The sequence below is a fragment of the Cupriavidus sp. P-10 genome, from assembly GCF_003402535.2.
Taxonomy (GTDB): domain Bacteria; phylum Pseudomonadota; class Gammaproteobacteria; order Burkholderiales; family Burkholderiaceae; genus Cupriavidus.
Genome location: NZ_AP025171.1, coordinates 2227786 through 2340871 on the forward strand (window position 1 = coordinate 2227786; position 113086 = coordinate 2340871).

A 113086-nucleotide genomic window follows, 5' to 3' on the forward strand; every position below is an offset into this window, starting at 1 on the left:
GGCATCGCGCTGGACGGCATCACGCTGGTCGATCCCGCCACCTCCGCGCTGACACCCTCGTTCGCGCAGCAGCTCTACGCGTTGCGCCAGAAGAAGGGCATGACGCTGGACGAAGCCAGGCGCGCGGTGCTTGACCCGCTGTGCTTTGCCAACCTGATGGTGCGCCTCGGCCATGCGGACGGCTCGGTCGCGGGGGCGGAACACACCACCGCCGACGTGGTGCGCAACGCGATCCAGCTGATCGGGCTGGCGCCCGGCTTCCGGCTGGTGTCGAGCTTTTTCCTGATGATGCTGTGCGAGCCCTTCCATACGCTCAAGGGCGGGCTGATCTTCTCTGACTGCGGGCTGGTGGTGAATCCCGATGCGGACGAGCTGTCGGAGATCGCCATGGCCGCCGCCGACAGCGCCCGTGCGCTGCTGAACGACGAGCCGCGCGTGGCGATGCTGTCGTTCTCGACCAGCGGCAGCGCGCACCACGCCGCCGTGGACAAGGTGGTGGCCGCGACCGAGCGCGTGCGCGCGCAGCGCCCCGGCCTGGCCATCGATGGCGACGTGCAGCTCGATGCCGCCATCGTCGCCGAGATCGCCGCGCGCAAGGTCGCGCATTCGCAGGTCAACGGCCGCGCCAATGTGCTGGTGTTTCCCAACCTGGAGTCCGGCAATATCGGCTACAAGCTGGCCGAGCGCGTCGGCGGCGCCAAGGCCATCGGGCCGATGCTGCAAGGGCTGAGCAAGCCCGCCAACGACCTGTCCCGCGGTTGCAGCGCGGACGATGTGTTCCATGTCATCGCCGTCACCGTGGTCCAGGCGCAAGCCACCGCGGAACAGGGCACCAAAGGCGAGCAGGCGGCGGCATGAAAGCAGAATTGTTGTTGCCGCTGCTGGGGCTGCAGGCCCTGCTCGGCGCCGGTACCTACTTCCAGACGGTGACCGGCTTTGGCCTCGGCATGATCGTGATGGGGGCCACCAGCGGGCTGGGGCTCGCGCCAGTGGCCACCGTTGCGGCCGTGGTCAGCCTGGTGACGCTGGCCAACAGCGCCTGCGCGCTGCCCGGCAAGCTGGAGCATATCGACTGGCGCGCCGTGGGCGCGGCCGCCATCGGCATCCTGCCGTCGGTGCTGGTCGGCGTGCTGGTGCTGGAGTACCTGAGTTCCAGCGCCGCCACGCTGCTGCAGTTGCTGCTGGGCGCGGTGATACTGTATGGCGGACTCAGCGCGGCCTTCCGGCCGGAACCGCTGCCAAGGCGCTCCGGCGATGGCAGCTTCTTCATGAGCGGCGTGTTCGGCGGGCTGCTGAGCGGCATGTTCGGCGTGTCCGGGCCGCCGCTGATCTTCCAGTTCTACCGGCAGCCGATGAAGCCGGTGGAGATCCGCTGCGCGCTGATCCTGGTGTTCACCGTCACGTCCAGCGTGCGCACGTTGTTCTCGGCGTGGCAGGGCCAGCTCGATGCCGCGATCTGGCTGCAGGCCGCACTCGGCGTGCCGGTGGTGGTGATCGCCACGCTGCTGGGCCGGCGCTTTCCGCCGCCGTTCTCGCCGACCACGACGCGGCGCGTCGCGTTCGGCGTGCTGATCGGCATCGGCGTCAGCCTGATGCTGCCGGCGATCTCGGCATGGGTGCGCTAAGTTCGGAAAGTGCGGTAAGTGCGGCAAGGGCGCCGGCAGTGCCCTCCCCACTCGTTCAGGCGACCGTACCCGCCGGTTGCGCCAGCGGTGCGGTCTCTTCCTTCTCCCCGCTGCCCCCGGCCTGCCCCAGGTCCATGCCCGTGGTCTCCGGCAGCAATACCGCGGCAACCACGACCATGGCATAGCCGACTCCGGCCACGATGGCGATCGCGGTCGGCAGCGAAGTGTGCCCCGTACTCAGCCACCCGACCGACAGCGGGAACAGCGAGCCGATCACACGGCCGGCGTTGTACGAGACGCCATACCCCGTCGCGCGGATATCGTTGGGATACGACTCGGAGATGGTGGCGCCGATGCCGGCGAACACGCCCTGCATCAGCACCCCCAGCGGGAATCCCAGGAACAGCATCGACGTGTTCGACACCGGGATCACCATGTAGACCAGCGCGGCCACGAATGCCCCCGCCGCGAATACGATGTAGGTCAGCCGCCGGCCCCAGCGGTCAGTGGCGTAGGCCCCCGCCACGTAGCCGATCAATGAGCCGATGATGGTGACCGCCAGGTAGGAACTGGTGCCAAATACGGACAGGCCACGCTCGGTCTTGAGGAAGGTCGGCAGCCACGTGGCGATGGCGTAGTACGCCCCCAGCATGCCGCCGGAAAGCAGGCTGCACAGCAGCGTCTTCGCCAGCAGCGGCCCGCGGAACAGGCGGCCGAGCCCGGACAGCGCCGAGCCCTGCCTGCCCGCCGCGCGGCTCTTCAGGAAAATCTCCGGCTCCTCCAGGTTGCGGCGCAGGTAGATCACCACCAGCGCCGGCAGGATGCCGAGGAAGAAGCAGACGCGCCATGCCGTCTCCGCCGGCAGCACGCTGAACGTGATCGCGTACACGATCGCCGCCGCGCCCCAGCCGAAGGAATAGCTGCTGGCGGTAAAGCCCGAGTATTTGCCGCGGTGCGCCGGGTTGCGGATCATCTCCGTCACCAGCACCATGCACAGCGACGACTCGCCGCCAAACCCCAGCCCCTGGATCATGCGGAACAGCATCAGCTGCTCCGGCGACTGCGCCAGCCCGCACAGGAAGCAGGCGCCGGCGAACACGATGATGGTCCAGCGCAGCACGCGCACACGGCCGTAGCGGTCGGCCAGGATACCCGCGCCGATCGCGCCGACCAGCGACGACACTAGCGTCCACGTGACGATCGCGCCCGCCGTGGATTTGCTCATGCCCCACTGCCCCAGCAGCGTGGAAATGAGGAAGGAATAGATCATGAAGTCGAACACGTCGACGGCATGCCCCAGGAACGCGCCATAGAAACCCTTGCGCTCCATGCGCGACAAATCACGGAACCAATCGAACATGATCCCTCCCCTGTGGTGTGTGATGTGATTGTTGTGGTGTGGTTAGTCGTGGTGGTCCGCTGGCCGGGCGGCAGGCCGCGGCGGCGGCCGGCAGGCATGGCCCGCTTCCTCCAGCAGGCCGGCAAAACGCAAGGCAGTGAGATCCTGGTAGCGGCCGGCGACGATCTGCACGCCGACCGGCAGGCCGCTGGTGCCCGGCCCGATCGGCGCGACCGCCGAAGGCAGGCCGCACACGCCGGAATGGCCGGCCCAGAACAGCTGCGTGGTCATAGGCTGCGGGCGGCCGTTGACGGTGATGGTGCGCTGCCAGGGCTCGCCCGCCTCGTTCAGCGGAAATGCCGTGGTGGCGGCGGCCGGGCATAGCAGCACGTCGTAGCCGGTGAAGAAGCTGCGCCAGGCGGCGGCAAAGCGTTCGCGCGCAACCTGCAGGCGCAACCAGTCGCGATGGCTCAGCGTCGCGCCGGTGTACTGCAGGGTCGCATAGTCATCGTCGCCAGCCGCGGCGGTGGCGCTGCGGGCCAGCGCATCGGCGAAGGCGGCGTCGTCCATGTGCACCGAGGTGGTGGCGCGCAGCAGCGTCACGTAGACGTGCCATAGCTCGCCGGCGTCGAAGTCCGGCCGCACGTGCCAGTCGACGCGGGCGCCCTTGCCGGCCAGCCAGTGCCCAAGCTGTTCGATCTGCACGGCGACCTCGCCGTCGGCTTCCGCCTGGGCGTGGGTGGGCAGCACGGCGACACGGAAATCGGAAAGCTGGCGATGCGGGCATTCCGGCAACTGCAGCCGGTATGGGAACGCCTCGTCACCGGCCGGGCCCGCGATCGTGCGCAGCACCAGTTCCAGGTCCCGTGCGCTACGGGCCAGCGGGCCGGCGACATTGATGTCCTGTTCCCCGAAGCGCGCCGCGCCGGTGCCATGGCCCGCCAGCGGCACCAGCCCGTGGCTGGGCTTGAGCGAGAAGATGCCGCAGTAATGCGCCGGATTGCGCAGCGAGGAACCGATGTCGGAGCCCACGTCGAAGAACGACAGGCCCGCGCAGACCGCCGCGGCGCTGCCGCCGGACGAGCCGCCCGGCGTGCGGGACGGATCGTGCGGGTTGCGGGTCGTGCCGTAGATGGCGTTGTAGCTCTGCCAGTCGCGCAGGCCGAGCGGCACGTTGGTCTTGCCGAGCAGGATCGCGCCGGCATCGCGCAGCCGTTGCACCACCACGGCATCGCGCTGGGCTGCGTGCCCGCGCAAGGCGGGATTGCCGCAGGTGGTCGGCCAGCCGGCGACGTCGAACGATTCCTTGACCGAGAACGGCACGCCGTCCAGGACGCCGCGTGCCTGCCCGGCGCGACGGCGCCGGTCGCTGTCGCGGGCCGCGGCGCGCGCGGCGCTGAAATCCGACAGCACCAATGCATTGATGATCCCGTGCCATGCCTGCCAGGCCGCCTCGCAGGCGTCCACCAGGTCCACCGAGGAAACCGCGCCGCTGCCGAGCCGTTGTGCCATCTCCCACAGCGGCGGAAAGCCGCCAGTCGTCCAGTCGGGCAGGTTCACATCGGCTCCTTGTCGTTATCCGCGCGGTTCAGGCACGGTGGGGGCGTATGAGGGGCTCAGGAGGTACTGCGGTTGCGTTGGTATACTATATTCCGTTTCACGCGCAGTGCAAGACTAATGTGCGTGCGGGCACCGCGCTGGCAGCGCAAGACCGATCGATTATGCGGGAGAGGCGGCTCGCAGGACGCGTGCCACGGGGATGGAAAGAGCGGCGCGATGCGCCGCCCGGTCATTCAGGTGGGATCAGCAGTGGCCACGGCGCGGCGCATGGCCGCCCAGCGCCTGGATGAAACGGCCGATATCGCGCAGGCGCAGCGGCATCAGGGGCGAGGCGTGGCGCACGGCGTCACGCGTTGCAAAGTGGCGCAGCAGCTGCTGGCCGACGGGTTGCGAAAGATAGCGTTGCTCGGGCGACAGCATGGTAAATCCCAATTGACCTTGAATGCCTACAGTATACACATTCTTGGTGCGGTGCGTCATCCGAGGGCACGCAATGCCCTGTTGCCGGGCATGCAATGGCAACGCGGGATTCGGGAAATATCGGCGGGAAATCTCAGCCGGCCACGGGCATGGGGCGGCGGGTCGCCGCCTTCGCTCAGGCCGCCTGCGCCGTGCCGTGCCCGTCCACCGGCAGGTCGGCCGCCTTGGCGGCGCTGTAGACATGGCGCGCGGCCAGCAGCGCGGCAAGGTCGGCGTCGCCGGCGATCACGGCTTGCAGGATCTGGGCGTGCTCGTCCCAGTTCTGGCGCGCCCGCACCACGTTGGCCGGGCCGAACAGCACCGCGGTGCGCTCGCGCAGCGAGCGCATCATTTCCTGCAGCACGCTGTTGGCGGCGATGGTGCCGAGCACCTCATGGAAGCGGGTATTGAGCGCGAGCAGCTCATCCGCGCGGCCCTGTGCGGCGGCCTCCATGCCCTGGCGCAGCACGGTTTCCAGTTCCGCCACCAGCGCCGGATCGCGCCGCTGCGCGGCGAGCTTGGCGTTGAGGCCTTCCAGCGTGGCGCGCACCTCCACCATCTCGCGCGCGATCACCGGCGACAGGCTCGCCACCGTCGCGCCGCGGCGCGGCTCGATCAGCACCAGCCCTTCGCTGGCCAGCGCGCGCAGCGCCTCGCGCACCGGGATGCGCGACACGCCCAGTTCCGCCGACAGCTTGTTTTCCACCAGCCGCTCGCCTGGCGCGTACTTGCCGTTCAGGATGCCCTCGCGCACCTTGTCGGTGACAAGGGCGAACAGCGGCGAGTGGCTGGCACCGAGGCTCAGCGGCTCGGCGGGCGCGGCAGGAGGCGGAGTGAAGGACATGGGTCGGCAGAGGCGTAGGCGGAAAGGCTGGCGTCATTGTATACCAGCCATCCCTGCATCCTGCCATGTCTTAACAAAGGTGCTGGAAGGTAAAGCTGTCCGCGTAGATGTGGTCCGCACTGGCGCCGCGCGCCAGGAAAGCGGCACGGGCGTCACGGATCATGTCGGGCGAGCCGCACAGGTAGATCGCGTGCTCGCTCAGGTCGCCCACGTCGCCCAGGTCGGCCAGCGCCGCGTCATGCACATAGCCGCGCCTGCCCTGCCAGTCAGCCCCGGCGCGCGACAGCACCGGGACGTACCGGAAGTCATAGAGCCGTTCGCCCCATGCCGGGATATCGCCGTGCAGGTACAGGTCTTGCGCCTGCCGCATGCCCCAGTACAGCGACACCGGCGGGCAGTCGGGATCGCCCATCAGCGATTCCAGGATCGCCTTGATCGGCGCCAGCCCGGTGCCGGTGGCCACCATCAGCAGCGGCCGGTAATCCCGGGCGCGATAGAAGAAGTTGCCGAGCGGCAGTTCCACGTCGATCGCATCGCCGGCCTTCATGCGCGGCAGGATGCCATCGGTAAAGGCGCCGCCCGGAATGCGCCGCACGTGCAGGTCGACGCGCCCGTCCCGCGGCACCGATGCCATCGAGAAGCTGCGCGCGAGCCCGTCGGCACTCAACAGCTTCAGGTACTGGCCGGGGCGATAGTCCAGCGCGCCCGCGTCTGGCACCTCCAGCTCGACGTGCATGACGTCCGCCGACAGAGCGCGCACCGCCTGCACCACCGCGCGGTGCCGCGCGGGCCCGGCGCAGGCCTCGTCCTCGCGCGCGGTGCTGATGACGAGGTCTGCCAGCGGCTGCGCCTGGCAAGCCAGGGCGTAGCCGGCGGCGGCCTCGTCCGGCGCCAGGCCGAACGGCTCCTCGTCGTAGCGCACCTGCCCGTCGAGCAGGCGGATGCGGCAGGTGCCGCAGCCGCCCAGCTGGCAATCGTGCGGCAAGGCGATGCTGGCCCGCCCGGCGGCCTGCAACAGGGTCTCGCCGCGTTCGACGAAAAAGACCTGCTGCGTCTCGGCGATCTGGATGCGGTACGACATGGAACCTCCTACTTCTTGATATCGGCCTGCACCAGCACCTTCAGGTCCTGCGGCGCCAGCAGTTCGGCCAGCGCCTGCAGCGCCGCCAGCCCGGCCTGCGTGTCCTGCTCGCCGTTGCCACCGGACAGGCCGATGCCGCCGATCACCTCGTCGTTGACCACGATCGGGAAGCCGCCGACGAACGCGGCGAACTTGCCCTCGAAGCTCCACTGGATGCCAAAGGCCTCGTTGCCCGGCAGCGCCGGCCCGTTGGGCGGCGTGGTGAACAGGTGGGTGGAGCGCTTGTGGCCCGCGGCAGTGAAGGCCTTGTTCCATGCGATCTGCGGCCCGGTAATGCGGGCGCCGTCCATGCGTTCGAGCGCGAGCGGGTAGCCGCCCTCGTCGACCACGCAGATCGACTCCAGCACGCCGATTTCCTCCGAGCGCCGGATCGCGGCGGCAACCATGTGGCGCGCTTCGCGCAGTTCCAGCTTGATGGCTTTCTTCATGTCTGTGACTCCTTGCGACGGCCGGGCTCAGGCGCCCCGGTAGACCGTCTTGACCTGCGTATAGAACTCCAGCCCGGTGCGGCCCGACTCGCGGAAGGTCGAGGTGCTCGACCGCTTGACCCCGCCGAACGGCGCGTTGACCAGGTTGCCGGTGGTGGTGCGGTTGATCTTGACCGTGCCCGCCTCGATGTCCGTGGCGAAGTGGTGGATGTAGCGCGGGTTGCTGGTGACAATGGCCGCGGCCAGTCCATACTCGGTGTCGTTGGCCTTGGCGATGGCATCGGCGTAGCCGGTGAAGCCGATGATGGCGATCACCGGGCCGAAGATCTCCTCGCGCGCGATCCGCATGGGTTGCGTCACGTCGGTGAATACCGTCGGTGCAACGTAGTAGCCCTTGTCATAGTCGCCGCCGGTCAGGCGCGCGCCGCCGCACAGCAGCGTTGCCTCGGACTTGCCGATGTCGATGTAGCGCAGCACCGTTTCCAGCTGCTTGTGCGAGGCCAGCGGCCCGAGATCCATGCCCGGCGTCATGCCGCTGCCGATCTTGAGCGTGGCGACCTTCGCCAGCAGGCGCTCGGTGTATGCCGCCTTGACGGATTCGGCCACCAGCACGCGGCTGGTGCCGGTGCACGCCTGCCCCGACAGCGAGAAGCCACCCTTGATGGTCAGGTCGACGGCGCGATCGAGGTCGGCGTCTTCCATCACGATCAGCGGGTTCTTGCCGCCCAGTTCCATCTGCGTGCGCGTGGTCAGCGGCGCCGCGCGGTGGATCTGCTCGCCGGCGCGCGACGAGCCGGTGAACGAGATCGCGCGCACGGCCGGCGCCTCGGTGATGGTGGCGCCAATCTCCGCGGCGCTGCCAGTGATGAAGTTCAGCACGCCCTTGGGCAGGCCGGCCCTGATCAATGCCTCGGCCAGCCGATAGCCCGACAGCGGCGCCTCGGACGACGGCTTGAACACCACCGTGTTGCCGGTCACCAGCGCCGGCGCGATCTTGCGCGCGGGGATCGATACCGGGAAATTCCACGGCGCGATCACCGTCACCACGCCCAGCGGCTCGCGCTGGCTGTAGACGAGCTGGTCGGGATCGTCGTTGGGAAACACCTCGCCGGTGAAGGTCTGCCCTTCCACGGCGTAGAAGCGCAGCGTCTGGGCCGAGCGCAGCACCTCGTCGCGCGCCAGCGCCAGCGCCTTGCCTTCCTCGCGGGTCAGCTCGGCGGCAATGCTGTCGGCGTTGGCTTCCAGGTGCTCCGCCGCGCGGTTGAGGATGGCGGCGCGCTTGCCGACCGGGGTCTTTCTCCAGCCGGCAAATGCCGCCGCCGCGGCAGCCACGGCCGCCTGCGCGTCCACCGCGGACGACGCCTGGAAGCGGCCCACGATGTCGGCGGTGTCGGCCGGGTTGACGTTGTCGAAGGTGCGGCCCGACTGGCAGGCCGCCCATTCGCCGTCGATATGGTTCAGGAATAGGGTCATCGTCGTTGTGGATGCGCGGCGCCGCTCAGGCGGCCATGTCCAGTTCGGGCAGCGGCAGCTCTTTCTCGACGTAGTCGTGGTAGAGCGCGGTCGTGTACAGCAGCCGCATCTGCGCGCCGATCTCGCAGATCTTCAGGCAGCGCTGCTGCAGCTCCGGCGTGTTGGCGTGCTCCAGCACGATCTGGTAGCCGCGCTCGCCATGGATCTCGTCCGAGACGATATGCAGGTCGAAGAACTCGACCTCCTCGTCGGTGAACTGGTACTTGTCGCGCAGCGTCGGCGTCTGCTTGCGGTAAATCGACGGCACCTGCGACTCCAGCCCGACCACCAGTCCGGCCACTGCCACGATCGGGTCTTCGCGCATGGCCACCGCATAGCACCAGCTCTGCAGGCCGCGCGTGGTGGGCGACATGTTGTCCGGGTCGATCACGCGCTCGCGCGTGGTGCCGCAGGCTTCGGCAAAGCGGATCAGCAGGTCGGTGTGGCGGTCGCCGCCGATCTCTTCCTCGTACATGTTGGCCAGCAGGAAATCCTTGGCTTCGGTATAGCGGTCCGGCGTACGGGCGTAGATGTAGCCCAGGTAATCCGCGAACGGGCCGACGTAGTGATAGTGGTTCTCGGCCCAGCGTGCGAGATGGGCGCGGGTCAGCTTGCCGCTGGCCCAGGCCACGCTGAACGGCGCCTTGTTGGCACTCTTGCCTTTGATGGATTCTTCGAGGGCGGCACGGAAATCTTCGCGGTTCATCAGTTCGGCCATGACGGGGGCTCCTGGTTGGCGATGTGGGGCGATTCGGTGGGTTGGATGCCGGGGCCGGCTTGCAGACAGAATCGGCCTCGGCATGGTTGTATACTATATACAGTCAGTCAGTGACGACAAGTGCCTTGTTGACTAATCACGTCGGTGTTTACCCGGCGCTGAAGCGAGCGGCGGCGTTCAGGCGGCGCAACGCTCCGCCGAGCCGGCCCCGCCCGCCATGCGCGACCAGGCGAAGCCGGCCAGCGCCACGTCTTCCAGCCCCACGCCGACCGACTTGTAGATCACGATGTCGTCGTCGCGCTGCCTTGCCGACACCTTGCCGAGCACGACCTCAGCCAGTTCCACGATCTTCCCTGCCGGCAGCGCCTGCGGATCGGCCAGCACGATATCGCCGGCCTCGCGGGTGGATTGCTGCCGCCACTCCACCACCACCGCGGCGGCGCGGCGCAGCGCGGCGTCGTCCAGTTCGCGCGTGTGCGGCAGGCTGGAGCCGATGGCTGCCACGAAGGCGCCCGGGCGGATCGACGTGCCGGCGAACAGCGGCGTGGTCGCACGCGAGGCCGTGACGATAATGTCGGCCTCGGCCACCGCGGCATCGGGCTCGGCCAGCGCCACCGGGATGCCGCACTGCGCCGACAGCCGCGCGGGCATGCCGGCGTCCGCATGCGGGTCGGACACCAGGATGCGTTCCAGCCCCAGCGTGGCGCTGAGCTGGCGCGCGTGCTGCACGCCCTGCGTGCCGGCGCCAAACAAAGCCAGCGTGCGCGCGCCGGGACGGGCCAGCCGCTGCGCCGCCAGCGTGGTGCAGGCCGCCGTGCGCAGGCGCGTGATGGCGCCGGCGTCAAAGGAAGCCAGCGGCCGGCCGTCGTCGGCCGAGAAGATCAGGATGACAAAGGAGAACTGGCCATTGATGGTGGTGTAGACCTTGGCCCCGGCCACGCCCTGCTGCGGGATGACCGCCCCCAGCGTGGACAGCTTGACGCCGCCGGCCTCGGTGCGGATGCGCTCCTGCATCGCGGCATCGCCACGCCCGAAGCTGGAAAACGCCGCCTCCATGACCTGCCGGGCATCTTCCGGGGTGACGTGGGCATCGATCATCGCGTCTGTGATGTGCTGCATGGGAACTCCGCTGGTTGGGTTGACCTGGAAAGCGAAAAAATCAGAAGCGACGCGGGCACGGCGGCATCAGGCAAAGGCCGCGCGGCCGAGCACGCCCAGCGCGCCGGCCGCGCACAAGCCCAGCAGCAAGCGGCGCACCGCGGTGGGAGAAACGCGCCCGCGCAGCCGGTTCGAGAGCACGAAGCCGGCCAGCAGGAACGGTGCAAGCACCAGTGCCAGCATCAGTTGCGGCAAGCCAAAGCGCCCCGCCAGCGCCAGCATGGAGAGCGACAGCACGGCGCCGCCGGACAGGATGGTGCCCATGGTGGCGCGCATCGGCGCGGGCGCCATATGCTGCATGACCAGCGCGAACGGCGGCGCGCCGGCCGAGGTGATGGTCCCCATGAAGCCGGACAAAGTGCCGGCAACGACCACGTTGCGCGAACTGGGCAGCAGGCGCCAGCCCAGCAGGCTCAACGCCACGGCGGCCAGGATCGACAACGAGAACAGCACCGCCAGCGGTCCCGGCGCCAGCCACGCGATGGTCAGCACCGCGGCGGCCCCGCCGAGGGCGCGGCCGGCCAGCGCAAAGCCGGCGATGTTCCAGACGATGGCCTCGCGCTCGCGCAAGGCGCCCATCAGTGACAGGCAGCAGCCCATCGCCAGCAGCGGCCCGGGCACCAGGTCGGGGAAGAAGATCGCGCCCAGCGGCGCCGACAGCATCGCAAAGCCGATCCCGCCCACCCCCTGCAGGCAGGCGCCCGCCAGGATGAGCGCCCCCATCGACAGGTAGTCCGGGACGGACAGGCCGGCGGGCAGCAGCGAGAGCAACGTGTCGGGCATGGCGGAAGGCAAGGTGGCAAGAAGGCAAGTGGCGGACGGCCGGGGGCGGCTCAGCGGCCGGAAACCCGGGCACGCGGGCACGCGTCCTGCTCATCTTGCGCGCTTGTCCGTCTGAAATCGATATAAAACGGTATACAGTCTACATATCGATGTGAAGCCAGGCAACCGGATTGGGTGTTTCATGCACCATCGGAAGGACTGCGGATCGCTTCATTTCCCAATAAATGTGCGGCCTGAAGTGACTTTGCCCCGCACTCGCCTAGGCGTAATTCCCGATGAGAAAACGCTTGGCGCGAGGATGCACTGGAATATAGTATACCGAAACGGATGCGGCGCAGCCGATGCATCCTCCCCACAAAACCCTCCGCCCCCAGGGAGTCTTCATGTCACAACAAGTCGTGATCGGTGCCGCGCACTGGATCTATCTGTCAGGGGTAGCAGTCATCGTGCTGACGATGATCCTGCGCGCCAATGTTGTCGTCCCGTCGATCGTCGGCACCGCCCTGGTCGTCTTTGCGCTCACCGGCAGCCCGGTGTCGGCACTGGGCGGGGTGTTTTCCGCGAGCCTGGTTGCCGCCAAGGAGCTGTTCAATATCTTCCTGGTGATCGCCTTCATGACGGCGCTGCTCAATGCGCTCAAGACACTGCGCTCCGACATCCGCATGGTCGAGCCCTTCCGCGTGGTGATGAAGAACGGGCATTCGGCATTCTTCATCCTGGCAGGCATCACCTACGTCATTTCGCTGTTCTTCTGGCCGACACCGGCCGTGCCGCTGGTCTCGGCCATCCTGCTGCCGGCTGCCATCGCGGCGGGGCTGCCGCCGCTGGCGGGCGCGATGGCGATTGCCATTGCCGGGCAAGGCATGGCGTTATCGTCGGACTACGTGATCGGCGTGGCGCCGGGCATCAGCGCCAAGGCCGCCGGTGCGGCGGTCAGCGCCGCGGTGGTGGCCGACCGAGCGCTGGCGCTGTCGATCATCACCGGCAGCATTGCCCTGTGCCTGGCCTACCTGTCGATGCGCAAGCACATCGTGCCGGCCTGCGGCACCCTGCTCGACCGCTGGCAGGCGCAAGCCGGCGGCACCGCCGAGGCAATCGACGGCGGCATCACCTTCGACAAGGCCGAGATTGCCAAGGGCACCGCCCACGCCGAACCGCTCGCCACCGACAGCAATATCGAGGCAAGCCTGTCGATGGTCGCCAGGCGCCGGGTGAAGTGGTCGAAGTGCTTCGCCATCGTGACCCCCATTGCCTTCCTCGCGGTGGTCGCCGTGATGGTGCTGCCCAAGCTCGGCACCGGCGTGCAGGACCTCAAGGGCGGCGACGCGGCCGCCCTTGTCGGCGGCGTCGCGGCGGTGCTGATGATGCTGGCGACGCTGGCCGCCGAAGGCCCGCGCCGCATGCTCGACGTGTGCCCGGAGCACATCACCGATGGCTTTGTCTTTGCCTTCAAGGCGATGGGCTCGGTATTGCCGATTGCCGGCTTCTTCTTTGTCGGCGCCGGCGAGACCGCCGCGCAGATCCTCGGCCTGCCGCCGGGCAAGGCGCCGAGCCTGCTGTTCGAGCTGATCCAGGCCTACCAGCACATGATCCCGGACAACCACGTGCTGGTCGCCTTTGGCGTGCTGCTGGTCGGCATGATCACCGGCATCGACGGCTCCGGTTTCGCGGGCCTGCCGCTGACCGGCACGCTGGCGGGCGCGCTCGGCCCGGTGGTCGGCTTCGACCCGGCCACGCTGGCGGCCGTGGGCCAGATGGGCGCGGTCTGGACCGGCGGCGGCACGCTGATCGCATGGTCGTCGCTGATCGCGGTGGCCGGCTTCGCCCGGGTGCCGGTGCTGGAAGCGGTGCGCGCGCTGCTGATCCCGGTACTGATCGGGCTGGCGTGCTCCACCGTGGCGGCGATGGTGTTGTGGTCGTAGCCGTCGCAAGCACTGCTGCTGCAGCCAGATTTCCCTGACTTTCCCCCAAGACCGAACGATGCCCAAAGTCACCTTCCACAAGCTCGGCGAGACCTTTGTCGACGAGGTCAAGCCCCAGACCAACCTGGTCGTCCGCGCCGGCATCCGGCAGTTCCCCTACCCCAACCTGCGCTACGAGTGCGGCATGGGCAAATGCTCCAAGTGCGCCTGCCGTGTGCTGACTGGTGCCGAGCACCTGCCGCCGCCGAACTGGAAGGAGAAGAAGCAACTCGGCGAGCGGCTGGAACAGGGTTACCGGCTGGCGTGCCAGCTCTGGATCGAGCATGACATCGAGCTGGCCCAGGACGACCTGCCTGCCGCCACATCAGCCACGTCAGCCACCCTGGCCACGGCCGGCGCCGGAGCCTGACATGTTCGTGCTGCTCACCAGCCGTCCCGGCCAGTTCCGCACCGAGCCCACCGCCGGCATGACCGCGGTCGAGGCCTACGACTACGTGTTCTACGGCAAACGTACGGCGCGCTTCATCATCGCCGAGCTGGCGGCCGGTACCACCGATACCAAGGTGCGGGTGCAAGAGGAAACCCCGCCCGGCATCGTCAACCTGGTCTCGACCAAGTTCCTCGACAAGTACGCCACGCTGGAAGCCGCCCGCGCCGCGCTGCGCGAGCTGGCCAGCTTCGGCAGCATGGACATCGCCCTCGTGCCCACGCCGGTCGCCGTGGGCGGCCAGTCCTGAAGCCCCACGCCCGCAAACTACGCCCGCACGTCACGCATTCATCGCCATGATCCAGATCACCTTCCTCACCAACCACGGCAAGACGGTCAGCGCGCCGGTCAACAGCAACCTGCTGCGCGTGTCGCTGCGCGAACAGGGCGGCATCCCCTTCAAGTGCGGCGGCGGCCTGTGCGGCACCTGCAAGTGCCGCATCGACAAGGGCCGGGAGCATACCGACGCGGTCAAGCCAAAGGAAAAGAAACTGCTGACGGAAGAAGAGCTCGCAGGGGGCTTCCGGCTGGCGTGCCAGACGTTCATCGATGGCGATATCGCGGTGTCGTGGCAGCCCCGGGAGACAGTGCGCGCCTGAACTCAGCGCCGCCGCGCGGCGATCAGGCCCGCCACCTCATCCAGCGTCGCCATATCCACCGGCTGCGACAGGTCCAGCGCCAGCGTATGCCGGTAATACGGGCTAAGGTCCAGCCCGACGCCCAGCCCCAGCACCTCCACGTCACGCAACGCCTCATGCCGCGCCACCACGGCCTTGAGGTGGTTGTCCAGATAGCAGGCGTCGTTGGCCAGCCCGGTGGCGGTATCCATCGGGCTGCCGTCTGACACCACCAGCAGGATGCGCCGCGCCTTGCCGGTGGCGTGCAGCCGGGCGCAGGCCCACTCGACCCCCTCGCCGTCCACGCCTTCGCGGAACAGGTCGGCCTTGAGCAGCGCGGTGATGTCGGTACGGGCGCGCCGCCAGCTGCGGCTGGCGTCCTTGAACACCATGTGACAGGTTTCGTTGAGCCGGCCCGGGTGCGCCGGGCGGCCGCGCGCAAGCCAGTCGGCGCGCGCGCGGCCGCCGTTCCAGGCATTGGTGGTGAAGCCGAGGATTTCGGTGGCCACGCCGGCCTGGTCCAGCGCGCGCGCCACCAGGTCAAGCAGCAGCGTCAGCGGCTCTGCGTAGGCCTTCATCGATCCCGAGCAGTCCACCAGCAAACCCACCACGCAATCGGCATGCGCCTTGTACGCTTCGCGGCGGAACAGGCGCCGTTCGGCGGGCGAGCTGACCAGTTGCGCCAGCCGGCGGCCGTCGATGCGGCCGCTTTCCTCGCCGAAGGACCAGCCATCGATGCGCGGCTGCGCCAGCGCGGCGCGCAGCTTGCGGGCCAGCCGCGCCACGTTGACGCCGGCGCGGGCGATGCGGGCGTCGAGGCGCGTACGGTATTCATCGAGCAAGGCGCGCCGTACCAGCGTGGCGGCGCGCACCTCGCGGTCGTAGCGCGTGGTGAAGATGCGGTAGCCGCCGGTGGCGTCGGCCAGCACGCGGCTGTGGCCGCTGTCGGCAAGCGCGAAGGCTTCGGCCGGCGTTTCGTCGAAATCGAGCCACAGCGCAAAACCCGCGCGCGCGGCGGAAACGGCTTTGTCGTCATCCTCGCCAGCACGTGGCGCTTCGCTGTGGACCATGTCCGCGACGGCACGTGCCAGCGCCAGCGCATGCACGGCAAACGCGGCCTGGTCGTGGCGATGTGCGCGCAAGCCGGCCAGCGATATGCCCAGCACGGGGACGATGGCGGCGCGCGTGGTCTCGATCAAATCTTCGGTGTCTTCGAGCACCGGCTCGCCGCTCAGGCGCGACCACGCCACCTGCGCCACGGTATAGAGCAGGATGCCGAGATGGCCCTCGGTCAGGCCCGAGCGATGGAACGCGCGCGACCACGCCATGAAGCGGTGCCGCAGGTTGGCAGCCACGCCGGCCATGCCGCGTGGCAGGTGGGTTTCGCAGCGCAGTTGTTCGAGCAGTTCGAAAACCAGGCGCTCGACCGGATCGGTGGGACAGAGGCTGCGGTGCAGCGCTGCGTCGGAATGCGCCTGCCGCAGCGCGGCGCCGTCGGCGGCGCCGCGCAGGCAGGCCGCCGTGTCAGTGTCCGGATCGGTACGCAGGTGCGGCGCATGCTGCGGCACGGGCCGCATCGCGCGCCATAGCTGGCCGTCGCGGAAATGCAGCGCCGCGTCGCCGGTCAGCGCGCGCACGGTGGCGCCGGAGAGTTCGTCCTGCCGCTGGCGCCGGCGCAGCTGCTGCGCTGCCGACGCCGCGGTCATCGCGCGGACTCCGACGCGGCTGCAACCGCGGCGGTGTCGCCGGGCAGTTGTCCGAAGCAACGCTGGTAATACTCCGCCACCACCGGCCGCTCGGCCTCGTCGCACTTGTTCAGGAAGGTCAGCCGGAACGCCAGGCCCGGATCGCGGAAGATCTGGCAGTTCTCGGCCCAGCTGATCACGGTGCGCGGCGACATCAGCGCCGACAGGTCGCCTGCCGCAAACCCGCGCCGCGTCAGTCCCGCCATGGCCACCATTGCGTCGACCAGCGCGCGGCCGGCTTCGTGGTCCAGCTCGGGCACGCGCGCGAGCACGATGCCCGCCTCTTCCTCGTGCGGCAGGTAGTCCAGCGTGGCGACCACGTTCCAGCGGTCGATCTGCGCGTGGTTGAGCAACTGGGTGCCGTGATAGAGCCCGTTGACGTTGCCGAGCCCCACGGTATTGGACGTGGCAAACAACCGGAACGACGGATGCGGCCGGATCACCCGGTTCTGGTCGAGCAGCGTGAACTTGCCGTCGCGTTCCAGGATGCGCTGGATCACGAACATCACGTCGGGCCGGCCCGCGTCGTATTCATCGAAGATCAGCGCCACCGGCCGCTGCAGCGCCCACGGCACGATGCCTTCCTGGAACTCGGTCACCTGGCGCCCGTCGCGCACGACGATGGCGTCCTTGCCGACCAGGTCGAGCCGGCTGATATGTCCATCGAGGTTGACGCGCACGCACGGCCAGTTGAGGCGCGCCGCCACCTGCTCGATATGGGTCGACTTGCCGCTGCCATGCAGCCCCTGCACCATCACGCGCCGGTCACGCATGAAGCCGGACAGGATCGCCAGCGTCACCTCCGGCTGGAAGCGGTAGGCCGGGTCGATCTCCGGTACGTGGTCGTCGCGCTCGCTGAAGGCCGGCACCATCAGGCCGGAATCGATGCCGAACACCTCGCGGACCGGAATCATCCGGTCCGGCTTGCCATACTGCTCTTGCGTCACCTCATGCTCCTCGTTGGTCGCCATGCCTGCTTTCACCCCGGCACCGCGACCAGCGGAGCAAACCGCGTGACGCCGTGCGCGCTATTCGTCCTCGTCGGCGCTTTCCGCACCTTCCGCGCCGCCTTGCCAGCTGCTGGCGCTTTCGGCCTCGATCGCCGCCAGCGCGCTGGCCGCGCGCTGCAGCGCGGGCAGCAACTGCACCACCTTGTCGCGCGCCACGCGCATGACCGGGGCCTGCAGCGCCAGCCCCAGGTTGGACTTGCCGCCGTCCACGGCCGGCACCAGCACGCCGATGCAGACCAGCCCGGGCAGGAATTCCTCGTCGTCCAGTGCGTAACCGTCGCGCTTCACGCGCTCCAGTTCCGCTTCCAGCTGCGCGTGGTCCGTCAGCGTGTTCTGCGTGTACCGCTCCAGCTCCGCATGCGCCAGCAGCCGCTGCCGCTGCGCCGGCGCCAGCTGCGCCAGGAACAGCTTGCCGGTGGCCGAGCAGTGCGCCGGCACGCGCGAGCCCGGATGCAGGTAGAAGCGCAGCGGCGCCGCGGTTTCCACGCGGTCCAGGTACAGCACCTCGCCGCCCGAGAACGCGGTCAGGTTGCAGCTCTCGCCCACCTCTTCCACCAGCCGCCGCAGCGCCATATGGCGCGCGCCGTGCGAGGTGCTGTTGAGCAACAGGTTCTCCGCCAGCCGGCGCAGCCGCAGGCCGGTGCCGTATTGCCGCCCGTCGCCGTTGCGCTGGATCAGCCCCGCCGCCTCGAGCTGCTGCAGCATGCGGTGCAGCGTTGGCTTGGGCAGGCCGGTTTCTTCCACCAGCGCCTGCAGGTTGAAGGACTGGTCCTTCTCCGCGATGACTTCGAGCAGGCCGAACAAACGCAGTGCCGGCGTGTCTCCGTCGGGCTTGGCGTCACTTTTGGCGAGGCGCATATCGTTCATGCCTGGCTCCATCATAGGTAAGTTTCATTTTCAGAGTCAAATCATATCAATTATCGAAACTTCTGGTTGACCTTCCGCCGGGGAGGGCCTACATTCCGGTGAAACAATAATTTTTCGGAACATCTGGTTCCGGATTTTTAAGCAGACACCGGAGACTAGTCGACATGGACGGATAAGCATCCCGCACCCGGGATTGCAAACACTGAACCGACCACGGCCGCGGCTGGCGTTTCCCGCGCCGCCACCTATACAGAAGAGAAGCCGTGGCGCCTGCCAAAAACGCTGGTCTGGCTGCAAGTAGTACCGGCAGCACGCGCAGCACAGGAGACACACCATGATCCAACAACCCGAGTCCGGCAACGGACTATCCCACGGCCTCAAGCAACGCCACATGACCATGATCGCCCTTGGCGGCGTGATCGGCGCTGGCCTGTTCGTCGGCAGCGGCGTCGTCATCAAGTCGGCCGGCCCCGGCGCGGTCCTTTCCTTCCTGATCACCGGCCTGCTGGTCGTGCTGGTCATGCGCATGCTGGGCGAGATGGCGTGCGCGCTGCCCGGCACCGGCGGCTTCTACGAGTATGCCCGCGAAGCCTGGCGCGATCGCCCCGCGGTGGGCAACCTCGCCGGCTTCCTGACCGGCTGGATGTACTGGTATTTCTGGGTCATCGTGGTGGCGCTCGAAGCCGTCGCCGGCGCCGACCTGGTGCGCTACTGGCTGCCCGACGTACCCAACTGGATCATCAGCCTGGTGCTGCTGGTGATGCTGACGCTGACGAACCTGGTGTCGGTCAAGTCGTTCGGCGAGTTCGAGTTCTGGTTCGCCTCGATCAAGGTCGCGGCGATCATCGTGTTCCTGTTCGTCGCCGGCGTGTACGTGCTGGGCCTCGCTCCCGGCGCACAGGGCATGCAAGTGGCGAACCTGACCGTCAACGGCGGCTTCCTGCCGAACGGGATCGTGCCGGTGCTGACCGGCGCGGTCGCGGCCACCGGGTTCTACTTCGGCGCCGAGATCGTCACCATCGCCGCCGCCGAGACCGCCGAGCCGCAGAAGGCAGTGGCCAAGGCCACCAGCTCGGTGATCACCCGCGTGCTGGTGTTCTATGTCGGCTCGATCCTGCTGGTGGTATGCCTGGTGCCGTGGAACTCCAACAGCATCTCCACGCCGTACGTCAGCGCGCTGAACGTGATGGGCGTTCCCGCCGCCGCGCAGATCATGAACGCGATCGTGCTGACCGCGGTGCTGTCGGCGCTCAACTCCGGCCTGTACGCTTCGTCGCGCATGCTGTTCGCGCTGACCCGCCGCGGCGACGCGCCGCAGTCGCTGGCCCGCGTCAGCCGCAACGGCGTGCCGGTCCGCGCCATCCTGGTGGCCACGCTGTTCGGCTACGGCGCGGTGGTCATGTCCTATGTCTCGCCCGATACGGTGTTCGCCTTCCTGGTCAACTCGTACGGCACCGTCGCCATCTTCGTCTACATCCTGATCGCGATCTCGCAGCTGCGCCTGCGCTCGCGGCTGGAACGCGAAGCGCCGGGCCTGCTGCGCGTGCGCATGTGGTGCTTCCCGTATCTCACCTATGTCGCGATCCTGGGCATGCTGGGCATCGTGATCGCCATGGCCTTTATCCCCGACCAGCGCACACCGCTTGCGCTGGGGGTGGTCAGCCTGCTGATCCTGCTGATTGCCTACGGCGCGCGGCAACTGTTTCGCCGTGGCGCGGAGCCGGTAGTACCGCTGGCAGAGATGCCAGGGCCAGACCTCCACAAGTATTGATGTGCCACGCGGCGCGCCAGTGCAGTAAGCTGGCGCGCTGTGTCGTTTAGCCGCCGCAACATGAGCCTCAAGTCCCCCGCCACCATGTGGTTCCAGCTGTTCCAGCAGCACGCCCTGTCCGGCCTGAGCCTGCAGGGCAAGATCCGCCAGATGCTGGTGTCCGCGATCCTTGACCAGCAACTGCCGCAGGGCGAACCGCTGCCAAGCAGCCGCGAGTTGTCCGCGCAGCTGCGCGTGGCGCGCAACACCGTGGTGCTGGCGTACCAGCAACTGGTCGATGAAGGCTACCTGGTGGCACGCGAGCGCAGCGGCTATTTCGTCAACCCCGAGATCCTGGGCACGCGCGTCAGCGGCGTGGCGTCGCTGCGCGGCGAGCCCGTGCCCGCGCGCGGCGGCGAGCCCGACTGGGAACGGCGCTTCGTGTTCCGCCCCACGCAGCAGCGCAATATCGTCAAGCGCGCCAACTGGCGCGACTACCAATATCCCTTTATCTACGGCCAGTACGACCCCACGCTGTTCCCCACCGCCGACTGGCGCGAATGCTGCCTGAAGGCGCTGAGCGTGCTCGACATCCACGACTGGGCCCAGGACATGATCCTGCGCGACGACGAGTCCCTGGTGCAGCAGATCCGCACCCGCGTGCTGCCGCGCCGCGGCGTCTGGGCCGGCGCCGACGAGATCGTGGTCACCGTGGGCGCGCAGCAGGCGCTGTACCTGCTGGCCGACCTGCTGGTCAGCCCCGATACGCCGGTCGGCATCGAAGACCCCGGCTATCCGGATGCGCGCAATATCTTCGGCTCGCATACGTCGCACCTGGTGCCGCTGCCGGTCGATGGCGACGGCCTGGTGCTGTCCGACGCGCAGCGCGCATGCGACTACGTCTACGTCACGCCCAGCCACCAGTGCCCCACCACGGTCACTATGCCGCTGGCACGCCGGCAGGCCCTGCTGCGCCAGGCCGAGGAAGCTGACTTCGTGCTGATCGAGGACGACTACGAAAGCGAGAGCCGCTTCGAAGGCGATCCCACGCCCACGCTCAAGAGCCTGGACCGCAGCAACCGCGTGATCTACGTCGGCAGCCTGTCCAAGAGCCTGGCGCCAGGGCTGCGCATCGGCTATATCGTCGGGCCGGCGCCACTGATTGCCGAGCTGCGCGCGGCGCGGCGGCTGATGCTGCGCCACCCGTCGGCGTATATCCAGCGCGCGTTCTCGCTGTTCCTGTCATTGGGCCACTATGACGCGCACCTGCGGCGCCTGTCGGCCGCGCACCGCGAGCGCGCCGAGGCAGTGCTGGCCGCAATGGCCACCCATATGCCCGACTTCCGCCCGGTGCCGATCGCCGGCGGCGCTTCATGCTGGATCGAAGGGCCGTCCTGGCTCGACGCCAACGCGCTGACGCGGCTGGCCGAGCTGCAGGGCGTGCTGATCGAGCCCGGCAGCGTCTTCTTCATGGCCGAGCCGGCGCCGCGCAACGTGTTCCGGCTGGGCTATTCGTCGATCTCGCTGGACCGCATCGAGCCCGGCATCCGCGTGCTGGCGGCCGTCGCGCGTGAACTGCAGGCCACCGCCGGCGCGCCAGGCGCGGCTGCAGCGGACGCCGCCGTCACTTCCCGCACCCGCCCCGCGGCCTGAACGGGCCCGCGACCAGCTGGCCCCGTGCTGGCCCCAAGCTGGCCCAAACGATTGTCCCGAACTGGCGCTACATCGCCGCGCCCGCCTTCCCTATCCTCGAGTCATGGCCGGTACCGCAGCGCGTTGCGCGGGCCGGTGGACAACACTCAGGAGACCAAGCCATGTCCGATCGCAACACCGCCGCCGGTATCGAACTGCTGCAAGCCTTCAACGACGCCTGGAACCGCCACGACCTCGAAGCCCTGATGGGCTTCATGGCCGATGACTGCGCCTTCCACGGCGTTGCCGGCAGCGAACTGCTCGGCCGCAGCTTCATCGGCCGCGACGCCGTGCGCGAAGGCTTCCAGCTCGCGTGGCAGACCTTCCCCGACGCGCAATGGGTCGATGGCGAGCATTTCGTCGTGGGCGACCGCGGCGTCAGCGAATCCACCTTCAAGGGCACCCGTGCCGACGGCGCCCGCATCGAGGCGCGCATGGTTGACGTCTTCACCTTCCGCGACGGCAAGATCGCGGTGAAGAATGCCTACCGCAAGGACCGCCCGCCCGTGGTGGCGCCCGTGGTGGCGCCCGTAGTGGCCGCGCAAGCCTGAACGCAGGAGACGCGCCATGGAAGCCGTAGTCCCCCGCAGTGCCCTGGGCGGCGAACACACGACCGCGCCGTCGCGTCCGTACGACCCCGCCTACGACCCGCTGCATACCCCCACCCCCGGCCAGGGCCGCGAGTACGCCCCCACCTACTGGATCGGCACCGCCGGCACGCCGCCCGCCGACGACGGCCCCATCACGCATGACATCGATGTCGACGTGGCCATCATCGGCTCGGGCTTCACCGGCCTGACCTGCGCGATCTTCCTGGCGGAGCAGTACGGCATCAAGGCCACCGTGCTCGAAGCCAACCGCGTCAGCTGGGGCTGCAGCACGCGCAACGGCGGCCAGGCGCAATGCGCGTCAGGGCGGCTCAAGCGCTCGCAGTGGATCCAGCGCTACGGGCTGGATACCGCGCTGCGCCTGCACGAAGAAGTCTGCGACGGCATGGAGACCTTCAAGGGGCTGATCAAGAACATCGACTGCGACCCGCAGCCGGGCGGCCACCTGTATATCGCGCACCGCGACAAGGTGATGCCCACGCTGGAGAAGGAAGCGAAGGTCCTGCGCGAAGTCTTCAACTACGACGCGCGCATCCTCGATGCCGCCACCGTGCGGCGCGAATACGTCGACGACAAGGAAGCCGCCGGGGCGATGCACGAGCCCGAAGGCATCGGCATCCACGCGGGCAAGCTGGCCTTCGGCTACCTGCGCCGCGCGCGCGAGCTGGGCGCCAAGGTGCATCCGTCCAGCCCCGTAACGGGCTGGGAAACGCGCAACGGCGTCCATTACCTCCGCACCCCCGGCGGCATCGTGCGCGCCCGCGCCGTGGGCGTGGCCACCGGCGGCTACACCTCGCAATCGCTGCACCGCGATCTCAAGAACCGGTTGTTCCCGATCCTGTCGAACTCGATCGTCACGCGCCCGCTCACCGCCGATGAACTGGCGGCGTGCAACTTCCGCACCACGCAGGTCATCACCGACACGCGCATCCTGCGCCACTACTACCGGCTGATGCCCGACGGCCGCCTGCAGATCGGCAGCCGCAGCGCCATCACCGGCAACGACGCGCCGCAGGACCAGTACAAGCAGAAGCTCATCGCCGACATGTACCGCAAGTTCCCGGCGCTGCGCGGCATCCAGATCGACTATTCATGGTGGGGCTGGGTCGACGTCAGCCACGACATGATGCCGCGCATCACGCAGCCGGACCCGTCGCAATCGATCTACTACGCGCTGGGCTACGGCGGCAACGGCGTGATGTACTCCGCGCAGGCGGGCAAGCGGCTGGCGGCCCTGATCGCCGGCAAGGAATCGTCGCTGCCGCAGCTGCCGATCTTCCGCTCGCCGCTGCCGTTCCCGAATGTGCGCGAGATGGTGGAGGCGCAGATGTTCGCGCCGTTCCGCCGGATGGGGCAGCGGGTGCTGTATCACTGGTATCACTGGAAGGATGATGTGTTTTGAGGGTGCGGCCGCCTTTCTCCCCTCTCCCGCTTTCGTCGCTTGCGGAAGAGGGGCGCAAACCGACCGCCAGCCCTACGGCTTGTCGGACCACCACCGACACCCAAACCGGATTCCACCGTCTCCACGGCACCCGAAGCGCCGCAGTATGATGCCCAAGTCTCCCGCCCCGGGAGCATCGCGACCGCATGCCGGCCGCAGTGCATCAGGAGGCACGCTTGGACCACCCCCGGCCGTTCCCGTCCGAACCCGCGCGCCCCGGCGACCTGGTCGTCGCCCGGCCTGAAGGGTTGTATTGCCCGCCCGGCGACTTCTATATCGACCCGTGGCGCCCGGTCGAGCGCGCGGTCATTACCCACGCCCACTCCGACCATGCCCGCTTCGGCCATGCGCACTACCTGTGTTCAGCGCCCGGCCGCGGCGTGCTGCTGGCACGACTGCCAGGCATCCACCTCAACACCCTGCCATACGGCGAACGCATCACCCATCACGGCGTCACGCTGAGCCTGCACCCGGCGGGGCACGTGCTTGGCTCCTCGCAGGTGCGGCTGGAATACGGCGGCCAGGTCTGGGTGGCCTCCGGCGACTACAAACTGGAGGCCGACGGCACCTGCGACCCGTTCGAGCCGGTGCCGTGCGACACCTTCATCACCGAAAGCACCTTCGGCCTGCCGATCTACCGCTGGCCATCACAGCCAACGCTGATGGCGGAGATCTTCCACTGGTGGCAGGCCAATGCGCGGGCCGGCCGCGCCAGCGTGGTCTACGCCTACAGCTTCGGCAAGGCACAGCGCATCCTGCATGGGCTGCTGCACCATGCCGGCGTCGATGGCCTGCCCGGTCCGGTGATCGTCCACGGCGCGCTGACCACGCTGAACGCCGCGTACGCCGACGCCGGCGTGGCGCTGCCGCCGATGGCGCTTGCATCCGAGCTGCCGCCGCGCAGCCCGCTGCTGCGCCAGGCGCTGGTGGTGGCGCCACCGTCGGCACAACGCTCGGCCTGGCTGCGGCGCTTCGGCGATGCGTCCGATGCCTTTGCCAGCGGCTGGATGCAGCTGCGCGGCACGCGCCGGCGCCGCGGCGTCGATCGCGGCTTTGCGCTGTCCGACCACGCCGACTGGCCGGGGCTGCTGCAGGCGATCGGCGCCACCGGCGCCGGCCGCATCATCGTGACCCACGGCAACGTGCCGGTGATGGTGCGCTACCTGAACGAACGCGGCTGGCAGGCGCAGGCTTTCGAGACCGAGTACGGCGATGACGACGAATCGGCGCGCGCCGAGGCGCAGGCGGCTGAATCGGGCAGCGAAGCCGCCAACGAAGAGCCCGCCCCATGAAGGCCTTCGCCGACCTCTACGCCGCGCTCGACGGCACCACCTCGACCAAGGCCCGGCTGGCAGCGCTGGTCGACTACCTGCGCGTCGCGCCGCCGCAGGACGCGGCCTGGGCCGTGTACTTTCTGGCCGGCGGCAAGCCGCGGCAAATCGTGCCGGTGTCGGTGCTGCGCGAACTCGCGCGCGAGGCCGCCGGCCTGCCCGACTGGCTGTTCGAAGAAAGCTACCAGGCCGTCGGCGACCTCGCCGAGACCATTGCCCTGCTGCTGCCCGAACCCATGGACGCCGACCACGCTGGCCTGGCCGAATGGGTCGAGCAGCGCCTGCTGCCGCTGCGCGGCCTGCCGCCGGAAGCACTGATGCCGCGCCTCGATGCGCTTTGGCGCCCGCTCGACGCCCATGGCCGGCTGGTGCTGTTCAAGCTGATCACCGGCGCCTTCCGCGTCGGCGTGTCGCGCCTGCTGGTCACGCGCGCGCTGGGCGAGGTAGCGGGCATCGATCCCAAGCGCGTGGCCGAGCGCATGGTTGGCTATACCGACCTGTCAGCACGGCCCGATGCCGCGCGCTTCCTGGCCCTGCTCGCGCCGGAAAGCGACGACGACCGCCAGCTTCGCGCCGGCGGCCAGCCCTACCCATTCTTCCTCGCGCATCCGCTGCAGGCACCCGTCGCGCAGTTCGGCGAGGTACTTGGCGCCCCCGGGCGCTGGCTGGTCGAATGGAAATGGGACGGCATCCGCGCGCAGCTGGTGTGTCGAGGCGGGCAAACCTGGCTGTGGTCGCGCGGCGAGGAGCTGATCACCGAGCGCTTCCCCGAGATCGTCGACGCGGCCGCGGCACTGCCGGATGGCACCGTGCTCGACGGCGAGATCGTGATCTGGCAGGACGGCCGCGTGCAGCCGTTTGCGCTGCTGCAGCAGCGCATCGGCCGCAAGACGCTGAGCGCAAAGCTGCTGCGCGATGCACCGGCGATCCTGATGTCGTACGACCTGCTCGAATGGCAGGGCGAGGACTGGCGCGTCCGGCCGCAGGCGGCGCGCCGCGCGCGGCTGGAGCATGTGGTTGCCGGGCACGTCCATCCCTCGCTGGAGCTGAGCCCGCTGGTCGAGGCCGACAGCTGGGAGCACTACGCGCGGCTGCGCGATGCCTCGCGCGATCTTGGCGTGGAAGGCTTCATGCTGAAGGCCGCGGATGCAGCCTACGGCGCCGGCCGCACCAAGGACGTCGGCGTCTGGTGGAAATGGAAGATCGATCCGTATTCGGTCGATGCGGTGCTGATCTATGCGCAGCGTGGCCACGGCCGCCGCGCCAGCCTCTATACGGACTTCACTTTCGCGGTGTGGAACGCGCCGCAGGGCACCCCGGACCGCGCGCTGGTGCCGTTCGCCAAGGCGTACTCCGGGCTGACCGACCAGGAAATGCGCGCGGTCGACGCCATCATCCGCCGCACCACCGTCGAGAAATTCGGCCCGGTGCGCAGCGTGGAGCCGACGCAGGTGTTCGAACTGGGCTTCGAAGGCATTGCGCGCAGCGGCCGCCACAAGAGCGGCATCGCGGTGCGCTTCCCCCGCATGCTGCGCTGGCGCACCGACAAGCCCATTGAAGAAGCCGACACGCTGGCCACGCTGGAAGCCATGCTGCCCGGTGCCGCCACACCGCGGGAGGACGCCGCATGACCCCGCCGCGTGCCGCACGCAAGCCGGCGGAGGACGCCGCCGCCGAGCCGCTCACTGTCGCGCAGGGACTGCAGGCGCTGTTCGATGCGCGCGGCTGGCAGCCGTTCGCGTTCCAGCGCGAAGCCTGGGCCGCCATCGCTCGCGGCCAGAGCGGCCTGCTGCATGCCACCACCGGCACCGGCAAGACCTATGCGGCATGGCTGGGCGCGCTGATGGCATTCGGCACGCCGCGCGCCGCGCCGTCGCACGACAAGCCAGCGCCGCCACTGACGGTCCTGTGGCTCACGCCGATGCGAGCGCTCGCCGCCGACACCACGCGCGCGCTGCAGGCGCCGCTGGCGGAACTCGATCTCGACTGGACCGTGGCGCTGCGCACCGGCGACACCGGCAGCGCCGAACGCGCCGCGCAGCAGCGCCGCCTGCCGACCGCGCTGGTGACCACGCCGGAAAGCCTGACGCTGATGCTGACCCGCGCCGACGCGCAGGAAACGCTGCGGCGCGTGCGCATGGTGGTGGTCGACGAATGGCACGAGCTGATCGGCAACAAGCGCGGCGTGCAGGCGCAGCTGGCGCTGGCGCGGCTGAGGGAATGGCAGCCGGCGCTGATGGTGTGGGGGCTGTCGGCCACCCTGGGCAACCTGCCGCACGCGGCCGACGTGCTGCTGTCTGGCGTGCCGGAGGACCAGCGCGTGCTGGTGCACGGCCACACGCCCAAGACGCTGCTGATCGACACGCTGCTGCCGGGCAATGCCAGCCGCTTCCCGTTTGCCGGCCACCTGGGGCTGTCGATGCTGCCTCACGTGGTGGAGGAGCTTGAGCACAGCGGCACCACGCTGGTCTTCCTCAACACGCGCTCGCAGGCCGAGCTGTGGTACCAGGCGCTGCTCGATGCGCGTCCCGACTGGGCCGGCCAGATCGCGTTGCACCACGGCTCGCTCGACCGCGCGGTGCGCGAGTGGGTGGAGTTGAGCCTGAAGAACGGCGAGCTGCGCGCGGTGGTCTGCACCTCCAGCCTGGATCTCGGCGTCGACTTCCTGCCGGTTGAGCGCGTGCTGCAGGTCGGCTCGCCCAAGGGCGTGGCGCGCCTGCTGCAGCGCGCCGGCCGTTCGGGCCATGCACCGGGCCGCGCCTCGCGCGTGACGGTGGTGCCCACGCACAGCCTGGAGCTGGTGGAAGCGGTGGCCGCGCGGCACGCGGTGCAGGCGGGGCGGATCGAGGCGCGCGAGTCGCCCGACAAGCCGCTCGACGTGCTGGTGCAGCACCTGGTGACGGTGGCGCTTGGCGGCGGCTTCCGCGCCGAAGCGCTGCTGGCCGAGGTGCGCACCGCCTGGGCCTACCGCGGCCTGACCGACGCCGAATGGCAATGGTGCCTGGACTTCGTGCGCCAGGGCGGCGCCACGCTGTCGGCCTATCCGGACTTCCGCCGCGCCGTGCCGGACGAGGAAGGCGTCTGGCGCGTGCCCGATGTCGGGCTGGGCCGGCGCCACCGCATGAGCATCGGCACCATCGTCAGCGACGCCACCATGCAGGTGCGCTACTGGAGCCGCGCCGGCAGCGGCGGCGCCTCGCTGGGATCGGTCGAGGAAGGCTTTATCGCGCGGCTGGCGCCGGGCGACTGCTTCCTGTTCGGCGGCCGCCTGCTGGAGCTGGTACGGGTGCAGGAGATGACCGCCTACGTGCGCCGCGCCACCGGCAAGCGCCCGGTGGTGCCGCGCTGGAATGGCGGCAAGATGCCGATGTCGACCGAGCTGGCCGAAGCGGTGATCGACACGCTCGAGGCCGCCGCCGCGGGCCGGCTCGATCCGCGCACCACGCCCGAACTGCCGCTGATCCAGCCGCTGGTGGACCTCCAGGCGCAGTGGTCGGCGCTGCCGACGCGCCAGACCCTCCTGGCCGAGGCGCTGCACTCGCGCGAGGGCTGGCACCTGTTCCTCTACCCCTTCGCCGGCCGCTCGGTCCACCTCGGGCTGGGCAGCCTGCTGGCATGGCGGCTGGGGCAGAAAGTGCCGGCGACGTTCTCGGTCGCCGTCAACGACTACGGGCTGGAACTGCTGGCCTCCGCGCCGCTGGACTGGGGCCACTGGCTGCCGCAGGTGCTGGCCGAGGAGCGCCGGCGCGACCTGGCCGCCGACGTGCTCGGCAGCCTCAATGCGGGCGAGCTGTCGCTGCGGCGCTTCCGCGAGATCGCGCGCGTGGCTGGGCTGATTTTCCAGGGCTATCCGGGCGCGCCCAAGAGCGCGCGCCAGCTGCAGGCGTCGTCGAGCCTGTTCTACGAGGTGTTCCGCAAGCACGATCCCGGCAACCTGCTGCTCGGCCAGGCCGAGCGCGAGGTGCTGATGCAGGAACTGGACGCGCACCGGCTCGCCGAAACCCTCGAGCGGCTGGCCGCGCTCAGGCTAGACCTGCACGAGCTGAAGCGGCCCACGCCGCTGTCGTTCCCGCTGGTGGTGGAATTTCTGCGCGAGAAGCTCAGCACCGAGAAGCTGGCCGACCGCATCGCGCGCATGCTGGCCGAGCTGGAACTGGCGGCGGGTCCCGAGCCGGGCGAAGCCGACGGCATGCAGGCCGCAGCGGTGGCCGATGCGGTGGCCGATGCGGCGCGCTTCGGCATGGCCGACCACGCCGGCCCGTCCGGCCGCACACCGCGCAAGCCACGCCGCCCGCGCAAACCCTCCAGACCCTTGCCGCTGCTATGACACCAGACGCCGGCACCCTGCGGGCCCACGGCGCCTGCGCCGTCTCGGCGGCGGGAGAAACGCTGTGGCTGCTGCCAGAACATGCGGTGTGGTGGCCCGCGGCGGGCATGCTGATGGTGGCCGACGTGCATTTCGGCAAGGCCGCGGCGTTTCGCGCGCTCGGGCAGCCGGTGCCGCACGGCACCACCGGCGACAACCTGGGCCTGCTGACGCAGCTGACGCGGCAGTTGCCGGTGGAGGAACTGGTCTTCCTTGGCGACTTCCTGCACGCGCGTGCGGCGCGCACGCCGGCGGTGCTGGCGGCGCTGGACGGCTGGCGCCGCAGCCTGCCGCCGCAGGTGCGCTGCACCCTGGTGCGCGGCAACCACGATGCGCGCGCCGGCGACCCACCCGATTCGCTGCAGATCCGCGTGGTGACGGAGCCCGCCGTGGCGAGTCCCTTGGCGCTGTGCCATCTGCCCGGTGCTTCGCCGCTGGGCTACGTGCTGGCGGGCCACCTGCACCCGGCCTGCCGGCTGCGCGGCGCCGGCGCCGACAGCCTGCGCCTGCCCTGCTTCCTGTTCGGCCCGCGCGGCGCCATCCTGCCCGCCTTCGGCGCCTTCACCGGCCACGCCACGGTGCGGCCGCAAGCGGATGAACGCGTCTACGTGGCCGGTGGCGGCCGCGTCTGGCCGGTGGGCCGCGCGCCTCAGAGCAGCCCTCAGAACAGCGTGTAGCCGCCGTCGATGACGAAGGTGTCGCCGGTGTGGTAGGCCGACGCCGGGCTCATCAGGTAGACCGCAATGCCGGCAAAGTCGCTGCCTTCGCCCCAGCGGCGCATCGGCACGCGCTTGTGCACCATCTCCTGGAAGGCATCGTTGGCCTGCGCGGCGCCGGTCATCTCGGTCTTGATCCAGCCCGGCAGGATCGAATGCGCGCGGATGCCCTTGCGCGCATATTCGACGGCCAGGCCGCGCATCATCGAGATCACGCCGCCCTTGGTGGCGGCATAGTGCTCGGTCCGCGGCGCGCCTTCGATGGCCGCGACCGAAGCGGTGCTGCACAGCACACCGCCCTCGCCCTGCACCAGCATCTGCCGCACCGCGGCGCGCAGCGTGAAAAAGGCGCCATCCAGGTTGACGCGCATGGTCTTGCGCCAGACCTCCGCCGTCAACGTATCGAACGGGCCCTTGTTGCCGCCGATACCCGCGTTGGCAAAGCAGCCGTCGATCCGGCCCAGCGCCGCCACCGTGCGCTGCATCGCAGCATCGACCGCCTGCTCGTCGCCCACGTCGCACACCTCGGTGTGCACCCGGCGGCCGTGCTGCGCCAGCCGGTCGGCGGCGGCGGCGTTCTTGTCCGCGTTGGTGCCCCAGATGGCGATGTCCGCGCCCGCCGCGGCCAGGCCCTCGGCAATGCCCAGCCCGATGCCGCCGTTACCGCCGGTCACCAGGGCCACTTTTCCTGTCAGGTCGAAAGGGTGCTTGCTCATGTCTGTCTCCTCGGATGGTGGGGTCGCTGCCTCGACCGGACATTGTTGACCCGTCACGGCACAAAGCTCGTCGTCGGAACCGATGAGTTTGGATGCGCGCCGGCGCACTTCCGGGCGGCTAAGGATTTCCATGATTGACGCTTGCCCGGGCCACCGCTCCGCCCGTCCTGTCGCCATCTGCGGCCCTGCGCCGCGGCTGGCCCCAGCGAATCCGGCCAACTGGCCCTACAGGGCCGGATCGGCGCTCACCTATAAAGCCGTGACCTTCAACCCTTTCCTTTCGAGGAGCAGAACCATGCGGTGGATCAAGCGACTTGCGACGTATTTCGCCCTGGCGGCAGCACTGGCGCCAGCCGCCCACGCGCAAAGCAAGGATGTAGTGATTGCTTACCAGGACATGGTGGTGCCCTGGCGTTATGCGCAAGACATGAAGGAGCTGGAAAAGCAGACCGGCTACAAGGTGTCGTTCCGCCAGTTCGGCGGCGGCGGCGACGTAATCCGCGCCATGGCGTCGGGCCAGATCGCCATCGGCGAGGCGGGCACTTCGCCGATCGCCTCGGCGCTGTCGCAAGGACTGGACGTGGAGCTGTTCTGGATCCTCGACGACATCAACGCGGCCGAGGCCATGGTCGCGCGCAACGGCAGCAAGATCGCCAGCATCACCGACCTGAAGGGCAAGCGCGTGGGCGTGCCGTTCGTGTCGACCACGCACTACCACACGCTGGTCGCGCTGGAGCGTGCCAAGGTCAGTCCGAAAGACGTGCGCATCGTCAACATGCGCCCGCCCGAGGTCGCGGCCGCGTGGGAGCGGGGCGACATCGACGCGACCTTTATCTGGGACCCGGTGCTGGCCAAGCTCAAGCAGTCGGGCACGGTACTGACGACCTCCGGCCAGATCGCCGCCGATACCGGCAAGGCGACCTTCGACGGGATGATCGCCAACAAGAAGTTCGCGCGCGAAAACCCGGAGTTCATGGTCAAGCTGGTGCGCGTGCTGGCCGCCGCGGACGACAACTACCGCAAGAACAAGGCGTCATGGACCGCCGATTCGCCGATGGTCAAGGCGGTGGCCAAGGTCTCCGGCGCCAAGGCCGAGACGGTGCCGGCCAGCATGGCGCTGTATGCCTTCCCGACGCTGGAAGAACAGGTCTCGGAGCGCTGGCTCGGCGGCGGCGCGGCGCGCGCGCTGCAGTCGGCGGCACAGTTCCTGAAGGAGCAGGGGACCATCCAGACGGTGTTGCCGGACTACGGCCAGGGCGTCAATGCGGAATGGGCCAAACGTGCGCTGCGGTAACGCGCGCGGTGTGTGGAACGGCAAGAGCAGCGGAAATCGTCATGAACAAACTTGAAATCGATAACCTCAGCGTGAACTACGGCGCCGCCGGCGGCGCCCGCACGCTGGCCCTGTCGCAGGTCAATCTCACCATGGAGCGCGGCGATTTCGTCGTCGCGCTGGGCGCCTCGGGCTGCGGCAAGACCACGCTGCTGTCGTGCATCGCCGGCTTCATGGAGCCGTCGGAAGGCGAGATCCGGCTCAACGGCAAGGCAGTGCGCGGACCCGGTGCCGAGCGCGGCGTGGTGTTCCAGAAGCATGCGCTGATGCCGTGGCTGAGCGTGGCCGACAACGTGGCGCTGGGCCTGCGCCTGCGCGGCGTGCCGCGCGCGGAACGCCTGCGTATTGCGCGCGAGAAGCTGGCCGCGGTGGGGCTGGAAGCGGCGGCTGCCAAGCCCGTCTACCAGCTTTCCGGCGGCATGCAGCAGCGCGTGGGGATTGCGCGCGCGCTGGCCTGCGATCCGGCGGTGATGCTGATGGACGAACCGCTGGGCGCGCTCGACGCGCTGACCCGCGAGTCGATCCAGGCGCTGATCCTCAGGCTCTGGGCGAAGGAGCAGAAGATCGTGTTCTTCATCACCCACAGCGTGGAAGAGGCGCTATTCCTGGCGACGCGGCTGATCGTGATGACGCCGTCGCCGGGCCGCATCGCGCATACCTATGAACTGCCCTTCGCGCGCCGCTTCATCGAGTGCGGCGATGCCCGCCAGGTCAAGTCCGACCCGGAGTTCATCCGCTACCGCGAAGAGATCGTCGACCTGATCCATGCTACCGCCTGAGGAATTCAAGATGCCCGCTTCCGCTCAACGCATCGAACCCGCGCCGCGCGCCGCGCCTGCCGCCGCGCCAAGCTCCGCCCCTTCCAGCAAGCCGATGAAAGCCGTCTCGGGCTACCGCCTCCCCGGCGAGGGATCGAGCTCGAGCATCTCCACCATTACCGTGGTGAGCCTGCTGGCGCTGTGGTGGATCGCCAGCCACCTGCGCTGGCTGCCGCCGCTGTTCCTGCCCACGCCGGAGTCGATCGTCACCGCCTTCATCGATGCCTGGCAGGGCAACCTGCAAGGCGGCCAGCCGCTGACCGAGCACTTCACCGCGAGCATGGTGCGCGTGTTCGGCGCGTTCGGGCTGGCGGTGGCCACGGCGGTGCCGATCGGTGTGCTGATGGGCGTGTCGCGCATCGCGCGCGGCATCTTCGATCCGCCCATCGAGTTCTACCGCCCGCTGCCGCCGCTGGCCTACCTGCCGCTGATCGTGATCTGGTTCGGCATCGACGAGACCTCGAAGGTGCTGCTGATCTTCCTGGCGTGCTTTGCACCGCTGGCGATGTCGGCGCAGGCGGGCGTGCGCTCGGTCACGATCGAGCAGATCAACGCGGCCTATTCGATGGGCGCCACGCCGTGGCAGGTGGTGCGGCACGTGGTGCTGCCCGCCGCGCTGCCCGACATCCTGACCGGCATGCGCATCGCCATCGGCTTTGGCTGGACCACGCTGGTCGCCGCGGAGATGGTGGCCGCGACCGCCGGGCTGGGGCAGATGGTGCTGAACGCTTCCAACTTCCTGCGTACCGACGTGGTGATCATGGGGATCGTGCTGATCGGGTTGATCGCGTATGTGTTTGATCTGCTGATGCGCAAGATGGCGAAGTGGCTGGTGCCCTGGAAGGGGAGGATGTAAGGTGTTTTCCCCCCGCTCTCCCGCAAGCGGGAGAGGGGAGAGAGCCTTTCACTGGCACTCCAGAATCACGTCGATCAAGCGCTTGCCAAAATGCAGCGCGCCCTGTTCCGCCGCGGCGCGCGTGAAATAGTCCTGCTCGTCGACGTCGAGGCCGTACTGCATGTCGGTCGTCGGCGTCTTCGAGCGCCCGACACCGAGCAGGTAGCCCCACTTCGGTCCGGGTGTGTCCCGGACGGTCGCAATATCCGCCACCTCGAAGGCCATCACGTGAGCATACATGCCGCGATAGCTTTCGGTGATCCATCTCAAGGGTTCTGCCATGGTCTCCTCGCCTGTCGCAGGTACTCCCTGGTAAGCCCCTAATGCTACGCAACGCAGACCGGTCCCGTCACTTGTACGAAATTCCCGCCTTTTCAAACCAGCGAGGCGGTTCGGCACTATCATCGGCACATTACCAACCGCCAGTTGCCAGTCATGGACAAGGCCCGCGTGCTGACCCTCTTCATCGGCGTGGTGCGCGCCGGCAGTTTCCAACGCGCCGCGGTGGAAGCCGGCGTGACCCCGCAAGCCGTTAGCAAGGCGGTGCGCACGCTGGAAGACGACCTCGGCGTACGCCTGCTGCACCGGACCACGCGCAAGCTCAGCCTCACCACCGAAGGCGCGCGCCTGTTTGAACTGGCCGCACCGGGCATGCGCCAGCTGGATGAGGCGCTGGACCAGGTGCGCAGCAGCAAGAGCGATGACGACGGCCTGATCCGCCTGACCGCGCCGCCGTCGATCGGCAGCCGTGTGCTGGTGCCCTTGGTGCGCGCCTTCCGCGAACTGCATCCGGGCATCACCTTCGATGTGGTGCTGAGCGACCTTTTCACCGACCTGGTCGAGTCCCGGATCGATATCGGCTTCCGCGCCGGCACCAGCCCAGGCCAGAACCTGGTGGCGCGCCGGCTGTGCGACCTGCCGCTGGTCATCTGCGCCGCGCCCGACTACCTGGCGCGGCACGGCGAGCCGGCCACGCTGGACGAACTGCTGCAGCACCAGTGCACCGGCTTCCGCCGCCCGGCGACCGGGCGCATGGTGCCGTGGGAGCTGCAGGTCGACGGCGCGCTGGTCTACCAGGAGGTGCCCGCCGTCGCCAGCTTCAACGACGTGGAGACCGAGGTGGAAGCGGTGCGCGCCGGCATGGGCATCGGCCAGCTCTCCGCCTACATGATCCACGCCGACCTCGTCAGCGGCCGGCTCAGGGCGATCCTGACCGGATTCAGCAGCAGCAACGTCGGCCTGTACATGTACTACCCGCACCGCAGCCAGATGCCGGTGCGGGTCCGGCGCTTTATCGACTTCGTGGTGGAAGCCGGGCGCGGCGCGGAACAGTCCCTGTCGCGGCTAGCAGGGCTCGTGCGCTGATCCTTCCGGCACAAGGCAGGCGACCCGACCCCACCCACACTTCCCGCCAGCACGCTTCTCCCGAGCCCTGCTCCGGCCCTTTCGTTTGATTTTTTCTCAAGCGAAGACGCCGGAAATGTCGTTTGTCGCGCGCGCCGCCAGCGACAACCATTACGCCAAGGCCCACCAAACAGGAGACTGCCGTGTCAGACCAAGCCTATCCGCTCTGGAGTGCGGACCCCCTTCCCCACCTGATCGCCTCGCGCCACCGCGCCACCGGCGAATGGATCTTCCCGGCAGTGCCGGCCGGTTCGCCGCTCGCCGCCGAGCATGACCCGGTCGCCATCCGCGGCTCCGGCGTGGTCTACAGCTTCACCGTGATCCATCCCGCGCCCAAGACCGGCCAGCCGCCGTACGCGCTGGGCTATGTCGACTTCGTCGGCCCGGTGCGCATCTTCGGGCGCCTGCAGGGCAAGGCGCGCCCGGTGATCGGCGACCGCTATGAAGCCCGCCCCGACGCCGAGTTCGGCTATGTCTTCGAGGCCGTCACGGCCTGATGGATCGAGAAAAGGAAAGGAAAAGCAACATGCAGGACATCTACATCCACGGCGGCGCGATGACGCCGTTCGGCCGCCACGCCGGCGTGCTGGCGCCCGAACTGGCGCAACAGGCCATCCTCAAGGCACTGGCCGACGCCGACGTGCCGGCCAGCCGCATCCAGGCGGTGTATTGCGCCAATGTGCTGGGCGGCATGATCCTGGGCCAGCTGATCGTGCGCGACCTGGGCCTGAAGGGCATTCCGGTCTACAACGTCGAGAACGCCTGCGCCAGCGGCGCCACCGGCGTGCACCTGGCGCGGCATGCGCTGCTGGCCGGGCAATACGACACGGTGCTGGTGTTCGGCATCGAGCAGCTCACCGCGCTCGGCGGCGGCACCATCCCGCTGCAGCGCAACGACCACAAGACAGAGCTATATGCCAAGGCCGGCATGGTGCTGCCCGCGGTCTATGCGATGCGCGGCACGCGCTTCCTGCACGAGCGCGACGCGTCGCCCGCCGACCTGGCGGAAGTGGCGGTCAAGAACCGCTACAACGGCTCGCTTAACCCGTATGCGCAGCAGCGCAAGGCCACCACGGTGGAGGAAGTGCTCGGCTCGCGCATGATCGCCGACCCGCTGACGCTGCTGCAGTGCTGCCCGTCGCAGGTCGACGGCGCCGCCGCCGTGGTGCTGAGCACGCGCCGCCCGGCGCAGGCGCGCCCGGTCAAGGTGCTGTCCTCAGTGGTGGTGTCCGGCCTGCGCGAGGAGGCCGACGACGACATCCTCGATGCCGAGATCACCGCGCGTGCCGCACGCCAGGCGTATGAACAGGCCGGGCTGGGGCCGCAGGACGTCGATGTGGTCGAGCTGCATGACGCCTTCACCATCGCCGAACTGCTTTATTACGAAGCGCTGGGCCTGGCCGGGCCAGGCGAAGCAGTGTCGCTGCTGAAGTCCGGCGCAACCCGGCTGGGCGGCCGCGTGCCGGTCAACCCCAGCGGCGGCCTGCTGGCCAAGGGCCATCCGCTCGGCGCGACGGGCGTAGCGCAGATGGTCGAAATCCTGTGGCACCTGCAAGGGCGCGCCGGCGAGCGCCAGGTCGACAACGCCCGCGTCGGCCTGACGCAATGCACCGGCGGCGGCATTGCTGGTGTCGACCACGCCGCGTCTTCCGTCCACCTGCTGGGAGTCTGAGATGAGTACGCAACGATTCGATCCCACCCACGTGGCCGTGGTGACGGGCGCCGCGCGCGGCATCGGCCTGGGCATCGCCACGCAGCTGGCGCGGCAAGGGCTGACCGTGGCGCTGCTCGACCGCGATGGCGGGGCGCTCGACGAGGCCGTCGGCACGCTGGCCGCCGAAGGGCTGAATGCCTTCGGCGCCACCGCCGACCTGACCGATTCCACCGCGGTCAACGACGCCTTCGCGCAAGTATCGGCACGCGCCGGCCGCGTCGACTGCCTGGTCAACAACGCAGGCGCCGTGCGCGACATGCGCTTCCTGAAGATGACCGACGAGGACTGGGACCTGGTCATCGATACCAACCTGCGCTCGCAGTTCCTGTGCTGCCGCGCGGCGCTGCCCGGCATGGTCGAGCGCGGCTACGGGCGCGTGGTGAATATCTCGTCGCGGGCCTGGCTGGGGGGCTTCGGGCAGGCCAACTACTCCGCGGCCAAGGGTGGCGTAGTCAGCCTGACGCGCTCGCTGGCGATCGAGTTCGCGGGCAAGGGCATCACCGTCAACGCGGTCGCACCCGGCATCGTCGATACCCCGCTGTTCCGCGGCTTTGCGCCGGAGGTGCAGGCGCGGCTGCAGAAGTCGGTGCCGGTGCAGCGCATCGGCACGGCCGACGATATCGCCAATGCGGTCAGCTTCTTCCTCGATCCGCAGTCGTCGTACGTGACTGGCCAGACGCTGTATGTCTGCGGCGGGCGCAGCCTGTCGTCGCCCAGCGTGTAAGGAGGCCCCCATGACCATCCAACGCCACATCGAAGGCGCGGTCGCGGTGCTGACCATCGACCGGCCCGACGCGCTCAATGCGCTCGACGTGACCACGCTGCGCGAACTGCGCGCACACCTGGCCGAGGTGCGCGACCGCGACGACCTGCGCGTCGCGGTGCTGACCGGCGCCGGCACGCGCGCCTTCTGCGCCGGGGCGGATCTGAAAGGCACGCACACTTCAGCCGCCACCTACCCCGAGGCGCTGTTCCGCGCGCCTGAGCAGGCCGCGGACCTCGGGCTCTATATCCGGCTGATGGACCTGACCGACCTCGGCCTCGGCAAGCCGCTGGTGGCGGCGGTCAACGGGCACTGCCTGGGCGCCGGGCTGGAGATCGCGCTGCAGTGCGACTTGCGGATTGCGTCGACGCAGGCCACCTTCGGCCTGCCCGAAGTGGCGGTCGGCTCGATCCCGGCGGTGTCCGGCCTGCACCGCCTGCTCAAGGCCGTGCCCGCGGCGCATGCGATGCAAATGGTGCTGACCGGCGAGCGGATCGACGCCGCGCACGCTGCGCGCATCGGCCTTGTCACCGAGACGATGGCGCCCGACGCCTTGCGCGACCGCGCGCTGGCGCTGGCCGCCCGCATCGCCGCCAATGCACCGCTGGCGGTGCAGGCGGTCAGGAAGCTGTCGCGCCAGACCAGCCACCTCAGCGAGGCCGACGCGCAGCAACTGACCGAACTCTACTGGGGCGTGCTGCGCGATACCGCAGACCGCATGGAAGGGCGACAGGCCTTCGCCGACAAGCGGCAGCCCCGCTATACGGGCCGTTGAGCGGCCAGACAAGAATCACGCAGGAGACAACCATGGCAGGTATTTCCCGAATCATGCGCGCGGCAATGGCCGGCGTGCTGGCAGCCACGGCACTAAGTGCGGCGGCGCAGGCGCCCTACCCCGCGCAGAAACCGATCACGCTGGTGGTGCCGTTCGCCCCCGGCGGCGGCAACGACATCCTCGCGCGCGCCATCGCGCCCAAGATGGGCCAGTTGCTGGGCCAGACCATCGTGATCGAGAACAAGCCCGGCGCCGGCGGCAACCTCGGCGCCGACTACGTCGCGCATGCCGCGCCGGACGGCTATACCCTGGTGATCGCGTCGAGCCAGATCACGATGAACCCGTTTCTCGGCATGAAGGTCCCGTTCCAGGTCGAGCGCGACTTCGAACCGGTCGGGCGCATCGCGTCGGTGCCGATCATGCTGGTCGCCAATCCCGAGCAGCCATTCCGCACGCTGCAGGAGTTCATCCAGTACACCCGCGCCAATCCGGGCAAGCTCAGCTACAGCAGCCCCGGGCCCGGCACGCCGCAGCACCTGGCGGGCGAGGTCTTCGCCAAGCTGAACAAGACCGAACTGCTGCACGTACCCTACCGCGGCACCGGCCCGTCGATCGCCGACCTGATGGGCGGCCAGGTGCAGATCTCGTTCGCCACCTTTGCCTCGTCGATCCAGTTCGTGCGCGCCGGCAAGCTGCGCGCGCTCGGCATCGCCGGCAAGAAACGCAGCGCGCTGATGCCTGACCTGCCGACCTTTGCCGAAGCCGGCATCGCCGGCTACGACGCGGAGCTCTGGTACAGCCTGCTGGCGCCGGCGCGCACGCCCAAGGCCGTGGTCGACAAGGTCAACGCCGCGCTGGTGGCGGCGCTGAAGTCGCCCGACGTTGCCGGGCAACTGGCAAAGCAGGGCTTCGAACCGCAAGCTTCCACGCCGGATGAACTGAAGGCGTACATCGGCAAGGAAATGTCGCGCTGGCAGCGCGTGATCCAGGACAACAACATCAAGGTGGCGCTGTGAACGCGCCGGCCGCTCTCTTCGATCCCGCCATGCTGCCGCCCACCGACAACCCGCTGCTGGACTACCTGGGCATCCGCCTGGCCAGCGTCGGCGACGGCCGCTGCACCTTCGAACTCGACATCGAGCCGCGCCACCTGAACCGGCAGGGCAGCGTGCAGGGCGGCGTGATCGCCACGCTGCTCGACGCCGCCTGCGGCTATGCCGGCCTGCCGACGGGCCCCGACGGCGCCCTCGGCCACGCGGTGACGGTGATGCTGGCCATCAGCTACCTCAGCAAGGCCAGCGCCGGGCGGCTGCGCGCCAACGCCACGGTGAGCCGTGCCGGCAGGAGCCTGTACTTTGCCTCGGCCGAACTGGCCACCGAAGCCGGCGTGCTGGTCGCCACCGCGCAAGGCACGTTCAAACGATCCCACGTATCTCCGGAGACCTGACATGCTGCGCGACGCACTGAACGGCCTGACCGTCATCGATTTCACCCAGATCGGCGCCGGGCCGACCTGCACCATGCTGCTGGCCGACATGGGCGCCAGGGTCATCAAGGTAGAGCCGCCCGGCGGCGAACTGGGCCGCGGGCTTGGGCCCGGCTGGCTGGGCGACGACAGCGCGCTGTTCCACGGTTTCAACCGCAACAAGCTGGGCGTGGCGCTGGACCTGAAATCCCCCGAGGGGCTCGCGGTGGCGCGCCGGATGGTGACGGAAGCCGACATCGTGGTGGAAAGCATGCGCCCGGGCGTGATGGAGCGCCTGGGGCTTGGCTATGCCGAACTGTCGGCGCTGAACCCATCGCTGGTCTACTGCTCGATCTCCGCTTATGGCCAGCACGGGCCCTATGCAGGCCGCGCCGGCGTCGACGGCATCATCCAGGCCGACGCCGGGTTGATGAGCCTGATCGGCCTGCCCGACGGCGAACCGTGCAAGGTGCAGGCGCCGGTGGTCGATGTAATGACCGGCTACGTGGCCTGCGTGGGCATTCTCGGCAAGCTGGCGCAACGTGCACGCGACGGCCAGGGCGGGCATCTCGACGTCAGCCTGCTCAACGCCGCGCTGGCGCTGCAGCAATCGTCGATCACCAGCTATTGCGCCGACGGGAAGCTGCCGGAACGCGCGGGTAGCGCCGCGCCGTACTCCGCCCCCAACCAGGCCTTCCGCACCGCTGACGGCTGGATCATGGTCGCCGCCTACATGCCCGAACGCTGGCGCCGGCTGTGCGACGTGCTGGGCCTGCCGGCGCTTGCCGACGATCCGAGCTTTGCCACTTCGCCGCTGCGCGTGGCCAACCGTGCGGCAATGGTGGAGACACTGACCAGCGTGTTCGTGACCCGTCCGACCGACGCGTGGCTGGCGCTGTTGCAGGACGCCGACATCCTGTGCGCACGCGTGGCCACGTATGAAGACCTGATGGCGCACCCGCAGGTAGCGGCCAACCGCATGATGCAGCGTATCCCGCACGAGACGCTGGGCGAGATCCGCATGCCCGGCTTCCCGATCAACAGTGCGCAGGAAAACGCGCTGCCGGTGCACCCGGCGCCGGCGTGCGGTCAGCACACGCAAGCGGTGCTCGCGGAACTTGGCTTCAGCGCGGCACAGGTCGCGGCCCTGCAGGCCCGGGGCGCGGTCCACTGTGCCGGTGGTGTCGAGGCGCCGCTCGCGGCAACGGCATCATGAACCGCGCCGACATCATCGCCGCGCTCTACCTGCATGCGGTGATGATGGCGGCGCTGGGACATGGCCTGGAAACCTGCGCGCAGCAGGCGTTCGCGCGCTACCACCAGGTCATCAGCGCGCAGCTTGCCATTCCCGACCGCTTCGCCGGCTGGTGACCGGCGCGCGCCCGGCCGAGTCCACTAAGCCTGCGTCTCGCACTGCGCCAGCAGCCACTCGCGGAACACCGCCATGCTGGCGCTTTCCTTGCGGTCGGCGGGCGTCAGCAGGTAGTAGGTGAAATCGCCCATGTCGACCGTCTGGCGGAACGGCGCAACCAGCCGCCCGGCCTCCAGGTCGGCCGCGACCAGGAAGCGCTGGGCGATGGCAAAGCCCTGCCCTTCCACTGCCGCGGCATACGCCATGGCGGAACTCTGGAACGTCATGCCGCTGCGCGCATCCACCTGCGCGTCGGCGCGTGCCGCCTTCAGCCAGTGCGCCCAGTCGTCCGGACGCGCAATCGAATGCAGCAGTGTCTGGTGCTGCAGGTCGGCAGCCTTCTTCACCTTCGGGCTGCCCGCCGCAACGCCGGGGCTGCAGACCGGCACCAGGATGTTGGACACCAGGCGGTAGGTATTCACGCCGCTCCACTTGCCGTCGCCGAGCCGGATCGCACCGTCGATGTCTTCCTTGCGGAAATCGACCGGGTCCAGCGACGCGGTCAGCAGCACCTCGATGCCGGGGTTGGCCGCGTGGAAGGTCGACAGCCGCGGGATCAGCCAGCGCATGGCGAAGGTGGTGTAGGCGCGCACCTTGAGTTGCTTGCGCCTGGCCCGCTTGCCGAGCCGCCGCGTGGCTTCGCGGAGGTCGTCCATCGCCCGGGTCACCGCGCGGTAATAGTCCTCGCCGGCGCGGGTCAGCGAGATCTGCCGGTGGCCGCGATGCAGCAGCTGCACGCCCAGGCCCTCTTCCAGCGCGCGGATCTGCCGGCTGACGGCGCCCGGCGTCACATGCAGCTCGTCGGCCGCGGTGGTGATGCTCAGGTGCCGCGCCGCCGCTTCAAAGGCGCGCAGGGCATTCAGGGGAGGCAGTTTGTCCATGCCGGCGAGTCTGCCATACGGTTGAGGATTTCTCAATCGAAGCCGGCCACGTTTATTGACAACTGCTGGTTGCCTTTGAAACACGATTGCACCGCCTAGTGTTGCGGACATTGCGCGCCTAAATTTGTCTCCGTGGCCCCCGCCATCAGACAACGCAGTCAAACCGAGCACCATCCCCAAGGAGATCCACATGTCCGCCAACACCACCAACACCACGAACATCGCCGCCAACGCCAACACCGCCGGCAAGGTCTGGTTCATCACCGGCGCCTCGCGCGGCTTCGGCATGGAGCTGACCCGCGCCGCGCTGGCCCGCGGCGACCGTGTCGTCGCCACCGCACGCCGCCCCGAAGCGATCACCGATGCCGTGGGCGCGCACGACAACCTGCTGCCGGTGGCCCTCGACGTCACCAGCGAAGCGCAGGCAATCGCTGCCGCCGAAGCTGCCGTGGCCCGCTTTGGCCGCATCGACGTGCTGGTCAACAACGCCGGCTACGGCCTGCTGGGCGCGGTGGAGGAAGCGTCGGCGCGGGAGGTCGAACAGCAGTTCGCGACCAACGTCTTCGGCGTGCTGAACGTGACGCGCGCGGTGCTGCCGCAGATGCGCCGCCAGCGCAGCGGGCACGTCGTCAATATCTCGTCGATCGGCGGCTATGCAGCCTATCCCGGCTGGGGCGTCTACGGCGCCACCAAGTTCGCGGTGGAAGGCCTGACCGAAGCGCTCGATGCAGAACTCTCGCCGCTGGGCATCCGCGCCACCGTGGTCGAGCCGGGCTTCTTCCGCACCGACTTCCTCGACGCCAGCTCGCTGGTCCGCGTCGGCACCGAGATCGCCGAATACGCCGAGACCGTCGGCGCCATGCGCGGCCACATGGCATCTGCCAACCACCAGCAGCCTGGCGATCCCGCCAGGCTGGCCGTGGCACTGCTCGCCCTTGCCGACAGCGACAACCCGCCGGTGCGCCTGCCGCTCGGCTCGGATACGGTGGCTCGCATCGCGGAAAAGAACCGCAAGGTGGAAGGCGAGTTGGCGGCGTGGCATGCGGTGGCCGTATCGACCGACCACGTGGACGCAAACGCCTGACCTGTTGCAGCGCAGCAGTACGCCTTTTGCTGCGCTGCAGCCAGGCGTGAAGTGAAGTTGTCGGCCGGCCAAGCGCCGGCCGCACCACTTTGCACCCCGCGCGCATCAGGCTTTGTCCCAATGCCGACACTGGCATATGTCGTTTCCGGCGAATTTCGCCAATAATGCCCTGACAGCCATTGCCGGACGAGAGAGCCACCATGCACGACAGTCCCGATGCCATCCGCACCGTTGCCCTGCTCGGGCATGCAGGTTGCGGCAAGACCTCGCTGGTCGAAGCGCTGCTGCACAAGGGGGGTGCGATCCACACCCCGGGCAGCGTGGAGCGCGGCTCCACGGTCAGCGACAACGATCCGCTGGAGCGCAAGTACAAGCGCTCGCTGAGTTCCGCCATCACCCACGTCGACTTCCGCGACACCCGTATCTACCTGCTGGACACACCGGGCTACCCTGATTTTTCCGGGCTTGCGATCAGCGCGCTGGCAGCGGTGGAGACCGCCGCCATCGTCATCAATGCGCAGAACGGCATAGAGATGACCACGCGCCGTGCCATGGCGTGGGCGCAGTCCCGGCAGCTATGCCGGATGATCATCATCAACGGCATCGACGGCGAGAAGGTCGACCTGCCGGCGCTGCTGGCCGATATCCAGGAGGCATTCGGCAAAGAGTGCTTGCCCATCAACCTGCCGGCGGGCAACGGCGGCAAGATAGTAGACTGCTTCTTCAATCCGGCCGGCGAGTCGGATTTTTTATCGGTGGCGTCGGCGCATGAAGCGCTGATCGATCAGGTCATCGAGATCGACCCGCAACTGATGGAGTTGTACCTGGAGCAAGGCGAGGCCATCACGCCCGAGCAATTGCACGCGCCGTTCGAGCGCGCGCTGCGCGAGGGCCACCTGGTGCCGATCTGCTTTACCTCGGCCGCCACCGGCGCCGGCATCGAGGAACTGCTCGACGTGTTCGTGCGGCTGCTGCCCAATCCCACCGAAGGCAACCCGCCGCTGTTCTACCGCTCCACCGACCAGGATGCCGAAGGCACCGAAAAGCGCAAGGCGGTGCGCGCCGAGCCGGTGCCGGACAAGCACGTGCTGGCGCATGTGTTCAAGGTGGTGATCGACCCCTATGTCGGCAAGCTGGCGGTGTTCCGCATCCACCAGGGCACGGTCACGCGCGACAGCCAGCTTTATATCGGCGAAGGCCGCCAGCCGTTCAAGGTGGCGCACCTGCTGTTGCTGCAGGGCAAGGAGACGCAGGAAGTCCAGCGCGCCGGGCCCGGGAATATCTGCGCGGTGGCCAAGGTCGATGAACTTGGCTTCGACGCCGTGCTGCACGACGCTACCGAGGACGGCGACATCCACCTGACGCCGCTGGAATTCCCCACGCCGATCTATGGCCTGGCGATCGAGCCGGCGCGGCGCGGCAACGAGCAGCGGCTGGCCGAGGTGCTGCACAAGCTCAGCGCCGAAGACCCCTGCCTGCGCGTCGAGCATCCCGCCGGCACCAACGAGACCGTCGTGTTCGGCCTTGGCGAGTTCCACCTGCGCTGCGCGCTGGAGCGTCTGACCGAGCAGTACAAGCTGGAAGTCGCCACGCGGCCGCCGAAGATCGCGTATCGCGAGACCATCGCCGGCAAGGCCGAGGGCCATCACCGCCACAAGAAGCAGACCGGCGGCGCCGGCCAGTTCGGTGAAGTGATGCTGCGCGTGGAACCGCTGCCGCGCGGCGAGGGCTTCGAGTTCATCGATGCGGTCAAGGGCGGTGCCATTCCCGGCCAGTTCATTCCCGCGGTGGAGAAAGGCATCCGCCAGGTGCTGGAAAGCGGGCCGCTGGCCGGCTTTGCGATGCAGGACGTGCGCGTGACCGTGTACGACGGCAAGAGCCATCCGGTCGATTCCAAGGAAGTCGCGTTCGCGGCCGCGGGGCGCAAGGCCTTTGTCGACGCGGTGATGAAGGCGCGCCCCAGCGTGCTGGAGCCGATCGTCGATATCGAGGTCACGGTGCCGGGCACGTCCATGGGCGACGTCATCGGCGATCTCTCGGCCAAGCGCGGACAGGTGCATGGCACCCGCACCGCGGCCGGCAACGCAGTGATCGTTGCCGGACAGGTACCGCTGTCGGAGCTGAACGACTACCAGTCACGCCTGAACAGCATGACCGGCGGGCACGGCAGCTACACCATCCAGTTCAGCCACTACGACAACGTGCCGCCGGGGCAGCAAGAGAAGATGGCATCCCGCCACAAGGCGCAGCAGGACACCGACTGAGCGCGCGGCTGGCTCAGTGTTGGCTAAATGCTGGCTCAGTGCTGGCTGGCGCCAGCCGCGCCGATGCCGGTCATGGCGCGCACGAACTGCGCGCCGTAGCGCTGGCGTTCGGCGCTTGCCTGTGCCGAGCGGTCCAGCACCGACACCAGCCAGGCGCTGGCGAAGGCCAGCGTCATCGAGAACAACGCCGGGTTGGCATACGGGAAGATCGCCTGCTGGTGCTTGAGGATTCCCACCCACACGGTCGGGCCCAGCACCAGCAGCACCACCGCCGACACCAGCCCCGCCAGGCTGCCCGCCACCGCACCGCGCGTGGTCAGCCCCTTCCAGAACATCGACAGGAACAGCACCGGGAAATTGACCGACGCGGCGATCGCCAGCACCAGCCCGGACAGGAACGCGATGTTCTGCTTCTCGAACATCACGCCCAGCACCATCGCCAGCAGGCCGATCACCAGCGTGGCGATCTTCGACACGCGGATCTCATCCTTCTCGCTGGCCTGTCCGCGGCGGAACACGTTGGCGTAGAGGTCATGCGACACCGCCGACGCGCCCGACAGCGCCAGCCCCGCCACTACCGCCAGGATGGTCGCGAACGCCACCGCCGAGATAAAGCCGAGGAACAGGTCGCCGCCGATCACGTGGGACAGGTGCACGGCCACCATATTGCTGCCGCCGATCAGCTTGCCCGCCGCGTCGCGATAGGCCGGGTCCGCGCCCACCATCACGATCGCGCCGAAGCCCACCACCAGGATCAGCACGTAGAAGTAGCCGATAAAACCGGTGGCGTAGAGCACGGACTTGCGCGCCTCCCTGGCATCCGCGACTGTGAAGAAGCGCATCAGGATGTGCGGCAGGCCGGCGGTGCCGAACATCATGCCGACGCCCAGCGAGATCGCATCGATCGGATTGGACACCAGCCCGCCCGGCGACAGGATCGCGGCACCCTTGTCATGCACCTTGGCCGCGCTGGCGAACATGGCTTCCGGGCTGAAGCCGAAGTGGGCCAGCACCATCACTGCCATGAACGTCACGCCGCCGAGCAGCAGCAACGCCTTGATGATCTGCACCCACGTCGTCGCCAGCATGCCGCCGAACATCACGTACAGCACCATCAGCGCGCCGACGATGACCACAGCCGATTCATAGCTGGTGCCGAACAACATTTCGATCAGCTTGCCCGCGCCGACCATCTGCGCGACCAGGTACATGATGACCACCGTCAGCGTGCCGCACGCGGCGGTGATGCGCACCGGCTTTTGCGCCAGCCGGTACGAGACCACGTCGGCAAAGGTGTAGCGGCCGAGGTTGCGCAGGCGTTCGGCGACGATGAACAGGATGATCGGCCATCCGGCCACCACGCCGAGCGCGTAGATCAGCCCGTCATAGCCCTTGTCGAACATCATGGCCGAGATGCCGAGGAACGACGCGGCCGACACCATGTCGCCGGCGATCGCCAGGCCGTTCTGGAAGCCGGTGAGACCGCCGCCGGCCGCATAGAAGTCCGAGGCCGAGCGCGTACGCCGCGCGGCCCAGCGGGTGATGCCGAGCGTGAACAGGACGAACAGCATGAACATCACGATGGCGCTCCAGTTCAGCGGCCGCTGCGCGGCTTCGCCCTGGATCGCGGGGGCCGCGGTGGCGGTGGTGGCGGCGATACTGGCGAGCCCGCACAGGGCCGCGCCGAGGAAACGGTGTACCGACTTCATGCTTCGCACTCCTTGCGCACGCGTTCGTTGAGCGGGTCCAGGTCGCGGTTGGCGCGGTGGACGTAGATGGCGGTCAGCAGCACGGCGGCGAAGATCACCGCCACGCCGACAGGAATGCCGACGGTCATGACGCCTGCGCCGATCGGCGTACCAAGCGTGGCGGGCGAGAAGGCCAGCAACAGGATGAAGCCGAAGTAGATCGCCAGCATGAGCAGCGTCAGCGACCAGCCCAGGCGCGTGCGGCCGTGGATCAGGCGGATGAAGTCGGGGTGGTTCTGGATGGTTTCCAGTTGTCGCGCGTCCATGGTGTCTCCTTTGGCGCAGGGGGGCGTGGCGGCTCTGGGAGGCTGCCATCGGTCGGGTTCGTGGATGAGGTGTCGATATGCCGACGGTTTGCTCCCCTCTCCCGCGCGCGGGAGAGGGGAGCCTATGCTGAGGGTGGTGGTGGAAACTAGCGTTTCAGATCGCGCCGACCGGCTGTTCGTGCGTGACCTTCGGCCGCATATCCACCACGCGCCGTGCCTTGCCAACCGTGGTGCGCTCGATCCCGTCGGCCGCCACCACCTGCACGCGCGTGGTCACGCCGACATAGGTCTTGATCTGGTCTTTCAGGTCACGCTCCAGCGCCGCCCGGTCGTCCGCCGACAGCGACGCGGACCGCTCCGGCCGCGCCTCGACCCGCACCTCCAGCTTGTCCAGGTGCCCGTCACGCGTCACCACCAGCTGGTACTGCGGCGCCAGCGCCGGCGCCTTCAGGATCAGTTCTTCGATCTGCGACGGGAACACGTTGACGCCGCGGATAATCAGCATGTCGTCCGAGCGCCCGGTGATCTTGCCGATCCGCCGCATCGACCGCGAAGTCGGCGGCAGCAACCGCGTCAGGTCGCGCGTGCGGTAGCGGATCACCGGCAGCGCTTCCTTGGTCAGGGAGGTGAACACCAGCTCGCCCTCGGAGCCGTCCGGCAACACCTCGCCGGTCACCGGGTCGATGATCTCGGCGTAGAAATGGTCTTCCCAGATCACGGGGCCATCCTTGCTCTCGATGCATTCGCACGCCACGCCCGGCCCCATCACTTCGGACAGGCCGTAGATGTCCACCGCGTCGATGCCAGCACGCGCCTCGATCTCCGCGCGCATCGCGTCGGTCCACGGCTCCGCGCCGAAGATGCCGACCTTCAGCGAGCTTTCGGACGGGTCCATGCCCTGGCGCTCCATCTCCTCGATCAGGTTCAGCATGTACGACGGCGTCACCATGATGATGTTGGGCTGGAACTCGCGGATCAGCTGTACCTGCTTCTCGGTCTGTCCGCCCGACATCGGGATCACCGTGCAGCCCGCCTTCTCGGCCCCGTAGTGTGCGCCCAGCCCGCCGGTGAACAGCCCGTAGCCATAGCTGACATGCACAAGGTCCCCGGCGCGGCCCCCGGCGGCGCGGATCGACCGCGCCACCACGCTGGCCCAGGTATCGATGTCCTTCGCGGTATAGCCGACCACGGTCGGCTTGCCGGTGGTGCCGCTCGACGCATGCACGCGGGCCACCTGCTCGCGCGGCACCGCGAACATGCCGAAGGGGTAGTTGTCGCGCAGGTCCTGCTTGGTCAGGAACGGGAATTTCGACAGGTCCGACAGCGACTTCAGGTCGTCCGGATGCACCCCCGCTGCCTGGAACGCCTTGCGGTAATGCGGCACGTTGTCATAGGCATGGCGCACGCTCCATTTGAGCCGTTGCAGCTGCAGCGCCTGCAGTTCGTCGCGGCTGGCGCGCTCGATCGGCTCCAGCTCATTGGGGTTGGGGTTGCGTTGCACCATTGTCTACTCCATCTCGTTATGATGGCGCCGCATGCGAAGGGGGCCGGCGCCGGGGTACTGCAAGCCTTGCGATCAGATATGCGAGCGGCTCTGGACCACGCGGAAGCGGTTGGCGACGAAGGCGGCGTCCGACAGCGAAGCATTCGCGGCAGGGTTGGCGCCCGTGGCATGGAAATCGCTGAACGCGGCCGACTGGTTGACGAACACGCCGCCGGTCAGGTTGAGCGACAGCGCCACGCCGGCGTCTTCCGCGGCATCGCGGATGCTTTCACTCACGCCGGCATCGGTGGTATAGGCCGACAGCGTCAGCGCGCCGTGCGTCTTCGCGCCGCGGTGGGCCAGCTCGATGCTGTGCGCGGTGCTGTCGGTCGCCACGACGAAGGAGATCGGGCCGAACAGTTCCTGCATGATCTTCGCCTCGTCGCAGGCATCGACCTTCAGCACCAGCGGCGTGCGGATGCGCGCCCCCGGAAACTCGGGATGCTCCAGCACGCGGCTGTCGGCAACGATTTCGCCCAGCGCGCGCGACGCTTCGATCCGTTCCACCACACCCTCGTTCTGGATCGCGCCGATCAGTTCCACCGCCTTGGCCGGATCCGCGGTCAGCTTGCTGACGGCCTCGCCGATCGCTGCGGCAACCTGGTCGAAGCTGACGCGCCCTTCCGGCGTATCGATGCCGTCCTTCGGCACGTAGATGTTCTGCGGCGCCGTGCACATCTGGCCCGAGTACAGCGACAGCGAGAAGGCGATATTGCGCACCATGCCCTTGAAGTCGGCGGTGGAGTCGATGACGATCTGGTTGACGCCAGCCTTCTCGGTGTACACCTGCGCCTGGTGCGCGTTGCGCTCCAGCCAGTCGCCATTGGCGGTGCTGCCGGTGAAGTCGATCAGGCGCACTTCCGGGCGCAGCGCCAGCTTCGACGCCATGCGTTCGCTCGGGTCGTTGGCCACCAGCGTGACGATATTCGGGTCGAAGCCGGCTTCTTCCAGCACTTCGCGTGCCACCTCGACGGTGATCGCCAGCGGCAGGATCGCGCCCGGGTGCGGCTTGACCACCACCGCATTGCCGGTCGCCAGGCTGGCGAACAGGCCGGGATAGCCGTTCCAGGTCGGGAAGGTGCAGCAGCCGATCACCAGGCCCACGCCGCGCGGCACCACGCTGTAGCGCTTTTCCATGCGCAGCGGTTCGTTCTTGCCTTGCGGCTTTTCCCACGTGGCTTGCTTCGGGATGCGGCGCAGTTCGTCCCAGGCATAGGCCACGGCTTCCAGGCCACGGTCCTGTGCGTGCGGGCCGCCGGCCTGGAAGGCCATCATGAAGGCCTGGCCGGTGGTGTGCATGACGGCGTAGGCGATCTCGAAGCTGCGGCGGTTCAGGCGCTGCAGGATCTCCAGCGATACACCGACCCAAGCTTCCGGGCCTGCCTTGCGCCAGGCAGGCATGCCCCTGGCAACGCCGGCAAAGAGCTGGTCAAGGTCGGGCCTGGGGTACGTAACACCCAGCTCCGGGCCGTAAGGCGAGACTTCCTTGCCCGCCTGGCCGACGGTGCCCGGCTGCGACAGCGCGAAGGGTTGGTTCAGGCGGGCTTCGAAGGCGGCCTTGCCGTCGGTGTTGGCGGTTTCGCCATAGACCCTGGGGCTCGGCATTTCAGTGAACGGGCTCCAGTAGCCGCGCGTGGCGATGGCTTGGGTGGCTTGTTCCAGCAGCGCCTGGTGGCGTTCGAAAAACGGATGGGACACGGCTTGCTCCGGGGGCGAAATTAAATCTGGGTATTGGGGATGGCAGGAAACGATGGCAGGAAACGCTTCAGGTGCTTCAGGTTTCCTGGTCGAAGTCGATCACCAGCTTGTCGCTGACGGCGTAGCTCTGGCAGCTGAGGATGAAGCCGCGCGCGACTTCGTAGTCTTCCAGCGCGAAATTGACGTCCATGTCGACCTCGCCTTCGATTCGCTTGCAGCGGCAGGTCGAGCAGACCCCGCCCTTGCACGAGTACGGCAGCTCGATGCCCTGCGCCAGCGCGGCGTCGAGCACGGTTTCCTTGTTCTTTTCCAGCGTGAAGGAGCGGGTGCGGCCGTCCTGGATCACGGTCACTTCGCACTGCTGCTGGCCCACCTGCTTGTGCGCATGCGCGGCGGGCCGCGCCGACGGGATGCTGGTGGCAAACAGCTCGCGCTTGATGCGGGTCTTGTCGACGCCGTTGTCGAGCAGCGCCTGCGAGACTTCTTCCATCATCGAGTGCGGGCCGCAGATAAAGGCAACGTCGATATCCTGCGGCTTGACCCAGTGCTTGAGCAGCGCGTTGACCTTGTCGCCGTCGATGCGGCCGTTGAACAGGTCGATGTCGAGCTGCTCGCGGCTAAGCACGAACACCAGGTTGAAGCGCTGCAGGTAGGTGTCCTTCAGGTCTTCCAGCTCTTCCTTGAACAGCACCGACGACGACGCGCGGTTGCCGTAGAACAGCGTGAAGCGGCTGTCCGGCTCCGCCTGCAACGTGGTCTTGATGATCGACAGCATCGGCGTGATGCCGCTGCCGGCGGCGAACGCGACGTAGTGCTTCGCATGCGTGGCGGACAGCGGCACGTGGAAATGGCCCGACGGCGCCATCACTTCCAGTTTCATGCCGGGCTGCAGCTGCTCGTTGGCCCAGTTGGAGAACAGCCCGCCGTCGACGCGCTTGATCGCCACGCGCAGCTGTTCGTCCTGCACTGCCGAGCAGATCGAATACGAGCGGCGCACGTCCTCGCCATCGATGCCGGTGCGCAGCGTCAGGTGCTGGCCCTGCACGTAGCGGTAGGTGTCGGACAGTTCGTCCGGGACGGTGAAGGTCACGGCCACCGCGTCGCGGGTTTCGCGCGTGACCGAGGCCACCGTCAGTTCATGGAATTTGCTCATCTCCCCACCTTTCCTTCTCAGTGAGCCTTGAAGTAGTCGAACGGCTCTTTGCAGTCGCCGCAGCGGTACAGTGCCTTGCACGCGGTCGACCCGAACTGGCTGACCAGCCGCGTATGGCGCGAGCCGCAGTGCGGGCAGGCCACCACCAGAGCAGGCGATGCCTTCCGGCTGATGCCGCTGATGTCGATCACCTGCTGCGCCGGAGGCGCAATGCCGTAGCCGCTCAGGCTGGCCTTGCCGCGCGGCGTCATCCAGTCGGTCGTCCAGGCTGGCGCCAGACGGGTCTGCACGCGCACGTTGTTCACGCCGCGTGCGGCCAGCGCATTTTCGATGCCGGTACGGATCATCGTCATGGCCGGGCAGCCGGAATAGGTCGGCGTGATGGTGACGACACAGGTGCCATCCAGCCAGGCCACGTCGCGCACGATGCCGAGATCGACCACGGAAATCACCGGAATTTCAGGATCGGGAACGGTATCGAGCCACGACCAGACCTGTTCGAGTGCGGGGCGTGACAGCGCTTGCGCGGTCATGATGCTCACCACTGCGCGCCGGGATAGGCGCGCTGCAGGAACTGCATTTCGGCCAGAAGGTAGCCGAGGTGTTCGGTATGACGGCCGTGGCGGCCGCCGCTCTGCGCCCACTGGCCGGCGGGCATACGCAGCCTGGCTTCTTCCAGGACCTCGCCGACATGGCGCTGCCATGGCTCAGCCAGCTTCGCAGGATCGGGGATCACGCCTTCGCGCACCAGTGCGGCCTCGGCCGCATCGGCCTCGAACAATTCGCCGGTGAACATCCACAGGTCGTCGAAGGCATCCTGCATGCGGCGATGGCTTTCCTCGGTGCCATCGCCCAGGCGCACCACCAGGTCGGCGCTGCGGCGCACGTGGTAGGTGACTTCCTTGAGCGACTTGGCGGCGATCTCTGCGATGCGCGCATCGGTCGAACGCTGCAGCGCTTCGAGCTGGAAGTAGTGCCACGTATCGAACAGGAACTGGCGCGCCAGCGTATCGGCATAGCTGCCGTTGGGCTGCTCCACCAGCAGCAGGTTGCGGAACTGGTGCGCGTCGCGCAGGTAGGCGAGCTGGTCGGCGGTGCGGCCGGCGCCCTCCACTTCGGCGGCATAGCCCAGCCACAGGCGGGTCTGGCCGACCAGGTCGAGCGCGACGTTGGTCAGCGCGATGTCCTCTTCCAGCGCGGGGCCATGGCCGCACCATTCCGACAGGCGCTGGCCAAGCACCAGCGTGGAATCGCCAAGGCGCAGCAAAAATTCGAGCTTGTTGTCCATGGTCCGGGCCGTATCAGATGTGCTTGACCGCTTCCGGCATCGGGAAGAACGTCGGGTGGCGGTAGACCTTGCTGTTGGCGGGTTCGAACAGCGGGCCCTTGTCGCCGGGGCTGCTGGCCATCACGTCGCCGGCCTTCACCACCCAGACGCTGACGCCTTCATTGCGGCGCGTGTAGACGTCGCGGGCGTTGTTGATCGCCATTTCGCCGTCCGGCGCGTGCAGGCTGCCCACGTGCTTGTGGGCCAGGCCGTGCTGGCTGCGGATAAAGATCTCCCAAAGCGGCCACTCTTTCATGGCAACCTCCTGTGTAAAGCGAATCGATGTAGGGGCGGCGCGCTGCGCCGCGGGGATCAGGCTGCGGCTTGCTGCGCCTGCGGGGCCTGCTTTTGGGCGTGGGCCACCAGCGCGTCGCGGAACCATGCGCCGTCGTCCCAGGCCTTGACGCGGGTGCGCAGGCGGTCGCGGTTGCACGGGCCGTTGCCCTGGATCACGTTGTAGAACTCGGACCAGTCGATCTCGCCGAAGTCATGGTGGCCGCGTTCCGCGTTCCACTTCAATTCGGGATCGGGAATGGTCAGGCCGAGGTATTCGGCCTGCGGCACGGTCTGGTCGACCATCTTCTGGCGCAGCTCGTCGTTGGAGAACAGCTTGATGCGCCATTGCATCGATTGCGCGCTGTTGGGCGAATCGCCGTCGGACGGGCCGAACATCATCAGCGCGGGCCACCACCAGCGATTGAGCGCGTCCTGCGCCATCTGCTTCTGCTCGGGCGTGCCGTTGCACAGCTTCAGCAGGATGTCGTAGCCCTGGCGCTGGTGGAACGACTCTTCCTTGCACACGCGCACCATGGCGCGCGCATACGGGCCGTACGAGCAGCGACACAGCGGCACCTGGTTGATGATGGCCGAGCCATCGACCAGCCAGCCGATCATGCCGATATCGGCCCAGGACAGCGTGGGGTAATTGAAGATGCTGGAATACTTGGCCTTGCCCGAATGCAGATCGCCCAGCATCTGGTCGCGCGACACGCCCAGCGTTTCCGCCGCGCTGTACAGATAGAGGCCGTGGCCGGCTTCGTCCTGGATCTTGGCCAGCAGCACGGCCTTGCGCTCCAGCGTGGGCGCACGGGTAACCCAGTTTCCTTCCGGCAGCTGGCCGACGATTTCAGAATGCGCGTGCTGCGAGATCTGGCGGACCAGGGTCTTGCGGTAAGCCTCGGGCATCCAGTCCTTGGCCTCGATCTTGATCCCTTCGTCCACACGTGCCTGGAACGCGCGTTCCTGCGGGTCCATCTCTTCCATCGCGCGGAGCCTTGTTGCTCCCGTCTCCACCAGCTGTGCGTACATGCCTGCTCCGCTTTTGTAGGGGTCCCGCTCGGGGTCTTGATTTGCGTCAATTGCGTCAGTTGCAATGCATGGTAGTGATACAATTTGATTCAAGCAATCGACGAATGTGTATCACTTTCAGGACCCGCGATGGCGACCTCCCCTGACGCAGAACAGCCCTCCCCGCGCATCGCCCGGCTGGCGCGCGGCCTCAAGCTGGGCGCCAACTCCCTGCTGGTGACGCTGTACGGCGACCTGGTGGCGCCGCGGCCGCAGGCGGTGTGGCTGGGGAGCCTGATCCGCCTCGCGGCGCCATTCGGCATCAATGACCGGCTGGTGCGCACGGCCACTTTCCGCCTGACTGCAGACGACTGGCTGGCCGCCACCAGGATCGGGCGGCGCAGCTACTACGGACTGTCGGAAGCCGGCCTGCAACGCGTGTTGCACGCCGGCAAGCGCATCTATGCGGGCGAAGCGCAGGAGTGGGATGGCCGCTGGACGCTGGTGATGGTGCGCGGTGACGTTCGCGCCACTGTGCGGCAGAAGCTGAAGCGGGAATTGCTGTGGGAGGGCTTTGGCGCGATCGCGCCGGGGGTGATGGCGCATCCCAATGCGGACCTTGGGTCGCTGCGCGAGATCATCCAGTCAGCGCGTGCGCAGGACTATGTGGCGGTGATGGAGGCGAGCAGCCTGGAGGCGTTCTCGCTGCGGCCGCTGCAGGCGCTGATGCACCAGACGTTCAAGCTGGGCGACGTGGCCGACGCGTGGCAGGCCTTGTTGAGACGCTTTTCACCGCTGGCCGATGAAGCGGCGGAGTTGGCGCCAGTGGATGCCTTCTTCGTGCGGACGCTGCTGGTGCATGAATACCGGCGCGTGCTGCTGCGCGATCCCAACCTGCCGGAGGCGCTGCTGCCGCAGGATTGGCCGGGGCGGACGGCGCGGGGGATGTGCAGTGGGATGTATGGGGCGTTATTGGAGGGAAGCGAGGAATACCTGCACGGGGTGGTGGAGGTGGCGGATGGAGGGCTGGCCGATGCGTCGAATAAATTGCGCAGGCGGTTCAAGCACGCCTGACACCCCCACGCAGCCCCGCGGTTTGCTCCCCTCTCCAGCGCGCGGGAGAGGGGCGCGTTTGCGAGGGGTGGTGGTACTAGCGCAGGCCTCCGCTTCAGTACGTCTCCAGATGCAGCCGCCCGTCCCGCCTCAGCCCTTCAGCGAGCGATTCCCAATGCAATCCCGCCTGCTGCGCCACGTCCCGCAGCGCCAGCACCACGCCCTCCTCCATGCTCTTCAGCCCGCAGACATAGAAGTACGTATCCGGTGAAGCCAGCAGCGCCGCGAGATCCGCCGCGCGCTCGCGCATCAGGTCCTGCACATAGCGCTTGGGGCTCCCCGGCGTGCGCGAGAACGCCAGGTTGATGTCGATGAAATCCTTGGGCAAGTTCTGCAGCGGCCCGAAGTACGGCAACTCTTCCTTGCTGCGCGCGCCAAAGAACAGCATCAGCTTGCCGCCATCGAACCTGCCGGCCTTGCGCAAGCGGCGACGCCATTCCGTCATCGCCCGCATCGGCGCGCTGCCGGTGCCCGTGCAGATCATCACGATATTCGAGCGCGGGTGGTTGGGCATCAGGAAGCTGGCGCCGAACGGTCCGATCACTTCCACCTTTTCGCCCACCTTCAGGTCGCACATGTAGTTCGATCCGACGCCGCGCACGGGATTGCCGTGGTGGTCCTGCAGCACGCGCTTGATGGTCAGCGACAGGTTGTTGTAGCCCGGCCGCTCGCCGTTGCGCGCGCTGGCGATGGAGTACTGGCGCGCGTGGTGCGGCCGGCCGCTGGCGTCGGTGCCCGGCGGCACGATGCCGATCGACTGGCCCTCAAGCACCGGGAACGGCGTCGCGCCGAAGTCCAGCACGATGTGGTGCGTGTCGTATTCACGGCCGACATCGGTCACGCGCACATTGCCGGTCACCGTGGCGGTAATGGTCTTGTTCGCGGACTTGGCGCCATAGACATTGGTGTAGGCATGGGCGGCGGACCACGGCGGTACGGTGGCGCCGTAGCGCGCGCTGTTAAAGGCATCTTCGCCGGTGCCGGCAAGCGGCGACGTGGCGGGAATCTCCGGCGCCGCGGTCTGCGTCCCGGCGCCGGGTGCCAGGTCGGCCAGCTGCTCGGGCGAGAGCTCTGCGGGCAGCGTGTCCCAGGTCAGCTGCTCTTCGATGCTGTAGACGCGCAGCTTCGGCATGTCGCGCCAGTTGTCGATCGAGCCGGTCGGACACGGGGAAATGCAGGCCATGCACAGGTTGCACTTGTCGGCATCGACCACGTAGTTGCGCGAATCGTGCGTGATCGCGCCCACCGGGCAGGTGGCTTCGCAGGTGTTGCAGCGGATGCAGATCTCGGGATCGATCAGGTGCTGCTTGATGACTTGAATTTCTGCCATGTCCATGGCGGTCTCCGCAGGATGAGTGGCGCTCGGGGTAAGGGTCGTTGATGCGGCCGCACTCGATCGAGACGCCTGCCCTCTCCCCGGCCCCTCTCCCGCAAGCGGGAGAGGGGAGCAAACAGGGAGCGATTGTCAGACCGTGGCTCAGTTAAAGCGCACGTACTCGAAATCCACCGGCTGGCGGTTGATGCCCATGACCGGCGGCGCGATCCAGTTGGCGAACTTGCCCGGCTCGACCACGCGGCCCATCAGGCTGGCGACAAAGGCGCGGTCGCCTTCGGTGGGCAGCCACTGGTCGCGGAAGTCGCGCCATTCGGCGTCGGAGACCACGCGGCCATCCGGCGACACTTTCACGCCTGCGAGCGCGCCGATATTGCGGTGGAAGGCCTTGTGCGGCACCTTCAGGCGGAACGGGATGCCGGCCTTCTCGATGACCTTGTTCCAGCGCTCGACGCCGCCCATGCTGTCCTTGATGTAGTCGTCGCGCAGCACTTCGTTGAGCGCGTTGAGCATCGGCACTTCCTTCTCCGTCAGCTGGCCGTTCTGCGCCTGCAGGATGCGGTAGGTCTGGCCCTTGAGCACGTGGTCGTCCATGCGCTTGCCTTCTTCGTAGCGGCCCTTGAGGCCCGTGCTGTAGAAGGTAGCGGCGTTGCTCGACTCATCGGCGCCGAACAGGTCGATGGTGACGCTGTAGTGGAAGTTCAGGTAGCGCTGCAGGGTCGGCAGGTCGATCACGCCGGCCGCGCGCAGCCTGGCGGGATCGTCGGTCTTCAGTTCGTTCATCACCTGGCAGGTGCGCTGGATCACGCGCGACACGCCGGACTCGCCCACGAACATATGGTGCGCCTCCTCGGTCAGCATGAACCGGGTGGTGCGTGCCAGCGGGTCGAAGGCGCTTTCCGCGAGCGCGCACAGCTGGAACTTGCCGTCGCGGTCGGTGAAGTAGGTGAACATGAAGAACGACAGCCAGTCAGGCGTCTGCTCGTTGAACGCCTGCAGGATGCGCGGGTTGTCCTCCTGGCCGCTGCGGCGCTCCAGCAGCGCTTCGCCCTCTTCACGGCCGTCGCGGCCGAAGTACTTGTGCAGCAGGTAGACCATGGCCCACAGGTGGCGGCCCTCTTCCACGTTGACCTGGAACAGGTTGCGCAGGTCGTACATGCTGGGCGCGGTCAGGCCCAGGTGGCGCTGCTGCTCGACCGATGCCGGCTCGGTATCGCCCTGCGTGACGATGATGCGGCGCAGGTTGGCGCGGTATTCGCCCGGCACGTCCTGCCACGCGTCCTCGCCCTTGTGGTCGCCGAAATGGATCTTGCGGTTGGCCTCGGCCGGGTTCAGGAAAATGCCCCAGCGGTAGTCCGGCATCTTGACGTGGCCGAAGTGGGCCCAGCCCTGCGGATCGACGCTGATCGCGGTGCGCAGGTAGATGTCATGGCTGTGCGAACCTTCCGGGCCCATGTCGTTCCACCAGCTCAGGTAGTTGGGCTGCCACTGCTCGAGCGCGCGCTGCAGGGTGCGGTCTTCGCTCAGGTTGACGTTGTTGGGGATCTTGTCGCTGTAGTTGATGCCGGACATGCTGGTCTCCGTTCTGCGGGCGATTTGGGACGGTTCGGTTGTCGTTCGTACGAGGTGAGTGCGGGATCAGACGCGGTTCCAGTCGAAGGCGGCCTTGTCGCCCTTGCCATAGACCTTGAGCGCACCCTTGTCCCCGACGGCGTTGGGGCGCTGGAAGATCCAGTTCTGCCACGCGGTCAGGCGGCCGAAGATGCGGGTGAACATGTTCTCCTGGCCGTTGAAGCGCAGGTTGGCTTCCATGCCGGTGAGCGCGTCGGGCGACATCGCCACGCGCTCTTCCAGCGCGATGCGCACTTCGTCGGTCCAGTCGATATCGTCGGGGTTGGCGGTGACCAGGCCCAGCGCCCAGGCGGCATCGGCATCGAGCGGCTGGCCGGCCCTGGCGCGCACGGCATCCAGTGCGGGCTGCTCGTCGTAGAAGCGCCGTCCCAGTCGGCTCTGGCCGGTGACCATCGGGTACAGGCCGAAGTTGACTTCCGCGACAGTGATCTTCGGCGCGCGCGCCTCGTCGTCCGGCAGCGCCAGGTGGTAGCTGCGGTCGCACGCCAGCGCCAGTTCCAGGAAGGTGCCGGCAAAGCAGGAATCCGGCTCGATCAGCGCGAACAGGCTGCGCGACGACACATCCAGGCGGCTCAGCGTGCGGCGCAGCAGGCCGATGGTCTCGCGCACCAGCCAATGGCCCTTGTGCGCCAGCAGCGTGGCGTCGGTGGCCAGCACCGCGGCGGCGTCGCCGGCGGTCTTGATCAGCCAGGTGCCGATATCCAGCTCGTTGGTGCGCATCGACAGGATTGCGTCTTCCAGCTCGCGCGCCAGTTGCAGCGGGTACCAGTTGGCGCCGGCTTGCACGATGTCATCGATGTGCCGCGGCTGCGTGCCCGTCGGCGCCTTCACCGTGAAGGTTGCGGTGCGGCCGGCGCGGTCGATTTCCACGGTCACATGCGTATAGCGCAGCGCATCGGCTTCGGTGGCGCGCTCGATCGGCGCGAGCGCCACGCCCTGCGCATCGGCCGGACGGTCGCTCTGCGCGGCCAGCGCCAGCGCGCGCTCCTGCACCTTCTGCGCGAACACCGCCGGCTTGGCGATATCGTCGACCAGGCGCCAGTCCTTGGCGCGCTGGCCGCGCACGCCCTCGGTGGTGGTGCAGAAGATATCGGCCAGGTCATGGCGCACGTGGCGCTTGTCGGTCACGCGGGTCAGGCCGCCGGTGCCCGGCAGCACGCCCAGCAGCGGCACTTCGGGCAGGCTGACGGCCGACGAGCGGTCATCCACCAGCAGGATTTCGTCGCAGGCCAGCGCCAGTTCATAGCCGCCGCCGGCGCAGGCACCGTTGACCGCGGCCAGGAACTTCAGGCCGCTGTGCTGCGACGAGTCCTCGATGCCGTTGCGGGTCTCGTTGGTGAACTTGCAAAAGTTGACCTTCCACGCGTGGCTGCTGACGCCAAGCATGAAGATGTTGGCGCCCGAACAGAAGACCTTGTCCTTGCCGCTGGTGACGACCACGGTACGCACTTCCGGGTGCTCGAAGCGGATGCGGTTGAGCGCATCGTTCAGCTCGATATCGACGCCGAGGTCGTAGCTGTTCAGCTTGAGCTTGTAGCCCGGGCGCAGGCCCGCGTTCTCATCGATATCCACCGCCAGCGTGGCGAGAGGGCCTTCGAACTTCAGCTTCAGGTGCTTGTACTGGGCGGGGGTGGTCTGGTATTCGACGCGGGGGGCGGTGGTCACGGCGGTGTCTCCTCGGTGGAACTGCACCATAGTGCATGAGCAGGAATCTGTTGAGAAGAAATATAATTCATTAACCGGATTTCTTGCAAGCACTATTGTGCAGATTATTGCGAGTATGGCGGTCGCGCCACCTACCCGCCCTGGCGGTGCCGCTGGCGCCATCCCGCAAACAAGAACGGCGGCACCGAAGTGCCGCCGCCAGGGGAATCCCACCATCCAATGCGAAGTCAGCCCGGCATTTCCAGCGCCTTGCGCACCATGTCGCGCAACGCCGCGAAAGTTGGCTCCAGCGGTTGCGCGCTGGTATCCAGCGAGAACTCCGCCTTCGAATAGAACGCCGCGCGGCCGGCCAGGATATGGCGCAGGTCTTCCATCGCTTCCTTGCTGGCCGCCATCGGACGGAAGTCGCCCTGCGCGCGGACCCGCTCCATATGGTCTTCAGCGTCGGCCTGCAGCCAGACCGTGGTGCAATGGGCCAGCAGCAAGTTGAAGGTGGCCGGGTCGGACACCAGGCCGCCAGGCGTGGCGATGACGGCTTCGGGATAGATCTGGATGGCCTCTTCCACCGCCCGGCGCTCGTAGCGGCGGTAGGCGTTCATGCCATACAGCCCCTGGATCTCGGCGATGCTGCAGCCGGCGAACTTCTCGATTTCGCGGCTCAGCTCCACGAATGGGAACTCCAAGTCTTCGGCCAGCATGCCGCCCAGCGTGGTCTTGCCGGCGCCGCGCAGGCCGATCAGCGCCACGCGCGGGCTGCGCGCCGCCTGCACGGCATTCTCGCCGCCGGTACCGAGCATCTCGCCCACGGCGATGCGTACGCGCCGCAGCGTGGCCTCGTCGCGGTGCTCCAGCAATTCGCGCAGCAGGATCCACTCTGGCGAGGACGTGGTCACGTCGCCCAGCAGCCCGGCCAGCGAACACTGCAGCGCATCGGCAATGTGCTGCAGCACCAGGATCGACGCGTTGCCGCTGCCGTATTCCAGATTGGCAAGGTGCCGCTCCGACACCCCGGCGGCCTGCGCCGCGGCCTTGCGAGTCAGGCCACGGCGCGCGCGCAGGTCGCGCACGCGCTCGCCCAGCGCCACCAGGAAGGGGTTCTTTTCCGCGCCGCTGGCAGCGGCTACGCCTGAATCATTTTGCAGGCAGCCATCCCGGGTTAACCCAGATTCATGCAATATAGTGCTTGACATGATTTCTCGGTGGTCCTATTTTTCATACATGCACAATAATGCATGAAGCCTTCGATAGCAATGGCTGAATCAGACGGAGCCCCCTGGATGTCCCTCAACCTCTCCTCAACGCTGTCCCCAACGCAATTCCGCGAGCAGATTGCGCAACTTACCGCGCAACTTGCCGGCCGGCCGCTCGATGCCGGACTGGACGCCTGGCTCAATGCGGAGCATGGCGCCGGTAGCGCCACCTACCAACAGCTGAAGGCAAGCTGCCAGGCCGGCGTGGCCGAAGGCTGGCTGTGCGACCGCGAAGGCGGCGGCATCCGCTATGGCCGCATCTTCAAACCCGCCGACGACCTGAACGGCTTTTCGGTCGACGTGGTGGACATGCAGGACATTGCCGGTCCGCACCATGCGCATCCCAACGGCGAGATCGACCTGATCATGCCCCTCGACGGCGACGCGCAGTTTGATGGCCGGCCGGCTGGGTGGCTGGTGTGTCCGCCGGGCAGCGCGCACCGCCCCACTGTCAGCAACGGCCGCGCGCTGGTGCTCTACCTGCTGCCGGAAGGCCGCATCGACTTCACCCGCTGAGGACTGCCATGACCGAACTGCTTTCCAACTGCCTTGGCGGCAAATGGCAGGCCGGCACCGGCGCGGGCACGCCGCTGATTGATCCCGTGCTGGGCGACGAGCTGGTGCGGGTGGATGCCACCGGCCTGGACCTTGCCGCCGGCTTTGCCTTCGCGCGCGAACTGGGCGGCGCCGCGCTGCGCGCGCTGACCTACCGCCAGCGTGCCGCGCTGCTGGCTGACATCGTCAAGGTGCTGCAGGCCAACCGCGATTCCTATTACGAGATTGCCACCGCGAACAGCGGCACCGTGAAGAACGATTCCGCCGTCGACATCGATGGCGGCATCTTCACGCTGGGCACATATGCGAAGCTGGGCGATACGCTTGGCGATCGCCAATACCTGCTCGACGGCGAGGCCGCGCGGCTGGGCAAGGATCCGCTGTTCCAGTCGCAGCACGTGCTGGTGCCAACGCGCGGTGTCGCGCTGTTTATCAATGCCTTCAACTTCCCGAGCTGGGGCCTGTGGGAGAAGGCCGCCCCGGCGCTGCTGGCCGGTGTGCCCGTGATCGTCAAACCCGCTACCGCCACTGCCTGGCTGACGCAGCGCATGGTGCGCGACGTGGTTGAGGCCGGTGTGCTGCCGGCGGGCGCGCTGTCGGTGGTCTGCGGCAGCTCGGCAGGTTTGCTCGACCAGTTGCAGCCCTTCGACGTGGTGTCGTTCACCGGCTCGGCCGATACCGCTGCGGTGATCCGTTCGCATCCGGCGATTTCGCAACGCTCGGTGCGCGTGAATATCGAGGCGGACAGCATCAACAGCGCGGTGCTGTTGCCGCAGGCGGGGCCGGACACCGCCGCGTTCGACCTGCTGGTGAAGGAAGTGGTGCGCGAGATGACGGTCAAGTCCGGGCAGAAATGCACCGCGATCCGTCGCGTGTTCGTGCCCGAGGCGCTCTACGGGCAAGCCGCCGAAGCCATTGGCGCGCGGCTGGCAAAGGTCGTCGTCGGTAATCCGCGCAACGACTCGGTGCGCATGGGCGCGCTGGTCAGCCGCGCGCAGTTCGATGCACTGACCGAAGGGCTGGCGGCGCTGCGCCAGCACGCGCAGGTGCTGCATGACGGCACGCGGCAGCCGCTGGTCGATGCCGATCCGGCCGTGGCCTGCTGCGTCGGGCCGACGCTGCTCGGCGTCACCGATGCCGATGCGGCGGCGGCAGTGCATGACACCGAAGTTTTTGGCCCGGTCGCCACGCTGCTGCCCTATCGCGATACCCCGCATGCGCTCGCGCTGGTACGCCGTGGCCAGGGTTCGCTGGTGGCTTCGCTCTACGCCAGCGATGCCGCCGCGCTCGGCGCCGCCGCGGTTGAACTGGCCGACAGCCACGGCCGCGTGCATGTGATCTCTCCCGATGTCGCGCAGCTGCACACCGGCCACGGCAACGTGATGCCGCAATCGCTGCATGGCGGCCCGGGCCGTGCCGGCGGCGGCGAGGAGCTGGGCGGCCTGCGCGCGCTGCATTTCTACCATCGGCGCAGCGCGATCCAGGCCAGCACCGAGGTACTCGGCACGCTGGCCTGAGGGCCGGTCCACACGCCTTCACAGCGCCTTCACAGCGCCTTCACCGCTCCTTCACCGCTCCTTCACCGCGCCGCCCTCGCATGGCGGCGCGCAGCACACCGTACACCAGTAACGGGGAGACAAGCATGACCGCCACCACCGCAGACGTCCCGGTGCAACCGCCGGGCGCGTCCTTCAACTTTGCCGCGTACCTGCTGGCGTGCAATGACGGGCGCCCGGACAAGACCGCATATATCGATGACGATGGCCGGCTGACCTACGGCGAGCTGGCACTGCAGGCGCGGCGCGTGGCCGCCGCGCTGCTCAGCGCCGGCGTGCGCCGCGAGGAACGCGTGCTGCTGCTGATGCACGACTGCACCGACTGGCCGGTCAGCTTCCTCGGCGCGATGTACGCCGGCATCGTGCCGGTGGCGGTCAATACGCTGCTGACCGCCGACGACTACGTCTATATGCTGCAGCACAGCCGCGCGCAGGCGGTGCTGGTGTCGGCGGCGCTGCTGCCGGTGCTGCAGGAAGCGCTGGCGCAGCCCGGGCATGAAGTCGGCAAGGTGTTCGTATCGCGCGCGCAAGCCAGCCTGCCTGAAGGCATGGTGTCCCTCGACACGGTGCTCGCTGCGCAAACGCCGCTGCCGGCACCCGCCGCCACCCGTTGCGACGATCCCGGCTTCTGGCTCTACTCGTCCGGATCGACCGGACAGCCCAAGGGCGTGGTGCACAGCCACCGCAACCCATACTGGACCGCCGAACTGTACGCGGGCCCGGTGCTGGGCCTGCGCGAGGACGACATCTGCTTCTCCGCGGCCAAGCTGTATTTCGCCTACGGTCTCGGCAATGGCCTGAGCTTCCCGCTGAGCGTTGGCGCGACGGTGGTGCTGATGGCAGAGCGGCCCACGCCCGAGGCCACGTTCTGCCGCTGGCTGGAGCACAAACCCACGGTATTCTTCGGCGCGCCCACGGGGTACGCCGGCATGCTCGCCAGTCCTTCACTGCCGGGGCGTGCCGACGTGGCATTGCGGCTGTGCTCGTCGGCCGGCGAAGCATTGCCCGCCGAGATCGGCCATCGCTTCACCGCGCATTTCGGCTGCGAGATCATCGACGGCATCGGCTCCACCGAGATGCTGCATATCTTCCTGTCCAACCGCCCCGGCCAGGTGCGCTACGGCACCACCGGCTGGCCGGTGCCGGGCTACACCATCGAGCTGCGCGACGAGTCCGGTCAGCCCGTGCCCGACGGCGAGATCGGCGACCTGTATATCCAGGGCCCCAGCGCCGCGATGTTGTACTGGGCCAACCTCGAGAAATCGCGCGAGACCTTCCGCGGCGGCTGGACCAAGAGCGGCGACAAGTATGTGCGCAACCCGGACGGCACCTACAGCTACGCCGGGCGCAGCGATGACATGCTCAAGGTCAGCGGCATCTACGTCTCGCCATTCGAGGTCGAGGCCACGCTGGTGCAGCACCCCGCGGTGCTGGAGGCCGCGGTGGTCGGCGTGCCCGACCACGAAGGCCTGGTCAAGACCAAGGCCTTCGTGGTGCTGAAGGCGGGTGCGCAACTGGGCGACGCCGAGCTGAAGGCCTTCGTCAAGGAGCGGCTGGCCGCCTACAAGTACCCGCGTGCGATCGAGTTCGTCGACACGCTGCCCAAGACCGCCACGGGCAAGATCCAGCGCTTCGTGCTGCGCGAGCGCGAGCTGAAGGCCGCCGCAGAGCGCGCCATTGCAGTGGCGTAAGCACGCGCCATCCCACCATACCGGAGACAACCATGCGTCAGATCGATGTCCACCAGCTGGCCGACGAGGCCCGCTTCAACCGCTTCCATGCGCAGATCCTGTTCTGGTGCGCGCTGATCATCATCTTCGACGGCTATGACCTGGCCGTCGCGGGCATCGCCCTGCCGTCGATCATGAAGGAGATGGGCGTCACCGCCACCAGTGCCGGCTTCATGGTCAGCTCGGCGCTGTTCGGCATGATGTTCGGTGCGATCTTCCTCGGCACCATCGCCGACCGTATCGGCCGCCGGCGCGCCATCGCCATCTGCATCGGCCTGTTCAGCGTGTTCACGGCTGCTGCCGGCTTTGCCAGCGATCCGGTCACGTTCAGCATCACGCGCTTCCTGGCGGGGCTGGGGATTGGTGGCGTCATGCCAAACGTGGTGGCGCAGATGACCGAGTACTCGCCGCGCAAGCTGCGCGGCACGCTGGTGACGCTGATGTTCAGCGGCTATTCGGTCGGTGGCATGCTCGCCGCGCTGCTGGGCAAGGGCCTGATCGAGAGCTATGGCTGGCAGTCGGTGTTCCTGGCCGCCGGGCTGCCGGTGCTGCTGATCCCGCTGGTGCTGCGCTCGCTGCCGGAATCGATGCCATACCTGATCCGCACCAGGCAGACCGCCATGCTGCAGGCCGTGGTATCGCGGCTGGTGCCGTCGCACCGCCCGCAGGCCGGCGACGTCTTCACCCTGCCCGCCGACGAGCGGGCCGACCAGGCGGCCGGCAGCGCACCGATCCGCCGCCTGTTCCAGGATGGCCGCGGCTTCAGCACGGCAATGTTCTGGGTAGCGTTCTTCATGTGCCTGTTCATGGTGTACGCGCTCAGCTCGTGGCTGACCAAGCTGATGGCCGGTGCCGGCTACAGCCTCGGCTCGGCGCTGACCTTCGTGCTGGTGCTGAACTTCGGCGCGATGATCGGCGCCGTCGGCGGTGGCTGGCTGGCCGACCGGCTGCCGATCAAGCATGTGCTGATCGGCATGTACACGCTGGCCGCGATCTCGATCACGCTGCTGGGCTACCCGATGCCGACCGCCGCGCTGTTCGTGGTAGTGGGCCTGGCCGGTGCCTCGACCATCGGCACGCAAATCGTCACCTATGCCTATGCCGGCCAGTTCTACCCGATGGCGGTGCGCGGCACCGGCATCGGCTGGGCCTCGGGCGTGGGGCGCAGCGGCGCGATCCTGGCGCCAATCGTGATCGGCGTGCTGGTGGGGATGTCGCTGCCGCTGCAGCAGAACTTCATGGCGATAGCGATTCCGGCGGTGATCGCGGTGCTGGCGGTGTCGCTGATCAACCACCGCCGGTCGGCCTCGGCACAGGCGGAGACCCCGGCCGAGGTGAAGGTGGCAACACCGGCGCCCGCCGCGAGCAAGGCCTGAGCGGCGCGCGCGCCGCACCTTTGGGTTCCCTGCCACCGGGAAAGCCGGGATATTTCCGGCCCCCGGTGGCTGCTATCATCGCCGCCGCGCACGGCAGCGTGCCGCCCCACATGAGGCGAACACGAGAGGCGAACATGGAACTCAGACAGCTCAAGTACTTTGTCGGCATCGTCGATGCCGGCAGCGTGTCGCGCGCGGCGCAAAGCCTGTTCGTCGCCCAGTCGGCGCTGAGCAAGCAGATCAGCGACCTGGAGCAGGAACTGGGCGTGCAGTTGCTGGTGCGCGGGCGCGGCGGCGTGCAGGTGACCGAGTCGGGCCAGGTCTTCTACGAGTACGCGCAGGGCATCCTGAAGCAGCTGGAAGATGCCCGCACCGCGGTGCGCGCGCCGGAATCGATCGTCGGCTCCGTGATCCTTGGCGTGCCGCAGAGCGCCTCCGCCGCGCTGGCACTGCCGCTGCTGCAGGCCGCGCGCGCGCAACTGCCGCAGGTGTCGCTGCACCTGAACGAGGAGCTGACCGGCAACCTGCTGGACCAGCTCAGGCAGGGGCGCATCGACCTGACCGTGTTCACCTCCAATGTCCCGCTGGCCGATTTCGATTTCGAGCCCATGGCCGACGAGGACTTCTACTGGATCCGCGGCGCGGCCTACCCGGGTCCGGCGCCGGAGGCCGGCATCACGCTGCAGGCGATCGCCGCGCAGCCGCTGATCCTGTCGGCATCGCAGCATAACCACTGCCTGCGCGCCATCATCGAACAGGTCTTCAGCGAGCAAGGCGTCGCCATGCCGTCGCTGGCCGCGGAAATCAACTCGGTCCATACCCTGAAGCGCGCGGTGCAGGCTGGCATCGCCCCGACCATCCTGCCGCTGGCGCTGGTGGCGCAGGAGGTCGACGCCGGCGACCTGGTCGCGCATCCGATCCTGTGCAACGGCATGCGGCGCACGCTGGGCACCTGCCTGTCGCGCGACCTGCCGCAGACCCATGCCAAGCGCGCGGTGCGCACGCTGGTCGGCAATGTGGTGCGGCAGTTGTGCGACCAGGGCGGCTGGCGTGGCGCGCGGGCCGTGCGTGCCGACGGCACGCGGGACTGATCCGCCGCTTACCAGTCTTCCAGGTCCCCTTGTGGCGCCCTGCCGCGCCGCTGCTGCCATCTCGCTAGCAGATGGCCAGTTCTCCAATCCATATTTTTCTTTTGGTCCGATCGAGGCGACGATAGCCCCGCGCCATCGAGACGGCGCGCGATCAGCACCCGCGATAAGAACAGATACGGAGACCTGCATGACCATCCCCACCACCGCGCCCGCCGTGGCCGGCCCCCTGGAAGCCGCCGGCGATTCCGTCTACCGGAAAGTCGCCTGGCGCCTAGTCCCACTGCTGTTCCTTTGCTATATCGTCGCCTACCTGGACCGCGTCAATGTCGGCTTCGCCAAGCTGCAGATGCAGGCCGACCTGCAACTGACCGAAACCGTGTACGGATTGGGCGCCGGCATCTTCTTTGTCGGCTACTTCCTGTTCGAGGTCCCGAGCAACCTGGTGCTGCATCGCTACGGCGCGCGCCGCTGGATCGCGCGCATCATGATCACGTGGGGCCTGCTGTCGGCGGCGATGATGCTGGTGAAGTCGCCCGTTTCCTTCTACGTGCTGCGCTTCCTGCTGGGCGCGGCCGAGGCTGGCTTCTTTCCCGGCATCATCCTGTACCTGACCTACTGGTTCCCGGCGCAGCGGCGCAGCCGCGTGACGTCGATGTTTATCGCGGCGATCCCGGTGTCGGGCATCCTCGGCGGCCCGCTGTCGGGCTGGATCCTCAAGTACATGGGCGGCATCGCCGGCATGGCCGGGTGGCAGTGGATGTTCCTGCTGCAAGGGCTGCCTACCGTGCTGGTCGGCCTGCTGGTGCTGAAGTACCTGGACGACCGCCCCGCCGCGGCGCGCTGGCTGGCGCCGCACGAGCGCGAGGTGATCGCACGCGACATGGCGGCGGAACAGTCGCACAAGGCCGACAGCGGCATCCGCTCCGTGCTGGCCAGCCCGCGGGTGTGGGCGCTGGCACTGGTGTACTTCGCTTTTGTCTCCGGCCTGTATGGCGTGAGCTTCTGGCTTCCCAGCATCATCCGCGGCATGGGCGTGGCCGACCCGCTGCAGATCGGCCTGCTCAGCGCGGTGCCGTGGGCGTTCGGCGTGGTGGCGATGTATTGGGTTGCAGCCAGCGCCGACCGCCACCTGGAGCAGCGCTGGCACGCGGCGCTGGCCGCGCTGACCGGCGCCGCGGGCCTGGTGCTGAGCGTGGCGATGCACGGCAACCAATGGCTGGCGATGGCGGGCCTGACGCTGGCGACCATGGGCATCATGGCTACGCTGCCGGTGTTCTGGGCCCTGCCCACCATGCTGCTGGGAGGTGCCAGCGCCGCGGCCGGCATCGCGCTGATCAATTCGTTCGGCAACCTGTCCGGCTTCAGTGCGCCTTTCCTCGTCGGCCTGATCCATGACGCCACCCACAGCACCGATGCCGGCCTCTACATGCTGGCCGGCTGGCTGGTCGCTGGCGCCGCGCTGGTGCTGCTGGTGCGCCCCGTGCGCGCGCCGCGTCAATGAACCCTCTCCTTCACGCTAGACATCATGGCCTCCCTGCTTGAAACTTCCCCCGACGCCGCGACTGACGTCACCGCTGAAGTCCCCGCCGCGGCGCCACGCCGGTCTCCGTCGCCCGCGCTGCTCGCCCTGCTCGAACAGAAATTCGGCGAGCGCTTCTCGCGCAGCGCCGCGGTGCTGCTGCAGCACGGCACCGATGAATCCGCCTATCCGCCGGCGCCGCCCGATGCGGTGGTCTTCGTCACCGGCACCGACGAAGTCGCGTTCGTGGTGCAGGCCTGCGCGCGCGAACGCGTACCGGTGATCGCCTTCGGCGCGGGCTCGTCGGTCGAGGGCCACCTGCTGGCGGTGCAGGGCGGCGTCTGCATCGACTTCACGCAGATGAACGCGGTGCTGGCGATCCGGCCGGAAGACATGACCGCGACCGTGCAGGCCGGCGTCACGCGCAGCCAGCTCAATGCCGCGCTGGCCGACAGCGGCTTCTTCTTCTCGGTCGATCCGGGCGCGGATGCCACCATCGGCGGCATGGCCGCGACCGCGGCCTCGGGCACCAACACGGTCCGCTACGGCACCATGCGCGACAACGTGCGCAGCCTGACCGTGGTCTCTGCCGGCGGCGAGGTGCTGCGCACGGCGTCGGACGCGCGCAAGTCATCGGCGGGCTACAACCTGACGCAGCTCTACTGCGGCTCCGAAGGTACGCTGGGCCTGATCACCGAGGCCACGGTGCGGCTGCATCCGCGCACCGAGGTCACCGCCGCGGCGGTCGTGCATTTCCCCACCGTGCGCGCCGCGGTCGACTGCGTGATCCAGTCTGTGCAGGCCGGCGTGTCGCTGGCGCGAGCGGAAATGCTCGATGCGCTGACGATCCGCGCCATCAATGCGCACAGCCAGCTGTCGATGGCCGAGCAGCCGACGCTGTGCCTGGAGTTCGGCGGAGGCCAGGCGCAGGTCGACGAGCAGGCCGAATGGGTGCGGGAAATCGCGGCAGAATGCGGCGGCGGCGAATTCCAGTGGGCCACGAAGCAAGAAGACCGTTCGCGCCTGTGGACGCCACGCCATCATGCCTACTTTGCCGTGCTGCAGTTGCGCGCGGGCAGCCGTTGCCTTACCACCGATGCCTGCGTACCGATCTCGGCGCTGGCGGAATGCATCGGGGAAACCGAGGCCGACATCGCCGCGCATGGCCTGCTGGCGCCGGTGTTCGGCCATGTGGGCGACGGCAATTTCCATTGCCTGGTACTGGTAAATCCGGACGATCGCGCCGAAGTGGATGCGGCCGAGGCTTTCAGCCAGCGGCTGGTGCGGCGCGCGCTGCGCCATGGCGGCACCTCCACCGGCGAGCACGGCGTGGGGCTGCACAAGATCGGCTACCTGGTGGAGGAGCACGGCGAGGCCGCCGTCGCCGTGATGCGCTCGATCAAGCGCGCGCTCGACCCGCTCGACATCCTCAATCCGGGCAAGGTGGTCGCGGCCCGCGCCTGAAGGCTGCGCCGGCGCGCCGCCCCGACGCGAGACAGGGCGGCGCGGCGGGCTTACTTGCCGCCCTTCACCGTGGTGTAGGCGGTGATCAGGTTGCGGTAGTCCGGGATATGGTTCGAGAACAGCGTGCCCAGCCCTTCGATATCGTTGCGCCAGTCGCGGTGCAGTTCGCACGCGACGCCAAACCAGGTCATCAGCTGCGCGCCCGCATCCGACATGCGGCGCCACGCGGAATCGCGCGTGATCTCGTTGAAGGTGCCAGAGGCATCGGTCACGACAAAGACCTCGAAGCCTTCCTCGATCGCCGCCAGCGCCGGGAATGCGACGCAGACTTCGGTGACCACGCCGGCGATCAGCAACTGCTTCTTGCCGGTGGCGCGCACCGCGGCGACAAAGTCTTCGTTGTCCCACGCATTGATCTGGCCAGGCCGCGGGATGAACGGCGCGTCAGGGAACATCTGCTTCAGCTCGGGCACCAGCGGACCGTTGGGGCCGTCTTCGAAGCTGGTGGTCAGGATGGTCGGCAGCTTGAAGTACCTGGCGAGGTCGGCCAGTGCCAGCACGTTGTTCTTGAACTTGTCGGGCTCGATATCCCGGACCAGCGACAGCAGGCCAGCCTGGTGATCGACCATCAGGACGGCTGCCTGTGTCTTGTCCAGGCGCTTGTAGGGCTTGCTCATGGCGTGCTCCTTTGAAAGCGGGCACAGCCGGGGAAGGTTCTGCCGGCCGCGCCCTGGGGTGAAGTGTTTCGTCTGTCGGAAAATGTCAGCGCTGCGAGTCCAGCACCTCGTGCTTCTTCTCGACTTCCTGCGCCTTCATGTAGCTCTCGATCAGCAGCTGGTAGGCGGGGAAGATCCGGGTGTAGACCTCGGCCCATTGCTGCGCGTCGGGGCGGTTCCAGGTCTGCTGCAGCTCGGAGGCGACCGCGGCGGTGTCCATCGGCACCACGCCGGCCTGGACGATGCGCGCCAGCGTGATTTCCTGCGCCATCTTCGAGTAGGTGCCGGAGGCATCGACCACCGCGAATACCTTGTAGCCGTCGGCGACCGCGCTGATCGACGGGAAGGCCATGCACACGCTGGTAATGGTGCCGGCAATGATCAGTGTCTTCTTGCCGGTCTCACGGACCGCGGCGACAAAGTCCGGGTTGTCCCACGCGTTGATCTCGCCCTTGCGCGCGACATATCTGGCATGCGGGGCGTTCTCGTGGATCTCGGGAATCAGCGGGCCGTTGGGGCCTTGCGGCACCGAGGCCGTGGTGATGACGGGCAGCTTGCACAGCGTTGCCATCTTGGCCAGTGCGGCGGCGCGCAGGCGCAGCTCAGGCATCGGCATGTCGCCCACGGTCTGGAACAGGCCGCTCTGGTGGTCGATCAGCAGCATGGCCGTATCGGCGGGATCGATTGCGGGGCGCTTGCCATTGAAATTGGCGGGAATGGTCATCTCGCGTTCTCCTTGCACAGTGGACGGAATGGGGTGGCCGTGGCATCTGCGCCGCGGAACCGACCGTGTGGCAAAAGCATAGGTCTTGGCAGATGGCCCCGGTAGGCTCGAAAATCTGTCCTCAGCGTCCTACTGGCAGGACGACAGGAGCCGCCGTTGCACCCCGATCTCAACGACCTGTACTACTTCGCGCAGGTGGTCGACCACCAGGGCTTCGCGCCGGCCGGGCGCGTGCTCGGCGTTCCCAAGTCCAAGCTGAGCCGGCGCGTGGCCATGCTGGAGGAGCGGCTGGGCGTGCGCCTGATCCAGCGCTCGACGCGCCGCTTTTCCGTAACCGAACTTGGCCAGACCTACTACGCGCATTGCAAGGCGATGCTGGTCGAGGCCGAGGCCGCCGAGAGCGTGATCGAGCGCACCCGCGCAGAACCCAGCGGCCTGGTGCGCATGACTTGCCCGGTGGCGCTGCTGCATACGCGCGTGGGCGAAATGATCGCGGACTTCATGGCCGCGAACCCCAAGGTCTCGGTGCACCTGGAGGCCACCAACCGCCGTGTCGACGTGGTTGCCGAAGGGGTCGACCTGGCGATCCGCGTGCGGGTGCCGCCGCTGGAAGACAGCGACCTGGTGATGCGCGTGCTGTCCGAGCGCGCGTGGTGCATCGTGGCCAGCCCCAGGCTGGTGGAAGGCCGGGGCCCGCTGCTGATGCCCGCCGACCTGGACCCGCTGCCGACGCTGGACCTGGGCCCGCCGCGCCCCACGCATGTGTGGGTGCTGCACGGCCCGGAAGGCGCCAGCGCCGAACTGCACCACAGGCCCCGGCTGGTCACCGACGACATGATCATGCTGCGCGCCGCCGCGATGGCCGGCGCCGGGCTGGTGCAACTGCCGCTGATGTTGGTCTGCGACGAACTGCGCGACGGCCGCCTGGTCAGGGTACTGCCCGGCTGGTCGATCAAGGGCGGCGTGATTCACGCGGTGTTTCCGTCGCGGCGGGGACTGCTGCCGTCCGTGCGGGAGCTGATCGATTTCCTGTCGCAGCGCTTCGCGCAGATCCGCGAAACCTGAGCGACTGATGCGGCCGCCACGGGGTGCAGTGTCCGCCATGCGGGCAGGACCGGCGCAGAAGTGGTATCATCCGGGTTCTTACGCATGGATCGGGCCACGCCCGACGCCAGTGCGCCCGCCGCAAGACAATCCCACAAGAAGCATATCGGCGGCGGTCCGGGCTTGATCCCGGAGTTCCCTGGGCGGCATCGCCCATCACCCTATCCGACCGGCGGCTCGTCCGCTCCGCAACCACTGCGCCCCTTGTAGCGCGCCGGCTTGCGCAGGCATGGTCCACTTCCCGCCAGATTCCCCGCTTGCGCCGAACGCGAGCCCCGACGCTGGCCTACAGCAACGGCGAACGGTCGCCACCCCGCGCCGCCTGCATCGCACCGATGCACCGCGCCGCCCGCGGCCGCGCCTCATGAACAGGCACACATTGAAGCAAAGCAACCACAACCATCATCAACGCCAGGACAACAGCCGCATCCACAACCCGTACACCGTTTCGGTCTACCCGATCCAGCAGGAACCCGGGCTCTGGTTCGCGACCTACATGATCGCCGAATACCGCAACGGTGCCGAGCGCATCGTCGCCAACGTGGCCATGCGGCACGACACGCACCGCTCGGAAGCCCACGCGCGCCAGTCAGCCCGCCGTGCCGGCGAGCGCGCCGCGGCGCGGCTGCGCCTGCAGTAACGCCTCTCCCTCGGCCGCACGGCCGTCACAACAGCGTGCGCCGTACCGGCGCCGCTCACGCAAGGAGCCTCCTTGGCTAAAGAAGAACTGGTGGAATTTGGCGGCAAGGTATCGGAAGTCCTGCCGGACAACCGTTTCCGCGTGATCCTGGAAAACGGGTTCGAAGTCTGGGCCTATTCGTCCGGCCGCCTGAAGAAAAACCGCATTCGCGTGCTGGCGGGCGACCGCGTCACGCTGGAAATGTCGCCGTACGACCTGACCAAGGGACGTATCAACTATCGACACAAGTCGTAGTCGGCATGCTTCGCCACGGCATGCGCCGCAGCGGCGCGTGCCGTCCCGCAACGATCCATCTCACCGCAAAGGAGAACCGACCATGTCAGTCATCGAAGAATGGGAATTGCTGCACCTGACGCCGGACGGCTGGCAGGCTGGCACCTACCGGCATACCCCGTGGCAGGAGGTACAGATCGAGCCGCCGGCGGCCGGCGTACTGACCGTCAGGCGCCACGTCACGGCCACCTATTGCGGCCCGTCGCGCGCGGTTGAAGACCGCACCCCGGAAATCACCGACATGGCGCTGATCGAAGCACTGCTGGAGCGCCACGGCGCCCCAGTGTTCAAGATCTGATACCGAAGTCCTGCCGCGTGCCGGCACGAACGGCGTGAGCGCCCCTGAGCGCCGCCTCAGCCCACCACGCGCACATGCGGCCGTCCGGTCCGGACGCCGCTGCCGACCGGCCTCAGTTCGCCGTCCCATGGCACGGCGCCGAGGTCCAGCACATAGTCGCCCTCGCGCGTCTTGTCGTGCAGGTGGTCGCGCACCACCTGGCCGATGGCCAGCCGGCACAGCGCTTCGCCGCTGGCGGCAAGCGGGCCCTGCAATGCATCTGGTTCGGCCAGCACGCCGAATGCACGCCGTCCGTCCCCGACAAAGCTGGTGAAGAGCACGCCGGTGGGCCGCTCCGCATCGATAAAGCAGACCGCGACGTGGTAGGTGATGCCCTTGCCCTCGCCGGGCAACGTGCAAAGAAAACCGGATGATCCCGAACGCATGTCCATGAACGAATTCCCTGCTGGCTGACGGATGCTGACGGCTGCTGTCGCGCACGGCGACGCCAGGCGGCTTCGTGCCGCGTTGATGGGGAGGAATACTCCTATTGCGCCGTGACCATCGATACTCCCGGCACGGTGCCGTTGATGATCTCTTCCGCAAAGCGCAGTGCGCCGCGGCGCGCGCCGCCCACGTTGTCCCAGGGCGCGGCATCCAGGCGGAACGTGCGTGCCTGCGCGCTTTCGGGCGATTCGCCGGCCAGGCAGATCACCACGGCCGCATCGAACGAGCGGTCGGGCCTGGGCTCTGGCCACACCCGCGCAACAGCATGCTTGTACACCAGGGGATAGACGTCATATCCCTTATAAGTTGCAGCTGGATAAACATCCATAACAGCCTCCGCCGGTTGGTGGTGTTCCCCTCACTCTACGCCTGTTGCAGCGTCAGCAGTGGCTTTATTTCATACCGGTAAACGATGCCCCCGCAGAAAACAAAAAAGCTCCGCGCTGGCGGAGCTTTTTGACTGAACTGGCGCCGAGGCGCGCAGTGCAATGCTGGTCGGCTAGACTCAGATCGGCTCGATCTTGGTCGCGGCCGGGCCCTTCTGGCCAACGCCGGCGACGTAGCGAACCTTCTGGCCTTCTTGCAGCGACTTGAAACCGCTGCCTTGAATTTCGGAGAAGTGCGCGAACAGGTCGTTGCCGCCTGCATCAGGGGTAATGAAGCCAAAACCCTTCGAATCGTTGAACCACTTGACGGTACCGGTTTCCATGTTGGATTCCTCAATAAGTAATTCTTGCCTGGCAAAAGCGCCGGCAAGGCATGACGATCAAGGAAGTAACTTGGAGAAAAAGTGGCGCCGTGTGGGCAAGCACCTGGACTTCGAGATTGCTGCTTGATTGATCCTGCATCCACCCTTATACAGGTGCCCCCAGCCCGAGTCAACGAACTTCGGCGGTTCGGCAGGAAATTGGGGCAATAAGCGGCGCATGCGCTTGTTGCGGGCCGCGCGGCCCGTGCATGCTACAGTGCCGCATCGAACGGACAAGACCGGATGACACTCTGTACTGCCTGCCAGGCCATCGAACGCCACCAACGCGGCGCCCCCGGGCACGCCGCGCTGCGCATTACCGATACCCAACGCATCAAGCCGCCCGGGTCAGCCGCGGTGACCATCAGCACCTTTGTGTGCCAGGACTGCGGCGCGCTATGGACCTACCGGGACCAGAAAAGCGGCACGGAACAAGGTTGGGAAGTGCAGAAGGACTCTTAGCCCGGCCCGGAAAAGAAAAAACCCCGGGGGCCTTGCCCCCGGGGTTGCGATCTTGCCGGGCCGCCAGGCGGGCCAGTGCCGATCAGGCTGCGACGGATGCCAGCGCGGCGTTCAGCGTCTGGCTCGGGCGCATCGCGGCGCTGAGCTTGGCTGCGTCCGGCTGGTAGTAGCCACCGATGTCGACCGGCTTGCCTTGCACCGCAGCCAGCTCGGCCACGATGCTCTGCTCGTTGTCGGCCAGCGTCTTGGCCAGCGGCGCAAACTTGGCCGCCAGTTCCGCGTCGTCCGACTGGGCGGCCAGTTCCTGCGCCCAGTACATCGCCAGGTAGAACTGGCTGCCGCGGTTGTCGAGCTGGCCGGTCTTGGGCGACGGGCTCTTGTTGTTGTCCAGCAGCTTGCCGGTGGCGCCGTCGAGCGTCTTGGCCAGGATCTTGGCGCGGGCGTTGCCGGTCTTGATGCCGACATCTTCCAGCGACACAGCCAGGGCCAGGAACTCGCCCAGCGAATCCCAGCGCAGGTGGTTCTCTTCCACCAACTGCTTGACGTGCTTCGGAGCCGAACCGCCGGCGCCGGTTTCATACATGCCGCCACCGGCCATCAGCGGAACGATCGACAGCATCTTGGCGCTGGTGCCCAGTTCCATGATCGGGAACAGGTCGGTCAGGTAGTCGCGCAGGATATTGCCGGTCACCGAGATGGTGTCCAGGCCGCGGATCACGCGTTCGAGCGTGTAGCGCATGGCGCGCACCTGCGACATGATCTGGATGTCCAGGCCGTTGGTGTCGTAGCCCTTCAGGTAGGCCTCGACCTTCTTGATCAGCTCGGCCTCGTGCGGACGGTACGGGTCCAGCCAGAACACTGCCGGCATGCCCGAGTTGCGCGCGCGCGTGACGGCCAGCTTGACCCAGTCGCGGATCGGCGCGTCCTTGACCTGGCACATGCGCCAGATGTCGCCCTGCTCGACGTTCTGCGTCAGCAGCACTTCACCGGTGGCCAGGTCGACGATGTTCGCGACGCCGTCTTCGGCGATTTCGAAGGTCTTGTCGTGCGAGCCGTACTCTTCAGCCTTCTGCGCCATCAGGCCGACGTTGGGCACCGTGCCCATGGTGGTCGGGTCGAAGTTGCCGTTGGTCTTGCAGAAGTTGATGATCTCTTGATAGATCCGGGCGAAGGTGCTTTCCGGAATCACGGCTTTGGTGTCCTTCGGACGGCCGTCGGCACCCCACATCTTGCCGCCGATGCGGATCATGGCCGGCATCGAGGCATCGACGATCACGTCGTTCGGCGCGTGCAGGTTGGAAATGCCCTTGGCCGAATCCACCATCGCCAGTTCCGGACGATGCTCATGGCAGGCGTGCAGGTCGCGGATGATTTCTTCGCGCTTGGAGCTGGGCAGCGTTTCCAGCTTCTCGTACAGGTTGACCAGGCCGTTGTTGACGTTCACGCCCAGTTCGTCGAACAGCGCGCCGTGCTTGGCGAAGGCTTCCTTGTAGAAGATCTTCACGGCGTGGCCGAACACGATCGGGTGCGAGACCTTCATCATGGTCGCCTTGACGTGCAGCGACAGCATCACGCCGGTCGCGCGGGCGTCTTCGAACTGCTCTTCATAGAAGGCGCACAGGGCCTTCTTGCTCATGAACATGCTGTCGATGATCTCGCCGTCCTGCAGCGCGACCTTGGGCTTCAGGACGATGGTCTTGCCGCTCCTGGTGACCAGCTCCATCTTGACGTCGCGCGCCTTGTCCAGCGTCAGCGACTTTTCGCCGTGGTAGAAGTCGCCATGCTTCATGTGCGCCACGTGCGTGCGCGAGGCCATGCTCCACTCGCCCATGCTGTGCGGGTGCTTGCGCGCGAAGTTCTTGACCGCGGCCGGGGCGCGGCGGTCGGAGTTGCCCTCGCGCAGGACCGGGTTCACGGCCGAGCCCAGGCACTTGGAATAGCGCTTCTGGATCGCCTTTTCTTCGTCGGTCTTCGGGTCTTCCGGATAGTCCGGCACCTTGTAGCCCTTGCCCTGCAGTTCGCGGATGGCGCTGACCAGCTGGTGCACCGAGGCGCTGATGTTCGGCAGCTTGATGATGTTGGTTTCCGGCAGCTGCGTCAGCTTGCCCAGCTCGGCCAGGTTGTCCGGCACGCGCTGTTCTTCGGTCAGGAATTCGGGGAACTCGCCCAGGATACGGCCGGCCACGGAGATGTCGCTGGTGGTGACGTTGATGCCGGCCGGCTTGGTGAAAGCCTGGATGATCGGGAGGAACGCACTGGTCGCCAGCAGCGGAGCTTCGTCGGTCAGCGTGTAGATGATGGTAGGTTGCTGGGTACTCATTGCTTCTCTCAGATCCTCGAACGGTGGGTGGGATATCTGCCTGCCGGGCGATGAGAGCCCCTGGCAGGGCAACAAACTAGGCGAAAGATAGAATTTTGCCTCAGTTTCCTGTCAGGAGTCTGAAAACCACCGCAATTTGCGCGGCAATCGGGCAGAAATTTGGGCCGGCGTTCGGCCGGCGGCGCTCGGTTCCTTCCCTTGCACCCGAACGGTGCCGCTCTGGCAACCGATTTGACATTTCGGGACAAGCGGGCGCCGGCAGACCTGCTGTGCGGGGTGCGCCCGACGGATCACAGAGTTGTCAAACTTGACGCCGACAATGTCGGCTTTTGTCCTCTCGACGCCAAGGAACCGATATGTCCCGACCTTTGCCTGCCCTGCCGCTGGCCCGGCTCGCCGTGGCCGCCGCCCTGCTGGGCGCCCTGCCGGCGTGGGCCGATGCGCCTGAAGCCTTCCCGGCCACGCTCGCCGGCCACGCCGTGCTGCCCGCGCAAACGCTGCTGGCCGTGCCCAAGGACGCTCCGGCCGACCTGCGGCTCAGCGGCAAGTTCACCACCGCGCAGCGTACCGAGGCGCCCGGCACGGTCGAAGGCAAGTCCAATGGCCGGCCAACCGGCATCTCGCTGCCGTTCCGCGGCCAGCCCGCACAGGGCCACTCCGGCATCAAGCGCATGGCCGACGGCAGCTTCTGGCTGCTGACCGACAACGGCGCGGGCGCCAAGGCCAACTCGCCCGACTTCATGCTGTACCTGAACCAGTACACGGTGGATTTCGGCACCGGCCAGTTCCGGCGCCTGAAGACGATCTTCCTGCACGATCCGGACAAGAAAGTGTCGTTCCGCATCGTCCATGAGGGCACGAAGCAGCGCTACCTGACCGGCTCGGACTTCGATACCGAGAGCTTCCAGTTCGCGGGCGGCGCCATCTGGATCGGCGACGAGTTCGGCCCGTTCCTGATCAAGGCCGACATGAACGGCAAGGTGCTGGCGGTGTTCGAAACCATGGTCGACGGCAACGTGGTGCGCTCGCCCGACCATCCGGCGGTCACAACGCCAGCCGCGCCCGACGCTGGCATCAGGTTCCAGGTAAAGCGCTCGAAGGGCTTCGAGGGCATGGCGGCATCGCCCGACGGCGGCAAGCTGTATGCGCTGCTGGAAGGCGCGCTGTGGAACGAAGCGGCCAAGGGTTACGAGAGCGAAGGCGGCAAGCCCTACCTGCGCGTGCTGGAATTCGACGTGAAGCGGCAGGCCTGGACCGGCCGCCACTGGAAGTATGTGCTGGAAGGCGCGAGCCATGCCATCGGCGATTTCAACATGATCGACGCCAATACCGGCCTGATCATCGAGCGCGACAATGGCGAAGGCACGCCCGACAAGGCCTGCCCGGCCGGGCAGAAGCGACCGGACTGCTTCGATGATGTGGCGAAGTTCAAGCGGGTCTACAAGGTCGAGCTGACCGATGCCAACGCCGGCGGGCCGCTGCGCAAGATCGGCTATGTCGACCTGCTGCGCATTGCCGATCCGGGCAAGCTGGCGCGCAAGCCGCTGACCGATGGGGTGCTGGCCTTCCCGTTCTTCACCATCGAGAACGTCGACGTGGTCGACGCCACGCATATCGTGGTCGGCAATGACAACAACCTGCCATTCAGTACCAGCCGCGAACCGAATCGCGCGGATGATAATGAGCTGGTGTTGCTGGAGGTGGGAGAGTTTCTGAAGGCGCGGTGAGGCGGTGCTCCCCTCTCCCGCTTGCGGGAGAGGGGAGAAAACTGGCGGCAAACGATCAGGCCGCGAGCCTGAACGTCGACACCGCTTCCTTCAACCGCTGCGCCTGCTCTTCCAGCGAACCCGCAGCCGCGGCCGCCTCTTCCACCAGCGCCGCGTTCTGCTGCGTGACGGTATCCATCTGCGTCACAGCCTGGTTCACCTGTTCGATCCCCGAACTCTGCTCGGCCGAAGCCGCGCTGATCTCGCCCATGATGTCGGTCACGCGCTTGACCGCCGCGACGATCTCTTCCATGGTCTGGCCCGACTGCGTCACCAGCATGGAGCCCTTCTCGACGCGATCGACCGAATCCCCGATCAGCGCCTTGATCTCCTTGGCCGCCGTTGCACTGCGCTGCGCCAGGCTGCGCACTTCGCCCGCCACCACGGCAAAGCCACGGCCCTGCTCGCCGGCGCGCGCCGCTTCCACCGCCGCGTTCAGTGCCAGGATATTGGTCTGGAAGGCGATGCCTTCGATCACGGCAATGATGTCGACCACCTTCTTCGACGCGCCGTTGATCTCTTCCATGGTCTCGGCCACCTTGCCCGCGACTTCGCCGCCCTTCTCCGCGATATCCGACGCATTGACCGCCAGCGCGCTGGCCTGGCGCGCGTTGTCCGCGTTCTGGCGCACGATGCTGGTCAGTTCTTCCATGCTGGCCGCGGTCTGCTGCAGCGACGAGGCCTGTTCCTCGGTACGCTGCGACAGGTCGGTATTGCCCGCCGCGATCTGGCTGGTGCCGGACACGATCGACTCGGTCCCCGCGCGCACCTGGCGCACGATGCGCAGGATATTGGCGTTCATGTCAGCCAGCGCCTGCAGCAGCTGACCGGTCTCGTCGCGGCTGTCGACGTCGATGCGGCTGGTCAGGTCGCCCGAGGCCACGGTGCGGGCCACCGCCACGGCGCGGTGCAACGGGCGCGTGATGCCGCTGGTCAGCCAGACCGAAAAGGCAATACCGATCGCCAGCACCACCACACCGAGCCCGATCAGGCTGTTGCGGGCGTTGACGTAGATCTCGTTGATCTCGCGCGCGGTGGCGTCGATGCTGGCGCGCTGGATGTCGAGCAGTTTCTGGATCTCGGCGAGGTAGGCGTCGCCGGCGGGGACGAACTCTTTTTCCAGCACCTGGTTGGCCTCTTCGGTCAGGCCTTCCAGCTTGAGCTTGGTGATCTTGTCGCGGCCGTTGTTGTACGGGTCGCGTACGCCCAGGATCTTCTGGAACGCGGCCTTTTCCGCTTCAGAACTGAGCATCGGCTGCAGCTTGTCGCGCAGCTGCGCGATGCCTTCGATCGACGCCTTGGTCTCGGCGGCAAAGAACTGGCCCAGCGACGGGTCGGCGCTGCGCGCCACCGCGGTGGTGCGGCGCACGCTGGTGTGCATGAGCCGGTACCAGTCGCTGACCAGCCGCTCCTTGGTCAGCGGCTGCTGCATCATCGCATGCGTGCGTTCTGCCACCTGCTGCAGGCGCATCATGCCAAATACCGTCATGAGCGCGGATAGCAGCAATACCACCCCAAAACCAATGCCGAGGCGCACCCCGATACCTAGATTCTTCATTTCTTCTACCTGATTAGGACTGGTTATGGCGAAGTGCCGACGCTCGGTGGGCGCGGCGTTCTCCGCTCTCGTCGTCCGCGGGCAGGCCCGATGGGCCGGCGCAGGTGCGGGCTATGGATGGCAACGGCATGGGGGGCCGAAACTTTAGGGTCTTCCTCGATTGACGGCTAGAAGTGTGCGGAGACCGGCTATAGTGGAGAGATATCCGGCGCAGGGCCGTCCCGCCGGCCCGCGCCACCCTGCTCAAGCTTCCCCCCAACCAGGAGATCCAGCATGGCCACGCCTCCCAATCCTTTCGCCGATTTCACCAAGCTGATGGAGCAGTTCCGCGTGCCGGGCCTAGACATGACCGCCGTGATCGAGGCGCGCCGCAAGGACATCGAAGCCCTGACCGAGGCCAACAAGCTGGCCTACGAGGGCATGCAGGCAGTGATGATGAAGCAGCAGGAAATCTTCACGCAGACCATGCAGCAACTGCAGGCCGCCGCGCAGCAGTACGCCACCGGGGGCAATCCGGCCGAGGCGATGGCCAAGCATGGCGAACTGGTGCAGCGTGCACTGCACCAGGCGTTCGAGAACATGCGCGAGCTGGCCGAGACCGCGCAGAAGGCGCAGACCGAGGCGCTGACAGTGATCGGCAAGCGCGCCGAGCAGAACGTCAAGGAGGCTGGCCAACTGTTCCAGCAGGCTGGGAAGAAAAGCTAGCGACCGGCCGTGGCATCGGAGGGCTTGCCCGCACGTTCCCGAAACCTGCTGCGCGCCACGCTGGCGCGCCTGATGCCCGGCGCCACCGAGCTGCTGCACTACCGCCGCGCCGATTTCGGCGTGGACCTGCAGGCCGGTGTCTCGGTGGCCGCGGTCAGCCTGCCGATCAGCGTGGCGTACGCCCAGCTTGCCGGCTTCAGCCCGGTGGTGGGCCTGTACAGCGTGGTGCTGCCGATGCTGGCCTATGCGCTGTTCGGCTCGTCGCGCCAGATGATCGTCGGGCCCGACGCCGCCACCTGCGCCATGATCGCCGCGACGCTGTCGCCGCTGGCACTGCCCGACAGCGAAGCCTATCGGGCGCTGTCGGTATCGCTGACTTTGCTCACCGGCGTGTTCTGCGTGCTCGCCGGCAAGTTCCGGCTCGGCTTCCTGGCTGACTTCCTCTCGGTGCCGATCCTGGCCGGCCTGCTCAACGGCGTGGCCATCAATATCGCCTTCAGCCAGCTCGGCAAGGTCACCGGGCTGACGCTGGCCGGCCGCGACGTGATCGGCCAGGCGGAGTCGCTGCTGCGGCACCTCGGCAGCATCCATTGGCCCACCGCCGCGCTGGCCGCGCTGACGCTGGCGGTGTACTTCGGCGCCCGGGCCTGGCAGCCGCGCGCGCCAGGAGCGTTGTTCGCGCTCGCGGTAGCGACCTTTGTCACATGGATGCTGGGGCTGCAGGGGCTTGGGGTCCAGGTGGTCGGCCCGGTGCCGGCTGGCCTGCCGCCTCTGATCGCACCGTCGATGCCGCACGAGCTGTTCGGCACGCTGGTCCCGGCCGCAGCCGCGCTGGCACTGGTGTCGCTCAGCAGCGGCCTGCTGACCAGCCGCAGCTTCGCCGCGCGCAACGGCTACAGCGTCGACGCCAGCCAGGAATTCATCGGCATCGGCGCCGCCAGCATCGCCAGCGCGCTCAGCCAGGGCTTCGCGGTCAGCGGGTCGAGCTCGCGCACCGCCATCAACGAGGCCGCCGGCGGGCGCACGCGCATGGTGTCGGTGATCGGCGCAGTGACCGTGCTGCTGGTGTTGCTCTTTCTCACTGACCTGCTGGCCGCACTACCCGCAGCGGCGCTAGGCGCCATCCTGATTGCGTCGGCCTTCAGCCTGTTCGACTTCGGCGGCCTGATGGCCCTGCGCCGCTACAGCCGCAGCGAGCACGGCATCGCGCTGGTCACGGTGGCGGGCGTGGTGCTGCTGGGTGTGATGTCGGGCATCCTGCTGGCGGTCGCCATTGCCCTGTTGCGCTTCCTGGCGCAGATGGCGCGCCCCGGCGAGCAGCAGCTTGGCCGCTGGAATGGGCACGATGGCTTCTACGAACTCGCCCACTACCCCGAGGCCAGGGCAGTGCCGGGCCTGCTGATCTATCGCTTCGAATCGCCGCTGACGTTCTTCAACGCGGATTTCGTGCGCCAGCGCGTAGTGGCGCTGGCGACCCTGCACGACGCGCGCTGGGCGGTGATCGATGCCATATCGATCGCACACGTGGACCTGACCGGCGCCACCATGATGCGCGATTTGCAGGCCCAGCTCGCGGCCAGAGGGTCGCAGCTGGTGATAGCAGGTCGTACGGCGCAGCTGACCGCATGGCTGAACCAGCGCGGCATTGCGCCGGACAGCACCGGGATTCTGTTTTATCCGTCCAAACAGGCTGCGCTGGAGGCGTACCACGTCTGCGAAGCAAGGCATCGCAACGCGGATGGCGCGGCGGCAACGGGCACGGAGACAACGGCGCCAGGGCCGGTAGCCTGAGGGGACGCGCCGACGTGCCTTCACCGGGTTCCCCTGCCTGCCGGGGCAGCTCGGTCTGGTACGGTGGCCGGCTTTGCACCGGCCGTCCGCTCAGATCGTCAGATCACCCCTTGCGCCAACATGGCATCCGCCACCTTGACGAAGCCGGCGATATTCGCGCCCTCGACATAGTTGATATACCCGCCCGCCTTCTGCCCGTGGTGGATGCAGTTCTGGTGGATGTCCTTCATGATCGCGTGCAGCTTCTCGTCGACCTCGGCGTGGTGCCACGACAGGCGCATCGCGTTCTGCGACATCTCCAGGCCGGAAGTCGCCACGCCGCCGGCGTTGCTGGCCTTGCCCGGTGCGTAGAGGATCTTTGCGTCGACGAAGCGGTCCACCGCTTCCAGCGTCGACGGCATGTTGGCACCTTCAGCCACGCAGATCACGCCGTTGCCGAGCAGGGTTTCAGCATCGTTGCCATCGAGTTCGTTCTGCGTTGCGCACGGCAGCGCCACGTCGGCGGGCACGTGCCACGGGGTGCGGCCGGCTTCGAAGTTCATGTCGTGGCGCGCGGCGAAGTCCACCAGGCGGCCGCGCTCTTCGTTCTTGAAGGCCATGACTTCAGCCAGCTGCTCGGTGGTCATGCCTTGCGGGTAGTGCAGCACGCCGCCGGAGTCCGACAGGGTCAGCACCTTGGCACCGAGTTCGATCGCCTTCTCGGCAGCGTATTGCGCCACGTTGCCCGAGCCGGAGATCAGCACGCGCAGGCCGTCGAAGGCGCGGCCGCGTCGGTGCAGCATTTCCTGGGCAAAGTAGACGGTGCCGTAGCCGGTGGCTTCCGGGCGCATCAGGCTGCCGCCATAAGCCAGGCCCTTGCCGGTGAACACGCAGGCGGACTGGTTCGACAGCTTCTTCATCATGCCCGCCATGAAGCCAACTTCACGCGCGCCCACGCCGATGTCGCCGGCCGGGATATCGGTGTCCGGGCCCAGGTGACGGTACAGCTCGGTCACCAGGGCCTGGCAGAAGCGCATCACTTCGCCATCGGACTTGCCCTTGGGATCGAAGTCCGAGCCGCCCTTGCCGCCGCCCATGGGCAGCGTGGTCAGCGCGTTCTTGAAGGTCTGCTCGAAGCCCAGGAACTTCAGCACCGACAGGTTCACGGTCGGGTGGAAGCGCATGCCGCCCTTGTACGGGCCGATCGCCGAGCTGTGCTGGACGCGGAAGGCGCGGTTGACCTGCACCTGGTTGCGGTCATCGGTCCAGGCCACGCGGAACTGGATCACGCGCTCGGGTTCGACCAGCCGCTCGAGCAGCGCCTGGTCTGCGTAGCGCGGATTGCGCTCGACGAACGGCCAGAGCGTCATCATCACTTCCTTCACTGCCTGGAGGAATTCAGGTTGATTGGGGTCGCGGCGGGCGACCCCCGCCAGGAATGCGTCGAGGGAAGGAGCGTTCACGATGTCTCTGCTGTGCTGGATGCTGTAACTGGATCTGACGGCCCTGCCGGGTGGTGCCGGTCTCTGAAGCCGCGTGGCGTTGCGCCGAGGGGAAGGTGGGTGGCCTCCGGTTGTCCAGACATTTACGGCATGCCGCGCCTGTCTGGCAACCCGAAACTGTAGCACCGGCATGGGGCATGTGGCAGTCAAAACACCTGTGACTGCAATGGCGAGGCTACATTTTGGTGCGAACAGCGGGGCTTTCCGTGCGATCAGCGCACAAATGCGATCGAAAAACGACTTGCCACGCGTCTAGGCAATCAGCAGCTTGGCGCCGCGCTCTTTCAGCGCCGCCCCGATTTCCGGCTCGGGCGCCATGTCAGTGATCAGCCAGGCGGCCAGGTCGAAATGCTTGATCGTCACACCGGTGTTGCGGCCGAACTTGGTGTAGTCGGCTACCACGCACGGGGTGTCGGCGGCCATCAGCATGCGGCTGCGCAACTCGGCCGCGGCGCGCGAGAAGTCGCAGATCTCGCCGCGGGGCGTGACGCCACCGATGCCGATAAAGGCAAAGTCGGTGTGATAGCGCGACAGCTGCTCGATGGTGTCCCAGCCGTGGGTCGCGTCCTCGTTGTCCTGCAGTTCGCCCCCGAGCACGATGACGCGGTTGCCGTTGCGTCGCCCCAGCAGCTGCGCGATGGCAAGGTCGTTGGTGTAGACCAGCAGGTTGTGGTGTCCGTGCAGTGCCTGCGCCACCGCGTGGGTGGTAGTGCCGTAATCCAGGATCACCGATGCGCCGTCGCGCACCAGCTCCGCGGCGCGCACGCCGATGGCGCGCTTGCCTTCGGCATTGACCAGGGCACGGGTCTGGGTATCGGGTTCGGTACGATCAGAAGCCAGCGCGCCGCCGTGGGTCAGCACCAGCAGGCCGCGGCCGGCGAGCGTGTTCAGGTCGCGCCGGATGGTCTCGCGCGATACGTCGAGTTCGGTCACCAGTTCGCTGATGGCCAGCGCGCCGGTGGCGGAGAGCTGGTCGAGGATGTATTTCTGCCGTTGTTCGGCGAGCACGGGGACTCCGGGAGCGTTTGGGCTGAGCGGTGATTCTAGCGCGGGTGTGACTGGCATGGTGGCCGTCAACCAGCGCAGACCTGCTCCCTCTCCCGCTTGCGGGAGAGGGGAGCAAACCGGGGAGCAAACCGGCGGTCGAATCAGCTCGCCTGGTACCTCACGCCCAGGGCAGCGTCACCGTCTTCAAATTTGTAAAGCTCTTGGCCGCCTCCTGCACGCCCTCCTTGTACCCCAGCCCCGAATCCTTGATGCCGCCGAACGGCGTCAGCTCGATGCGGTAGCCCGGCACTTCCCACAAGTTCACCGTGCCGACGTGCAGCGAATTGGCGATCTTCGTGAACGCCTCGATATCGTTGGTGCAGACCCCCGAAGACAAGCCAAACGCCGTGCCGTTGGAAATCCGGATCGCATCATCGACATCGCGGAACGTGATGATCGGCGATACCGGCCCGAAGGTCTCCTCGCGCACCACCGTCATCGCCGGGTCGACGCGGTCGATCACAGTGGGCGCGTAGCTGGCGCCGTTGCGCTGGTTGCCGACCAGCAGCCGCGCGCCCTGCGCCACCGCCTCGTTGACGCGCGCCTCGAACAGCATGGCCGCCTCTTCGTCGATCACCGTGCCCATGTCGACGCCGCGGTCCATCGGGTCGCCGTATTTCCACGCGCGGGTTTTCTCGACCACCAGTTCAGTGAAGCGCGCCGCGACCGCCTCGTGCACCAGCATGCGCTTGACCGCGGTGCAGCGCTGGCCCGAGTTCTTGTACGAACCCTGCACCGCGAGGTCGGAGGCACGATCGAGGTCGGCATCGGCCAGCACGATCAGCGGGTCATTGCCGCCCAGCTCCAGCACCACGCGCTTGTAGCCGGCCTTGCTGGCGATGTACTTGCCGATCGCCACACCCCCGGTGAAGGTGACGAGGTCGACGGCAGGATGGGTGATCAGCTCGTCGGCGATCTCGCGCGGGTCGCCGGTGACGACCTGCAGCATCTGCGGCGGCAGCCCGGCCTCGTACAGCAGGTCGGCCAGGTAGTACGCCGACAGCGGCACCTTCTCCGACGGCTTGAGCACCATGCGGTTGTTGGTCGCGATCGACGGCGCCACCTTGTGCGCCACCTGGTTCATCGGGTGGTTAAACGGCGTGATGGCGCAGATCACGCCTAGCAGCGGCTCGCGCTGCGTCATCACGCGGCGCTTCTTGCCGTGTGGGGTCAGGTCGCACGAGAACAGCTGGCCGTCGTCGCGCAGCGCCTCGGTGGCGGCAAAGCCGAGCACATCGGCCACGCGGCCGATCTCGTACAGCGAATCCTTCTTGGACAGGCCGGACTCCAGCGTGATCAGGTCCGACGCTTCTTCGGTGCGCTTGCGCAGCAGGGCCGCGGCGCGGTTCAGGATGGCGGCGCGCTCGTAGCGCGTCAGTGTGGAGCGGTACGCCTGCGCCACGTCGAAGGCGCGGCGCACGTCGTCGAGCGTGGCCTTGGGCACGGTGCCCACCAGCGTGCCGTCATACGGGTTGCGCACCTCGATCACGCGCTCGCGCACGATCTTCTGGCCATCGATGCGCAGCGCCTCGGCGCGGAAGTGCGGGCTGATTGTGCCAGCAGGGAATTGGGGAGCGTTCATGGATTTCTCCGGTCAGTACGGATGCAGCGGCTGGTAGCGTGGCTCAGTGCAGGTCTCAGTGCAGGTCTCAGTGCAGATGGTTGAGCGCCACGTCGAAGATGTCGAAATTGCGCATCACGGGCTTGCCCGGGATGCCGTCGGTCGGGCGGTTGAACACCAGCGGCACGGTCTGCTCCGAGACGCCGCCGTGCGAGCGCAGCGGCGCATCGAGCCCGGACAGGTCATGGCGGCTGCGGCTGGTGCCCAGCACCACGTGCTTGTCGCCGGTCACCACCAGGTCGCCCACGCGGTCGGACGGCAGCTCGAAGCGCGCGCAGGCCTCGGCGTTGTCGAGCACGCTTTCCACGCCCGGCAGGCCGGACAGCCTGGACTTGAGCGCGTCGCGGTCGGCGCCTTCCGGCAGGTAGACGGTGGCGTACGAGCCGAGCGCGCCATGGTGGACCACGTATGGATCGGTAATCGGCAGGATCACGCGCGCGCCGCCCTCTTCCACGCCGCGGCCGAGCCACGCATCCAGATGGTCCTGCAGGTAGATCACGTTGGGCGCCTTGGTGGCATCGTCGTGCTTGGCGTTCATGCCATGGTCGGCGGTCAGCGCCACCACGCAGCCGAGTTCGTCCAGACGCGCCAGGTACTTGTCCATCATGGCGTAGAACGAATTGGCGCCGTCCGAACCGGGCGCGAACTTGTGCTGGATGTAGTCGGTGGTGGACAGGTACATCAGGTCCGGGCGGCGGGTTTCCATCAGCCGCACGCCGGCGGCAAAGACGAACTCGGACAGCTCGGCGCTGTACACATCGGGCACCGGCATGCCGACCAGTTCCAGCACGCCGTCGATGCCGTTCTCGGCCACCGTGGCCTGGTCGGCTTTCTCGGACGAGAAGCAGATGCCCTGCATGCCATGGCCGAGCAGTCGGCGCAGCTTGTCCTTGGCGGTCACCACCGCGACGCTGGCGCCGGCGCTGGCAAACGCGGCAAGGATGGTGCCGGCGCGCAGGTACTTGGGGTCGTTCATCATCACTTCCTCGCCGCGGCCGCCATTGGCGCTGCGATCGAAGAAATAGTTGCCGCAGATGCCATGCACCGCCGGCGGCGCGCCGGTGACGATGGAAAGGTTGTTCGGGTTGGTGAAAGTCGGTACCACGCACGCGCCGCGGAACGACGAGCCACTGGCGAGCAGCCGCTTGAGGTAAGGCGCGCTGCCGCTGGCGGCGGAGGCTTCAAGGTAGTCGAACTCGCAGCCGTCGACGCAGACCACCACGACGGGCTGCTGCATCCAGCGGTAGCTGCGCTGGTTGACGGTAATGGTGCGGGCGGAATCGTTGGTATCGGGCATGGTGGTGGCCTGGCGGGTGTGGTCCGGGAAGCGAAGGATGGGTTCGGTGGGCGGTGCGATCGATTCAGGCGCCGTCATCAGGCAGCCGCGCCGGGACTGGCGCTGCCCGGATCGACGGCGGCATGCATGCGCGCGCGCCCGCGCTCGACGTGCTCGCGCATCAGCCGCGCGGCCAGCTCGCCGTCGCGCGCGGCGATGGCCGAAACGATGGCACGGTGCTCGCGGGTGGAGTCGGGCATGGCCGCGTTGCTGCCGGACAGCGCCTCGCGCCGGAACAGCGTCAGCTCCTTGACCAGGCGCCGGTAGGTGTCGAGCAGCTTGCCGTTGCCGGCCAGCTCGACCATGCGGTCGTGGAAGGCGAAGTTCAGGCGCGTGTATTCGTCCAGGTCGCGGGCTGCGCTGGCGGTGCCCAGCGCCTCGACCAGCGCGCGCAGTTCGCGCAAGCCCTCAGCCGTGATGCGGGCCGCCAGTTGCCGGCCGACGAACTCGTCGAGCACCGCGCGCAGTTCATAGATCTCGTCGGCTTCCTGCACCGAGATGGCACGCACGAACACGCCGCGGTTCTTTTCCGTGCGCAGCAGGCCGGCCTGCTCCAGCGCGCGGAACGCTTCGCGTACCGGGCCGCGCGAGACATTGAGCTGGCCCGCGACTTCGATCTCGTTGAGCTTGGCGCCCGGCGGCAGTTCGCCGGACATGATCCGCAGTTCCAGTTCGCGCTGCACCAGCGTGGTCAGGGATTGGCTCTGCAGGATGGTGATTTCGCTCGCCAGCGGGGCTTGGCGTGACATGAAAACTCCCGTTTGTGACGGATTCGGCAATATCGAAAATCCTTATTGCGATTAAAGCAAGCGATTTGTATATTGTCAACAATCAAGACATCGGCGACGCCAGCAGGGTGACGCAAAAGCCATTGATAAAACAGGCATATGTCTTGTAAGTGTTGTAGCAGAAGGGTTTCAAGGTGATCCAATGTTGCGCAACGCAGCGCCACACATTGCAACATATTCACCAAATTGACACAAATCTCCACCTACAATGCCGGAAAAGGAGGCCCCATGAAACTGTCCATCACGTCCACCCTGCATACCGCCGCCGCCCTGCTCGCACTGGGCGCCGCCAGCACCGCGCTGGCCCAGAAAACCACCCTGACGGTCTACACCGCGTGGGAGATCGAAACCCTGAAGCCATACGCCGAAGGCTTCGCCAAGGCCGCGCCCGACATCGAGCTGAAGTACGTGCGTGACTCCACCGGTGTCATCACCGCCAAGGCGCTCGCTGAAAAGGCCAACCCGCAGGCGGACGTGATCGCCGGCCTGGCCGCATCGAGCCTGGAGCTGCTGAAACAGGAAGGCATGCTGACGCCCTACACGCCCAGGGGCTTCGAAAAACTGACGCGCGACTACAGCGACAAGGCCACGCCGCCATCATGGGTGGGGCTGGATGTCTGGGGCGCCACCGTGTGCTTCAACACCGTCGAAGCCAGGAAGCGCAACCTGCCCCGACCCGAGAGCTGGAAGGACCTGGCCAAGCCGGTCTACAAGGGCACCATCGTGATGCCCAACCCGGCCTCGTCCGGCACCGGCTTCCTTGACGTGACCGCCTGGCTGCAGCTGTTCGGCGAACAGGAGGGCTGGAAGTACATGGACGCGCTGCACGAGAACATCGCCCAGTACACGCACAGCGGCTCCAAGCCTTGCAAGCAGGCAGGCTCGGGCGAATTCCCGATCGGCATCTCGTTCGAACTGCGCGCGCACAAGACGCTGGCGTCGGGCGCACCGATCGAGATGATCTTCCCCAAGGAAGGCCTGGGCTATGACATCGAGGCCGCCGGCATCGTCAAGGGAACGAAGAAGCAGGAGGCCGCGCAGCGCTACATGGACTGGCTGGCGAGCAAGGAAGCGGCGCAGCTGTTCGCAAAAGACTGGGCCATCGTGACCTACCCTGGCGTGGCCCGGAAGGTGGAGACCATCCCTGCCAACTACGAGCAGATGCTGGTCAAGAACGATTTCAGCTTCATCGCCAGGAGCCGCGAGCGGGTGCTGAACGAATGGCAGAAGCGGTACGCCGGCAAGTCCGAAAAGCAGTAATCCGGGAACGCCTTGGCCCGGCGCCCAGAGCGCCGGACCACCGCCACGACAACACCGCCGAGGACCCCCACGCCATGCAATCCCCCACTTCCACGGCCGAGACCTACCTCAGCCTGAAAGGCATCCACAAGCGCTTCGGCAGCGGCGCCAGCCCCTTCGTCGCGCTGCATCACATCGATCTCGACGTGCGCCAGGGCGAGCTGCTGTGCTTCCTGGGCCCGTCGGGCTGCGGCAAGACCACGCTGCTGCGCATCATCGCCGGGCTGGAATCGCAGAACGCCGGCACCATCCACCAGGGCGGGCGCGATATCTCCACGCTGCCGCCGATGGAGCGCGACTACGGCATCGTGTTCCAGTCCTATGCCTTGTTCCCCAACCTGACCGTGGCGGACAACGTCGCCTACGGCCTGGTCAACCGGCGCATGCCGCGCGACCAGCGCCGCGCGCGTGTCGCCGAGCTGCTGACGCTGGTGGGCCTGCCCGACCGCGGCAACCAGTACCCCGCGCAACTCTCCGGCGGCCAGCAGCAGCGCGTGGCGATCGCGCGCGCGCTGGCTACCTCGCCCGGCCTGCTGCTGCTGGACGAACCCCTGTCCGCGCTCGACGCACGCGTGCGCGTGCGGCTGCGCAGCGAGATCCGCGCGCTCCAGCAGCGGCTGAATATCACCACCATCCTGGTCACCCACGACCAGGAAGAGGCGCTGTCGATGGCCGACCGCATCGTGGTCATGAACCAGGGCGTGATCGAGCAGGTGGGCACGCCGGCGCAGGTCTACCAGCGCCCGTCCACGCCGTTTGCCGCGGACTTCGTCGGCAAGACCAATATGCTGGGCGCGCGCGTCGGCGGTGACGGGGCGCTGCACCTCGGCGGCGTGCGCATGGATTGCACCGCGCCGGCCGGCTGCTGCGCCGACGAAGCGGTGCAGGTGTTCTTCCGCCCCGAAGACGTCTGCGTGCGCGGCATCGAGCAGCACGGGTCCAATGTGCTGGAGGCCACCGTGGACAAGATCGAGTTCCTGGGCGCGTTCTCGCGCCTGACGCTGCGGCTGCCCGATGCCGCCTCCGGCACGCTGTGCGCCGACCTTTCTCTCAATGACCTGCACGAGCTGCGCCCGAACACCGGCGACCGCCTGCGCCTGGCCATTCCCGCCGACCGCCTCCGCATCTTCCGCCACGCATGCGCCTGAGCCTCACGACGGCGCCGGCCAGTGTGCCGGCTACCGATACCGCCCCAGGCGCCGTACCTGCCGGGCTTGTCAACCCCGGCGGGCGGCCTTCCATGCCCGCTCCACCCGCGATAGTTGCGACTTCGGTGCGTGCGCACTGGACCGACCGGCTCGCGCACCTGCTGCTGGCACTGGCCGCGGTGGCGCTGCTGTGCTTCGTGCTGGCGCCGATCGTGATGATCCTGGCCAAGAGCGTACAGAACCGCGACGGCTCGCTGGCCGGCATCACCCACTTCCGCGCCTACCTTGAATCGCCGGCGCTGCTGCGCTCGGTGTGGAACAGCCTGTGGGTCTCGGCGCTGGCCACCTGCATCACCGTGCCGCTGGCCTTTACCTTTGCCTACGCGCTCACGCGCAGCCGCATCGCGTGCAAGGGGCTGCTGCGCAACCTGGCGCTGATCCCGCTGCTGGCGCCGTCGCTGCTGGCGGCGATCTCCTTTATCTTCTGGTTCGGCAACCAGGGGCTGTTCAAGCCCTGGATGGGCGGCACGCAGATCTACGGGCCGCTGGGCATCGTCGCCTCGCTGGTGTTCGCCACCTTCCCGCATGCGCTGATGATTTTGGTCACGGCGCTGTCGCTGACCGACGCGCGGCTGTACGAGGCGGCCGATGCGCTGGGCACCTCCACTACCCGCAAATTCTTCACCATCACCGTGCCGGGGGCCCGCTATGGCCTGGTCAGCGCGGCGATGGTGGTGTTCACTTATGCGATCTCCGACTTCGGCATCCCCAAGGTGATCGGCGGCAACTTCCATATGCTGGCCACCGACATCTACAAGCTGGTGATCGGCATGCAGGACTTCTCGCAGGGTGCGGTGGTGTCGCTGATGCTGCTGGTGCCGGTCGCGGTCACCTACTGCGTCGATGCGCGCGTGCAGAAGCGGCAGATGGCCCTGATGTCGGCGCGCTCGGTGCCCTATGTGCCGCGTCGCAGCCGCCGCTTCGACCTCGCCATGGCGTCGTTCTGCTGGCTGATGGCGGCGCTGATGCTGGCGGTGATGGGCATGGCGATCTATGCATCCTTCGTCAAGCTGTGGCCGTACAACTTCTCGCTGTCGCTGAACCACTACCGGGTAGGCCTGGTCGAGGGCGGCGTGGTCGACTCCTACCTGAACAGCCTGCGCATGGCGGGGGTGGCCGCGGTGATCGGCCCGGTGTTCATCTTTGCCACCGCCTACCTGCTGGAAAAGACGCGCGGGCTGGACTGGCTGCGCGGCGTCGTGCGGCTGATGGCGGTGCTGCCGATGGGCGTGCCGGGGCTGGTGCTGGGCCTGGGCTACATCTTTTTCTTCGTGCCGCAGGCCAATCCGCTGCACGGCCTGTACCAGACGCTGGGCATCCTGGTGCTGGTGACGATCGTGCACTACTACGCGTCGTGCCACCTGACCGCCGTCACCGCGCTCAAGCAGCTCGACAGCGAGTTCGAGGCCGTGTCGGCATCGCTGAAGGTGCCCTTCTACAAGACCTTCTTCAAGGTTACGGTGCCGGCGTGCCTGCCCGCCATCCTGGAGATCTCGCGCTACCTGTTCATCAACGCCATGACCACGGTGTCTGCGGTGGTGTTCCTGTACGGCGCCGACACCAAGCTGGCCTCGGTCGAAATCGTCAACCTGGACGAGTCCGGGGACATCGGCCCGGCGGCGGCAATGGCCACGCTGGTGGTGGTGACCTCCGCGCTGGCCTGCCTGCTCTATTACCTGCTGCAACGCGTGCTCGACCGCAAGACCCAGGCATGGCGCCAGGGTCAGTCGAGTGACTGAAATCTCCCAATACGCAATCGCATCCCCCACTCCTTCCCAATCAGGAGCTCACCATGATCCGCGGCAACGACCCGATCCTTCTGACCCCCGGCCCCCTCACCACCTCGCTCGCGACCAAGCAGGCCATGCTGCGCGACTGGGGGTCGTGGGACGCGTCCTTCAACGCCATCACGCGCAGCCTGTGCGACGACCTGGTGCGCATCGTCCACGGCGAAGGCACCCATGTGTGCGTGCCGATGCAGGGCAGCGGCACCTTCTCGGTCGAAGCCGCCATCGCCAATGTGGTGCCGCGCGACGGCAAGGTGCTGGTGCCGCAGAACGGCGCGTACTGCCAGCGCATCCTGAAGATCTGCAAGGTGCTGGGACGCGCCAGCGTGGAGTTGCCGATCCCCGAAGACCAGCCGGCCACGGCCGCGCTGATCGAGCAGGCGCTGGCGCGCGATCCCTCGATCACGCACGTGGCGCAGGTGCATTGCGAGACCGGCGCCGGCGTACTGAACCCGCTGCCGGAAATCGCCGCGGTGTGCCAGCGCCTGGGCAAGGGGCTGATCGTCGATGCCATGAGTTCGTTCGGCGCGATCGATATCGATGCCCGCGCCATGCCGTTCGATGCGCTGGTGGCTGCCACCGGCAAGTGCATCGAGGGCGTGCCGGGCATGGGGTTCGTGCTGGTGCGCAAGGACGTGCTGGAGGCCAGCCAGGGCAACAGCCATTCGCTGGCGCTCGATCTGTACGACCAGTACGCCTATATGCAGAAGACCACGCAGTGGCGCTTTACGCCGCCCACGCACGTGGTGGCAGCGTTCCGCGCGGCGCTGGACCAGTTCCTGGAAGAAGGCGGGCAGCCGGTGCGCGGGGCGCGCTATCGCAGGAACTGCGGGGCGCTGGTCAGGGGCATGGGCGAGCTTGGCTTCCGGCCGTTCCTGCCGGCGGCGGTGCAGGCGCCGATCATCGTTACCTTCCACGCGCCGGCGGATGCGCGTTATGACTTCAAGACCTTCTACAGCAAGGTGCGCGAGCGCGGGTACATCCTCTATCCCGGCAAGCTGACGCAGATGGAGACGTTCCGCGTTGGGTGCATCGGCGCGATCGACGACAACGAGATGCGCAATGTGGTGACGGCGGTGGGCGAGGTGCTGAAAGAGATGGGGATAGCGATGAACGCGCCGCTGGCGCAGGCAGCATGATGGCCACGTCCCACCCACGCTAGCAGCAGGCCCCCCTCTCCCGCAAGCAGGAGAGGGGAGAAAACAAGCGGGTTCGAGAAACGCGACAGACAGAACTCCAAAACCTTCCCATGCCCCTTCCCCCCGACTTCCACGGCCTCGCCTTTGCCGCCGTGATGCTGTCCGCGCTGATGCACGCCTCCTGGAACGCCATCGTAAAGATCGGCGGCGACCGCCTCTCGTCGATGGCGCTGATCGACACCTTCTGCCTGCTGGTGGCGATCCCCTTCCTGTTCCTTGTGCCATTGCCCGCGCCACAGGTATGGCCCTTCCTGCTGGCCACCGTCGCACTGGAAGTCGGCTACAAGCTGTCACTGGTGGCGGCCTACAATCGCGGCGACTTCAGCCAGGCCTATCCACTGATGCGCGGCTCGGCACCGATGCTGGTGGCGGTCCTGCTGTTGATCACCGGCAGCGAGCGGCTCAGCCCCGGCGGCTATGCCGGCATCGCCCTGATCTGCTGCGGCCTGGTCAGCCTGGTGCGCTGGCGGCGGCAGTCGCCTGACCTGCTCGGCTTTGCGCTGCTTGCCGGCGCCTGCCTGGCGGCAGGCACGGTGATCGACGGCACGGCGGTGAAGCGCTACGGCGAGGTCTTTACCTACATCGTCTGGCTGCAGGCGATGTCGCACATCTTCATGCCCACCTACGCGCTGAGCCGGCGCGGCAGCGCGCTAGTGACGCTCCTGCGCGCGGAATGGAAGCGTGCCTGGATCGGCGGCATCAACCGCGTGGGCTCGTATGCGCTGATGTTGTGGGCGATGACGCTGGCGCCGGTGACCAAGCTGGCGGCACTGCGTGAATCCAGCGTGATCTTTGCCGCGCTGCTGGGGCATTTCCTGCTGCGCGAGCCGTTCGACCGCCGCCGCGTGATCGCGACCGGGCTGGTGCTTGCCGGCATCCTGACGCTGCAGCTGGCACGCTGACCTGGCCTGTTGCGTTTTGTGTTGTTTATTGGCATTTTGTGGCATACCATGGCATTCATCCTCCACCGCCTTCGCGCCGCGCGTTGCCCACCATGCCCCCTGTCATCCCCACCCATACCCGCGTCGTCATCATCGGCGGCGGCATCATCGGCTGCAGCGTTGCCTACCACCTGACGAAGCTGGGTTGGCAGGATGTGGTGCTGCTTGAGCAGGGCCAGCTGTCTTGCGGCACCACCTGGCACGCAGCCGGGCTGGTCGGCCAACTGCGCTCGCAGGAAAGCATGACGAAGCTGATCCGCTATTCCACGCAGCTCTACAGCGAACTGGAAGCGGAAACCGGCCTCGGCACCGGCTGGAAGCAATGCGGCTCGCTGTCGGTGGCGCGCACCGCCGAGCGCATGACGCAGCTGCGCCGCACCGCGGCGGTGGCGCGTGCCTACGGCGTGGCGTGCGAGGTCATCTCCCCTTCCCAGGCCGGCGAGCTGTGGCCGGCGATGCGTACCGACGACCTGCACGGCGCGGTCTGGCTGCCCGGCGACGGCAAGGCCAATCCCACCGACCTGACGCAGGCGCTGGCGCGCGGCGCGCGCAGCCGGGGCGCGATCATCGTGCAGGACACCAGGATCACCGCGATCCATACCGCCGACGGCCGCGCCACCGGGGTCAGCTGGCGCAACAAGAGCGGAAACGAGGGCCGGCTGCAAGCGGAGATCGTAGTCAACTGCGCGGGCCAGTGGGCGCGGCAAGTGGGGCTGATGTGCGGCGTGACCGTGCCGCTGCATTCAGCCGAGCACTACTATATCGTCACCGAGCGCATCGCCGGCGTGCATCCCGACCTGCCGGTGATGCGCGATCCGGACGGCTTCATCTACTTCAAGGAGGAAGTCGGCGGGCTGGTGATGGGCGGCTTCGAGCCTGACGCCAAGCCGTGGGGCATGCAAGGCATTCCCGAGCCGTTCGAGTTCCAGCTGCTGCCCGACGACTGGGACCAGTTCCAGGTCCTGATGGAAAACGCGCTGGTGCGCGTGCCCGCGCTGGAAACGGCGCAGGTCAGGCAGTTCTACAACGGGCCCGAGTCGTTCACGCCGGACAACAACTTCATCCTCGGCGAAGCGCCGGAGTTGCGCAATTTCTACGTCGGCGCGGGCTTCAACTCGATGGGCATCGCCTCCGCCGGAGGCGCCGGCATGGCGCTGGCGGAATGGATTGTCGCGGGCGAGCCCACCATGGACCTGTGGCCGGTCGATATCCGCCGCTTTGCCGGCTTCAACGGCAACCAGAACTGGCTGCACGACCGCGTCAAGGAAACGCTCGGCCTGCACTACGCGATGCCGTGGCCGAATCGCGAGCTGGAGACCGCACGCCCGTTCCGCCGCTCGCCGCTGTATGCGCACCTGCGCGATGCCGGCGCCAATTTCGGCAGCAAGATGGGCTGGGAGCGGCCCAACTTCTTCGCGCCGCCGGGAGAATCGCCGCAGATCGAGTATGGCTTTGGCCAGCAGAACTGGCTGCCATGGAGCGGCGCCGAGCACCGCGCGTGCCGCGAAGGCGTGGCGCTGTTCGACATGAGCTCGTTCTCCAAGTACCTGGTCAAGGGCGCAGATGCCGAGGCGATGCTGCAATACGTGATGAGCAATGACGTGGCGGTGCCGCCGGGGCAAACCGTCTATACCGCGATGCTCAACGAACGCGGCAGCTATGAATCGGACCTGACCGTCACGCGGCTGGCGCGCGACCAGTACCTGGTGGTGACCGGCTCGGCGCAGACCACGCGCGACTTCAGCTATATCGAGCGGCTGATCCCGACCGAGAAGCGTTGCGTGATCGTCGACGTCACAAGCCAGTACGCGGTGCTGGCGCTGATGGGACCGCGCTCGCGCGAACTGCTGCGGAAGGTGTCGCGCGCGGATTTCTCCAATGAAGGCTTTCCCTTCGGCAGTTCGCGCGAGATCGACCTCGGCTACGCCACCGTGCGCGCGACGCGGCTGACCTATGTGGGCGAGCTCGGGTGGGAACTGTACGTGCCGGTGGAGTTTGCGGTGGGCGTCTACGAGACGCTGCACGAGGCCGGCCGCACGCTCGGGCTGGTCAATGCCGGCTACTACGCCATCGAATCGCTGCGGCTGGAAAAAGGCTACCGCGCCTGGGGCCGCGAGCTGTCGCCGTCGGTCAACCCGTTCGAGGCGGGATTGTCGTTTGCCTGCAAGCTGGCCAGCGACATCGATTTCCGCGGCCGGGAGGCGCTGCTGCGAGCGCGGCAGGCGGGCGCGCCCGAGCGGCGCATGGTGGTCGTGACGGTCGACGGCGCCAGCGACGCCATGCTGTGGGGCGGAGAGGCCGTGCTGCGCACCGGCCCCGACGGCGGCGTGCGCGCGGTGGGATCGCTCAGTTCCGCCGCGTTCGGCCATACGCTGGGCTGCCCCGTCGGCATGGCATTGCTGGCGCGCGAGGATGGGCCCGCCGATGCGGCGTGGCTTGAAGCCGGCACGTATCACGTCGACCTGGCCGGCGAACTGCTGCCCGCACGCGTACACCTGCGCGCGCCATACGATCCGGCATCCGCGCGCCCGAAGGGTTGAACACGGGGCCGGGCGGGGAATCTCCGCAAGCAGCGCCCCCTCTGCGGGCACGGTGACCATCCCGCCGGTTTGCTCCCTCTCCCGCTTGCGGGAGAGAGGAGCGATTGCGAGGGGTAGTGGCAAGGGCCAGCCCGGTCGCATGGCGGCGTCAGTTCACTGAGTGTTCCAATCTGGAACACTCGCTGTCACCCCCTGGCACACCATCGCCAGCGCGTGACACATCTCCGGCCTGTTTCCGCGGTCAATCTTCGATTCCTCCCCGCTTTTCCGCTCTCTCGCACCCGGCACACCTCTTGCGATCAGCTCCGGTGCGCACGGCCCTGCCGTGACGACACGACACAAATCCTTCAAACGGAGCGAGACATGAACATGGCGGAAATCGCCCAGCTGGGCGTCAGCAACCCCTACAAGCAGCAGTACGAGAACTTCATCGGCGGCCAGTGGGTTCCGCCCGCCGGCGGCGAGTACTTCGAGTCGATCACGCCGATCACCGGCAAGCCGTTCACGCGCGTGCCGCGCTCCAACCAGCAGGATGTCGATGCCGCGCTGGACGCCGCTCACGCCGCCAAGGCCGCGTGGGGCCGCACCTCCACCACCGAGCGCGCCAACATCCTGAACCGCATCGCCGACCGCATCGAGTCCAACCTGACGCTGCTGGCGGTGGCCGAGACCATCGACAACGGCAAGCCCGTGCGCGAGACCACCGCGGCAGACCTGCCGCTCGCCGTCGACCACTTCCGCTATTTCGCCAGCTGCATCCGCTCGCAGGAAGGCGGCATCTCCGAGATCGACGCCGACACCGTCGCCTACCACTTCCATGAGCCGCTGGGCGTGGTCGGCCAGATCATCCCGTGGAATTTCCCGCTGCTGATGGCGACCTGGAAGCTGGCTCCGGCGCTGGCCGCCGGCAACTGCGTGGTGCTCAAGCCGGCCGAGCAGACGCCCGCCTCGATCCTGGTGCTGATGGAGCTGATCGGCGACCTGCTGCCGCCGGGCGTGATCAACGTGATCAACGGCTTCGGGCTGGAAGCGGGCAAGCCGCTGGCATCGAGCCCGCGCATCAGCAAGGTGGCCTTCACCGGCGAGACCACCACCGGCCGGCTGATCATGCAATACGCCTCGCAGAACCTGATCCCGGTCACGCTGGAACTGGGTGGCAAGTCGCCCAATATCTTCTTCGAAGACGTGCTGGCCGCCGACGACGCGTACTTCGACAAGGCGCTCGAAGGCTTTACCATGTTCGCGCTGAACCAGGGCGAGGTCTGCACCTGCCCATCGCGCGCGCTGATCCAGGAGTCGATCTACGAACGCTTCATGGAACGCGCGCTCAAGCGCGTGGCGGCGATCCGCCAGGGCCATCCGCTCGACAAGGGCACCATGATCGGCGCGCAGGCTTCGGCGGAGCAACTCGAGAAGATCCTGTCGTACATCGACCTGGGCCGCAAGGAGGGCGCGCAGTGCCTGGCGGGTGGCGAGCGCAATGCGCTGGACGGCGACCTGGCCGGCGGCTACTACGTGAAGCCGACGGTATTTGCCGGCCACAACAAGATGCGCATCTTCCAGGAAGAGATCTTCGGGCCGGTGGTGTCGGTGACCACCTTCAAGGATGAGGAAGAGGCACTTGCCATCGCCAACGACACGCTCTACGGCCTTGGCGCCGGCGTATGGACGCGTGACGGCGCGCGCGCATTCCGCATGGGCCGCGGCATCCAGGCGGGCCGCGTGTGGACCAACTGCTACCACGCCTATCCCGCGCATGCCGCATTCGGGGGATACAAGCAATCCGGCATCGGCCGCGAGAACCATCGCATGATGCTGGACCACTACCAGCAGACCAAGAACCTGCTGGTGAGCTACAGCCCCAACGCTCTCGGCTTTTTCTGACGACGCTCAAAGCATGGCGCAATGGCCGCCTGCAGCGGCCCCGCGCGTGCCATGATCCGGTTGTGCCCCGCGGGCGCGGGGCCATCCCGGACAAGGAGTCATTCAAGGAGTCGAGATGCCTGCAACGATGAAAGCTGCGGTGGTGCGTGAATTCGGCGCACCGCTCACGATCGACGAAGTTCCTGTTCCCCAACCCGGCCCCGGCCAGATCCAGGTAAAGATCGAGGCCTCGGGCGTCTGCCACACCGACCTGCATGCCGCCGACGGCGACTGGCCGGTCAAACCCACCCTGCCCTTCATCCCAGGCCATGAAGGCGTGGGCTATGTCTCCGCCGTGGGCAGCGGCGTGACCCGCGTGAAAGAAGGCGACCGCGTCGGCGTGCCGTGGCTCTACAGCGCCTGCGGCTATTGCGAGCACTGCCTGCAAGGCTGGGAAACGCTGTGCGAGAAGCAGCAGAACACCGGCTATTCCGTCAACGGCGGCTATGGCGAATATGTCGTCGCCGATCCCAACTACGTCGGCCTGCTGCCCGACAGGGTCGGTTTTATCGAGATCGCGCCGATCCTCTGCGCGGGCGTGACGGTCTACAAGGGACTGAAGGTGACCGATACGCGGCCGGGCCAGTGGGTCGTGATCTCGGGCATCGGCGGCCTCGGCCACGTGGCCGTGCAGTATGCGCGCGCCATGGGCCTGCGCGTGGCCGCGGTCGATATCGATGACGGCAAGCTCGCGCTGGCGCGCAAGCTCGGCGCCGAAGCCACCGTCAACGCACGCACCACCGATCCCGCCGCATGGCTGCAAAAGGAAATCGGTGGCGCGCATGGCGTGCTGGTCACCGCGGTGTCGCCGATCGCCTTTTCGCAGGCGATCGGCATGGTGCGCCGCGGCGGGACCATCGCGCTCAACGGGCTGCCACCGGGCGAGTTCGGCACGCCGATCTTCGACGTGGTGCTCAAGGGCATCACCATCCGCGGCTCCATCGTCGGCACGCGCAGCGACCTGCAGGAATCGCTGGACTTTGCCGCGCATGGCGACGTGAAGGCCACGGTGTCGACTGCCAAACTCGATGACATCAACAACGTGTTCGGGCGCCTGCGCGACGGCAAGATCGAAGGCCGGGTCGTGCTGGACTTCAAGGCCTGACGAGGAGAAGGGTCATGCCGGCTTCCGCCTCTGCCGACCCGTCCGTCGCCCGCGTGGTGGCAACGCCTGCCGCGCTGGCGCTGATCGCGCAGCTGAGCGCGCGGCATGGCCCGCTGATGTTCCACCAGTCCGGCGGCTGCTGTGACGGCAGCGCGCCGATGTGCTACCCCGACGGCGAACTGCTGATCGGTCCGGCTGATATCCGGCTGGGCGAGATCGGCGGCGCGTCGTTCTACATGACGCGCGCGCAATTCGAATACTGGCAGCACACGCGGCTGCTGATTGATGTGGTGCCGGGCGCGGGCGGAATGTTTTCGCTGGAAGGGCCGACAGGCCAGAGGTTCCTGACGCGGTCGGAGCTGTTCAGCGACGAGGAAGCCGCGTGGCTGGCGGCGCAGCCTGCGCTATAGCGCCGTCACTGAAAACCTGGCACGGCTGGTGCCGGAGAACCAATGGGTGCGCGCCAACCCCGCGGCGCATCGACCGCGCGCAGCAGGTGGTCGATATCCTGCAATCGGTGGCAAGACGACGACGTCCCTGCGCTATGCGCCCGGCTCGTCGTCCGTGCCCTCCTTCAGTCGCCGGTAGATCGTATTGCGCGATACCCCGAGTTCGCGGGCAGCGTGGCTGACATTGCCGCCATGGCGCTCCAGCGCCTGGCGGATCAACGCCGCTTCGCAGTCGCGGATACGCGCGGCCGCCGAGGGAGCGGAGGGAGCGGAGGGAGCGGAGGGAGCGGAGGGAGCGGAGGACGAGGAGTCGCTCGCTGGCGTGGGGGCCGCGGCAGCGGCTCTGCAACCAACGCCTTCCCCACATTCCTGCTCGAACCCTTCCGGCAGGTGCTCGCACCCGATCTCCGCCTCGCCCTCGGCCAGTATCGCCGCCGTGCGCAACACGTTGGCAAGCTGGCGGATATTGCCGGGCCACGGATGGATGCACAGCAACGCCAGCACTTGCGCACTCACCTTCACCGGTGATTCCGGCCCCGCCTCTTCCTGCTGCCGCTGCAGGATCCGCCCCACCAGCACCGGCAGGTCGCTGCGCTCGCGCAGCGCCGGCAGCGTCACCACCAGCGCATTGATGCGGTAGTACAGGTCTTCACGGAAAGTGCCATCCGCGATCATGGCGCGCAGGTCGCGGTGGGTGGCGCAGACCACGCGCACATCGACCGGCACCGCGTGCGCCGCGCCCAGCGGCGTCACCGCGCGCTCCTGCAGCACGCGCATCAGCCGCACCTGCTGCGCCAGCGGCATGTCGCCGATTTCATCGAGGAACAGCGTGCCGCCGTGCGCCTGTGCCAGCTTGCCGGCGCTGCCGCGGCGGCGCGCGCCGGTAAAGGCACCTTCTTCATAGCCGAACAGCTCGGCCTCGATCAGGGTTTCGGGAATCGCCGCGCAATTGACGGCGACAAAGGGGCCATTGGCGCGCGGCGAGGCGGCGTGGATGGCGCGCGCCAGCCACTCCTTGCCGGCGCCGGTGCGGCCCTGGACCAGGATCGGGATATCGCGGCCGCTGACCTTGCGCACGCGGCGCAGCACGGCCGCCACGGCGGCGTCGCCGGTGTCGAGCGCGGCCAGCGCGGGCGGCAGCGGCTCCTCCGCCAGCGGCTGGCGCACGCTGACCGGCGCCGCGCGGTATTCGATGCGGGCGAACACCTGCACACGGCTGGGCAACGTCAGCACGTGCAGCGTTCCGGCCGCACGCGCCTGCATGGCCATGCGCACCGGCTGGCCGAACAGCTCGGCAAACCCGGACAGTGCCAGTGACTGCGGCGCCAGCCCCAGCTGGAACAGGCCGCTGCGGTTGGCGGCAAGGAAGGCTCCGTCGGGCGTGAACGCCGCCATCCCTTCAAACAGCGTGCCGACGAATTCCGGCCGCGCATGGAAGCGCACCAGCACGGCCTCGGGGAAATGGTTGGCGAACAGGTGGTTCTCGATCATCTGCGCCGACATCCGCACCAGCGCCATGGTGTGGCGATGGAAGCCGCGATGGTCGCCGCTGACGTCGAGCGCGCCCAGGATCTGGCCGGTGGGACCGGCAATCGGCGCGCACGAGCAGGTGAGCTGGTGGTTGGCCTGCAGGAAGTGCTCGGCGGCGTGGACGATGGTGGGGCGCGCCTCGGCCAATGCTGTGCCGATGGCGTTGGTGCCCTTGCTGGGCTCGGACCACGACACGCCCGGCGCCAGCGCCACGCGGCGGGCGCGCGCGACGAACTCGCCGTCGCCCAGGCTGTGCAGGATCACGCCGCTGCTGTCGGTCAGCAGCACCATGCTGTCGGTATTGGCGATCTGCGCGTGCAGGGTTTCCATCACCGGCAGCGCGTGGCGGTACAGGTCGCGGCTGGCATCGACGAGCTCGACCAGTGCGCGCGCGCCGAGGGCGTCGTAGCCCGGCGCGTGGCAGACATCCAGGCCGAAGCCGGCGGAGCGCGCATGCGCGCGCGCGATCAGTCCGGCGCGGTCGGTGTCGTCAGCGTCTGCGCCGTGGCGCTGGACGCCGGAAAGCGCTGGGTCTGCTGCGGGATGGGCGGCACGGTGCATGACGGCGGGTCTCCGCTGGGTCTCCGGGAATGGCTGGCGGCTCGCGTGGCGGCCGCTGCCTTGCCGTCCCGATTACAGATCACTCAGACCGCACACGCGGACGCTGCGGCCGGCCGGGCGGCTGTTGTCCGGCAACCTTATCACAGCGGACTGGCCGTGTACGGAACCACGCCGCCCCCGGGGCCCCGGGGTCAGCGTTTTTCGTCGAGCAGGTCGTTCAGGATCTCGTCGAACGTCGCTTGGGCGTCCTCCAGCGCCTGCAGCGCCGCATCGAAGGTCTGCAGCGCGAGCTTGGATGGCTTGCCGCTGCCTTGCGGCGGGTAGTGGGCCTGCAGCGCGGTGAATGCCACCTGCACCTGGCGCGTGGCCGCGACTATGCGCTCCATGGCCTGCGCCTCTTCAGCGCGGAACTGCTCGTCTTTCTGTTCGCTCATGCCTGTTTGCTCCCTGGGCGCGCCGTCGGCCAGGATGCCGGAGTGGGAAGTGGGCGCGCGTGTATGAGGCATATCGTACAAGAACTGCGCGGCCTGGCTTGCGCTGCGCGCTCGGTCCCGACAAAAATGAGGTAGGCTGCGCAGCTTGGGCGGCATGGCCGGCGCCCCCCGGCGCCACGCCCGCCGCGCTCCTGAAGACTTGCCATGCAATTCAAGACCCGCCATGCGCTGGCCGCCGCGCTGATGACCGCCAGCGGCTTCGCCTGCTACTGGACCTACCTGTCGCTGAACCAGGACCGCCTGCTGTTCGACGCGCGCCGGCGTCCGCCGCGCGACCTGCCGGAGGGCATCATCGGCTATTCGCATGTCGTTCCAGGCGGCGTGGTGCGCGGCTACATCTACCACGCGCCCGGCGACAGCGTGCAGGACCTGTTGTTCTACCTGCCCGGACGCGGCGAGGATGTGCTGGATACGCTGCAATACGCGCGCTGGCTGCCAGGCGGCATGGCCTTCGCCACCTATGACTACCGCGGGCTGGGCCATTCCGACGGCATGCCGTCTGAAGCGGCGGCGGTCGCCGACGCCAGCCAGTTCCTGCTGCATGTGCGGCGTGTCTTTCCCGGCACCCGCGTGCACGTGGTCGGCCGCAGCCTGGGCACCGGCGTGGCGATCCAGCTGGCCGACCTGCAGGAATTCGAGAGCCTGCAACTGATCACGCCCTACGACTCGCTGCTGGAACTGGTGCGCAAGCGCTTCCCGCTGGTGCCGCTGCGGCAGCTGATGCGCCACCATTTCGATTCGATCTCGCACTGCAAGAAGGTCGTGCAGAGCACCAAGGTATTGCTGGCCGAGTCGGACGAGGTCGTGCCGCATGTCTGCTCCGAGCGGCTGATGGCGGCCTGGCCGGGTCCGGTCGCGCTGCAGACCATGCCCGGCACCGATCACTTCACCATCATCGAACAGCAGCAGACCTGGCTGTCGCTGGGCGAATTCGCGCGCCAGCACAGCGACGCGAGGCTGCGCCTGGCGGCGGCCACGCCGGCGCAGCCGGACCCGGACAGCGCCGCCGCGGGTCCTGCGCCGGCGCTCCATGCCGTGCCGGACTCCAGCGCCCCGCCCGCCGAGCGGGACGACAGCGGCAGCCCGCTGCCGCTGGCCGCCACCCGATGACCGCTGCGCCGTTGAGGCCGGTCGGAGCAGGTAGAATGCGCGCATGAAAAAAATCGCAGTCAAGGCAGGCGGCGCTGTACTGGCGCTGGCTGCGGCCGGCAGCCTGCTCGCCGGATTTGCCACGGTGATGAGCCTGCGGCAGCTTCCACCGGTCGACGCCCTGCGAGACTACCGCCCCGATGTGCCGCTGCGGATCTACACCAGCGACAACGTGCAGATCGGCGAATTCGGCAGCGAGCACCGCGAGTTCATCCCCTTCGAGCAAATCCCCCCGCGCATGGTCCAGGCCCTGCTGGCGGCCGAGGACGACCAGTTCTACGAGCACGAGGGCGTCGACATCCCCGGGTTGTTCCGCGCCGCGCTGGCCAACTTCGGCCAGGGCTACGCCCAGGGCGCGTCCACCATCACCATGCAGGTCGCGCGCAATTTCTACTTGTCGCGCGAGAAGACGCTGGCACGCAAGTGGTATGAAATGCTGCTGGCCTGGCGCATCGACCAGTCGCTGCCCAAGGACCGCATCCTCGAGCTGTACATGAACCAGGTCTACCTGGGCGAGCACGCCTATGGCTTCGGCAGCGCGGCGCACGCGTACTTCGGCAAGCCGCTGGGGGCGCTGTCGCTGGCCGAGAGCGCGATGCTGGCCGGACTGCCCAAGGCGCCGTCGACCATGAACCCGGTGGTGAACCTGCCGCGCGCCAAGCGCCGCCAGGAATACGTGCTGGGCCGCATGCTGGCGCTCGGCATGATCAGCCAGGACGACTACCGCGCGGCCCGCGCCGAGCGCCTGGCGATCTCCGGCGAAACACCCGGCAGCTTCGGCGGCCATGCCGAGTACGTGGCCGAACTGGCGCGCCAGCTGGCGCGCGAGCGCTTTGGCGACGAAGCCTACACGCGCGGCCTGAACATCTACACCACGGTGTCGTCGGTGCGGCAGACGCTGGCCTACGATGCCGTGACCGGTGGACTGCAGCGTTACGCGCGCCGCCACCGCAAGGCGGCGCCGACGCTGGCGCAGGGGCCGCAGGCGGCGCTGGTGTCGCTTGACAGCAATACCGGCGCGATCGAGGCGATGGTGGGCGGCGCGGACTTTGCCGCCAGCCGCTTCAACCACGCCACGCAGGCGCTGCGCCAGCCGGGCTCGACCTTCAAGCCTTTCGTCTACGCGGCCGCGCTGGAGCGCGGCGTGTCGCCCGGCACGGTCATCAACGATGCACCCCTGGCCAATTCGTCGCGCTGGCAGCCGTCCAACGACGACGGCCGCTTTATCGGGCCGGTCACCGTGCGCCAGGCGCTGGCCGAATCGCGCAACCTGCCGGCGATCCGCACGCTGCAGGCGATCGGCATTCCCTATGTGGTGGAGTTCGCCAGCCGCTTCGGCTTCTCGCCCAAACGGCTGCCGCGCTACCTGCCGCTGGCGCTCGGCACCGGCACCACCTCGCCGCTGCGGCTGGCCGCGGCCTACGGCGTGTTCGCCAATGGTGGCCAGCGCGTCGAGCCCTACCTGATCGAGCGCATCACCGACAACGAGGGCAACGTGCTGTTCGAAGCAGCCCACACCGGCGCCGATGGTGCCGCAGCGCCGACGCGCGTGATCAGCGCGCGCAATGCCTTCGTGATGGACAGCCTGCTGCGCAGCGTGGTCGACGAAGGCACCGGCGCGGGCGTGCGCCGCTACCTGCGCCGCGACGACGTGGCCGGCAAGACCGGCACCACCAACGAAGCCATGGACGGCTGGTTCGCCGGCTATGCCGGCGGCGTAGTCACGGTGGCATGGATGGGCTACGACGACAACCGCAGCCTGGGCGAGCATGAGTTCGGCGCCACCACGGCGCTGCCGGTGTGGGCGGCGTACATGGAAGGACGGCTCGCCGGCGTCCCCGAGGCGGATCCCGACGCCCCGGCGGGCGTGGTGCGCGCGGGCAATGACTGGATCTATGCGGAGTATGCGGACGGCAGCCGTGGCATCGCTTCGCTTGGCTTCCCGCCGCCGGCGGATCCGCAGGTGGCACCGGCAGCAGATCCTGTCGCGGCGCCGGTGGCCAGCAACCCTGCCATCCCGACCGCGCCGGCCGCCGTGCCCTCTGCCGCACCATCTGCCGCAGCCAAGCAGCTTCCCGGCAACGCCACCGGCGTGCCGGCGCCTGCCACGGTGGCCGCGCCCGCCGTATCCGCCAGCCGGGACGGCCTGTAAACTCCACGCATTCCTGCCGCCTCACCCTACCTGCGAGTCTTTTTTCGATGTCCAGCCACAGCCCGCTGCTGATCTGGTCGGTCGCCGCGCTGACCACCGCCGGCGTATTGTTCCGTCCCTTCCGCCTGCCCGAGGCATTCTGGGCCGCCGCCGGCGCGCTGCTGCTGTGCGTTACCGGTTTGCTGGCGCTGCCCGACGCGCTGGCTGCGGTGATGCGCGGCTACGACGTCTACCTGTTCCTGGCCGGCATGATGCTGATCTCCGAACTGGCCCGCAAGACCGGCCTGTTCGACCACGTCGCGGCGCTGGCGGTGCGCCAGGCGCGCGGCTCGGCGCTGCGGCTGTTCCTGCTGGTATATGGCTTCGGCACGCTGGTCACCGCGTTCATGTCGAACGATGCCACCGCGGTGGTGCTGACGCCCGCGGTGCTGGCCGCCACGCGCGCGGCGCGCGTGCGCCATCCGCTGCCCTACCTGTACGCGTGCGCGTTCATCGCCAACGCCGCCAGCTTCGTGCTGCCGATCTCCAACCCGGCCAACCTGGTGATCTTCGGCGAGCGCATGCCGCCCCTGGCGGGATGGCTGGCAAGCTTTGCACTGCCGTCGCTGGCCGCGATACTGGCGACGCTGGCTGCGCTGTGGTGGACCCAGCGCCATGCGCTGGCTGAGCCGATCGGCAGCGACGTCCCGGTGCCGCCGCTATCGCTGCAGGCGTGGCTGACCGCGCTGGGGATCGTGCTGACCGGCATCACGCTGCTGGTGGCGTCGCTGCGCGGCAGCGAGCTGGGCTGGCCCACCTGCGCCGCGGGCGTGGCCACGCTGCTGCTGGTCTGCGCCACCCGGCGCGACTTGCTGGCGCCGGCGTTGCGCGAAGTCTCGTGGAGCGTGCTGCCGATGGTGGCTGGCCTGTTCGTGCTGGTAGCCGCGCTGGAGCAGACCGCGGTGATCGGCCACCTGGCCGACGCGGTCGCGGCAGCCTCGCGCGATGGCGGCGTGCTTGCGCTGCTGGCGACGGGCGGACTGGTGACGCTGGCGGGCAATATCGCCAACAACCTGCCGGCCGGGCTGATCGCGGCATCGGCGCTGACCGCGGGCAATGCGTCGCACGCGGTCACCGGCGCGGTGCTGATCGGCATCGACCTGGGCCCGAACCTGTCGGTGACCGGCTCGCTGGCCACGCTGCTGTGGCTCACCGCACTGCGCCGCGAGGGGCATATGGTCAGCGCCGGCCAGTTCCTGCGCGTCGGCGCGATCGTCATGCCGGCCGCGATGGTGCCGGCGCTGGCGCTGCTGCTCTGGTAGCTGTTGCCGGGGACCTAAGCCAACGCGGCACGCCGCCGCGCGCCTCAGCCGGTGGCGGCACGCCCGCCCGCCGGTGCGCGCGCGCCCACCGCAAGTGGCCGCCGCAGGCCGGGCATGCCGGCACGGGCGGCGCTGGCGTGGTGTTCCGCCACGCCCGTTTCCACCGGCGTTGCCGGCAGCGGTACCGTCACGACATGGAGCAGCATCAGGCTGCTGCACGGAAAGGCAATCGGCAAGGTCACGTTGTTCCCGACAAGAAGTAAGGCCGCAACTTCCGGTACGCCCGCCATCAGGTGGCGGGCGGCTGATGTTTGCAGGCATTATGTGGGCTTGTCGGCGTTGCGCGGCGCGGGGTTGAGCGTTGTCACGAACTATTCACGGAGCCACGCGCGGGTGTGCTGTATGCGGCGCGTCCGGCAGCGGACAACCGCCCGTCTGGCGCCGGGCGGGCAGGTTGTCGGGCCACCGCATCTGCCATATAGTGAACCCGGCACACCCGCCGGCGCCCGTGCCGGACATCTCCGCAACCCACCACGCTACCCATGACCAAGGACGCGGCGCGCCACGCGCATGACCTCCACCCGGCCGACGCGGCGGCCGGCGACCCGGCCCATTCCGTCTCCGAGCGGATCCGCGCGCGCCTGCAGGCGGCGCAGGAACGCTTCCACGCCAACGACAATATCGCCCGCTATATCGAGCCGGGCGAGCTGGAGCAGTTGCAGGCCGAGGTCCAGTCCCGCATCGAAGGCGTGCTGCGCGCGCTGGTGATCGACGTCGACAACGACCACAACACGCAGGAAACCGCGCGGCGCGTGGCCAAGATGTACCTGAAGGAAATCTTCGCCGGCCGCTACGCGAAGCCGCCGGCGGTGACCGAGTTCCCCAACGTCGGGCAGCTGAATGAGCTGATGATCGTCGGCCCGCTGCGCGTGCGCAGTGCCTGCTCCCACCACCTGTGCCCCATCATCGGCAAGCTGTGGGTGGGGGTGATGCCCAACCAGCATTCCAACCTGATCGGCCTGTCCAAGTACGCGCGGCTGGCGGAATGGATCATGTGCCGGCCGCAGATCCAGGAAGAAGCCGTGGCGCAGGTGGCCGACCTGTTGCAGGAAAAAATGAACCCCGACGGCCTCGCCATCGTGATGGAGGCCGAGCATTTCTGCATGCACTGGCGCGGCGTGCGCGACACCGACGCCAAGATGACCAACAGCGTGATGCGCGGCTCGTTCCTGAAGGACGACAGCCTGCGGCGCGAATTCCTCACGCTGCTGAACAACAACCGCGGCTAGGCGCCTGCTCCTGAATCAGCATCCGCCCCTTATCCACGCCATCACGGAACCGCCACGACCATGCTAGTCCGCCTGATCTATGCCAGCCGTGCCCGCCAGGCCATCGACACCGCCCTGCTCGACGCGATCCTGGCCACCAGCCTGGAGCGCAACCCGCGCCACGGCATCACCGGCGTGCTGTGCCACGGCAACGGCATCTTCCTGCAGGCGCTCGAAGGCGACCGGCAGGAGGTCTCGCAGCTGTTCCAGTCGATCGCGCGCGATCCGCGCCACCAGGACGTGACGCTGCTGCATTTCGAGGAAACCTGCACGCGCGACTTCGCCGGCTGGGCCATGGGGCAGGTCAACGCGGCACGCATCAACACCGCGACGCTGCTGAAGTTCTCGGCGCGCGCCGAACTCGACCCGTTCCGCACCGGCGGCGCGGCCTCGCTGGCGCTGCTCAAGGAGCTGATTGCCGGCGCCTCCGTGGTTTCGCGCCTGGGGGAGCGCGGCCGGCACTGAGCCGCGCTGCCTGCCCTGTCCGTCCGCGCTACGCCGCCACCCGCCCGAACAGGCCGCATTCGAGATCGCTCTCGAACTCTTCGACCCATGCCGAGCCCGGCCCGGCCTCATAGACGCTGACCGCGTCCGTGCCCAGCCGCTTCACGCTGACGCGGCGAGCCTCGCCGTCGCCCTCGTCCGTGATCTGGAACGACTCCTGCGTGATGCCGACATGCATGCACGCCTGCGTTACCTGTTGCTGCTCGTCGGCGGGAAACTGGGAAAACGGTCTCGTAGCCATGGCATCCTCCGTCAAGGTTGAGATCGCCGCTTGCGCGCAGCGTGAACGCGCGTGGCCGTGCATGCACCACGCAAAACACCGATCAGGCATGCGGCCGGCATCGCCCGGCGGCATGCACGCCAACGCCCCGCTGCGGCCTCGCGGCGGAGCGCAAATCTTCTGGGACTTTGTTACAGCTCAGCTCTTGCGCTGGGTCACTGCCACGAACGGGGCCGGTGCGTGCTGGACGGACTGGCTGCCGCAGTTCGGGCAATTCGGATGGGCAGAGGCATGTTCCGCGAGATGCTCGGTTTTCTCGAACACATGGCCGCACTTCTCGCAGCGGTATTGATAGACGGGCATGGCAAATTCCCCCACGCGGCACGCGCCGCAAGCGCCACCCGGCGCAAGCCGGGCCTGCGCGGCATGATGGCCGCGGGCGCGTGTCAGCTTCATTCTAGGACAGGGTTCGCGTGCACCAAGCGTGAAAGTTCGATGACTCCCGCTGGCGTTCGCCGCATGTC

104 protein-coding genes (1 of these 104 cut by a window edge) are annotated in these 113086 nt (G+C 67.7%); 58 read left to right on the plus strand and 46 right to left on the minus strand.

Annotated elements, in window-relative coordinates:
* Positions 1 to 858, plus strand: partial view of a phosphate acetyltransferase gene (gene pta, locus CTP10_RS26870; RefSeq protein WP_116319578.1) — the 3' portion only. Its footprint begins 177 nt before the window's first position; 858 of the gene's 1035 nt are visible here — the last part of the coding sequence; its start codon lies off the left edge, out of view; its stop codon occupies positions 856 to 858.
* Positions 855 to 1625 (plus strand): sulfite exporter TauE/SafE family protein, encoded by a 771-nt coding sequence (locus CTP10_RS26875; RefSeq protein WP_116319577.1) that lies wholly within the window; start codon positions 855 to 857, stop codon positions 1623 to 1625. The genes pta and CTP10_RS26875 overlap by 4 nt, the downstream gene beginning before the upstream one ends.
* A gap of 55 nt (positions 1626 to 1680) precedes the next feature.
* On the opposite strand, the gene CTP10_RS26880 is transcribed toward CTP10_RS26875, so the two are convergent.
* From CTP10_RS26880 to CTP10_RS26925, 10 genes are all read right to left on the minus strand, one after another.
* Positions 1681 to 2985, minus strand: coding sequence for an MFS transporter (locus tag CTP10_RS26880; RefSeq protein WP_116319576.1), 1305 nt, complete (start codon positions 2983 to 2985; stop codon positions 1681 to 1683).
* 42 nt (positions 2986 to 3027) lie between these two features.
* Positions 3028 to 4476 carry an amidase gene (locus tag CTP10_RS26885; RefSeq protein WP_442875246.1) on the minus strand — a complete coding sequence of 483 codons (1449 nt, stop codon included), beginning with the start codon at positions 4474 to 4476 and terminating at the stop codon, positions 3028 to 3030.
* Between the two features lie 291 nt (positions 4477 to 4767).
* Entirely contained in the window at positions 4768 to 5004 is a 237-nt protein-coding gene (locus tag CTP10_RS26890) for a hypothetical protein (protein ID WP_147316210.1), read from the minus strand.
* Between the two features lie 115 nt (positions 5005 to 5119).
* Positions 5120 to 5827, minus strand: a complete 708-nt coding sequence (locus CTP10_RS26895) for a GntR family transcriptional regulator (protein ID WP_116319574.1) — start codon at positions 5825 to 5827, stop codon at positions 5120 to 5122.
* 70 nt (positions 5828 to 5897) lie between these two features.
* A complete protein-coding gene (locus tag CTP10_RS26900) occupies positions 5898 to 6908 on the minus strand; it encodes a 2Fe-2S iron-sulfur cluster-binding protein (protein WP_116319573.1) in 1011 nt (336 codons plus the stop codon).
* A gap of 8 nt (positions 6909 to 6916) precedes the next feature.
* A complete protein-coding gene (locus CTP10_RS26905; RefSeq protein ID WP_013953475.1) occupies positions 6917 to 7396 on the minus strand; it encodes a GlcG/HbpS family heme-binding protein in 480 nt (159 codons plus the stop codon).
* A 27-nt stretch (positions 7397 to 7423) separates the two neighbouring features.
* Positions 7424 to 8869 (minus strand): aldehyde dehydrogenase family protein, encoded by a 1446-nt coding sequence (locus CTP10_RS26910; RefSeq protein ID WP_116319572.1) that lies wholly within the window; start codon positions 8867 to 8869, stop codon positions 7424 to 7426.
* Between the two features lie 25 nt (positions 8870 to 8894).
* Complete coding sequence (locus CTP10_RS26915; protein ID WP_116319571.1) at positions 8895 to 9626, minus strand: TenA family transcriptional regulator; 732 nt, start codon at positions 9624 to 9626, stop codon at positions 8895 to 8897.
* Positions 9627 to 9803: 177 nt separating this feature from the next.
* Positions 9804 to 10745: an ornithine cyclodeaminase family protein gene (locus CTP10_RS26920; RefSeq protein ID WP_116319570.1), complete on the minus strand. Its 942-nt coding sequence runs from the start codon at positions 10743 to 10745 to the stop codon at positions 9804 to 9806.
* A 66-nt stretch (positions 10746 to 10811) separates the two neighbouring features.
* The gene (locus tag CTP10_RS26925) at positions 10812 to 11567 is read right to left on the minus strand and encodes a sulfite exporter TauE/SafE family protein (protein WP_442875154.1); all 756 of its coding nucleotides are present in this window, start codon (positions 11565 to 11567) and stop codon (positions 10812 to 10814) included.
* A 383-nt stretch (positions 11568 to 11950) separates the two neighbouring features.
* Between CTP10_RS26925 and CTP10_RS26930 the strand changes: the two genes are divergently transcribed.
* The 4 genes from CTP10_RS26930 to CTP10_RS26945 are packed head-to-tail and all read left to right on the plus strand — an operon-like array spanning position 11951 to position 14575.
* Complete coding sequence (locus tag CTP10_RS26930; protein WP_116319569.1) at positions 11951 to 13489, plus strand: hypothetical protein; 1539 nt, start codon at positions 11951 to 11953, stop codon at positions 13487 to 13489.
* Between the two features lie 58 nt (positions 13490 to 13547).
* Positions 13548 to 13898, plus strand: coding sequence for a 2Fe-2S iron-sulfur cluster-binding protein (locus tag CTP10_RS26935; RefSeq protein ID WP_116319568.1), 351 nt, complete (start codon positions 13548 to 13550; stop codon positions 13896 to 13898).
* Position 13899: 1 nt separating this feature from the next.
* Positions 13900 to 14226 carry a ferredoxin gene (locus CTP10_RS26940; RefSeq protein WP_116319567.1) on the plus strand — a complete coding sequence of 109 codons (327 nt, stop codon included), beginning with the start codon at positions 13900 to 13902 and terminating at the stop codon, positions 14224 to 14226.
* Between the two features lie 46 nt (positions 14227 to 14272).
* Positions 14273 to 14575, plus strand: a complete 303-nt coding sequence (locus tag CTP10_RS26945) for a 2Fe-2S iron-sulfur cluster-binding protein (RefSeq protein ID WP_116319566.1) — start codon at positions 14273 to 14275, stop codon at positions 14573 to 14575.
* Between the two features lie 2 nt (positions 14576 to 14577).
* On the opposite strand, the gene CTP10_RS26950 is transcribed toward CTP10_RS26945, so the two are convergent.
* The 3 genes from CTP10_RS26950 to CTP10_RS26960 are packed head-to-tail and all read right to left on the minus strand — an operon-like array spanning position 14578 to position 18215.
* Positions 14578 to 16299 (minus strand): cobaltochelatase CobT-related protein, encoded by a 1722-nt coding sequence (locus CTP10_RS26950; protein WP_116319565.1) that lies wholly within the window; start codon positions 16297 to 16299, stop codon positions 14578 to 14580.
* The gene (locus CTP10_RS26955; RefSeq protein WP_116319564.1) at positions 16296 to 17309 is read right to left on the minus strand and encodes an AAA family ATPase; all 1014 of its coding nucleotides are present in this window, start codon (positions 17307 to 17309) and stop codon (positions 16296 to 16298) included. The genes CTP10_RS26950 and CTP10_RS26955 overlap by 4 nt, the downstream gene beginning before the upstream one ends.
* A gap of 57 nt (positions 17310 to 17366) precedes the next feature.
* Positions 17367 to 18215: an IclR family transcriptional regulator gene (locus CTP10_RS26960; protein WP_116319624.1), complete on the minus strand. Its 849-nt coding sequence runs from the start codon at positions 18213 to 18215 to the stop codon at positions 17367 to 17369.
* A gap of 334 nt (positions 18216 to 18549) precedes the next feature.
* Between CTP10_RS26960 and CTP10_RS26965 the strand changes: the two genes are divergently transcribed.
* The 8 genes from CTP10_RS26965 to pdeM all read left to right on the plus strand — a co-directional run bounded on the left by CTP10_RS26965 (position 18550) and on the right by pdeM (position 30080).
* Positions 18550 to 19986, plus strand: coding sequence for an amino acid permease (locus CTP10_RS26965; RefSeq protein WP_116319563.1), 1437 nt, complete (start codon positions 18550 to 18552; stop codon positions 19984 to 19986).
* A gap of 60 nt (positions 19987 to 20046) precedes the next feature.
* Positions 20047 to 21618: a MocR-like pyridoxine biosynthesis transcription factor PdxR gene (gene pdxR, locus CTP10_RS26970; protein ID WP_116319562.1), complete on the plus strand. Its 1572-nt coding sequence runs from the start codon at positions 20047 to 20049 to the stop codon at positions 21616 to 21618.
* A gap of 161 nt (positions 21619 to 21779) precedes the next feature.
* Positions 21780 to 22208, plus strand: coding sequence for a nuclear transport factor 2 family protein (locus CTP10_RS26975; protein WP_116319561.1), 429 nt, complete (start codon positions 21780 to 21782; stop codon positions 22206 to 22208).
* A 16-nt stretch (positions 22209 to 22224) separates the two neighbouring features.
* On the plus strand, positions 22225 to 23667 hold the full coding sequence (locus tag CTP10_RS26980; RefSeq protein WP_116319560.1) for an NAD(P)/FAD-dependent oxidoreductase: 1443 nt from the start codon (positions 22225 to 22227) through the stop codon (positions 23665 to 23667).
* Positions 23668 to 23864: 197 nt separating this feature from the next.
* Positions 23865 to 24998, plus strand: a complete 1134-nt coding sequence (locus CTP10_RS26985) for a ligase-associated DNA damage response exonuclease (protein WP_199414585.1) — start codon at positions 23865 to 23867, stop codon at positions 24996 to 24998.
* Complete coding sequence (locus CTP10_RS26990; RefSeq protein ID WP_116319558.1) at positions 24995 to 26668, plus strand: ATP-dependent DNA ligase; 1674 nt, start codon at positions 24995 to 24997, stop codon at positions 26666 to 26668. Before CTP10_RS26985 ends, CTP10_RS26990 begins: the two co-directional genes overlap by 4 nt.
* Entirely contained in the window at positions 26665 to 29364 is a 2700-nt protein-coding gene (locus tag CTP10_RS26995) for a ligase-associated DNA damage response DEXH box helicase (protein WP_199414580.1), read from the plus strand. Before CTP10_RS26990 ends, CTP10_RS26995 begins: the two co-directional genes overlap by 4 nt.
* Positions 29361 to 30080 (plus strand): ligase-associated DNA damage response endonuclease PdeM, encoded by a 720-nt coding sequence (gene pdeM, locus CTP10_RS27000; RefSeq protein ID WP_116319557.1) that lies wholly within the window; start codon positions 29361 to 29363, stop codon positions 30078 to 30080. Before CTP10_RS26995 ends, pdeM begins: the two co-directional genes overlap by 4 nt.
* Here pdeM and CTP10_RS27005 read toward each other — a convergent pair.
* Positions 30065 to 30835, minus strand: a complete 771-nt coding sequence (locus CTP10_RS27005; RefSeq protein WP_116319556.1) for an SDR family NAD(P)-dependent oxidoreductase — start codon at positions 30833 to 30835, stop codon at positions 30065 to 30067. The genes pdeM and CTP10_RS27005 overlap by 16 nt on opposite strands.
* Before the next feature lie 295 nt (positions 30836 to 31130).
* Here CTP10_RS27005 and tauA point away from each other — a divergent pair, with 295 nt between their 5' ends.
* From tauA to CTP10_RS27020, 3 genes are read left to right on the plus strand one after another with little or no spacing between them, the layout of a single operon-like run.
* Positions 31131 to 32129 carry a taurine ABC transporter substrate-binding protein gene (tauA, locus tag CTP10_RS27010; protein WP_116319555.1) on the plus strand — a complete coding sequence of 333 codons (999 nt, stop codon included), beginning with the start codon at positions 31131 to 31133 and terminating at the stop codon, positions 32127 to 32129.
* A gap of 41 nt (positions 32130 to 32170) precedes the next feature.
* Positions 32171 to 32947, plus strand: a complete 777-nt coding sequence (locus tag CTP10_RS27015) for a taurine ABC transporter ATP-binding protein (protein WP_029044916.1) — start codon at positions 32171 to 32173, stop codon at positions 32945 to 32947.
* Between the two features lie 10 nt (positions 32948 to 32957).
* The gene (locus CTP10_RS27020; protein ID WP_116319554.1) at positions 32958 to 33842 is read left to right on the plus strand and encodes an ABC transporter permease subunit; all 885 of its coding nucleotides are present in this window, start codon (positions 32958 to 32960) and stop codon (positions 33840 to 33842) included.
* A gap of 48 nt (positions 33843 to 33890) precedes the next feature.
* On the opposite strand, the gene CTP10_RS27025 is transcribed toward CTP10_RS27020, so the two are convergent.
* Complete coding sequence (locus CTP10_RS27025) at positions 33891 to 34163, minus strand: hypothetical protein (protein ID WP_147316209.1); 273 nt, start codon at positions 34161 to 34163, stop codon at positions 33891 to 33893.
* 153 nt (positions 34164 to 34316) lie between these two features.
* On the opposite strand from CTP10_RS27025, the gene CTP10_RS27030 reads away from it, so the two are divergent.
* From CTP10_RS27030 to CTP10_RS27070, 9 genes are all read left to right on the plus strand, one after another.
* A complete protein-coding gene (locus tag CTP10_RS27030) occupies positions 34317 to 35246 on the plus strand; it encodes a LysR family transcriptional regulator (protein WP_116319552.1) in 930 nt (309 codons plus the stop codon).
* Between the two features lie 182 nt (positions 35247 to 35428).
* Positions 35429 to 35782 carry a Zn-ribbon domain-containing OB-fold protein gene (locus CTP10_RS27035; protein ID WP_116319551.1) on the plus strand — a complete coding sequence of 118 codons (354 nt, stop codon included), beginning with the start codon at positions 35429 to 35431 and terminating at the stop codon, positions 35780 to 35782.
* Between the two features lie 29 nt (positions 35783 to 35811).
* Positions 35812 to 36957, plus strand: coding sequence for a thiolase family protein (locus CTP10_RS27040; RefSeq protein WP_116319550.1), 1146 nt, complete (start codon positions 35812 to 35814; stop codon positions 36955 to 36957).
* A gap of 1 nt (position 36958) precedes the next feature.
* Positions 36959 to 37723, plus strand: a complete 765-nt coding sequence (locus CTP10_RS27045) for an SDR family oxidoreductase (RefSeq protein ID WP_116319549.1) — start codon at positions 36959 to 36961, stop codon at positions 37721 to 37723.
* Positions 37724 to 37733: 10 nt separating this feature from the next.
* Positions 37734 to 38537, plus strand: coding sequence for an enoyl-CoA hydratase/isomerase family protein (locus CTP10_RS27050; protein ID WP_116319548.1), 804 nt, complete (start codon positions 37734 to 37736; stop codon positions 38535 to 38537).
* A 32-nt stretch (positions 38538 to 38569) separates the two neighbouring features.
* Positions 38570 to 39553 carry a tripartite tricarboxylate transporter substrate binding protein gene (locus tag CTP10_RS27055; protein WP_116319547.1) on the plus strand — a complete coding sequence of 328 codons (984 nt, stop codon included), beginning with the start codon at positions 38570 to 38572 and terminating at the stop codon, positions 39551 to 39553.
* Positions 39554 to 39582: 29 nt separating this feature from the next.
* The gene (locus tag CTP10_RS27060) at positions 39583 to 39984 is read left to right on the plus strand and encodes a PaaI family thioesterase (protein WP_116319622.1); all 402 of its coding nucleotides are present in this window, start codon (positions 39583 to 39585) and stop codon (positions 39982 to 39984) included.
* Between the two features lies 1 nt (position 39985).
* Positions 39986 to 41218: a CaiB/BaiF CoA transferase family protein gene (locus CTP10_RS27065; protein WP_116319546.1), complete on the plus strand. Its 1233-nt coding sequence runs from the start codon at positions 39986 to 39988 to the stop codon at positions 41216 to 41218.
* Complete coding sequence (locus CTP10_RS27070; protein WP_199414579.1) at positions 41215 to 41373, plus strand: hypothetical protein; 159 nt, start codon at positions 41215 to 41217, stop codon at positions 41371 to 41373. The genes CTP10_RS27065 and CTP10_RS27070 overlap by 4 nt, the downstream gene beginning before the upstream one ends.
* A 24-nt stretch (positions 41374 to 41397) precedes the next feature.
* Here CTP10_RS27070 and gcvA read toward each other — a convergent pair whose 3' ends face one another.
* A complete protein-coding gene (gene gcvA / locus CTP10_RS27075; RefSeq protein WP_116319545.1) occupies positions 41398 to 42294 on the minus strand; it encodes a transcriptional regulator GcvA in 897 nt (298 codons plus the stop codon).
* A 190-nt stretch (positions 42295 to 42484) separates the two neighbouring features.
* Here gcvA and CTP10_RS27080 point away from each other — a divergent pair, with 190 nt between their 5' ends.
* Both CTP10_RS27080 and fusA read left to right on the plus strand, forming a co-directional pair.
* Positions 42485 to 43378, plus strand: a complete 894-nt coding sequence (locus CTP10_RS27080; protein WP_116319544.1) for an oxidoreductase — start codon at positions 42485 to 42487, stop codon at positions 43376 to 43378.
* A 200-nt stretch (positions 43379 to 43578) separates the two neighbouring features.
* Positions 43579 to 45642 (plus strand): elongation factor G, encoded by a 2064-nt coding sequence (gene fusA / locus CTP10_RS27085; protein ID WP_116319543.1) that lies wholly within the window; start codon positions 43579 to 43581, stop codon positions 45640 to 45642.
* Positions 45643 to 45677: 35 nt separating this feature from the next.
* Here the strand turns inward: fusA and CTP10_RS27090 are convergent, their stop codons facing one another.
* The 9 genes from CTP10_RS27090 to paaA all read right to left on the minus strand — a co-directional run bounded on the left by CTP10_RS27090 (position 45678) and on the right by paaA (position 54685).
* A complete protein-coding gene (locus CTP10_RS27090; protein WP_116319542.1) occupies positions 45678 to 47351 on the minus strand; it encodes a cation acetate symporter in 1674 nt (557 codons plus the stop codon).
* A complete protein-coding gene (locus CTP10_RS27095; protein ID WP_116319541.1) occupies positions 47348 to 47656 on the minus strand; it encodes a DUF485 domain-containing protein in 309 nt (102 codons plus the stop codon). The genes CTP10_RS27090 and CTP10_RS27095 overlap by 4 nt, the downstream gene beginning before the upstream one ends.
* 154 nt (positions 47657 to 47810) lie before the next feature.
* On the minus strand, positions 47811 to 49160 hold the full coding sequence (paaK, locus tag CTP10_RS27100) for a phenylacetate--CoA ligase PaaK (RefSeq protein ID WP_116319540.1): 1350 nt from the start codon (positions 49158 to 49160) through the stop codon (positions 47811 to 47813).
* 72 nt (positions 49161 to 49232) lie between these two features.
* Positions 49233 to 50897, minus strand: a complete 1665-nt coding sequence (paaN, locus tag CTP10_RS27105) for a phenylacetic acid degradation protein PaaN (RefSeq protein WP_116319539.1) — start codon at positions 50895 to 50897, stop codon at positions 49233 to 49235.
* A gap of 76 nt (positions 50898 to 50973) precedes the next feature.
* The gene (paaE, locus tag CTP10_RS27110; RefSeq protein WP_116319538.1) at positions 50974 to 52050 is read right to left on the minus strand and encodes a 1,2-phenylacetyl-CoA epoxidase subunit PaaE; all 1077 of its coding nucleotides are present in this window, start codon (positions 52048 to 52050) and stop codon (positions 50974 to 50976) included.
* A gap of 17 nt (positions 52051 to 52067) precedes the next feature.
* A complete protein-coding gene (gene paaD / locus CTP10_RS27115; protein ID WP_116319621.1) occupies positions 52068 to 52583 on the minus strand; it encodes a 1,2-phenylacetyl-CoA epoxidase subunit PaaD in 516 nt (171 codons plus the stop codon).
* Between the two features lie 5 nt (positions 52584 to 52588).
* On the minus strand, positions 52589 to 53338 hold the full coding sequence (paaC, locus tag CTP10_RS27120; protein ID WP_116319537.1) for a 1,2-phenylacetyl-CoA epoxidase subunit PaaC: 750 nt from the start codon (positions 53336 to 53338) through the stop codon (positions 52589 to 52591).
* Positions 53339 to 53351: 13 nt separating this feature from the next.
* Positions 53352 to 53633, minus strand: a complete 282-nt coding sequence (paaB, locus tag CTP10_RS27125) for a 1,2-phenylacetyl-CoA epoxidase subunit PaaB (RefSeq protein ID WP_116319536.1) — start codon at positions 53631 to 53633, stop codon at positions 53352 to 53354.
* A gap of 56 nt (positions 53634 to 53689) precedes the next feature.
* Complete coding sequence (paaA, locus tag CTP10_RS27130) at positions 53690 to 54685, minus strand: 1,2-phenylacetyl-CoA epoxidase subunit PaaA (protein ID WP_116319535.1); 996 nt, start codon at positions 54683 to 54685, stop codon at positions 53690 to 53692.
* 129 nt (positions 54686 to 54814) lie between these two features.
* Between paaA and paaX the strand changes: the two genes are divergently transcribed.
* Positions 54815 to 55738 (plus strand): phenylacetic acid degradation operon negative regulatory protein PaaX, encoded by a 924-nt coding sequence (gene paaX / locus CTP10_RS27135; protein WP_116319534.1) that lies wholly within the window; start codon positions 54815 to 54817, stop codon positions 55736 to 55738.
* Positions 55739 to 55832: 94 nt separating this feature from the next.
* On the opposite strand, the gene boxA is transcribed toward paaX, so the two are convergent.
* The 4 genes from boxA to CTP10_RS27155 form a co-directional block, all read right to left on the minus strand.
* On the minus strand, positions 55833 to 57113 hold the full coding sequence (gene boxA, locus CTP10_RS27140; protein WP_116319533.1) for a benzoyl-CoA 2,3-epoxidase subunit BoxA: 1281 nt from the start codon (positions 57111 to 57113) through the stop codon (positions 55833 to 55835).
* A 141-nt stretch (positions 57114 to 57254) separates the two neighbouring features.
* The gene (boxB, locus tag CTP10_RS27145; RefSeq protein WP_116319532.1) at positions 57255 to 58682 is read right to left on the minus strand and encodes a benzoyl-CoA 2,3-epoxidase subunit BoxB; all 1428 of its coding nucleotides are present in this window, start codon (positions 58680 to 58682) and stop codon (positions 57255 to 57257) included.
* A gap of 66 nt (positions 58683 to 58748) precedes the next feature.
* On the minus strand, positions 58749 to 60407 hold the full coding sequence (boxC, locus tag CTP10_RS27150; protein ID WP_116319531.1) for a 2,3-epoxybenzoyl-CoA dihydrolase: 1659 nt from the start codon (positions 60405 to 60407) through the stop codon (positions 58749 to 58751).
* A 227-nt stretch (positions 60408 to 60634) separates the two neighbouring features.
* A complete protein-coding gene (locus CTP10_RS27155) occupies positions 60635 to 61597 on the minus strand; it encodes a helix-turn-helix transcriptional regulator (protein ID WP_116319530.1) in 963 nt (320 codons plus the stop codon).
* A gap of 111 nt (positions 61598 to 61708) precedes the next feature.
* Here CTP10_RS27155 and CTP10_RS27160 point away from each other — a divergent pair, with 111 nt between their 5' ends.
* From CTP10_RS27160 to CTP10_RS27190, 7 genes are all read left to right on the plus strand, one after another.
* A complete protein-coding gene (locus tag CTP10_RS27160) occupies positions 61709 to 62173 on the plus strand; it encodes a DUF4863 family protein (protein WP_116319620.1) in 465 nt (154 codons plus the stop codon).
* A gap of 8 nt (positions 62174 to 62181) precedes the next feature.
* Positions 62182 to 63729, plus strand: a complete 1548-nt coding sequence (locus tag CTP10_RS27165; RefSeq protein WP_116319529.1) for a 3,4-dehydroadipyl-CoA semialdehyde dehydrogenase — start codon at positions 62182 to 62184, stop codon at positions 63727 to 63729.
* A gap of 125 nt (positions 63730 to 63854) precedes the next feature.
* Positions 63855 to 65459 carry a benzoate-CoA ligase family protein gene (locus CTP10_RS27170; protein ID WP_116319528.1) on the plus strand — a complete coding sequence of 535 codons (1605 nt, stop codon included), beginning with the start codon at positions 63855 to 63857 and terminating at the stop codon, positions 65457 to 65459.
* Between the two features lie 32 nt (positions 65460 to 65491).
* A complete protein-coding gene (locus CTP10_RS27175; RefSeq protein ID WP_116319527.1) occupies positions 65492 to 66874 on the plus strand; it encodes an MFS transporter in 1383 nt (460 codons plus the stop codon).
* 134 nt (positions 66875 to 67008) lie between these two features.
* Positions 67009 to 67965: a LysR family transcriptional regulator gene (locus CTP10_RS27180; RefSeq protein WP_116319526.1), complete on the plus strand. Its 957-nt coding sequence runs from the start codon at positions 67009 to 67011 to the stop codon at positions 67963 to 67965.
* A 187-nt stretch (positions 67966 to 68152) separates the two neighbouring features.
* A complete protein-coding gene (locus CTP10_RS27185; protein WP_116319525.1) occupies positions 68153 to 69466 on the plus strand; it encodes an MFS transporter in 1314 nt (437 codons plus the stop codon).
* 24 nt (positions 69467 to 69490) lie between these two features.
* Complete coding sequence (locus tag CTP10_RS27190) at positions 69491 to 70948, plus strand: FAD-binding oxidoreductase (protein WP_116319524.1); 1458 nt, start codon at positions 69491 to 69493, stop codon at positions 70946 to 70948.
* A gap of 50 nt (positions 70949 to 70998) precedes the next feature.
* Here CTP10_RS27190 and ycaC read toward each other — a convergent pair whose 3' ends face one another.
* Positions 70999 to 71625 carry an isochorismate family cysteine hydrolase YcaC gene (gene ycaC, locus CTP10_RS27195; protein WP_116319523.1) on the minus strand — a complete coding sequence of 209 codons (627 nt, stop codon included), beginning with the start codon at positions 71623 to 71625 and terminating at the stop codon, positions 70999 to 71001.
* Between the two features lie 85 nt (positions 71626 to 71710).
* Positions 71711 to 72388, minus strand: coding sequence for a hydrolase (locus CTP10_RS27200; RefSeq protein WP_116319522.1), 678 nt, complete (start codon positions 72386 to 72388; stop codon positions 71711 to 71713).
* Between the two features lie 156 nt (positions 72389 to 72544).
* On the opposite strand from CTP10_RS27200, the gene CTP10_RS27205 reads away from it, so the two are divergent.
* The 4 genes from CTP10_RS27205 (at position 72545) to CTP10_RS27220 (ending at position 74763) form a co-directional block, all read left to right on the plus strand.
* Positions 72545 to 73453, plus strand: coding sequence for a LysR family transcriptional regulator (locus CTP10_RS27205; protein WP_116319521.1), 909 nt, complete (start codon positions 72545 to 72547; stop codon positions 73451 to 73453).
* 418 nt (positions 73454 to 73871) lie between these two features.
* The gene (locus tag CTP10_RS27210) at positions 73872 to 74132 is read left to right on the plus strand and encodes an isochorismatase (protein WP_233528122.1); all 261 of its coding nucleotides are present in this window, start codon (positions 73872 to 73874) and stop codon (positions 74130 to 74132) included.
* A gap of 72 nt (positions 74133 to 74204) precedes the next feature.
* On the plus strand, positions 74205 to 74426 hold the full coding sequence (gene infA / locus CTP10_RS27215) for a translation initiation factor IF-1 (protein WP_008646230.1): 222 nt from the start codon (positions 74205 to 74207) through the stop codon (positions 74424 to 74426).
* A gap of 82 nt (positions 74427 to 74508) precedes the next feature.
* Entirely contained in the window at positions 74509 to 74763 is a 255-nt protein-coding gene (locus CTP10_RS27220) for a translation initiation factor 1 (RefSeq protein WP_116319520.1), read from the plus strand.
* Positions 74764 to 74819: 56 nt separating this feature from the next.
* Here CTP10_RS27220 and CTP10_RS27225 read toward each other — a convergent pair whose 3' ends face one another.
* From CTP10_RS27225 to CTP10_RS27235, 3 genes are all read right to left on the minus strand, one after another.
* Entirely contained in the window at positions 74820 to 75194 is a 375-nt protein-coding gene (locus tag CTP10_RS27225) for a hypothetical protein (protein ID WP_116319519.1), read from the minus strand.
* Positions 75195 to 75289: 95 nt separating this feature from the next.
* Positions 75290 to 75577: a hypothetical protein gene (locus CTP10_RS27230; RefSeq protein WP_116319518.1), complete on the minus strand. Its 288-nt coding sequence runs from the start codon at positions 75575 to 75577 to the stop codon at positions 75290 to 75292.
* 177 nt (positions 75578 to 75754) lie between these two features.
* Positions 75755 to 75958 (minus strand): cold-shock protein, encoded by a 204-nt coding sequence (locus CTP10_RS27235; RefSeq protein ID WP_020202065.1) that lies wholly within the window; start codon positions 75956 to 75958, stop codon positions 75755 to 75757.
* A 282-nt stretch (positions 75959 to 76240) separates the two neighbouring features.
* On the opposite strand from CTP10_RS27235, the gene CTP10_RS27240 reads away from it, so the two are divergent.
* Positions 76241 to 76459, plus strand: a complete 219-nt coding sequence (locus CTP10_RS27240; RefSeq protein ID WP_116319517.1) for a hypothetical protein — start codon at positions 76241 to 76243, stop codon at positions 76457 to 76459.
* A gap of 82 nt (positions 76460 to 76541) precedes the next feature.
* Here CTP10_RS27240 and CTP10_RS27245 read toward each other — a convergent pair whose 3' ends face one another.
* Positions 76542 to 78779, minus strand: a complete 2238-nt coding sequence (locus CTP10_RS27245) for an NADP-dependent isocitrate dehydrogenase (RefSeq protein ID WP_116319516.1) — start codon at positions 78777 to 78779, stop codon at positions 76542 to 76544.
* 356 nt (positions 78780 to 79135) lie between these two features.
* On the opposite strand from CTP10_RS27245, the gene CTP10_RS27250 reads away from it, so the two are divergent.
* On the plus strand, positions 79136 to 80506 hold the full coding sequence (locus tag CTP10_RS27250; protein WP_116319515.1) for an esterase-like activity of phytase family protein: 1371 nt from the start codon (positions 79136 to 79138) through the stop codon (positions 80504 to 80506).
* Between the two features lie 55 nt (positions 80507 to 80561).
* Here the strand turns inward: CTP10_RS27250 and CTP10_RS27255 are convergent, their stop codons facing one another.
* Entirely contained in the window at positions 80562 to 82103 is a 1542-nt protein-coding gene (locus CTP10_RS27255; RefSeq protein WP_116319514.1) for a methyl-accepting chemotaxis protein, read from the minus strand.
* A gap of 273 nt (positions 82104 to 82376) precedes the next feature.
* Here CTP10_RS27255 and CTP10_RS27260 point away from each other — a divergent pair, with 273 nt between their 5' ends.
* A complete protein-coding gene (locus CTP10_RS27260) occupies positions 82377 to 82808 on the plus strand; it encodes a phasin family protein (protein ID WP_116319513.1) in 432 nt (143 codons plus the stop codon).
* A 24-nt stretch (positions 82809 to 82832) separates the two neighbouring features.
* A complete protein-coding gene (locus tag CTP10_RS27265; RefSeq protein WP_116319512.1) occupies positions 82833 to 84599 on the plus strand; it encodes a SulP family inorganic anion transporter in 1767 nt (588 codons plus the stop codon).
* A 98-nt stretch (positions 84600 to 84697) separates the two neighbouring features.
* On the opposite strand, the gene gdhA is transcribed toward CTP10_RS27265, so the two are convergent.
* The 5 genes from gdhA to CTP10_RS27290 form a co-directional block, all read right to left on the minus strand.
* Positions 84698 to 86041, minus strand: coding sequence for an NADP-specific glutamate dehydrogenase (gene gdhA, locus CTP10_RS27270; RefSeq protein WP_116319511.1), 1344 nt, complete (start codon positions 86039 to 86041; stop codon positions 84698 to 84700).
* Between the two features lie 291 nt (positions 86042 to 86332).
* Positions 86333 to 87088, minus strand: coding sequence for a DeoR/GlpR family DNA-binding transcription regulator (locus tag CTP10_RS27275; RefSeq protein WP_116319510.1), 756 nt, complete (start codon positions 87086 to 87088; stop codon positions 86333 to 86335).
* Positions 87089 to 87245: 157 nt separating this feature from the next.
* Complete coding sequence (phnY, locus tag CTP10_RS27280) at positions 87246 to 88709, minus strand: phosphonoacetaldehyde dehydrogenase (protein WP_116319509.1); 1464 nt, start codon at positions 88707 to 88709, stop codon at positions 87246 to 87248.
* 67 nt (positions 88710 to 88776) lie between these two features.
* Positions 88777 to 90045 carry a phosphonoacetate hydrolase gene (phnA, locus tag CTP10_RS27285; RefSeq protein ID WP_116319618.1) on the minus strand — a complete coding sequence of 423 codons (1269 nt, stop codon included), beginning with the start codon at positions 90043 to 90045 and terminating at the stop codon, positions 88777 to 88779.
* Between the two features lie 77 nt (positions 90046 to 90122).
* Positions 90123 to 90833 carry a phosphonate utilization associated transcriptional regulator gene (locus CTP10_RS27290; RefSeq protein WP_116319508.1) on the minus strand — a complete coding sequence of 237 codons (711 nt, stop codon included), beginning with the start codon at positions 90831 to 90833 and terminating at the stop codon, positions 90123 to 90125.
* A 267-nt stretch (positions 90834 to 91100) separates the two neighbouring features.
* On the opposite strand from CTP10_RS27290, the gene CTP10_RS27295 reads away from it, so the two are divergent.
* The 9 genes from CTP10_RS27295 to CTP10_RS27335 all read left to right on the plus strand — a co-directional run bounded on the left by CTP10_RS27295 (position 91101) and on the right by CTP10_RS27335 (position 103284).
* On the plus strand, positions 91101 to 92132 hold the full coding sequence (locus CTP10_RS27295; protein WP_116319507.1) for a putative 2-aminoethylphosphonate ABC transporter substrate-binding protein: 1032 nt from the start codon (positions 91101 to 91103) through the stop codon (positions 92130 to 92132).
* A 74-nt stretch (positions 92133 to 92206) separates the two neighbouring features.
* Positions 92207 to 93319, plus strand: a complete 1113-nt coding sequence (locus CTP10_RS27300; RefSeq protein ID WP_116319506.1) for a putative 2-aminoethylphosphonate ABC transporter ATP-binding protein — start codon at positions 92207 to 92209, stop codon at positions 93317 to 93319.
* On the plus strand, positions 93310 to 95118 hold the full coding sequence (locus tag CTP10_RS27305; RefSeq protein ID WP_116319505.1) for a putative 2-aminoethylphosphonate ABC transporter permease subunit: 1809 nt from the start codon (positions 93310 to 93312) through the stop codon (positions 95116 to 95118). The genes CTP10_RS27300 and CTP10_RS27305 overlap by 10 nt, the downstream gene beginning before the upstream one ends.
* A 53-nt stretch (positions 95119 to 95171) precedes the next feature.
* A complete protein-coding gene (locus CTP10_RS27310) occupies positions 95172 to 96305 on the plus strand; it encodes a 2-aminoethylphosphonate--pyruvate transaminase (protein ID WP_116319504.1) in 1134 nt (377 codons plus the stop codon).
* A gap of 110 nt (positions 96306 to 96415) precedes the next feature.
* Positions 96416 to 97267: an EamA family transporter gene (locus CTP10_RS27315; protein ID WP_116319503.1), complete on the plus strand. Its 852-nt coding sequence runs from the start codon at positions 96416 to 96418 to the stop codon at positions 97265 to 97267.
* Positions 97268 to 97359: 92 nt separating this feature from the next.
* Complete coding sequence (locus tag CTP10_RS27320) at positions 97360 to 99846, plus strand: GcvT family protein (protein WP_116319617.1); 2487 nt, start codon at positions 97360 to 97362, stop codon at positions 99844 to 99846.
* 363 nt (positions 99847 to 100209) lie between these two features.
* A complete protein-coding gene (gene adh, locus CTP10_RS27325) occupies positions 100210 to 101730 on the plus strand; it encodes an aldehyde dehydrogenase (protein ID WP_116319502.1) in 1521 nt (506 codons plus the stop codon).
* A 115-nt stretch (positions 101731 to 101845) separates the two neighbouring features.
* Positions 101846 to 102874: an alcohol dehydrogenase AdhP gene (adhP, locus tag CTP10_RS27330; protein WP_116319501.1), complete on the plus strand. Its 1029-nt coding sequence runs from the start codon at positions 101846 to 101848 to the stop codon at positions 102872 to 102874.
* 14 nt (positions 102875 to 102888) lie between these two features.
* Positions 102889 to 103284, plus strand: a complete 396-nt coding sequence (locus tag CTP10_RS27335) for a DUF779 domain-containing protein (protein ID WP_116319500.1) — start codon at positions 102889 to 102891, stop codon at positions 103282 to 103284.
* Between the two features lie 132 nt (positions 103285 to 103416).
* On the opposite strand, the gene CTP10_RS27340 is transcribed toward CTP10_RS27335, so the two are convergent.
* Complete coding sequence (locus tag CTP10_RS27340; protein ID WP_116319499.1) at positions 103417 to 105414, minus strand: sigma-54-dependent Fis family transcriptional regulator; 1998 nt, start codon at positions 105412 to 105414, stop codon at positions 103417 to 103419.
* Positions 105415 to 105605: 191 nt separating this feature from the next.
* Positions 105606 to 105848 (minus strand): hypothetical protein, encoded by a 243-nt coding sequence (locus CTP10_RS27345; protein ID WP_116319498.1) that lies wholly within the window; start codon positions 105846 to 105848, stop codon positions 105606 to 105608.
* A 204-nt stretch (positions 105849 to 106052) separates the two neighbouring features.
* Here CTP10_RS27345 and CTP10_RS27350 point away from each other — a divergent pair, with 204 nt between their 5' ends.
* The 3 genes from CTP10_RS27350 to CTP10_RS27360 are packed head-to-tail and all read left to right on the plus strand — an operon-like array spanning position 106053 to position 110510.
* Positions 106053 to 107018 (plus strand): alpha/beta hydrolase, encoded by a 966-nt coding sequence (locus CTP10_RS27350; RefSeq protein ID WP_116319497.1) that lies wholly within the window; start codon positions 106053 to 106055, stop codon positions 107016 to 107018.
* Positions 107019 to 107061: 43 nt separating this feature from the next.
* Complete coding sequence (locus tag CTP10_RS27355) at positions 107062 to 109209, plus strand: penicillin-binding protein 1A (RefSeq protein ID WP_116319496.1); 2148 nt, start codon at positions 107062 to 107064, stop codon at positions 109207 to 109209.
* 47 nt (positions 109210 to 109256) lie between these two features.
* Positions 109257 to 110510: an arsenic transporter gene (locus tag CTP10_RS27360; protein WP_116319495.1), complete on the plus strand. Its 1254-nt coding sequence runs from the start codon at positions 109257 to 109259 to the stop codon at positions 110508 to 110510.
* Positions 110511 to 110554: 44 nt separating this feature from the next.
* Here CTP10_RS27360 and CTP10_RS27365 read toward each other — a convergent pair whose 3' ends face one another.
* On the minus strand, positions 110555 to 110716 hold the full coding sequence (locus tag CTP10_RS27365; RefSeq protein ID WP_116319616.1) for an arsenite efflux pump ArsB: 162 nt from the start codon (positions 110714 to 110716) through the stop codon (positions 110555 to 110557).
* Positions 110717 to 111052: 336 nt separating this feature from the next.
* Here CTP10_RS27365 and folE point away from each other — a divergent pair, with 336 nt between their 5' ends.
* Positions 111053 to 111799 (plus strand): GTP cyclohydrolase I, encoded by a 747-nt coding sequence (folE, locus tag CTP10_RS27370; protein WP_116319494.1) that lies wholly within the window; start codon positions 111053 to 111055, stop codon positions 111797 to 111799.
* Between the two features lie 60 nt (positions 111800 to 111859).
* Positions 111860 to 112303, plus strand: coding sequence for a BLUF domain-containing protein (locus CTP10_RS27375; RefSeq protein ID WP_116319493.1), 444 nt, complete (start codon positions 111860 to 111862; stop codon positions 112301 to 112303).
* A gap of 28 nt (positions 112304 to 112331) precedes the next feature.
* Here the strand turns inward: CTP10_RS27375 and CTP10_RS27380 are convergent, their stop codons facing one another.
* Both CTP10_RS27380 and CTP10_RS27385 read right to left on the minus strand, forming a co-directional pair.
* Positions 112332 to 112583: a hypothetical protein gene (locus tag CTP10_RS27380; RefSeq protein WP_116319492.1), complete on the minus strand. Its 252-nt coding sequence runs from the start codon at positions 112581 to 112583 to the stop codon at positions 112332 to 112334.
* Positions 112584 to 112760: 177 nt separating this feature from the next.
* The gene (locus CTP10_RS27385; protein ID WP_029044829.1) at positions 112761 to 112925 is read right to left on the minus strand and encodes an FmdB family zinc ribbon protein; all 165 of its coding nucleotides are present in this window, start codon (positions 112923 to 112925) and stop codon (positions 112761 to 112763) included.
* Between the last annotated feature and the right edge of the window lie 161 nt (positions 112926 to 113086).

Excerpts from the sequence above, each read along its gene's own strand:
- CTP10_RS26955 (WP_116319564.1), bottom strand. The coding sequence starts at position 17,309 with ATGGCGACCAACGAGGAGCATGAGGTGACGCAAGAGCAGTATGGCAAG.
- CTP10_RS26915 (WP_116319571.1), bottom strand. The coding sequence starts at position 9,626 with ATGGCCGAACTGATGAACCGCGAAGATTTCCGTGCCGCCCTCGAAGAA.
- CTP10_RS27315 (WP_116319503.1), top strand. The coding sequence starts at position 96,416 with ATGCCCCTTCCCCCCGACTTCCACGGCCTCGCCTTTGCCGCCGTGATG.
- CTP10_RS27300 (WP_116319506.1), top strand. The coding sequence starts at position 92,207 with ATGCAATCCCCCACTTCCACGGCCGAGACCTACCTCAGCCTGAAAGGC.
- fusA (WP_116319543.1), top strand. The coding sequence starts at position 43,579 with ATGCACGACAGTCCCGATGCCATCCGCACCGTTGCCCTGCTCGGGCAT.
- paaD (WP_116319621.1), bottom strand. The coding sequence starts at position 52,583 with ATGACCGCGCAAGCGCTGTCACGCCCCGCACTCGAACAGGTCTGGTCG.
- ycaC (WP_116319523.1), bottom strand. The coding sequence starts at position 71,625 with ATGAGCAAGCCCTACAAGCGCCTGGACAAGACACAGGCAGCCGTCCTG.
- CTP10_RS27345 (WP_116319498.1), bottom strand. The coding sequence starts at position 105,848 with ATGAGCGAACAGAAAGACGAGCAGTTCCGCGCTGAAGAGGCGCAGGCC.
- CTP10_RS27350 (WP_116319497.1), top strand. The coding sequence starts at position 106,053 with ATGCAATTCAAGACCCGCCATGCGCTGGCCGCCGCGCTGATGACCGCC.
- CTP10_RS27040 (WP_116319550.1), top strand. The coding sequence starts at position 35,812 with ATGCAGGACATCTACATCCACGGCGGCGCGATGACGCCGTTCGGCCGC.
- CTP10_RS26935 (WP_116319568.1), top strand. The coding sequence starts at position 13,548 with ATGCCCAAAGTCACCTTCCACAAGCTCGGCGAGACCTTTGTCGACGAG.
- paaX (WP_116319534.1), top strand. The coding sequence starts at position 54,815 with ATGGCGACCTCCCCTGACGCAGAACAGCCCTCCCCGCGCATCGCCCGG.
- adhP (WP_116319501.1), top strand. The coding sequence starts at position 101,846 with ATGCCTGCAACGATGAAAGCTGCGGTGGTGCGTGAATTCGGCGCACCG.
- CTP10_RS26980 (WP_116319560.1), top strand. The coding sequence starts at position 22,225 with ATGGAAGCCGTAGTCCCCCGCAGTGCCCTGGGCGGCGAACACACGACC.
- CTP10_RS27365 (WP_116319616.1), bottom strand. The coding sequence starts at position 110,716 with ATGCTGCTCCATGTCGTGACGGTACCGCTGCCGGCAACGCCGGTGGAA.
- CTP10_RS27080 (WP_116319544.1), top strand. The coding sequence starts at position 42,485 with ATGTCCGCCAACACCACCAACACCACGAACATCGCCGCCAACGCCAAC.
- CTP10_RS26965 (WP_116319563.1), top strand. The coding sequence starts at position 18,550 with ATGATCCAACAACCCGAGTCCGGCAACGGACTATCCCACGGCCTCAAG.
- CTP10_RS27225 (WP_116319519.1), bottom strand. The coding sequence starts at position 75,194 with ATGGACATGCGTTCGGGATCATCCGGTTTTCTTTGCACGTTGCCCGGC.
- phnY (WP_116319509.1), bottom strand. The coding sequence starts at position 88,709 with ATGAACGCTCCCCAATTCCCTGCTGGCACAATCAGCCCGCACTTCCGC.
- CTP10_RS27260 (WP_116319513.1), top strand. The coding sequence starts at position 82,377 with ATGGCCACGCCTCCCAATCCTTTCGCCGATTTCACCAAGCTGATGGAG.
- CTP10_RS27190 (WP_116319524.1), top strand. The coding sequence starts at position 69,491 with ATGGCCTCCCTGCTTGAAACTTCCCCCGACGCCGCGACTGACGTCACC.
- CTP10_RS27055 (WP_116319547.1), top strand. The coding sequence starts at position 38,570 with ATGGCAGGTATTTCCCGAATCATGCGCGCGGCAATGGCCGGCGTGCTG.
- CTP10_RS27045 (WP_116319549.1), top strand. The coding sequence starts at position 36,959 with ATGAGTACGCAACGATTCGATCCCACCCACGTGGCCGTGGTGACGGGC.
- pdeM (WP_116319557.1), top strand. The coding sequence starts at position 29,361 with ATGACACCAGACGCCGGCACCCTGCGGGCCCACGGCGCCTGCGCCGTC.
- boxB (WP_116319532.1), bottom strand. The coding sequence starts at position 58,682 with ATGTCCGGCATCAACTACAGCGACAAGATCCCCAACAACGTCAACCTG.
- CTP10_RS27070 (WP_199414579.1), top strand. The coding sequence starts at position 41,215 with ATGAACCGCGCCGACATCATCGCCGCGCTCTACCTGCATGCGGTGATG.
- paaC (WP_116319537.1), bottom strand. The coding sequence starts at position 53,338 with ATGGACAACAAGCTCGAATTTTTGCTGCGCCTTGGCGATTCCACGCTG.
- CTP10_RS26890 (WP_147316210.1), bottom strand. The coding sequence starts at position 5,004 with ATGACGCACCGCACCAAGAATGTGTATACTGTAGGCATTCAAGGTCAA.
- CTP10_RS26990 (WP_116319558.1), top strand. The coding sequence starts at position 24,995 with ATGAAGGCCTTCGCCGACCTCTACGCCGCGCTCGACGGCACCACCTCG.
- CTP10_RS27255 (WP_116319514.1), bottom strand. The coding sequence starts at position 82,103 with ATGAAGAATCTAGGTATCGGGGTGCGCCTCGGCATTGGTTTTGGGGTG.
- CTP10_RS27005 (WP_116319556.1), bottom strand. The coding sequence starts at position 30,835 with ATGAGCAAGCACCCTTTCGACCTGACAGGAAAAGTGGCCCTGGTGACC.
- CTP10_RS26900 (WP_116319573.1), bottom strand. The coding sequence starts at position 6,908 with ATGTCGTACCGCATCCAGATCGCCGAGACGCAGCAGGTCTTTTTCGTC.
- CTP10_RS27380 (WP_116319492.1), bottom strand. The coding sequence starts at position 112,583 with ATGGCTACGAGACCGTTTTCCCAGTTTCCCGCCGACGAGCAGCAACAG.
- CTP10_RS27290 (WP_116319508.1), bottom strand. The coding sequence starts at position 90,833 with ATGTCACGCCAAGCCCCGCTGGCGAGCGAAATCACCATCCTGCAGAGC.
- CTP10_RS27385 (WP_029044829.1), bottom strand. The coding sequence starts at position 112,925 with ATGCCCGTCTATCAATACCGCTGCGAGAAGTGCGGCCATGTGTTCGAG.
- phnA (WP_116319618.1), bottom strand. The coding sequence starts at position 90,045 with ATGCCCGATACCAACGATTCCGCCCGCACCATTACCGTCAACCAGCGC.
- CTP10_RS27180 (WP_116319526.1), top strand. The coding sequence starts at position 67,009 with ATGGAACTCAGACAGCTCAAGTACTTTGTCGGCATCGTCGATGCCGGC.
- CTP10_RS26925 (WP_442875154.1), bottom strand. The coding sequence starts at position 11,567 with ATGCCCGACACGTTGCTCTCGCTGCTGCCCGCCGGCCTGTCCGTCCCG.
- CTP10_RS26895 (WP_116319574.1), bottom strand. The coding sequence starts at position 5,827 with ATGTCCTTCACTCCGCCTCCTGCCGCGCCCGCCGAGCCGCTGAGCCTC.
- pdxR (WP_116319562.1), top strand. The coding sequence starts at position 20,047 with ATGAGCCTCAAGTCCCCCGCCACCATGTGGTTCCAGCTGTTCCAGCAG.
- CTP10_RS27360 (WP_116319495.1), top strand. The coding sequence starts at position 109,257 with ATGTCCAGCCACAGCCCGCTGCTGATCTGGTCGGTCGCCGCGCTGACC.
- CTP10_RS26885 (WP_442875246.1), bottom strand. The coding sequence starts at position 4,476 with ATGGCACAACGGCTCGGCAGCGGCGCGGTTTCCTCGGTGGACCTGGTG.
- CTP10_RS27050 (WP_116319548.1), top strand. The coding sequence starts at position 37,734 with ATGACCATCCAACGCCACATCGAAGGCGCGGTCGCGGTGCTGACCATC.
- CTP10_RS27305 (WP_116319505.1), top strand. The coding sequence starts at position 93,310 with ATGCGCCTGAGCCTCACGACGGCGCCGGCCAGTGTGCCGGCTACCGAT.
- CTP10_RS26920 (WP_116319570.1), bottom strand. The coding sequence starts at position 10,745 with ATGCAGCACATCACAGACGCGATGATCGATGCCCACGTCACCCCGGAA.
- CTP10_RS27020 (WP_116319554.1), top strand. The coding sequence starts at position 32,958 with ATGCCCGCTTCCGCTCAACGCATCGAACCCGCGCCGCGCGCCGCGCCT.
- CTP10_RS27065 (WP_116319546.1), top strand. The coding sequence starts at position 39,986 with ATGCTGCGCGACGCACTGAACGGCCTGACCGTCATCGATTTCACCCAG.
- CTP10_RS27095 (WP_116319541.1), bottom strand. The coding sequence starts at position 47,656 with ATGGACGCGCGACAACTGGAAACCATCCAGAACCACCCCGACTTCATC.
- boxA (WP_116319533.1), bottom strand. The coding sequence starts at position 57,113 with ATGGACATGGCAGAAATTCAAGTCATCAAGCAGCACCTGATCGATCCC.
- CTP10_RS27185 (WP_116319525.1), top strand. The coding sequence starts at position 68,153 with ATGACCATCCCCACCACCGCGCCCGCCGTGGCCGGCCCCCTGGAAGCC.
- CTP10_RS27165 (WP_116319529.1), top strand. The coding sequence starts at position 62,182 with ATGACCGAACTGCTTTCCAACTGCCTTGGCGGCAAATGGCAGGCCGGC.
- CTP10_RS27245 (WP_116319516.1), bottom strand. The coding sequence starts at position 78,779 with ATGAGTACCCAGCAACCTACCATCATCTACACGCTGACCGACGAAGCT.
- CTP10_RS27320 (WP_116319617.1), top strand. The coding sequence starts at position 97,360 with ATGCCCCCTGTCATCCCCACCCATACCCGCGTCGTCATCATCGGCGGC.
- CTP10_RS27170 (WP_116319528.1), top strand. The coding sequence starts at position 63,855 with ATGACCGCCACCACCGCAGACGTCCCGGTGCAACCGCCGGGCGCGTCC.
- CTP10_RS27340 (WP_116319499.1), bottom strand. The coding sequence starts at position 105,414 with ATGCACCGTGCCGCCCATCCCGCAGCAGACCCAGCGCTTTCCGGCGTC.
- paaB (WP_116319536.1), bottom strand. The coding sequence starts at position 53,633 with ATGAAAGAGTGGCCGCTTTGGGAGATCTTTATCCGCAGCCAGCACGGC.
- CTP10_RS27240 (WP_116319517.1), top strand. The coding sequence starts at position 76,241 with ATGACACTCTGTACTGCCTGCCAGGCCATCGAACGCCACCAACGCGGC.
- CTP10_RS26930 (WP_116319569.1), top strand. The coding sequence starts at position 11,951 with ATGTCACAACAAGTCGTGATCGGTGCCGCGCACTGGATCTATCTGTCA.
- CTP10_RS27030 (WP_116319552.1), top strand. The coding sequence starts at position 34,317 with ATGGACAAGGCCCGCGTGCTGACCCTCTTCATCGGCGTGGTGCGCGCC.
- folE (WP_116319494.1), top strand. The coding sequence starts at position 111,053 with ATGACCAAGGACGCGGCGCGCCACGCGCATGACCTCCACCCGGCCGAC.
- paaK (WP_116319540.1), bottom strand. The coding sequence starts at position 49,160 with ATGGTGCAACGCAACCCCAACCCCAATGAGCTGGAGCCGATCGAGCGC.
- CTP10_RS26950 (WP_116319565.1), bottom strand. The coding sequence starts at position 16,299 with ATGACCGCGGCGTCGGCAGCGCAGCAGCTGCGCCGGCGCCAGCGGCAG.
- paaE (WP_116319538.1), bottom strand. The coding sequence starts at position 52,050 with ATGAGCAAATTCCATGAACTGACGGTGGCCTCGGTCACGCGCGAAACC.
- paaA (WP_116319535.1), bottom strand. The coding sequence starts at position 54,685 with ATGTACGCACAGCTGGTGGAGACGGGAGCAACAAGGCTCCGCGCGATG.
- CTP10_RS27230 (WP_116319518.1), bottom strand. The coding sequence starts at position 75,577 with ATGGATGTTTATCCAGCTGCAACTTATAAGGGATATGACGTCTATCCC.
- CTP10_RS27090 (WP_116319542.1), bottom strand. The coding sequence starts at position 47,351 with ATGAAGTCGGTACACCGTTTCCTCGGCGCGGCCCTGTGCGGGCTCGCC.
- CTP10_RS26960 (WP_116319624.1), bottom strand. The coding sequence starts at position 18,215 with ATGAACGATATGCGCCTCGCCAAAAGTGACGCCAAGCCCGACGGAGAC.
- CTP10_RS27310 (WP_116319504.1), top strand. The coding sequence starts at position 95,172 with ATGATCCGCGGCAACGACCCGATCCTTCTGACCCCCGGCCCCCTCACC.
- CTP10_RS27155 (WP_116319530.1), bottom strand. The coding sequence starts at position 61,597 with ATGTCAAGCACTATATTGCATGAATCTGGGTTAACCCGGGATGGCTGC.
- CTP10_RS27060 (WP_116319622.1), top strand. The coding sequence starts at position 39,583 with ATGCTGCCGCCCACCGACAACCCGCTGCTGGACTACCTGGGCATCCGC.
- CTP10_RS26875 (WP_116319577.1), top strand. The coding sequence starts at position 855 with ATGAAAGCAGAATTGTTGTTGCCGCTGCTGGGGCTGCAGGCCCTGCTC.
- CTP10_RS26905 (WP_013953475.1), bottom strand. The coding sequence starts at position 7,396 with ATGAAGAAAGCCATCAAGCTGGAACTGCGCGAAGCGCGCCACATGGTT.
- CTP10_RS26910 (WP_116319572.1), bottom strand. The coding sequence starts at position 8,869 with ATGACCCTATTCCTGAACCATATCGACGGCGAATGGGCGGCCTGCCAG.
- CTP10_RS27335 (WP_116319500.1), top strand. The coding sequence starts at position 102,889 with ATGCCGGCTTCCGCCTCTGCCGACCCGTCCGTCGCCCGCGTGGTGGCA.
- CTP10_RS27220 (WP_116319520.1), top strand. The coding sequence starts at position 74,509 with ATGTCAGTCATCGAAGAATGGGAATTGCTGCACCTGACGCCGGACGGC.
- CTP10_RS27250 (WP_116319515.1), top strand. The coding sequence starts at position 79,136 with ATGTCCCGACCTTTGCCTGCCCTGCCGCTGGCCCGGCTCGCCGTGGCC.
- CTP10_RS26880 (WP_116319576.1), bottom strand. The coding sequence starts at position 2,985 with ATGTTCGATTGGTTCCGTGATTTGTCGCGCATGGAGCGCAAGGGTTTC.
- CTP10_RS26995 (WP_199414580.1), top strand. The coding sequence starts at position 26,665 with ATGACCCCGCCGCGTGCCGCACGCAAGCCGGCGGAGGACGCCGCCGCC.
- CTP10_RS26975 (WP_116319561.1), top strand. The coding sequence starts at position 21,780 with ATGTCCGATCGCAACACCGCCGCCGGTATCGAACTGCTGCAAGCCTTC.
- tauA (WP_116319555.1), top strand. The coding sequence starts at position 31,131 with ATGCGGTGGATCAAGCGACTTGCGACGTATTTCGCCCTGGCGGCAGCA.
- CTP10_RS27235 (WP_020202065.1), bottom strand. The coding sequence starts at position 75,958 with ATGGAAACCGGTACCGTCAAGTGGTTCAACGATTCGAAGGGTTTTGGC.
- CTP10_RS27175 (WP_116319527.1), top strand. The coding sequence starts at position 65,492 with ATGCGTCAGATCGATGTCCACCAGCTGGCCGACGAGGCCCGCTTCAAC.
- CTP10_RS27355 (WP_116319496.1), top strand. The coding sequence starts at position 107,062 with ATGAAAAAAATCGCAGTCAAGGCAGGCGGCGCTGTACTGGCGCTGGCT.
- CTP10_RS26945 (WP_116319566.1), top strand. The coding sequence starts at position 14,273 with ATGATCCAGATCACCTTCCTCACCAACCACGGCAAGACGGTCAGCGCG.
- CTP10_RS27015 (WP_029044916.1), top strand. The coding sequence starts at position 32,171 with ATGAACAAACTTGAAATCGATAACCTCAGCGTGAACTACGGCGCCGCC.
- gcvA (WP_116319545.1), bottom strand. The coding sequence starts at position 42,294 with ATGGACAAACTGCCTCCCCTGAATGCCCTGCGCGCCTTTGAAGCGGCG.
- CTP10_RS27200 (WP_116319522.1), bottom strand. The coding sequence starts at position 72,388 with ATGACCATTCCCGCCAATTTCAATGGCAAGCGCCCCGCAATCGATCCC.
- CTP10_RS27375 (WP_116319493.1), top strand. The coding sequence starts at position 111,860 with ATGCTAGTCCGCCTGATCTATGCCAGCCGTGCCCGCCAGGCCATCGAC.
- adh (WP_116319502.1), top strand. The coding sequence starts at position 100,210 with ATGAACATGGCGGAAATCGCCCAGCTGGGCGTCAGCAACCCCTACAAG.
- CTP10_RS27025 (WP_147316209.1), bottom strand. The coding sequence starts at position 34,163 with ATGGCAGAACCCTTGAGATGGATCACCGAAAGCTATCGCGGCATGTAT.
- CTP10_RS27295 (WP_116319507.1), top strand. The coding sequence starts at position 91,101 with ATGAAACTGTCCATCACGTCCACCCTGCATACCGCCGCCGCCCTGCTC.
- CTP10_RS26940 (WP_116319567.1), top strand. The coding sequence starts at position 13,900 with ATGTTCGTGCTGCTCACCAGCCGTCCCGGCCAGTTCCGCACCGAGCCC.